The organism is Afipia birgiae 34632, assembly GCF_000308295.2.
GTDB classification, from domain to species: domain Bacteria; phylum Pseudomonadota; class Alphaproteobacteria; order Rhizobiales; family Xanthobacteraceae; genus Afipia; species Afipia birgiae.
In genome coordinates this window covers 444516-559149 of record NZ_HG326653.1, presented here as the reverse complement: position 1 = coordinate 559149, position 114634 = coordinate 444516, and the positions used below count along the sequence as shown (strand labels likewise).

Sequence of the window (114634 nt, the reverse complement as noted above, 5' to 3'; positions counted from 1 at the left end):
TTTCGCTGCCCGCGGCATTGCCGCGGGCGCGGCGCCTATCCATAACACCACCGGAGACACCCGATGCGACCCGCCGCTCTCGAACGCTGGCACGATTTTATCAAATCGCATGATGAAAAAATGTTATGGGATCTGCTTCACCCTGATGCCGTGTTCGAAAGTCCCGTCGTCCACACGCCGCAGCGAGGACGCGACATCACGTTCAAGTATCTGGCGAGCGCGGGAACGGTGCTCGGCGGCCCCGGCTTCAGGTATCTCGGCGAGTGGCGCAACGACAACGGCGCGGTGCTGGAGTTCGAGAACGAGGTCGAAGGCATCAAGATCAATGGCGTCGACATCATCACATTCAGCGATGACGGGCTCCTGATTACACATTTCAAAGTGATGGTCCGGCCACTAAAGGCAATGAATCTTCTGCATCGCCTGATGGGCGAACAGCTGGCGAAAGCAAGCTGACTTTGCATCGTCATTGCGAGCGAAGCGAAGCAATCCAGCTTCGTCTTGCGCAACAAAGGACTGGATTGCTTCGTCGCTTTCGCTCCTCGCAATGACGGACCTACAGCGCCTCGCCGCGCAACAAGCGCGGCACTTCGCCGGACAATCCTGCCGCCTGACGAATGAACGCGCTTTTCAGCGGCGGCACGCGATCGACAAGACCGAGGCCGATATCGCGCACCGTGCGCAACAGGGTCGATTTGTTCGAGAACAGCATGTTCAGTGAATTGGTGGCGACACCCATCGCCACAGTGTCAAAACGCCGCCAGCGCTGATAGCGCTCCAGAACATCGGCCTGCCCGGGATCGATGCCGAGCCGCGCCGCGTCGACGATCACTTCCGCCAGCGCCGCCGCATCCTTCAGGCCCATGTTGAGCCCCTGCCCCGCAATGGGATGAATCACATGCGCCGCGTCGCCGACCAGCGCGAGCCGCTCTGCGATGAAGGAGCGCGCCACGAAATAGCCGAGCGGAAAAGCGCGCGGTTTGTCGAGCGCTTTCACCTCGCCGAGATGAAGCCCGAACCTCGTTTCCAGTTCGGTCTGAAATTCATTGTCGGGCAATTCGATGATCCGCGCGGCTTCTCGCCGGCTCTCGGTCCAGACCAGCGACGAGCGATTGCCCTTGAGCGGTAGGATCGCAAACGGACCCGCAGGCAGGAAATGTTCTTCGGCGCGGCCGTGATGATCGCGCTCATGTCCGACGGTCACGACAATGCCGGACTGATCGTAGTCCCAGCCGTGCGTTGCGATACCAGCGCGCTCGCGCAGCTTCGATTTCGCGCCATCAGCCGCAACGAGAAGACTTGCATCAATCACACGACCGTCGCTCAGCGTGACGCGCGTGCCATCGCCGTGCACGTCGTAACTTGAAACAGCGACCGCATTGAGTTCGATACCTTCGGATTCCGCGCGCGTCACCAGCGCGTTGATCAGGAGGCGATTCTCGACCATGTGCGCGAATGGTTCGCCGGGCTCGACTTCGCCGCCGAAGGTCAGGAAGATCGGGCGTGTCGCATCCTCAAGACGCGAGTCCGTCACCACCATGTCCAGGATCGGCTGAGCGCTGTCGGCCACCTGATTCCAGACACCGACTACCTCGAACAACCGGCGGCAGGCGGCAACGATTGCAGACGCGCGCGGATCGCGGCTCGGCTTCATCGCGAAAGCCGGATCGGCAACGACAATCGGAATTTCGGGACCAAGGCCCTGCCTCAGCGCCAGCGCCAGTCCCAGACCGGCGAATGCGCCTCCTCCGATCACGATGCTTCGTTGTGACGACATAAGACCCCGACCTTCATAGGTACATTTCGTTTCACGGCCGCTCTTGCCTCAAACCCGGCCATGGGGGAAACATGCCCCATGAATGGGTCCGGAATGAGCCACCGCTGTTTATCAGGGTTTTTGGACCGCCGGAAACCGCCTCGTTGTCGCTTCGTATCGAAGATCGGAACATCGTGAATGTCGAAAAGCCTGATTGATCTGTTGTCGATCCTCGATATCGAACAGCTCGAAGTGAACATGTTCCGCGGCACCAGCCCCAAGACGCGCTGGCAGCGCGTGTTCGGCGGGCAGGTGATCGGTCAGGCGATGGTGGCGGCATGCCGCACCGTCGAGAATGTCGAAAAGCGGCTGCCGCATTCCCTGCATTGCTACTTCATTCTTCCCGGCGATCCGCAGATTCCGATCATCTACGAAGTCGAGCGGCTGCGCGACGGCAAGAGTTATTCGACGCGGCGCGTCACTGCGATCCAGCATGGTCACGCCATCTTCTCGATCATGGTATCGTTCCATGCCGAGGAAGAAGGTTCATTCAACCATCAGGACAAGATGCCGGACGTTCCGCCGCCCGAGAAACTGACCGCGGAAGAAGTGTCCAAGCAGCCGATCTTCAAGGAGATGCCGGACTTCATCCGGCGCTACTACGAATCCGACCGGCCGATCGAGCTACGCCCGGTTGAACTCGGCCGTTACTTCGGCCAGAAAATCGACGACGGTCGCATCCACGTCTGGATTCGTACGGTCGCAAAACTGCCGGACGATCCGGCGCTGCATCTATGCGCGCTGGCCTATGCATCGGACTTCTCACTGCTCGATGCCGCGATGGCGCGCTATGGCCGTACCTTGTTCGACAATCGCATGATGCCTGCGAGCCTCGATCACGCGATGTGGTTTCATCGGCCGTTCCGCGCCGACGAATGGCTGCTCTACGCGCAGGATTCGCCCAGCGCCCAGGACGGCCGCGGGCTGACACGTGGCCTGATCTTCAAGCAGGACGGCACACTGGTCGCTTCCGTCGCACAGGAAGGTTCGCTGCGGGAGCGCAAGGAAAAGCCGCCGGCGTAACCGGCGGCCTTCATTTCAGACGACTGATTGCGCTGACGTTGGCTTACGACAGGCGCTCCGTTGCGGAAAATTGCGACACGTACCAGCGGGTGTACCAGCCCATCACCCACGGAATCGGAATAATCAACACCGAGCCGATGGAGAGGACCAGCGTTCGCCACAGTGTCTCCAGTCCGGTCGCGTTGAACGAAATGGCGCGCCGTGTGCCCGTGATGTTGCTGCACGTCCATCGCATCCACGCGGTGAGAACCCACGCCCAGCCGATGATGGTGATGAAGGACAGCGCCAGTAAAACGTACCAGCCGATATAAACCCACGGGCTGCCATCGAAGCTGAGCCGAAGCGGCCGGCCATCCGCCGTAATGTTGGCCACAACCCACCGCACCGTGAGCCACGACAAGTACGCCTGAAGCGGAAACAGAAGGTAGCTCAGGTAAGGAATGTCGGTGAAGCTGCCGACATACGTCATCAGCGCCAGCCCAATGAAAACGTACCAGATGTCGAGCGGCTTTCCGGTGAAACCGAGATAGCCCCGTTGCGGCACATGGATGCGCGAGATGATCCAGCCGTAGAAACTTGCCGCAACCCATGGCGCCGGAATGACCAGCAGAAATCCGATCAGGAAAACCAGCGCGCGACCGAGCATCTCCCAGATGCCGATCTCGATCGAAAGCGATCCGCCCGACTGATCGCCGTTGGCGGACGGCGCGGATGCACCCGGACGCGGAATCGAAAGTGGCGCACGGCCGGGCGACAGCAGGCCCGGGATATCTCCAGCGTATTTCCAGTCCTGCATGCCGTCGGCCCAGACATAGGTGTCGGGCCGGATGTTTCCTCGCGCAATCAGATCGCGAAATTCATCCTCGGAATATGGACCTTCCTGCTTCTCCCCGGCGGCAACAAACCAAGATCGGCCCGGCATGATAATTCCTTTTCTTTCGGAAAATGGAGCGCCGGACCGGCCGCAAGACGACTGTCGTGCAGCATCAAAGCAAATCGCATTCGGTCTCAACCCCCGAGAGGGCGGATGCTACAAACTGACCGCGCATTGCCGCAACGCTTTTCGAACCGGCCTGCATATTTTTCCGCCGCTTTGCCCAAAAAGGTAGCGGATTCCCGCAGGCGCGCGTAAAGACTCCTGACGCTTCCGCACTGATTTAGGGATGAAGAGCGACCATGAAGCTTATCACCGCCATCATCAAACCCTTCAAACTTGAAGAGGTCCGTCTGGCCCTGACCGCGATCGGGGTTCACGGCATGACCGTTACCGAGGTGAAGGGTTTTGGCCGCCAGAAAGGGCATACCGAAATCTACCGTGGCGCCGAATACATCGTGAATTTCCTGCCGAAGCTGCGCATTGAAATCGCAGTCGGAAGCGACCTCGCCGAGCAGGCCGTACAGGTCATCACCGCAGGTGCACGCACCGGACAGATCGGCGACGGCAAGGTTTTCGTTACACCGATCGAAAACGCCGTCCGCATCCGGACGGGCGAAACCGACAACGACGCACTTTGATTGCGGGCTTGATCCCGAAAAGTTGAAAGCGGTTTTCGGACCCGATCATGCTCAAACGAAAGTAAGCATCACCAAGCGACTGCAGCGGCGCGTGCAAGACGCCGCAAGGTCTTCCTAGCCGGGGGGATTATCATGTTGAGATTACCGCGTGCAGTCGCACGGTTTGCGACGGCGGCTTCCGTTGCGGCCTTCGCTTTCACAACTGCAACACCCGCCCTTGCTGAACCGGCAAAGATCGACGGCGCCGACACCGCGTGGATGATCACCGCGACCGCGCTCGTCCTGATGATGACCATACCGGGTCTCGCGCTGTTTTATGCCGGCATGGTGCGCAAGAAAAACGTGCTTGCGACCATGGCACAAAGCCTGATGGCAGTGGCACTGATTTCCATTCTGTGGGTGATCTACGGCTACAGTCTTGTGTTTGTCGGTGACGGTGCGTGGATCGGCACGCTGGAGCGTTTTCTGTTGTCCAGCATGACGATGGATGGCGTCAATCCGGCGGCGAAGACGATTCCGGAAGCACTGTTCATCATCTATCAAATGACCTTCGCGGTGATCACGGTCGCGCTGGTCGCCGGATCGGTCGCCGACCGGATGCGGTTTTCCTCCTACGTGCTGTTCTGCATCGGCTGGTTCACGCTGGTTTACATCCCGCTCGCGCACTGGGTGTGGGGCGGCGGCTTCCTGGCGCAGGCGGGCGTGCTGGATTTTGCCGGCGGCCTCGTTGTGCATCTCAGCGCGGGCACTGCCGGCCTCGTGGCAGCTGTCGTGATGGGCCGTCGCCGCGGTTACGGCACGGAGAACCTTGCGCCCTACGATCTTTCGCTCGCCGTTATCGGCACCGGCCTGTTGTGGGTCGGCTGGTTCGGCTTCAACGGCGGCTCGGCGCTGCAGGCCAGTTCACGTGCGGTGATGGCGATTCTCGCAACGCATCTGGCGGCCTGCGCCGGAGCGCTGACGTGGTGCGCGATTGAATGGATCACCCGGCGCAAGCCCTCGGTCCTCGGCATGATCTCGGGCGCCGTGGCCGGGCTCGGCACGATTACGCCCGCGTCCGGCTTCGTGGAGCCCTGGCATGGCATCGTGATCGGCGTGATCGCGGGCGCGGTGTGTTTCTGGGCGTGCACCAGCCTCAAGCACCGCTTCAATTACGACGATACGCTCGACGTGTTTGGCATTCACGGCATCGGTGGACTGCTGGGCACCCTGATGACCGGGATTTTCGCCACCGCCGCCATCGGCGGAACCGCCGGGCTGATCGAGGGCAATCCCAAACTGCTGCTGACCCAGGCCTATGGCGTCGCGGTCGTGTTCGCCTGGACCAGCGGCGTGACCTTCGTCCTGCTCAAGATCGTCGACATGCTGGCCGGCCTGCGGGTCTCGCACGAGCATGAGGTCGAGGGGCTGGACATCACCCAGCACGGCGAAGCCCTCCAATAAACCGCCTTAATTGGTGAGGATCTTGGCCCTTTTCAGGGCTCGAATCCTCTTTTGCTTCTCCGGTGGGCACGAATGTGTCGACAGTCTGATGTGCCCATGTTTTTGGCATTCCTGTCGATCTTTTAGGCGTGGCCAAATCGCCTCATTGTTGCGCGCACCCCTCGGGGCCGAAAACCCTCGGATTCATAAACCGTTAGCAATTTTCGCGGTGTTGGCACGGCATTTGATTCTATGGGACCCGGCTGTGCCCGTGGAGTGATCTGTCTTCGCGCGGTGACCCTCAGTCGAGAACGCCCGGTGTGTTGGATCGGGCCCAAGCGGGGAAGAATCCATGAAAATTGTTATGGCCATCATCAAGCCATTCAAGCTGGAAGAGGTCCGTGATGCCCTGACCGCCATCGGCGTTCACGGTCTCACGGTGACGGAAGTGAAGGGCTACGGCCGCCAGAAGGGCCATACGGAAATCTACCGCGGCGCTGAGTATGCCGTGAGCTTCCTGCCCAAGATCAAGATCGAGGTCGCTGTCGCCTCGCCCCAAGTCGACAAGACCATCGAAGCGATCACCGGCGCTGCAAAGACCGGCCAGATCGGCGACGGCAAAATCTTCGTCATCAATCTCGACCATGCGGTGCGCATCCGTACGGGCGAGGCCGATGACGCGGCGCTTTGATTTCGCGCAAACCTCATCTTATCAGGAGTACAAACAAATGACGTTCAAGCGTCCCACCAGCGCGGGATTGACAGCTCTCGCAGTCGGCCTTTTCGCCACGACAGCCGCCTACGCAGCGCCGACGATCAACAAGGGCGATAACGCCTGGGTCATGACATCGGCGATTCTCGTGCTGCTGATGACCATCCCGGGTCTCGCCCTGTTCTACGGTGGACTCGTCCGCTCCAAGAACATGCTCTCGGTGCTGGCTCAGGTTTTCTACACCGTCTGCATCGTCACCATTATCTGGGCAGTGTACGGCTACAGCCTCGCCTTCACCGGCGGCTCTGATTTCATCGGCGGCTTCTCGAAAGCCTTCATGTCCGGCATCACTCTGGAATCGGCGGCGGCGACGTTCAGCGTCGACGTCAACATTTCCGAACTGGTGTACTTCTGCTTCCAGCTCACCTTCGCTGCAATCACCCCGGCCCTCATCGTCGGCGCTTTTGCGGAACGCACGAAGTTCGCGGCGCTCGCGCTGTTCGTCCCGCTCTGGGTCACGCTGATCTATTTCCCGATGGCGCACATGGTTTGGTACTGGGCGGGTCCGGACGCGATCACCGATGCGGCCAAGGCCCTTGCAGCCGCGGCTGACGGTGCAGCAAAGACTGCGGCGCAGGCGAAACTCGACGATGTGATGGCGGACGGCGGCTTCATCTTCAAGAAGGGCGCACTCGACTTCGCAGGCGGCACCGTGGTGCACATCAACGCCGGTATCGCGGGCCTCGTCGGCGCGCTCATCATCGGCAAGCGCACCGGCTACGGCAAGGAACTGATGGCTCCGCACTCGCTGACCATGACCATGATCGGCGCTGCCCTTCTGTGGGTGGGCTGGTTCGGCTTCAACGCCGGATCGAACCTCGAAGCCTCAAGCGGCGCTGCGCTCGCCATGACCAACACCTTCGTTGCAACCGCAGCGGCGGCTCTGTCGTGGATGTTCGCGGAGTGGATGATCAAGGGGCACCCCTCGCTGCTCGGCGCATTGTCCGGCGCAGTCGCGGGTCTCGTTGCTGTCACGCCAGCGGCCGGTTTCTCCGGTCCGATGGGCGCGATCGTGCTCGGCCTCGTCGTCGGCGTCGTCTGCCTGTTCTTCTGCACCGTCGTGAAGAACGCGCTTGGTTATGACGACTCACTCGACGTGTTCGGCATCCACTGCATCGGCGGCATCGTCGGCGCTCTGGGCACCGGCATCCTGGTCAACCCCGCCCTGGGCGGCACCGGCGTGATGGACTACGTCGCCGGCAAGGTCGGCGACTACGACCTCGTGGCGCAGATGACATCCCAGTTTTGGGGCGTCTGCACCACGCTGCTGTTCTCGGGCATCGGTTCGGCGATCCTGTTCAAGGTCGTCGATGTGATCGTGGGCTTGCGTGTTCCGGTCGACGCGGAGCGCGAAGGCCTCGACATCACCGACCACACGGAGCGTGCATACAACATGTAACGAGCGTGATCCGGAAAAGCGGATCCCGGTTTTCCGAAAAGATCATGCTCAATGAATAAGGACAACGGTTGGGGCACAAACCCGGCAATGCCCCGTCCGTCGGAGGGCCCCAGCGCAAGCTGGGGCCCTTACTTTTTGTGCCATCCCGAAACCGAAGACGCTGTCTCGCTGGCCGCAACCTATGCGGCGAAAACCCTGCCGCGCAGCGATGGTTAATCGCGTCTTAACCTCGCCCCACCTATGGTGATGTGATCAAATCCTGCGCGATCCCGGATCAATCTTGAGGGATCGAAGGACCCTAAAGTGCTGGCGTTTCTCGAATGGCCATAACCGCTTCTTCCCGCTCGGCGGCCGCTGCCGGCGCCCAAGATGGCGCTCAGGTCAGCGAGCGCTCCCCCTTTGCCCGGCTGACCGACCTTCTGAGCCCCTATGAGCCCAGTAAGCCATTGATAAACCTGTCACTTGGGGAGCCGCAGCATCCCGTGCCGGGCTTTGTCGCGCCGGTGCTGGCCAAACATATCAACGAATTCGGCCGCTACCCGGCCGCAAAAGGCACCGAGCCTTTCCGGCAAACCGCCGCCGCCTGGGCCACCAGGCGCTTCGACCTTACGAGGACGCTCGATCCAGAAACCGAGATTCTGGTGCTCAACGGCAGCCGCGAGGGGCTGTTTTTTGCAGCGATCGCCGCCGCCCGTTATGTCGGCCAGCGCAACGGTCCGCCCGCGATCTTGATGCCCAACCCGTTCTACCCGGCCTACGCAGCAGGCGCGCGCGCCGCCGGATGCGAGGCGGTGTTCCTCCCGACCACGCGCGACAACGGCTTTCTGCCCGATCTGGATTCGCTGAGCGCCGAAATCCTCGACCGCACCGTTGCGTTCTATCTGGCATCGCCAGCGAATCCGCAGGGCGCTGTCGCATCGCGCGGTTACTTCGATCGCGTGAAACAGCTCGCCGACCGTCACGGCTTCGTCGTGCTCAGCGACGAATGCTATTCCGAAATCTACACGGGCGAAGCACCGGGAAGCATGCTGGCCTCCGCCGGGAATGACTTCGCCAACGTGGTCGCATTTCAGTCGCTGTCGAAGCGCTCGAACCTGCCGGGCATGCGCGTCGGCTTTGTCGCCGGCGACAGGAAGTTTCTCGCGCGCTTTCATGAACTGCGCAATGTCGCGGCACCTCAGGTGCCGATCCCGTTGCAGCACGTGGCTGTCGTCGCCTACGGCGATGAAACCCATGTCGAAGAGAATCGCAGGCTCTACCGGATCAAGTTCGATCTTGCCGACCAGATTCTCGGCGACCGCTTCGGCTATCGGCGACCAGCGGGTGGATTTTGCATCTGGCTCGACGTTTCCGAACATGGCGGCGATGAAGCCGCCACGGTGAAGCTTTTCAGGGACGGCGGTGTGCGCGTCGTTCCCGGCAGCTATCTGGCGCGTCCGCAATCCGACAACAGCAACCCGGGCACCGGATACATCCGCGTTGCCATGGTGCAGGACAGTGAAACAACGGCTGAGGCGTTGCACCGTATGGTCGACGTTTTGAATGAAGCTCGGGGCTAGAAATATGCCAGCGATCGAACGCGTCATCCCCATCGTCGGCCAGATCTCGGACCCGTTGCGCGAAATGCTGGCGCGCCGCCTGCGCGAACTGACTGGCCTCGGTGTCATCGCCCTGTCGTGCGTTGTTGCCGCCGCCCTCATGACGTGGTCGGTGCAGGACCCAAGCCTCAGCCACGCAACATCCGGCACCATCCGCAACCTGATGGGCCGCCCCGGCGCCATCGGCTCCGACCTGCTGATGCAGATCTTCGGCCTCGGTGCGATCATGCTGATCCTGCCGGTTGCAGTGTGGGGCTGGCGGCTGATGACCCATCGCCTCTTCGACCGCGAAGCCTTGCGGATTGCATGCTGGATTCTGTGCGCGGTAATTGCCGCCGGATTTGCCAGCTGCCTGCCACGCAGCGGCGCATGGCCGTTACCCACCGGCCTTGGTGGCGTCGTCGGCGATGCGCTGGTGCGTTTTCCGGCCGTCGTGTTCGGCCCGCCGGGCGTGATCTATCGCACCGTATTGGGTATAATCCTGTTCGCGGCGATGATCGGAAGCTTCGCCTTCGCATGCGGCGCGGGCGCAAAGGAAAAGATCGTCGAACGCACCCGGCCGCCGATGATCGAGGAGGACGATTTCGAAGAGGACGACCGCCGCTCGATTTCGCTCGGATGGCTGGTCCACGCTGCCATGAGCGCAAAAGCGCGCGTCGTTCGCATGGTCTCAGCGCTCTTCGCAATGATGGTCGGACGCACGGATTCGCAACGTACGCGCTCGTTTGAGCGCATGGAGCCGAACCTTGGCGGCGACCGGCGCTCGCCCTCGCTGGTGCCGCAGGCCGAGGATGACTACGAAGACGAGGAGGAAGAAGAGGAAGACGACGAGGAGGAAGAGGAGCCCGCCGCCCGCGCGCCGCGCAAGCGCGCTGAGCCAAAATCCTCCAGTCGCAAGGGCGTGTTCGTGCTGCCGCCGATCTCGGTGCTGGCCGCACCCAAGGCTTCGGATCGCTTCACGCAGAGCAAGGAAGAGCTTGAAACCAATTCGCGCGCACTGGAAGGCGTGCTGCAGGACTTCGGCGTGCGCGGCGAAATCGCCAAGGCCAATCCCGGTCCCGTCGTCACGCTGTACGAACTCGAACCTGCACCGGGTATCAAGTCATCGCGCGTGATTGGCCTTGCCGACGACATCGCTCGCTCGATGAGCGCGATCTCGGCTCGCGTCGCGGTGGTCGCCGGCCGCAACGCCATCGGCATCGAGTTGCCAAATGCGAAGCGCGAGAAGGTTTATCTGCGCGAGTTGCTCACGACCAAGGAAGGCATGGAGAGCAACGCCAAGCTGCCGCTGTGTCTCGGCAAGACCATCGGCGGTGACCCGGTCATTATCGATCTGGCTCGTACGCCGCACATGCTGATCGCGGGCACCACCGGTTCCGGCAAATCAGTCGCCATCAACACCATGATCCTGTCGCTGGTGTATCGCCTGCGTCCGGATCAGTGCCGCCTGATCATGGTCGATCCGAAGATGCTCGAACTGTCGGTCTATGACGGCATTCCGCATCTTCTGACGCCTGTCGTCACCGATCCGAAGAAAGCCGTCGTCGCACTGAAGTGGGCCGTGCGCGAGATGGAACAGCGCTACAAGAGCATGTCGAAACTCGGTGTGCGCAACATCGACGGCTACAATGCCCGCGTTGCCGAGGCCAAGGCCAAGGGCGAAGAGCTGACCCGCACCGTTCATACCGGCTTCGACAAAGAAACCGGCAGGGCGATCTACGAGGAAGAGAAACTCGAACTCGAGCCGTTGCCCTTTATCGTCATCATCGTGGACGAAATGGCCGACCTGATGATGGTTGCCGGCAAGGATATTGAAGGCGCGGTGCAGCGTCTCGCGCAGATGGCGCGCGCCGCCGGCCTGCACGTGATCCTCGCCACGCAGCGTCCGTCGGTGGACGTCATCACCGGCACCATCAAGGCAAACTTCCCGACCCGCATCTCCTTCCAGGTGACATCGAAGATCGACAGCCGCACCATCCTGGGCGAGATGGGCGCCGAGCAGCTGCTCGGTCAGGGCGACATGCTGTACATGGCCGGCGGCGGCCGCATCAGCCGCGTCCACGGCCCGTTCGTGTCGGACGAGGAAGTCGAAAAGATCGTCCGCCACCTGAAATCGCAGGGTCAGCCGGAGTACCTCGAAGCTGTCACGGCGGAAGAAGAAACCGACGAGGACGGCAACGCCGTGTTCGATGGCACCAGCATGGGCGCCAACGGCGGCGAAGGTGACCTGTTCTCGCAGGCTGTGGCGATTGTGAAGCGTGACCGCAAGGCCTCGACCAGTTACATCCAGCGTCGGCTTCAGATCGGTTACAACCGCGCCGCCACCTTGATGGAGCGGATGGAACTTGAAGGCATCGTTGGACAGGCCAACCACGCCGGCAAGCGCGAGATTCTGGTAGCCGAGGAAGATGAACGATTTGGCTAAAACCACGCTGTTCGCAGCCGCGAAATCGCCATAGCTTGGGGCTAGGCCCCAGCGGAAAGCTCACAAGACATCCGACAGGACGGACCGTTGAGAAAACTCCATCGCAATCAGCCGTTCTGCCGCAACCCGCTCTCCGCGCATGCCTTTATCGCCATGAAATGGCCCGCGGCCGCATTGGCCACGGTCATCGCCGCGGCGCTCATGATGCCGCCGGCCTCTGCTCAGGCCGTCCCCGTTCCAAAGCCGGCGCCGAAACGCACGGATACACCCAAGCAGGCGCTGCCCTCGCCGGTGATTCCGGCCCCGTCCGCCGCCGCGCCACCGACACCGATCATTCCGGATTTGCGCAGCCTGTTCGGCGGCAGCACACCAAACTTCGATGCCAATCAGAAGGCGCTCGCCGGAAAGGTCAGCACTTATCTCTCCTTACTCGTGAACGTCTCCGGCAACTTCGTGCAGGTCGGTCCGGACGGTAAACGCACGACCGGCGATTTTTATATCCAGAAGCCCGGCAAGATCCGCTTCGAATACGACGATCCGTCGCCGATCGCGCTTGTCGCGGATGGATCGTCCGTGATCGTGCGCGATCGCAGGCTCGCGACTCAGGATGTTTATCCACTATCGCAGACGCCATTGCGCTATCTCCTGTCCGACCGCATCGACCTGATGCGTGACACCAATGTTGTGGGCGTCGCCTCCGACGACATGTTCATCAGCGTGACCATCGAGGAAAAGCAGCCGCTGGTTGGGACCAGCCGTCTGATGCTGATGATCGGCGCCAAGGACAATCAGCTCAAGCAGTGGACCGTGACCGATCCGCAAGGGTACGACACCACCGTAGCGGTCTATAATCTCGACACCACCAAGAAGCTCGATCCCGGCATGTTCAGGATCGATTACACCAATTACCAGAACCCGAACAACTAACAGTCATTGCAGACGACGGTCTGGAGCAGACAAGCAAAACCGGCTAACGGTCTTGCCTGATCGTCCTCATTGCCCGTTGTCATGCGCCTCACCCTCACCACCTGGAACATCAATTCGGTGCGCCTGCGCATCGACCTCGTTGCGAAGTTCATCAAGGCCGTGCGGCCTGATGTGCTCTGCCTTCAGGAAACGAAATGCATCGATGACGCTTTTCCGCTGAAGCGCTTCAAGCAACTTGGCTACGAGCACGTCGCGCTCAATGGCCAGAAGGGCTACCACGGCGTCGCCATCGTCTCGAAAATTCCGTTCGAGTCGAGCGACGTGCGCACGTTCTGCGGCAAGATCGATTCACGGCATATTTCGGTGGCGTTCGGGGAGAAGGCGCAGATCGCCGAGCCGCTGGTCGTACATAACTTCTACGTGCCCGCAGGCGGCGATATTCCCGACCCCGCACTCAATCCGAAATTCGAGCACAAGCTCTCGTTCCTTGACGAGATGCGGGATTGCGAACCGCTGCATCCGAAGGCTAGCGAGCGGCACATCCTGGTGGGCGACCTCAACGTCGCGCCCCACGAACACGACGTGTGGTCGCACAAGCAGCTTTTGAAGATCGTGTCGCATACCCCGGTCGAGTGCGACAAACTGCTCGCCGTACAGACCCATGGCGACTGGATCGACGTCGCACGGCAGCGGATTCCGCTGTCCGAGAAGGTCTACACGTGGTGGAGTTATCGCTCCGCCGACTGGAGCGCCGCCAACAAGGGCCGCCGGCTCGATCATATCTGGGTCTCGAAAGCGCTCGGCGGGAGCGTTCAGGACTTTAGGATCACTAAGGAGGCCCGCGGCTGGGAGCGGCCGTCGGATCATGTGCCGGTGACAGCGGTTCTCGACGTTTGAAACTTGTAGCCGCCGGTCGCGAGAACTATCGCAACGTCGCGGACACGCGGGTCATGGCGCCGATGGCGGCACTGGAGCGAGCCGCGAAATCATCGCGCAATCGCCGCGCCGCCTCCGGATGACTTTCAAGCACGCGCTGAAACAGACTACGTGAAATACGCAGCACCGATGATTGCTCAAGCGCAACCGCTGTCGCTGGCCGCGCCATCGCGACCACGAGCGCAAGCTCACCGATCAGCACGTTCTCACCCGCAACGGCTTCCTGGCCATCATCGGACGCAACACGAAATGCGCCGCGCCGGACAATGAAACCGGAATCCGCTGGCTCGCCCTGTACGAACAGCTTTTCGCCAAATCCGTAGTCGCGCTGCTCGGCGCCGATCGCAAGCACCTGCAAAGCCGCAGCACCCAACAAACTCAATGTCGGGACGCGCGCGAACAGGGCGATGTCATCTTCAATGGCCATAGAGCGCCGCGCTTAAGCGCCGGGTGATTCGGCTCATGGCACCAGCTTATAGCCCCCGGACTCAGTCACAAGAATTTCGGGGTTTGCGGCGTCCTTCTCCACCTTCTGGCGCAAGCGATAGATATGGGTTTCCAGGGTGTGGGTGGTGACGCCCGAATTGTAGCCCCAGACCTCCTGAAGCAGCGTTTCACGCGACACCGGCAATTGCCCGGCGCGATACAGAAAGCGCAGGATCGCGGTTTCCTTTTCGGTGAGCCGGACCTTCTTGGCGTTGGCGCCGGTCAGCATTTTCGAGCCGGGGCGGAAGCTGTAGGGGCCGACCGAAAACACCGCATCTTCGCTGGCTTCGTGCTGGCGCAACTGTGCGCGGATGCGGGCCAGCAGCACCGCAAAGCGGAACGGCTTTGCCACATAGTCGTTCGCGCCGGATTCGAGGCCGAGGATGGTGTCCGAATCGGTGTCGTGTCCGGTCAGCATGATGATCGGCGACTTGAACCCGCCCTTGCGCAGGCTGCGCACCACTTCGCGGCCGTCCGTATCGGGCAGGCCGACATCCATCAGCACGAGATCGGGCGAATTGCTCTTGGCCGCAAGTGCACCTTTTGCGCCGGTATCGACCGCGGATGCCTCGAATTCCTCGTGAAGCGACAGTTGTTCCACCAGGGCATCGCGCAGATCGGTATCGTCATCCACGATCAGGATCTTGCGGGCGTTGGCCATTACATCCAGTCCTTTAAATTTTGGCTTGTAAAAGAGGACTTTGAGAGTGATCCCGAAGGGGCATATCTCAAAGAGCCTCGGCGAAATAGAGCATTTGCAGGCGAAAGCGCAAGCTGGGTTTGTACGCAGTCATCGGAAGCAATTATGGGAAATCTAGGCTTTCCAAGGGCTTATCAAACACCGTTGCGTGATCGGCCGCTGGCGGCCATCGCGATCCATGCCGCTGCCGGCCGCCCGACCCAAGGCTGGCTGGTCGCTGGAGCGCATGTGCTACCGGTCGCGCTTGGGCGCGGCGGAATCAAGGCGAACAAGTTCGAAGGCGACGGCAGCACCCCGCGAGGCACCTTCCGGCCGGTCCGGTTATGGTGGCGAGCCGACCGGCACCCACGGCCACGAACGCATTTGCCGATCCGGTCCATCGGGCCGACGGACGCCTGGTCGGAAGACCCGACTGACCGGCATTACAATCAGGCCGTGACGCGCGCGCCGGGTGACGGCGGCGACCGGCTGACGCGGGACGATCACCTCTACGATTTCATCGTCGAGATCGACCACAACACCCGTCCCCGCATTGCCGGACGCGGCAGCGCCGTCTTCCTGCATCTCGCCCGCGAGAAATTTTCGCCGACCGCGGGCTGCGTCGGACTGACCCGAGGCGCGATGTTGCGGCTGCTGGCGCGGATCGGGCCGAGGACGAAGATCGTCATCGGCTAGTGCCGGCAAATCAGCGATGACCGAAAATCGCCGAGCCGACGCGAACATGCGTCGCGCCGAGTTGAATCGCGGTCTCGAAATCGGCGCTCATGCCCATCGACAGCAATGTCAGTCCGTTGCGCGCGGCGATTTTTGCGGTGAGCGCGAAGTGTGCCGCGGGCGGATCGCCGACCGGCGGAATGCACATCAGTCCGGAGACCTGCAAGCCATAGACATCACGGCAGCTTGCGATGAATGCATCGGCATCCGCCGGTGCAATTCCCGCTTTCTGTGGCTCTTCGCCGGTGTTGAGCTGAACGAACAGCTGTGGATGCCGATCTTGCTTAACGATCTCTTTCGCCAGCGTTTCGCAGAGACTGGCGCGGTCCACAGAGTGAATGGCATCGAACAGCGCCACGGCCTCCTTGGCCTTGTTCGACTGCAGCGGCCCGATCAGGTGAAGTGCGAGGCCTTGGTGCTTCGCCATCAGGGCCGGCCACTTGGACTTTGCTTCCTGCACACGATTTTCACCAAACACGCGCTGGCCCGCGTGAATCACCGGCTCGATAGCATCACCGTTGAATGTCTTCGACACCGCAACAAGTGTTACCGAGGCGCGCTCGCGGCGAGCGTCGCGGCACGCGCGCGAAATCTCGCGCTCTACAGCGGCCAAGCCGTTTGGTGAATTGGATATTACCGGCGGCACGTTATCCACAGCCATCGATGCAAACCTGCGTTAAAAATTAGGGATCATTCGATTTTTATCGAATTCAAGAAAGGGTCTTTGAACCCTTTTTTGTAGGGTTGGCGTGGGGCAAGGGAATACCGATGTCAATCGCCAGCTTCGGCCGCAAAACGTCAAAACTCAAGGCGCTTATCGGGATTCGCGCGCGTCTCGTGATTCTGGCATTGATTCTCGTCGTTCCGCTGATGCTGGATCGCGTTCGGGTGCTCGAGGATACACGCTCCAGACAGGTCGCACAGGCTGCAACCGAGCTATCGGAGCTTGCAAAACATACCGCCGACGCGCAGCGCGAAATCATTTCGACGGTCCAGGCCGTCGTGAAATCCTCAGCCTATATCTACGCCGCTGCAGCTCAACAGGGCCGCGGTTGCGCGGTCATGCGCGCAAGTCTCCGTGTTGATTTGCCCTGGATCAGAAACATTTCGATCATTGGCCCGGAGGGCAAGATCGATTGTTCGACAAAGACGGATATCGTCGGGTTCGACCTCAGCGATCGCGACTATGTCCGCAAGGCGCGCGAGCTTCATGAATTCGTCCTCAGCGATTACATCCAGAGCCGCATCACCGCTCTTCCGACGCTGATCGCAGCCTATCCGGTCTCCGCCGTGAACGGCGGGCAGGAGTCCGTGGTGATCGCGGCAATTGACCTGAAATGGATGTCGCAGCTTCTGACCAACCGAGGCGGGCGCTCCGGCGTGTCGGTTGTTCTCGTCGACGGAACAGGAACGATTTTGGCCTCTCCGCCCGAGAGCGCGAACCTGATCGGGCAAAAGCTCAAGGACACTTCGCTCCTCGAAGCCGTCACGTTGCGTGAAATCAATCTCGATCGCGAATACGGATCAATCTCCTTCGAATCCGCCGATGGCGAGCGGAAAGCCGTGTCGTTCGCCCGCGTCACCGGCACACGCGCCCGCATGATCGTCAGCATCAACCAGTCCGTCCTGCTGGGTGACATCAATCGCGATATTGTAAACGCCTATATTCAGCTTGGCCTGGTCGGACTCATGACATTGCTGGGCGCATGGTTCGCCGGCGAGCGTCTCATCATGCGGCCCGTCCGCATGATGACCGACATGGCCCACCGGCTGGGCCGCGGTGAATTGTCAGCGAGGGCATCCAATGCGACGTTGCCGTCTGAGTTCGTACCGCTCGCAAAGGCGTTCGACGCGATGGCGTCGCAACTGTCCGAGCGCGAACGCGCGATGGCCGCTGCCAACGACCGGCTGACCGTCATTGCGTCGCTCGATCTTGTGTCCGGTCTGGCCAACCGCCGCGGGTTCCAGAGCCGGCTCGAATTCGAGTGGATGAAGGCGCTGCAGTCCGACGGACGGCTTTCGGTGCTGATGATCGACGTCGATCACTTCAAATTGTTCAACGACACTTACGGTCATCCGGAAGGCGACATCTGCCTCAAGCGGGTCGGCGAGGTGCTGGCGGCGATCGCCAATTCATGCAGCGGCTTCGCGGCCCGTTACGGCGGTGAGGAATTCTGCCTGTTGCTGCCCAGCAGCGACCCCACACATGCCATGCAGGTCGGCGAGCAGGTGCGCGCGACGGTGGAAGGTCTCGCGATTCCGCACCTCACCAGTCCTGGCCAGACCGTTACCGTCAGTGTCGGCGTCGCCACCATCGCGCCGGGCCACGCCCAGCCCCAGGATGACCTGATCGAGGCCGCGGACGCCGCGCTTTATGCGGCCAAACGCCGGGGCAGGAACGCGGTCGTCGAGCACGGCCTGATCCGGTCTGCTGACCAGCCGGTTTCGCTGGCCGGCTAGGCGGCGCGGGCTATATTTGCGCCTAAAGCGTTGACCCGTCGCGGTCTTTTGTGGCTAGTCTGCCGCCTCCTTGTCCCCTTTGGCAGACGACCGATCCGATGACGACCGAACGCTATAACGCCCGCGAATCCGAACCGCGGTGGCAGAAGCTCTGGGATGAGCGCGCCATCTTCGCGACGCGCAACGACGACCCCAGGCCGAAATATTATGTGCTCGAGATGTTCCCCTATCCGTCGGGGCGCATCCACATGGGTCACGTTCGCAACTACACCATGGGCGACGTGGTCGCGCGCTACATGCGCGCCAAAGGCTATAACGTGCTGCATCCGATGGGATGGGATGCTTTCGGTCTGCCGGCGGAGAACGCCGCGATCGAACGCAAGGTCGCTCCGAAAGCGTGGACCTACGACAACATCGCCGCGATGAAAAAGCAGCTCCAGACCATGGGGCTGTCGCTCGACTGGTCGCGCGAATTTGCGACATGCGATCCGAGCTACTACAAACATCAGCAGAAGATGTTTCTTGATTTCATGAAGGCCGGACTGGCCGAGCGCGAAAAGCGCAAGATCAACTGGGACCCGGTCGATATGACCGTGCTCGCCAACGAGCAGGTGATCGACGGGCGCGGCTGGCGCTCCGGCGCTGTGGTCGAACAGCGCGAGATGAACCAGTGGGTCTTCAAGATCACAAAGTACTCGCAGGAACTGCTCGACGCGCTGGATACGCTGGACCGCTGGCCGGACAAGGTGCGGCTGATGCAGCGCAACTGGATCGGCAGGTCCGAGGGCATGCTGATTCGCTTTGCTCTTGATCAGGCAAGCGCACCGACCGGCGAAAGCGAACTCAGGGTTTTCACGACGCGTCCCGATACGCTGTTCGGCGCCAAGTTCATGGCGATCGCGGCCGATCATCCGCTGGCGCAGGCGGCAGCGCTGAAAAATCCGAAGCTCGCCGAATTCATCGCCGAGACGAAGCGTCAGGGCACCGCGCAGGAAATCATCGATACCGCCGAGAAACAGGGCTTCGACACCGGCATCAAGGCGATCCATCCGTTCGATCCGGACTGGAAGCTGCCGGTCTATGTCGCCAACTTCGTTCTGATGGAATACGGCACCGGCGCGATCTTTGGCTGCCCCGCGCACGATCAGCGCGACCTCGACTTCGTCAACAAATACAATCTCGGCAACACGCCCGTCGTGTGTCCCGAAAGTCAGGATCCGAAGACGTTTGTCATTACGGACGCCGCCTATGACGGCGAAGGGCGCATGATCAATTCACGCTTCCTCGACGGCATGACCATCGAAGCAGCGAAGGAAGAGGTCGCGAAGCGCCTCGAAAGCACGACACGCGGCAACGCGCCTGTCGGCGAGCGACAGGTCAACTTCCGCCTGCGCGACTGGGGTATTTCACGGCAACGCTACTGGGGTTGCCCGATCCCCGTTATCCATTGCCCGAAATGCGATGTCGTGCCGGTACCGGACTCGGATCTGCCGGTGGTGCTGCCGGAGGATGTGACGTTCGACAAGCCGGGCAACGCCCTCGACCATCATCCGACCTGGAAGCACGTCGCCTGCCCGCAATGCGGCGGCAAGGCTACGCGCGAAACTGACACGATGGATACGTTCGTCGATTCGTCGTGGTACTTCGCGCGCTTCACCGACCCGTGGAACGAGAACGCGCCAACGACACCTGCTGTGGCCAACCACATGATGCCGGTTGATCAGTATATCGGCGGCGTCGAACACGCGATCCTGCATCTTTTGTATTCGCGCTTCTTCACCCGCGCGATGAGGGCGACGGGACATGTCGGCATGGACGAGCCGTTCGCCGGCATGTTCACGCAGGGCATGGTGGTGCACGAAACCTACAAAAAACAGGACGGCACCTTCGCTTCACCTGCGGAGATCAACATCGAAACCGTCGGCGACAAGCGACGCGCGACATTGCTGACGACAAAAGAGTCCGTCGAGATCGGCCCGATCGAAAAGATGTCGAAGTCGAAGCGCAACACTGTCGATCCCGACGACATCATCGGCGCCTATGGCGCCGACACCGCGCGCTGGTTCATGCTGTCCGACTCGCCGCCCGACCGCGACGTGATCTGGAGCGAGGAAGGCGTTCAGGGCGCAAGCCGCTTCGTGCAGCGGGTCTGGCGGCTGGTGAACACCGCAGCTCGGCATTTGCCGAAACCCGGCACCCCCGCGGACAACGACGGTTCCGAGGAGGCGCTGGCGCTGCGCCGCATCGCTCACCGCACTCTTGCGGATATCTCGACCTCGATCGAGCGGCTGCGCTTCAACACCGCGATTGCCAAGCTCTATGCCTTTGTGGGGGCGCTGGCCGATGTCGTCGATGGACCAGCGAAATTGCTGGAAGCCAGCCCGGCTGTCGCAACTGCGGCCCGGGAGGCGTTCGACATCCTGGCCCGGTTGATCTCGCCCATGATGCCGCATCTGGCCGAGCAGTGCTGGCAGGTGCTGGGGCATTCGGGGCTGGTTTCCGAGGCGGAATGGCCTAAAATCGAGCCCAAACTGCTGGTCGACGACACAATTGCGCTGCCGGTGCAGGTTAATGGCAAGAAGCGCGCGGATGTCACGGTGGCCCGAAATGCTTCCAACGAGGAAATTGAGGCTGCCGTTTTGGCACTCGATGCAGTAAAATCGGCCTTGGACGGGAAATCTCCCCGAAAAGTCATCGTCGTTCCGCAGAGGATCGTGAATGTCGTGGTTTGATACGCGCATCGCAGCCCGGCTCGTGGCCGTGGCTGCCCTTGCGGCCCTGACGGCCGGATGCTTCCAGCCGATGTATGGCGAGCGCAGCGCAAGCGGCGGATCGGCGTTACGGGAAAAACTGCAGGGCGTCGAGGTTCCTCCGCTCAACCTGCCCAACGGTTCGCGCGAGGCGCGGCTTGGCGTCGAGATCCGCAATTCGCTGATGTTCAGCATGTACGGCAGCGCTGTCGGTGGCCCTCAGACCCACCGCCTCCTGATGCGCGTCAGCACATCGCGGCTATCGATCATTGTCGACCCCATCACTGCGCGGCCCGACATCGAGAACTACGGTATCGATGTGACTTACGAACTGAAGGACAACGCCACCGACAAGACGGTGCTGACCGGAACGACGTTCTCGCGCGTGTCCTATGACATTCCGGGTCAGCAGCAGCGCTTCGCCCGCTCACGCGGATTGCGCGATGCCGAGGATCGTGCCGCCAAGGTGATCGCCGACAACATCAGCCAGCGGCTTGCATCGTTTTTCGTCGCCGGCACCTGATCGACAATCGAGATAATTGTGGTCGCGCTTCGCGGGAAAGAAATCGACGCGTTTCTGGCCCGGCCCGATCCGTCGCGGCCGATCATCCTGCTGTATGGTCCCGACACCGGCCTGGTTCGCGAACGCGCCGACAGCCTGATGGCGTCCGCCGTCGATGATCCGAACGATCCATTTTCACTGGTGCGCATGGACGGCGACGAACTCGCCGCCGAGCCGTCGCGTCTTGTCGAGGAAGCCATGACGGTGCCGCTGTTCGGCGGACGCCGGGCAATCCGCATCAGGGCCGGATCGCGCAGTTTCGCCAGCGGTATCGATACGCTTGCGGAGATGCAGCCGAAGGATTGCCGTATCGTGATCGAGGCCGGCGAGTTGCGTCCGGACGCGCCCTTACGCAAGGCCTGCGAGAAGGCGAAGAGCGCTGTCGCCATCGCCTGCTATGCAGACACCGAGCGCGATCTTGCCAGGCTGATCGACGACGAGTTGCGCGCTTCGAATCTGACGATCGCGCCCGACGCGCGCGTTGCGCTGACGTCACTGCTCGGCGGCGACCGGCAGGCGTCGCGCAACGAAATTCGTAAAGTCGCGCTTTATGCCCATGGCCAGCGTGAGGTTACGCTGGACGATGTAGTCGCCATCGTCACCGACGCCTCCGGTATGGCGCTCGATCCCATTGTTGACAACGCCTTTGCCGGGCGCGCCGCTGACGTCGAAACCATGTTCACCAAAGCCATGGCGGCCGGGACTTACCCCGGCCTGATCATCATGTCCGCGCAGCGCCACGCAGCGCTGCTGCACAAGGCGCGGCTGTCGATCGAGGAAGGCCGCAGCGAACTCGACGCGCTCGAGAGCGGATTTCCGCGGCTGCATTTCTCGCGCAAGTCGCTGGTCGAGACAGCGCTGCGAAACACCAGCGCGGAGCGCATGGCGCGGGTCATGGCGCAACTGGCTGACGCTGCGTTCGACATGCGCAAGCAATCGTCGCTGGCTGAAGTCATCGCACAACGCGCGCTGCTCGCGATTGCCGTCAATGCACGACGACGGGGCTAATACCCCCGTCGTTGCTAGTTTTTATTTACCTGCTTCAAGCCGCCGCAAAATCTCGTCAAGCTGATCGAGATCGGTGTACTTGATCTGCACCGTGCCGCCGGGATTGCGGTGATCGACACTCACCTTCAGGCCGAGCACATCGCTGACGCGCTTTTCAAGCGCGATGGTGTCAGGATCTTTTGCAGGCGCCGCCCCGCGCGCCTTCTGCGGCTTGCGCTCCGGCACACCCTCTTCATGCGCGAGTGCTTCGGTCTGACGCACGTTCAGACCTTCCTCGACGATCCGCTTCGCAGCCGCTGCGGCATCCGGCAGATTGATCAGCGCGCGCGCGTGTCCGGCGGACAGCTTGCCTTCGGCGATATAAGCCTGAACCTGATCCGGCAGTTTGGTCAGACGCATCATGTTGGCGACATGGCTGCGGCTCTTGCCGACGATCTTGGCGATATCCTCCTGGCTGCGTTTGAACTCGGCGGCAAGCGCGTGATAGCCCTGCGCTTCTTCCATCGCGTTCAAATCCGAGCGCTGTACGTTCTCGATGATCGCGATCTCGAGCGCGTCACTGTCGTTCACCTCGGTGGTGACGATCGGCACATCATGCAGACCCGCGCGCTGCGACGCGCGCCAGCGACGTTCGCCGGCAATGATCTCGAAACGATCCGTCGCGCCCTTCACCGACCGGACCACGATCGGCTGAATCACGCCGTGCTGCTTGATCGAGGCCGACAACTCGTCGAGCTCGACATCGGAAAACGTGCGGCGCGGATTGCGCGGATTGGCCTTGAGAAATTCAATCGGAACGCGGCGCGGCGTGCGCGCGGGACGATCGACGTGAGCAGCTTCGCCGCCGACATCGCCAATCAGACTTGCAAGACCGCGACCCAATCGCGAACGCTCGTCGGCCATTGCCGTCTCCCTTGCACTCAACCCACGCACTCCCGACATCGCTTCAGCCCGACCTCAACTACACACAATAATATTTCAGTGCGAACGCAGCTCGCGTTCGCGCTGAATCACTTCGGTCGCGAGTTTCAGATACGCATCGCTGCCGACGCATTTGAGATCGTAAACCAGCACCGGCTTTCCGTAAGACGGTGCTTCGGAGATACGCACGTTACGCGGGATCATGGTGTTGTAGACTTTGTTGCCCATGAACTGTCGCACATCGGCGACAACTTGGTTCGACAGGTTGTTGCGCGAGTCGAACATCGTCAGCACGATGCCGTGAATCGACAGCGTCGGATTCAGCGTCGAGCGAACCTGCTCGACGGTCTGCAGCAACTGCGACAGGCCTTCGAGCGCGAAGAACTCACACTGCAGCGGCACGAGAATCGCGTGCGACGCCGCCATGGCATTGACGGTGATGAGATTGAGCGACGGCGGACAATCGACCAGCACATAGGTGTAGTCGGTGTCGGGCGCGACATTGACGTTGAGTTCGGCGATCGCATCGCGCAGGCGAAACGCGCGGTCGCGCGTGGTGCCGAGTTCAAGTTCAAGGCCCGACAGATCCATGGTCGATGCCGCGATGTGCAGGCGAGGGACCGCGGTTGGAATGATTGCTTCGCGCAGCTTGGCCTCGCCGATCAGCACGTCGTAGGTCGAGCAGTTGCGATTGCGCCGGTCGATGCCAAGTCCCGTTGAGGCGTTGCCCTGCGGATCGAGATCGACGATCAGCACCCGCTCGCCGATAGCCGCGAGGGCAGTTCCGAGATTGATGGCGGTCGTGGTCTTGCCGACGCCACCCTTCTGATTGGCGAGCGCCAGAATCCGGGGATGGCCCCGCTGGGCTGTCGCGCCGTTCTCGTCTTGAAAAATTCCGTCGATGCCAACCATGTGCGTGGCCATGCCTTGTTGTTGCTGGACGCCTTATCGCCGCTCAATCGCATTGAGTTCGACGATCCAACCGTGTCCGCCGGTGCGACTGGGATGAAGAAGAGGCTCTATATTCCAGTATTTAGTAGCTTCCGTCAATTCGGCCTCTACATCTTGTCCCTTTAGGAACAAGGCCTTGGTGCCTTGCTGCACCAGAGGCGCAGCAAAACCCAGCAACATATGTAGTGGAGCAACTGCGCGGGCAGTGATGCAATCGACCGGCGTCTGCAAACTATCCACATAATCCCCGATGTCAGCGAGGACAACTGAGCCGGCAGCGCCGGTCACCCGCAATGCCTCTCGAAGAAATGCGGCCTTCTTGGCGTTGCGCTCCACCAGCTGGACGTTTGCGCCTTCGTGCTCGGCCATCGCACAGGCCAGCACTACGCCGGGAAAACCACCGCCGCTGCCAAAGTCCAGCCAACGACGGGCGTTGGGAGCCAAGTCCAGCAGTTGAAGCGAATCGGAGACGTGCCGGGTCCAGAGCTGCGGAAGCGTGGAGGGCGCGATCAGATTCGTCTTGGCCTGCCACTGCACCAGGAGATCGACATAGCGATCGAGACGGGCTCCTGTTTCACGTGAAACAGGAGTCAGCGCCAAAGCCGCCGCCTTGTCCGAGGCTGGAATGGAAACGAGGGCCGGTTTGGCCATGAGATGCGCCTATGCCGAAGCCGCTGAGGATCGGCGCGCCTCGCGGCGTAAATAGGCCGCGAGAATGGCCAGCGCCGCAGGGGTCATTGCCTCGATCCGGCCCGCCTGCCCGATGGTCCGCGGCCGCACCTTTTCGAGCTTCTGCCGCGCCTCGTTCGAGAGGCCCGGGACAGCGCTGTAGTCCACATCGGTCAGAACCAGTCCCTCGTCGCGGCGGAAGGCCTGCACATCTGCAGCCTGGCGGGCGAGATAGACGTCGTATTTGGCGTCGATCTCCAGATGGACCGCGATCTTCGGATCGATTGCGTTGAGCTGCGGCCATATTGACGTGATGTTGGCCCATTCCACCTCGGGATACGCCAGCATTTCGAACGCCGTGCGGCGCTGACCGTCGTGATTGAGCATCAGGCCGTGCTTTGCGGCCTCGTTGGGCGTCACCGAGAGCGATTTCGCCAACGATTTTGCGGCGTTAAGTGCTTCCATCTTGCCGGCATGCCGCCCTGCCCGCTCCGCGCCTACACAGCCGAGCGCAATACCCCGGTCGGTCAGGCGCTGATCGGCGTTGTCCGCGCGCAGCGTCAAACGATACTCGGCGCGCGAGGTGAACATCCGGTACGGCTCGGTGATGCCGCGCGACGTCAGGTCGTCGATCATCACCCCGAGATAGCCGTCAGCCCGGTCGAACACAGCGGGCTTTCCGCCCCCGGCGAGAATCGCGGCATTCAACCCGGCCACAAGCCCCTGCGCACCGGCTTCTTCATAGCCGGTGGTGCCATTGATCTGCCCGGCCAGGAAAAGCCCCGGCACCCGTCGGGTTTGCAGGGTCGGCTCCAGTTCACGTGGATCGACGTGATCGTATTCGATGGCATAGCCCGGACGGACCATTTTCACCTGCTCGAGGCCGGGAATGCTGGCCAGAATGGCCTGCTGAACCTCTTCCGGCAGCGATGTGGAGATCCCGTTGGGGTAAACCGTGGTGTCGTCGAGCCCTTCGGGCTCCAGGAAGATCTGGTGGCCGTCGCGGTCGCCGAAACGGACGATCTTGTCCTCAATGGACGGGCAATAACGCGGGCCGGTGCTCTTGATCTGGCCGGAATACATCGGCGAGCGATGGACATTGGCGCGGATGACCTCATGGGTGGCGTTGGTGGTCCGGGTGATCCCGCATTCGATCTGTGGGGTCGTGATCCGGTCGGTCAGCACCGAAAACGGCTCGATTGGGTCGTCCCCCGGCTGCATTTCGACCGCAGACCAATCGATGGTCGAGCCATCGAGGCGCGGCGGCGTTCCGGTCTTCAGGCGACCCAGAACAAATCCGGCAAGCTCGAAAGATCTTGAGAGACCCATCGCCGGGGCCTCTCCGACCCGTCCCGCCGGCCAATTCTTCTCGCCCAGATGGATCAGGCCCCGCAAAAAGGTCCCGGTGGTCACAACTACCGCGCCTACGGCGAATTCCCGACCGTCGCCGAGGCGAATCCCGCAAACTCGGCCCTCAGAGAGCAATAGCTCGTCAGCCTCGCCCTCAATCACGATCAGGTTGGGCGTTTCCCGGATTTCGGCCTGCATCGCGGCCGCATAAAGCTTGCGGTCAATCTGGGCGCGAGGACCACGGACGGCGGGCCCTTTGCGGCGGTTCAAAACCCGGAACTGGATGCCGCCCCGGTCCGCGATCCGGCCCATCAGGCCGTCGAGGGCGTCGATCTCCCGGACCAGATGGCCCTTTCCAAGGCCTCCGATGGCCGGATTGCAGGACATCGCGCCGATGGTCGCAAATTGATGGGTGACCAACGCAGTTTTCGCACCCATGCGCGCAGACGCTGCCGCCGCTTCGCAGCCGGCGTGCCCCCCCCCGATCACAATGACGTCGAATGTCTGCATCGGCAGACTTCTATCGCTTTGGTGCGAAAGCTGAAAGACGGAAATGCATCCCGGATGTTTCACGTGAAACAAGGTCATTGGCCTATCTGGAACCCGCAGGGGCCACTGGCCTACTTCCCGATGCAGAACTCGCGGAAGATAACGTCAAGAATGTCCTCGACATCCACTCTGCCAGTCAATCGGCCTAATGAATGAATCGCGATTCGTAGTTCTTCGGCCAGAAGTTCATCCCCCTTGTCGGCCGAGCGCCCTGCCCGTCCCAGCGCGGCGACCGTCTCCCGTAACAAGGTCCGGTGCCGGGCGCGGCTGACCAGCGCCATTTCGCCCGATCCAAAATAGTCCCGGGCGTAGATCACGAGCGCTGCGATCAGCTCCGGGACACCATCACCACGCGACGCGGAAACATCGAACCGCCCCGTCGCCCCGGCGCCCTCGCCTTTCACAGCGACCAGATCAACCTTGTTGCGCACGATCCAGACCGGCGCGTGGTCGCCATCGCTTTGCGGCGTCGGCGCATTCCTGTCGTTCGCATCGACAAGCCACAACACCAGGTCGGACGTGCGCGCACGATCGCGCGCGCGGCGCACACCCTCCTGCTCGACCGGATCGTGGGTATCGCGCACACCCGCCGTGTCGATCAGCGTCACCGGGTAACCGTCGAGATCGAGATGCACTTCGATGACGTCGCGTGTGGTGCCGGCGTGCGGTGACACAATCGCAGCTTCGCGCCGCGCGAGGCGATTGAGCAACGTCGACTTGCCAGCGTTTGGGGGACCGGCAATCGCAACCGTCAGGCCTTCGCGCAGACGTTCACTTTGTGCCGATGCCGCAAGGGTTTCTTCGATTTCCGATTTCAACGCCGCGATCTTGCGTAACGCCGGCGCGACAAGCTCTGCCGAAACATCACCCTCGTCCGAAAAATCGATGCCTGCTTCGATCAACGCCGATGCTTCGATGATCTGCTGCCGCCAGCTCTCGGCCTTTGCACCCAGCAATCCTTTCAGATGCCGCAACGCCTGGCGGCGTTGACGATCGGTATCGGCGTGAATCAGATCGTCGAGACCTTCCGCTTCGGTGAGATCGAGCTTGCCGTTTTCGAACGCGCGGCGCGTGAACTCACCCGGCTCCGCCGGACGCAAGCCGTCTATGGCACTGAGCGCATCGAACATCGCTGCGATCACCGCGCGGCCGCCATGAACCTGAAATTCCGCGACGTCTTCGCCCGTCGCACTGTGCGGACCCGGAAACCAGAGGGCGACCGATTCGTCGATAGCGCTGCCGTCAAGATCCCGCAGGGTCGCGAACTGGGCAAGACGAGGCGCGGGCAATTTTCCGCAAAGCCGCTCGATCGCTAAACGGGTTTGCGGACCGGACACGCGGATGATGGCAATCGCTGACGGCGCGCGTCCGGAGGACAAAGCAAAGATGGTCTGATCTGGGGAATGCATGGCCTATTTGTCGGACACATGCCGGACAGGCAATGAAAATTCCCAGCTATGGTGATGTCGAATTATGCTGCATTGCAATATGTTACGACCTGAAGCGCAACATACGCCGTGCTGCGTCGCACAATAGAAACTTGGTTCGCCAAAAGAAAATGCCCGGCGCAAGGCCGGGCACTGAAAACGAGCTGACGCCTATCGGCTATCAGGCAGTCACATCAGGTGTTCATCGACTCAAAGAATTCCGCGTTGTTCTTGGTGTTGCGGAGCTTGTCGAGCAGGAAGTCGATGGCGTCCATGGTGCCCATCGGATTGAGGATGCGGCGAAGGACGTACATCTTCTTGAGCAGCTGCGGATCGGTGATGAGCTCTTCCTTGCGTGTGCCCGAACGCGAGATGTCGATCGCAGGGAAGGTGCGCTTGTCCGAGACCTTGCGATCAAGAATGAGCTCCGAGTTGCCGGTGCCCTTGAACTCTTCGAAAATCACTTCGTCCATGCGGCTGCCGGTATCGACCAGCGCGGTCGCGATGATGGTGAGCGATCCGCCTTCTTCGATGTTCCGCGCAGCGCCAAAGAAACGCTTCGGACGCTGCAGCGCATTGGCGTCAACACCGCCGGTCAGCACCTTGCCGGATGACGGCACCACGGTGTTGTAGGCACGGCCGAGGCGTGTGATCGAGTCCAGAAGAATCACGACGTCGCGGCCGTGTTCGACCAGGCGCTTGGCCTTCTCGATCACCATCTCCGCAACCTGCACGTGACGCACCGCCGGTTCGTCGAAGGTCGAGGACACAACCTCGCCCTTCACCGAACGCTGCATGTCGGTGACTTCTTCCGGACGTTCGTCGATCAGAAGAACGATCAGATAACACTCTGGATGATTGGCCGTGATCGAGTGCGCGATGTTCTGCATCAGCACCGTTTTACCAGTGCGGGGAGGGGCCACGATAAGCGCGCGCTGGCCTTTACCTATAGGGGCTACGATATCGATGACGCGCGCAGAGAGATCCTTGCGGGTCGGATCGTCAAGCTCAAGGCGGAAACGCTCGTCCGGAAACAGCGGCGTCAGATTGTCGAAATTGACCTTGTGCTTGGACTTTTCCGGATCTTCGAAGTTCAGCGTGTTGACCTTCAACAGCGCGAAGTAGCGTTCGCCTTCCTTCGGGCTGCGAATATGGCCTTCAATGGTGTCGCCGGTACGCAATCCGAAGCGCCGGATCTGCGATGGCGACACGTAGATGTCATCCGGGCCGGGCAGATAATTGGCGTCCCATGAGCGCAGGAATCCGAAGCCGTCGGAGAGAACCTCGACAACGCCTTCACCGATGATGTCGGTTTCCTGGATCGCAAGCTGCTTGAGAATGGCGAACATCAGCTCCTGCTTGCGCATGGTGCTGGCATTTTCGACCCCAAGCTCTTCGGCGAACGAGACGAGCTCCGCCGGAGTTTTGGTTTTGAGGTCTTGTAGTTTGATTTCCCGCATTGGGGTTGTCCTGTGGAGCGTGTGGAGAAAAGAGAATGGGGAGGGGAGCGAAAGGTTCAGCCTGCTGACGACATACGGACTACAAACGCGATCAGAAGTCCGCAGGTCTTGAGCGAGGAAGGTGCCGGGAGGCTTCGAACCTGATGTGGCGGCCGGTCCAACAATGAGACCGGGACTCAACCACATCCACCTGCGTTCGGTGGGATGACAGATATATAGAAAATCGTCCGGCTTCACGCAAGGCGATCATTGACGCAGAGCCTAAAGGCTGGCCGCTCTAGAACGGTTTGACGATCACCAGAACCACGACAGCGATCATTAAAACAGTCGGTACTTCATTGATAATACGATAGAATTTCTGAGTTCTGGTATTTGCATCTTGGGCGAAATCCCGCACCCGGGCGCTGAAAAAGCCGTGGACCCCCGACAGAACCAGCACCAGCACGAATTTGGCGTGAAACCAGCCGGAGACATACCAGCCACCCTGCCAGGCCAGCCACAAGCCGGCCAGCCAGGTCACGATCATCGCCGGATTGATAATCGCCTTGAGCAGGCGGCGCTCCATCACCTTGAAAGTTTCGGATTGCTTCGAACCGATCTCCGCGTCGCAGTGGTAGACGAACAATCGCGGCAGATAGAGCATACCGGCCATCCATGAGATGACCGCGATCACATGTAGCGCCTTGATCCATTCGTACATGGAATCTTCCGTGGGAATTGTCTTTAACTGCCAAGCCAACCGGTGTTTCGAAATTGGCATCGTGGCTGGAGAACAGGAACCAGACGTTGCCTAGTGTGTTGAGCAACATCGATAGATGACGTGAGACGAGACGTTTCCGCAAGCACGACTTTCTTAAAGAATCCTTTTTAGATTCTTAGTTTGAGTCAGTGTAACCGTGATTAGCGCTCGCGCATTGCTCTCCCGCTTTTATCCAGCGACTATCCACATGCCGCTGGTTTATACCCGGTGTTGGACAAGATCCGGACGACAGAGAATATGCCGATGGTTTCAAGCGCTTGAGAGCAAGTGACACGGCATTATCCCAAGACAAATCCACACAACCCCGCTACCATCCCAGCAACGGTCAGATTTCATCCCGAAATCAGCGCTGTGAATGAAAGAGCGGGTTATCCCGGGCGGTGCGATCCATCGCCGGATTGAGGTGAACATGCCCACAGGGATTCACAGCTATTCACAGTCGCCGGATTGAGCGGAAACGGATTCGAGACGTCATGGCGACAACCACCGGCAGTTATTTTCACCTCCACATGATTTCCGATTCGACCGGTGAAACGCTGATCACGGTCGCGCGTGCAGTGGCCGCGCAGTACTCCAATGTCTCGCCGGTCGAGCATGTCTATCCGCTGGTCCGCAGCCAGAAGCAGCTTGATCGCGTGCTGGCAGAAATCGAGGAAGCGCCAGGAATTGTGCTGTTCACGCTGCTGGAGAAAGATCTGGTCGAGCGGCTCGAGGCGAAGTGCCAGGAAATCAACATTCCGAGCCTGTCGATCATCGGTCCCGTGATGCAGTTGTTTCAGGCTTATCTTGGCACGGAGACCTCGCGGCGCGTTGGCGCCCAGCACACACTCAATGCGGAGTATTTCAAGCGCATCGATGCGTTGAACTATTCGATGATGCATGACGACGGACAGCACGTTGAAGGCCTCGAGGAGGCTGATGTGGTGCTTGTCGGCGTCTCGCGGACATCGAAGACACCCACATCGATTTATCTTGCCAATCGAGGTGTTCGCACCGCCAACGTACCGCTGGTGCCGGGAATTCCGATTCCGCATCAGCTTGAAACGCTGAAGAAGCCGCTGGTGGTCAGTCTTCATGCAACCCCTGAACGATTGATCCAGGTCCGGCAGAATCGTCTGCTCGGCATCGGCAGGACCGGAGACGATACCTATATCGACCGTCAGGCTGTGACCGAGGAGGTTGCTTTTGCCCGAAAGCTCAGCGCGAAATTCGACTGGGCGTTGCTCGACGTCACGCGCCGGTCGATCGAGGAAACCGCCGCGGCGATCATGAAACTGTACGCCGATCGCCAGCGCCAGAAGGCATCGCAAACGTGACTGTCTGGCGTGAACGGCAACCCCTGATTCTCGCATCGCAGAGCGCTGTGCGAAAAAGCCTGCTTGTGAATGCGGGAATCGCGGTGGAGACCGTTCCTGCCGATATCGACGAACGCGCGATCCAGCAGACCTCCGGATTGACAGAGCCGGGCAGGATCGCCGGCCTGCTCGCCGGCGAGAAGGCGACATTCATCTCCGCGAAGTATCCCGGCCGATATGTCGTCGGCGCTGACCAGACGCTGGCGCTCGGCGAGCAGCTTTTCAGCAAACCTGCAGATCGTGCTGCGGCAGCGGCACAAATCACGACGTTATCGGGGCAGGCTCACGCATTGCACAGCGCGGTCAGTGTTGTGAAGGATGGTGTAATCCTGTTTTCCCACGTCAGCGTTGCACGCATGACGATGCGACCTCTGACCGAACGCGAGATTGCCGCCTATATAGAAGAGGCTGGGAACGCGGTTACCTCAAGCGTCGGCGCCTATCAACTGGAGCGCACCGGGGTGCATCTGTTCGATCGCATCGACGGCGATCATTTTACGATTCTGGGATTGCCGCTGCTGCCGCTGCTTGGTTTTCTGCGCAGCCGGAATCTGCTGGCTGTATGACGAAAGAATTGCCGATGCTGTTGCTGGGTTTGACGGGTTCGATTGGAATGGGGAAATCGACCACCGCGAAGTTGTTTCAGGAAGCCGGGGTGCCGGTCTACGATGCCGACGCGACCGTTCATAAGGTCTATGAAGGCGAGGCCGCACCGGCGGTCGAAGCGGCGTTTCCCGGCAGCACCATGGACGGCAAGGTGGACCGGCAGAAGCTCTCGGCCATGGTCTTGAACAATGCCGATGCGATGAAACGGCTCGAGACCATCGTGCATCCGATGCTGCGCAGCCATCAACTCAAGTTCCTCAGCGACGCGGAAGCATCGGGAGCGCCGGTAGCCGTTCTTGATGTGCCCTTGCTGTACGAGACCGGTGGCGAAAACCGGGTCGATGCGGTGGTGGTGGTAACGACGACGCCGGAGATTCAGCGCGAACGCATTTTGGCACGGGACAACATGACGCCCGACAAGCTCGACGCGATCCTTGCGCGGCAGCTTCCTGATGCGGAAAAGCGCAAGCGGGCGGATTTTGTGGTGGACACCTCCCACGGTCTGGACCCGGTGCGGCAGCGGATCGGTGAAATCCTCCGCGAAGTCGTTAAAATGCCGAGACGGCGAAACTGATTCGCTGACATCGCACCCGGCATACCCATATGCGCGAAATCGTTCTCGATACCGAAACCACAGGCCTCGATCCGCTGCGCGGCGATCGCCTGGTCGAGATCGGCTGCGTCGAGATGATCAATCGGATGCCGACCGGGCAGACGTTTCACGTCTATCTCAATCCCGAGCGCGACATGCCGCAGGAAGCATTCAACGTGCACGGTCTGTCGAGCGAGTTTCTTGCTGACAAGCCGCTGTTCGGGGCGGTGGCGGACGATTTCCTGACTTTCATCGCCGACGCGCCGCTGGTCATTCACAATGCGTCATTCGATATCGGCTTCATCAATGCCGAACTTTCCAAGGTCTCGCGAGCGGCTATCCCGCGCGACCGTCTGGTCGATACGCTGACGCTGGCGCGGCGCAAGCATCCCGGTGTGTCGAACCGGCTCGACGATCTGTGCTCGCGCTACGCCATCGATAATTCCCGCCGAACCAAACACGGCGCTTTGCTCGACGCGGAACTGCTCGCGGAAGTCTATATCGATCTGATTGGCGCGCGGCAGTCGCAGCTCATTCTGTCTGAGACGCGCCAGTCGTTCGGCGCCGGACAGGTCGATGCTCCGCGGCGGCAGCGCGAGGAGCCGCTTGCACCACGCGTCACCGAGGCTGACGCGGCCGCACATGCCGCATTCGTCGCGACACTTGGCGGCACGCCAATCTGGAACGAATTTTCGAAGGAATCTTGAGCGACGCGAACTTCGCTTCGCGTAGCGATAACCGGGCTTAGCTCGGTTTGCCCTGCTGCTGTTCGGCCTGACGCGCCATATTCTGACGATAGAGGCCGACGAAATCCACCGGATCGAGCATCAGCGGCGGGAAGCCACCGGCGCGCACCGACGACGCCACGATTTCGCGGGCGAACGGAAACAGCAGCCGCGGGCATTCGATCATGATGAAAGGGTGCATGCTGTCCTGCGGCACGTTCTGAATGCGAAATACGCCAGCATAAATCAGTTCGAAACCAAACAACACGAAGTTGTCGTTTTCAGCTTTTCCCTCGATGGACAGCGCGACTTCGAAGTCATGCTCGGCAACCGGCGTGGCGGTGACGTTGATCTGGATGTTGATCGTGGGCTGCTTGTCCTGAGACGCCAGCGAAGCCGGGGAGTTCGGATTCTCGAACGAGAAATCCTTGATGTACTGCGCCAGAACGTTGAACTGGGGCGGAGCCGCGTTCTCGAGAGGTGCACCGTTGCCGTTGGTCATGAATATATTGCTCCGAGAATGTGGAAACGAGATCGCCCAGGGAGCGATCCGGTCGGGAACTGCCTGAGAAAAAGCATCCGTTGGCGGCAAATGTCCGCGTCCGGACAGGACAGGCCCTTGTCGGGGCGAGTGGCTATCATAGCCTTGCCTCATTCGACAAGGACGATGGGCTGCATTCTGCTGTGTTTCGGCTGGCCCTAACCGCTGGATCAGGTAGAATTACGCTAAATCGGAGCGGAGAATGCCCAAATCTTGTCCTTCGGGCTGTTCAAAGCGCGGCATATAGCGATGTTGGCTGGATCGGATTTCGTGCCTACATGTGACAAACGAACGCCTGTGTGACCCTGTTCCGAAGCAGGTGGCGTGTAGCACCGATCAGAAAGTGAATGCGACGTGGATATTTACACCATCATTTTTCTGGCCTTGGCCGTCTTCATCTTCCTGCGATTGCGCAATGTGCTGGGACAGCGGACCGGTGACGAGCGGCCGCCGTTTGATCGCGCGGCCCGTGACGTTCTGCGTGGAGCGCCGGATAACGTTGTTCCGATGCCGGGGAAGACCATCGACCAGGCACCGCTGGCACCCTCCGCGGATCCAGCGGTCGTGCCTGACCGCTGGAAGGGAATTGCGGAATCCGGCTCTGTGCTCGCGCGCGGCCTGGATCAGATCGCGGTCTCCGACCCGTCGTTTGACGCGCAGCATTTTCTCAGCGGTGCGAAGAGCGCCTATGAAATGATCGTGCTGGCGTTCGCCAATGGTGATCGCCGCGCCCTGAAGGATCTGTTGTCGCCTGAGGTCTATGAGGGCTTCGAGACCGCCATCAAGGAGCGCGAACAGCGCGGAGAGAGAGTCGAGACGCGATTCGCGTCGATCGACAAGGCGGAGATCGTCAACGCCGAAACACGCGATCGCGCAGCGCAGATCACCATCCGGTTCGTATCCCAGATGATCTCGGTCACGCGCGACAAGGCTGGCACCGTCGTCGATGGCAACCCGGAAAAGCTCACCGATGTCACAGATGTCTGGACGTTCGCCCGTGACATCGCTTCGCGCGATCCGAACTGGAAGCTGGTTGGGACGGAAAGCGGACAGTAAGGAAGATGCCGCGCCCGGTGCACGAACCGGGCGTTTTGGCGCGTGGCTGAGCGCCGGAGCTGCCGGGCTTTTCGCAGCCGGTCTCGCAATCACAGATGTTGAGGCCAGAACCGTCGGGCGGCACGTTTCTCACGATCATCATGAAGCGCCGAAGCGTGGGCCGGTTGTCTGGCCGCTGGAAGTTCCGGGCGGGCAATATGCGCCGCTGAAATGGAGCGACGTCGTGGGCTGGGCCGACGACGATCCGCTTCCGGCCTTCAAGACGTTTCGTACAAGCTGCAAGCCGATCGCTGCACAGAAAGGTCCGCTCGCGGACAGCAAGGCACTCGGCACGTCGTTGCGCGATCCCTGCATCGCGGCCCGTGCCGAGGACATTTCCGAAAGCGCCAGGGCGCGCGAATTCTTCGAGAGGAATTTCACGCCGTTGCTGATCTCGCGGATCGGCGAGGATGCGGGCTTTGTGACCGGCTACTATGAGCCCATCGTCGACGGGTCGCGGGTCCAGACTGACGTCTACACCGTGCCTGTCTATCGGCGGCCGTCGAACCTGTTCGTGCGCGGATATTCGCAGGCCAATGCCAGCATGCCCAACAAGGGCCAGGTGTTCCGCAAAGTCGGGCGGCGCAAGCTGGTGCCCTATTATGACCGTGGTGAAATCGAAGACGGCGCAATCGCGGGGCGCGGCCTCGAAGTGGTCTGGCTGAAGAGCCAGACCGATCTGCTGTTCATTCAGATTCAGGGCTCGGCACGGATCAAGCTCGATGACGGATCGATAGTGCGCATCAACTACGATGCGCATAATGGTTATCCTTATACGCCCGTCGGCCGCGTGCTGATCGAGCGCAACATCGTGCCCAAAGACCAGATGTCGATGCAGAAGATCCGTGAATACATGGAGCAGAGTCCGGATGCGGCGAAAGAACTGCGCCGGCAGAACCGCTCCTATGTGTTCTTTCGCGAGGTGAAGCTGGCGGCGGACGACGAAGCGGTCGGCGCGCAGGGCGTGCCGCTGACGGCCGGACGATCGATCGCTGTCGACAAGTCGCTTCATGTCTACGGCACACCGTTCTTTATTGAAGGCAGTTTGCCGATTGAATCCGACACGTCGAATACGCCGTTCCGCCGGCTGATGATCGCGCAGGACACCGGCTCAGCCATTATCGGTCCGGCGCGTGCGGACATCTACTTTGGTGCGGGAGTTGATGCAGGCCGCGTCGCGGGCCGCCTGAAAAATCCGGCACGTTTCGTCATGCTGCTGCCGAACAGCCTCGATCCGGTGTCGCGTGGCAAGACCATGCCGCTGCCGGAAGACCGGCCATCGGCCACCATCGCAAAGCTGTTTCCGCAAAAAGAGCAGCCCAAGGAGCCGGTCAAGGACACGCCGAAGGAAGTCGCCAAGGACACTGTCAAGGAGACTTCCAAGGACGCGCCGAAAGAGCAGACCAAAGATACGCCAAAGGATTCGACCAAGAGCGCTCCATCCAAGGATCAACCGGCTACAGCTCAAACGCCCGCTACACCAGCTACATCCGCTGCGCCAGTAGTGCCTCCGGTTGCTGCAACGGCCCCGGTCGCGCAGGCCGTGCCGTTGCCCGAAGCTCGCCCCAAAACGGCGCCGGATGTTGCGTCAACGACGACCGTCAAGCCTGATGCGCCGCGCCGGAAGCGGCATCACCGGCACATCCGTCATCGCCAATGAAGAGCCCTCGCAATCTCGATCCGCCCCCATCGCCGCGGCGAAAGCGTGCGCTGAGCCGCGAAGAAGCCGAGCTCTGGGAAAGCGTGGCGAAGCAGGCGAAACCGCTGCGCAGGAGATCGCGTCCGGCGAAAGCCGGCCTGGAGCTTATGGACGAGCCTCCAGCGGATCCCCGGCCCGCCCCACCGCCAAAATCTCCCGTCGCGACCCGGAAAATTCCGAGTGTCCCTGTGGTGCCGCCGCCGCTCGCACCGCTGGGACGGCGTGAACGGTCCAAACTTTCGCGCGGCCGGAAGGATATCGACGCGCGACTCGATCTGCACGGCATGACCCAGACCAGGGCCCATCGTATATTGTTGAATTTTTTGCATCACGCACAGGCCGACGGAATGAGCTTTGTTCTCGTCATCACCGGCAAGGGCCGCACCGTCGGGCCGGAATCAGAGCGCGGCGTGTTGCGCCGGCAGGTGCCGCACTGGCTGGGCCTGCCGGAATTTCGCAGCCTCATCGTCGGCTTCGAGGAAGCTCATATCGGTCATGGCGGCGAGGGCGCGCTTTACGTGCGCGTGCGGCGTGCGCGATAGCGCCGTTATTTACAGAATGAACCGGCTCAGATCGGTGTTCTTCGCCAGATCGCCGATGTGCTTTTTCACATAGGTCGCGTCGATCGTGATAGTCTGACCGTTCATGTCAGGAGCGTGGAAAGACGTATCGTCCAGCACCCGCTCCATCACCGTCTGCAGACGGCGCGCGCCGATGTTCTCGATGGTCGAGTTCACCGCAACGGCGACATCGGCCAGCGCGTCGATGGCGTCGTCGGTGATGTCGAGCGTGACGCCCTCGGTCTGCATCAGCGCGATATACTGCTTGAGCAGCGACGCCTCAGGCTCGGTGAGGATGCGGCGCATGTCGTCGCGCGTCAGAGCCTGCAGTTCGACGCGGATCGGCAAGCGGCCCTGAAGCTCGGGCAGCAGATCGGAAGGCTTGGCGATATGGAACGCGCCAGATGCAATGAAGAGAATGTGGTCGGTCTTCACCGCGCCGTGTTTGGTGGACACCGTGGTGCCTTCGATCAGCGGCAGCAGGTCGCGCTGCACGCCCTCGCGTGACACGTCTCCGGCCCGCGCGCCGTCGCGCACGCAAATCTTGTCGATTTCGTCGAGGAAGACGATGCCGTTATTCTCCACCGCCTGCACGGCTTCCTGTGTCAGCTGATCGCTGTCGAGCAGCTTGTCGCTTTCCTCGTTGACGAGGATTTCGTGCGAGTCGGCCACGGTCAGGCGGCGAGTCTTGGTGCGGCCGCCCATCTTCCCGAAAATGTCGCCAATCGAGATCGAGCCGACCTGTGCGCCGGGCATGCCCGGGATCTCGAACATCGGCGTGCCGCCGGACGACTGGGTTTCGATCTCGATTTCCTTGTCGTTCAGTTCACCCGCTCGCAGTTTCCTGCGGAATGAATCACGCGTCGCCGCGCCAGCATTGGCACCGACCAATGCGTCCAGCACGCGGTCCTCGGCGGCCTGCTGCGCGCGCGCCTGCACATCCTTCCGCTTGCGCTCGCGGGTCTGCATGATCGCGACCTCGACGAGGTCGCGCACGATCTGTTCCACGTCGCGGCCGACATAGCCCACTTCAGTGAACTTGGTGGCTTCGACCTTGATGAATGGCGCACCGGCCAGCCGCGCCAGCCGCCGCGCGATTTCGGTCTTGCCGACGCCGGTCGGCCCGATCATTAGGATGTTCTTCGGCAGCACCTCCTCGCGCAGCGAGCCGGTCAGCTGCTGCCGCCGCCAGCGGTTGCGCAGCGCGATGGAAACGGCGCGCTTGGCGTCGCTCTGTCCGACGATGAAGCGGTCGAGTTCGGATACGATTTCGCGGGGGGAGAAGTCAGTCATGGCTCTTAGCTATTGTTGAATGGGCTGCATCGCAAGCGGTGGTCGCTTCAGTGTGTCCTAGATGATCGGAGGACCGCTCTGCCATTGCCGTATGGCATCGAATGGGTGGATCAGCATAATGATGTTCAGCGTCAGGTTGTCGCGGATGTGCAGGCCGACGGCGACCTCGAACACAATCGCGATCAGCACCGTCGCGATTACCGGCAGTTTCCGCGCTGCGAGAAAGCCCGCGATCATCGCCAGCGTATCGGACACCGAGTTGACGATGCTGTCGCCGTAATAGTCGAGCGAGATGGTGCCCGCTCGGTAGCGCTCGATGATGAGCGGCGAATTTTCCAATAGCTCCCAGCCGCCCTCGATCAGCATCGCCACCAGCAGCCGGGCAACCCATGACAGGCGCGGCAGCAGCAGCCAGGTCAGGCCATAGAACAGGAAGCCGTGGATGATATGCGAGAAGGTGTACCAGTCGGCAATGTGCTGCGAATTTTCCGAGCTCAGCACCACGCCGTGCCACAGCTTGACGTAACCGCAGGTGCAGATCGGCACCCGGCCCATGGCATAGAGGGTCGCAGCCTGCAGCGCGAGCAACCCTAAAGCGATCAAGAATCCCTGACGCGGCGACAGCCCTGGCGTCGCTGGCGCCATGGCGTTGTCCGCTGCGCTCATGCGGGGAGGGTTTCGATGGTGACGTTGCGATTGGTGTAGACGCAGATATCGGCGGCGATATCGAGCGAGCGGCGCACGATGGCCTCGGCATCCTTGTCGGAATCGGCCAATGCACGCGCGGCGGCCAGCGCGTAGTTGCCGCCGGAGCCGATCGCCATCACGCCATGCTCCGGCTCCAGCACGTCGCCGGTTCCGGTCAGCACCAGCGACACGTCCTTGTCCGCGACGATCATCATCGCTTCGAGGCGACGCAGGTAACGGTCGGTGCGCCAGTCCTTGGCCAGTTCGACGGCGGCGCGGGTCAGCTGGCCGGGATACTGCTCGAGCTTGGCCTCGAGCCGCTCGAACAGGGTAAAGGCGTCGGCGGTGGCGCCGGCGAAGCCGCCAATGACGTCGCCCTTGCCGAGCTTGCGGACCTTCTTGGCGTTGGACTTGATGACGGTCTGGCCGATGGAGACCTGCCCATCGCCGCCGATGACCACCTTGCCGCCCTTGCGGACCGTGAGAATGGTGGTCCCGTGCCAGACTTCAGCTTGTGATGCTTGCATGAATACCTCGTTGAGGGGCCTGATCTAGGCACTGGCGCCGCAGGTTGCAATCGGGCCGCCGGAGCGGCGAATTCTAGTCACCATATCTGAAAACTCAGGCAAAAATCGCGTCATCCCGCAGTAGCGAAGGCGTCATGTGCCTGTTAAAAGGACGCTCTTTTCCAGAGTTCTAAGGCGTTCGGAGAGCACTTTTCATGCGCACGGCCACGATCAAGCGCAAGACCAAGGAAACCGACATCATGGTGTCGGTCAATCTGGACGGCACCGGCATATCCAATGTCGCGACCGGCATCGGATTCTTCGATCATATGCTGGATCTCCTGGCGCGCCATTCGCGCATCGACATCACCGTGCAGGCCGACGGTGATCTCCATATCGATTACCACCACACTACGGAAGATGTCGGCATTGCGCTCGGGCAGGCTGTGAAGCAGGCGCTGGGCGACATGAAGGGCATCACCCGCTATGCCAGCATCCACATGCCGATGGACGAAACGCTGTCGCGCGTTGTCATCGACATTTCCGGACGGCCGGTGCTGGTGTTCAAGGCCGAATTCCCGCGCGACAAGATCGGCGAGTTCGACACCGAGCTGGTGCGTGAATGGTTCAACGCCTTCGCGATCAATGCCGGCGTGACGCTGCATGTGGAGACACTGTACGGCGAGAACAACCATCATATCGCCGAGTCGTGCTTCAAGGGTCTGGCGCGCGCGCTACGTGCCGCGGTTGCGATCGATCCGCGCGCTGCGGGCGAAATTCCCTCGACCAAGGGCACGCTCGGCGGCTGATTGACCAGAAGCGCATGCCGGGCATGCGCTGGAATTCACTTTTGGACCATCGAGCGGCGCACGATCTTTCGCGGATCGCGCGCAACGGGTTCCGGAGAACGATCATGGCGGTTTACACGGTCCACGGGCCGGCGAGCTATTACGGCACCGATGTGCGCACGGGGCTCGACCAGCTCGTGTTTGTGCGGGACGGATTCTATTTCTGGGCCTTTGTGGCCTCGATCCTGTGGCTGATCTGGCATCGGCTGTGGTTGGCGCTGTTCGGCTATATCGCCCTGATGATCGTTGCTGAAATCGCGATGTCGGCCGCAGGTGTTGGATCGGGTGCGCGTTTTTTCGTGATGGGTGTCGTCGCATTGCTGGTTGGCCTTGAGGCCGGTTCGCTGCGCCGCTGGAAGCTCTCCCGCCGCAAGTGGCGTCAGCTCGATATCGTGGTGGCGGATTCGGAAGAAGCCGCCGAACGGCGCTTCTTCGAACGCTGGAACGCCAAGACGGCGCGTGACGGCAATCGCGGCAACGCGAGTTCACCGCCGCCGTTGCCGCGTGCGTCGCTGACGCAGTCAGAGAGTGTGATCGGCTTGTTTCCTGAACCGGGAGCGTCGCGTTGAGTGTTGCGATTATCGATTACGGCTCCGGCAATCTGCACTCGGCTGCGAAGGCGTTCGAGCGTGCAGCACGCAGCATGGAGCAGCCGCAAAAGATCGTGGTGACGCGCGACCCTGACACAGTGTTCCGCGCGGATCGCATTGTGCTGCCCGGCGTCGGCGCGTTCGCCGATTGTCGCAAGGGTCTCGATGGGCTGAACGGCATGGTGGACGCCATGACGGAAGCGGTCCGCGGCAAGGCGCGGCCGTTCTTCGGCATTTGCGTCGGCATGCAGCTGATGGCGACGCAGGGCAAGGAATACGTCACCACGCCGGGCCTCGACTGGATCGCGGGCGATGTCGTCAAGATTTCGCCGCGTGAGGAAAATCTGAAAATCCCGCACATGGGCTGGAACACGCTCGATCTGGTGCGCGAGCATCCGGTGCTGGAGCGGCTGCCGCTCGGCGACAAAGGCCGCCATGCCTATTTCGTGCACTCCTATCACCTAAACGCGGCCAACGAAGCGGATATCGTCGCGCGCGCCAACTACGGCGGGCCGGTGACGGCCATCGTGGCGAAGGACACCGCGATCGGTACGCAGTTTCACCCCGAAAAAAGCCAGCGTTTCGGTCTTGCCCTGATCTCGAATTTTCTGAAGTGGAAGCCGTGATTCTCTTTCCCGCTATCGATCTCAAGAACGGCCAGTGCGTGCGCCTCGAACAGGGCGACATGGCGCGCGCGACCGTGTTCAATCTCGATCCGGCCGCGCAGGCGAAAACCTTCGAAACGCAGGGCTTCGAATATCTGCACGTCGTCGATCTCGACGGCGCGTTCGCCGGCAAACCGGTGAATGCGCTGGCCGTCGAGGCCATGCTCAAGGTCGTGAAATTTCCGGTGCAGCTCGGCGGCGGCATCCGCGATCTCGCCACCATTGAGGCGTGGCTCTCCAAGGGGATCCGCCGCGTCATCATCGGCACCGCGGCGGTCCGCGATCCTGCGCTGGTCAAGGAAGCCGCCAAGAAATTCCCCGGCCGCGTTGCGGTCGGTCTCGACGCGCGCGAAGGCAAGGTCGCCGTTGAGGGCTGGGCGGAGACGTCCACCGTTACCGCGCTCGATATTGCGCGACGTTTCGAGGACGCGGGTGTCGCTGCGATCATCTTTACCGATATCGCCCGCGATGGGCTGCTGAAAGGCCTCAACCTCGATGCGACCATTGCTCTCGCGGACGCAATTTCAATTCCGGTGATCGCTTCCGGTGGCTTCGCGTCCATTGCCGATGTGAAGGCGATGCTGGAGCCGCGCGCCAAGAGGCTGGAAGGCGCGATTTCCGGCCGCGCACTCTACGACGGCCGCATCGATCCGGCCGAGGCATTGACGCTGATCCGCAATGCGCGCGCGGCGGCATAGGAACAGCAGCCATGTTCAAGGTCCGTGTCATTCCCTGTCTCGACGTCAAGGACGGCCGAGTCGTCAAGGGAGTCAACTTCGTTGACCTGCGCGATGCCGGTGATCCGGTCGAGGCCGCGATTGCCTATGATGCGGCCGGCGCGGACGAGCTTTGCTTTCTCGACATCACAGCAACCCACGAGAACCGCGGCACCATTCTGGATGTGGTGCGGCGGACGGCGGAAGCCTGCTTCATGCCGCTGACCGTCGGTGGCGGCGTACGCACCGTTGACGACATTCGCACGCTTCTGACGTACGGCGCTGACAAGGTGTCGATCAATTCGGCGGCGGTGTCGCGGCGCGAATTCGTCAAGGAAGCGGCGGAAAAGTTCGGCGACCAATGCATCGTGGTTGCGATCGACGCCAAGAGCGTCGCGCGTCCCGGCGGCGGGTCGCGCTGGGAAATCTTTACTCACGGCGGCCGAAAATCCACCGGGATTGAGGCCATCGAATATGCGCAGGAAGTGGTTTCATTGGGTGCGGGAGAGATCCTGCTGACCTCAATGGACCGCGACGGTACCCGGCAGGGCTTCGACATTCCGCTGACCCGCGCCATCGCCGACAGCGTCAAGGTGCCGGTAATCGCCTCGGGCGGCGTCGGCAATCTCGATCACCTGGTGGCGGGTATCCGCGAGGGCCACGCGACCGCGGTGCTGGCTGCGTCGATTTTCCACTTTGGAGAGTTCACCATCCGTCAGGCCAAGGACCATATGGTTCGTGCCGGATTGCCGCTGCGGCTCGATCCGTAGGCATGATCCCGAAAAGTGGAAACCGGTTTTCGGATAGGATCATGCTCATTCGTATGCCAAATACCTGAATCAGATCAACTCTTTGCGCTCCCTACCGGGGTAGGGAAGTGATAGAAGGCATTTTATGAGCCGCTTTACGATCCACGATCTGGCAGCCACCATCGATGCCCGCGCGGCGTCGGGAGGAGACGCGTCCTATACCCGCAAGCTGCTGGACAAGGGCCCCGATCACTGCGCCAAGAAGCTTGGCGAGGAAGCGGTGGAGACCGTGATCGCCGCCATCGAAAACAACCGTGGTCATCTGATTGCGGAAAGCGCCGATCTGCTTTTCCATCTTCTGGTGCTGCTGAAATCGCGCGGCATCAGCCTGGCGGAGGTCGAGGACGCGCTGGCGCAACGGACGCAAATGTCCGGGCTTGAAGAGAAGGCCGCGCGCAAGCGCGATTAGTTCAACTCCGGCAGGCGCGGGGACACGCGCAGACCGGACAGGAGGAATGGCTCATGGATGTGAGGGCCGACCAGGTTCAATACAATCCCTATCGTGTTTTCTCGCGCGCGCAGTGGGCTGCGTTGCGCGACGACATGCCCATGACCCTGACCGCCGAAGAAATCGCGCGGATGCATTCGATGCACGACCGCCTCGACATGAAGGAGGTCGAGGAAATCTACCTGCCGCTGTCGCGCCTGTTGTCGTTCTATGTCGCGGCGGCCCAGCGGCTGTTTGTTGCGCAGCGGCACTTCCTCGGCATCGAGGATCGCAAGATGCCCTACATCATCGGCGTCGCCGGATCGGTGGCGGTGGGCAAGTCCACCACGGCGCGCGTGCTGCAGGCTCTGCTGGCGCGCTGGTCGCCACGGCCCAAGGTCGATCTCGTCACTACCGACGGCTTTCTGTTCCCGAACAAGGTTCTGGAGCGTGAGGGCCTGATGCAGAAGAAGGGATTTCCTGAAAGCTACGATCTGCCAGCTCTGCTTAGCTTCCTGTCTGACATCAAGGCGGGCCGGCGGCCGGTGCGGGCGCCGGTCTATTCACATCTGACCTACGACGTCATTCCGAACGAGGGGGTCGAAATCGACCGCCCCGACATTCTGATTGTCGAAGGTGTCAACGTGCTGCAGACCGGACGTCTGCCGCGCGACGGCAAGGCCGTGCCCTACGTGTCGGATTTCTTCGATTTCTCGGTCTACATCGACGCGGAAGAACCCATCCTGCGCGAATGGTATGTCGAGCGCTTTCTCACATTGCGCGACACGGCGTTCCGCGATCCACGATCCTATTTCAGCCGTTATGCGAAGCTCTCCGACAAGGAAGCGACCGAACAGGCGCTTTCACTTTGGACCGGGATCAACCTCGTCAATCTTGAAGAGAATATTCTGCCGACGAGACCGCGCGCCACGCTGATCCTGAAAAAGGGCGGCGACCACATCATCGAAACGGTTCAGTTGCGGCGGCTGTAGAGCGCGACACCAAGTTCGCCGCCCGGCTTTTGTCTCGGCATGATCTATTCCGAAAACCGGTTCCCACTTTTCGGGATCATGCCGCGTGACGCGTCGCGTCCGCGCCGAAGTGATCGAGATAGCGCCCCGAGATTGCCGACACCGGCATCACGATCAGGACATCGGTGGTGCCGAACTGATGATCGACCACCGCGCCGTCGCCGACGAACGCGCCGACCCGCAAATAGCCCTTGATCAGCGGCGGCAGCATGCGCAACGCCGCCTTGGTCTCGACGTCGTCTTTCGCAATGCGATTCATCTCCACCCGGCGCGACGGATGCGCACTCGCGCGCCATCCCTCTGGCGCGGCTGCGAAGTGATGCAGAAACGACAGCGGCAGCGCCAGGCGATCGGGATCGGTACCTTCGAAACTCGCGCAGCCGATCATCACATCGAGATTGTGCCGGCGCACGTAGCTCCAGACGCCGTGCCAGAGCAGTTCGACGGTGCGCTTGGTGCGGTAGGGCGGCAGCACGCAGGAGCGGCCAAGCTCAAGAAACTTCAGGCCGGACTGGCGTTCCATCAGTCCCGAGATGTCGAACTCGTCGCCGGTGTAGAAGCCGCCATGCTCTTCGGCGACGTCCTGGCGCAGCAGGCGATAGGTTCCGACGACCGGCTGCTTGCCGCTCATCGTCGGCTTGGCGGCATGATCGACCACCAGCAGGTGATCGCAGATCTTGTCGAACGAATCCTTGTCGCGCTGCGCCAGCATGGTCGCGGCGTCGGCAATGGCTGAACCGTTTTTGTAGAAAACCTTGTAGCGCAGTTTCTGCGCGCGCTTCACATCGCCCTTGGTCTGTGCGAGCCGAACTTCCAGCGAGCCGATCTTTCCGAGTTGCGCCGAAGCGGGCTGCAACATATTCGGTACGGCCTCGCCGCGCAGGCCGGGCATCAGCCATGTTGCGGCAGCCGTCGCTGCCGACTTCGCATGGGCGGGCCGGAGCATCTGGACCAGCGGGTTTTGGCGAAACGCTTCAAGCGGGCTGCGAACGGCCTGCCGTTCAAGCAACTTGGAATTTGCACCCGGCTTCGTCGGCGCCGGTTTGTTGCCGCTCATGGCTTCCTCGCGGCTGCGCGCATTGATTCGCCAAGCGCAGCCCTGAGGCTTCAATAATCATGGTCTTGATACGGATTTATGACACCGCGCGAGCGTGGGGTCGATCTCGGCGACCTGATCTAGGCAGTGGCTTGCTGCGATACCGGAATCGCGGCGAGCGCATCGGTCAGCTTGTCGCGATCGAGCGGCTTGATCAGGAAGCCGTCCATTCCTGCCTCAAAACAGGCGTAGCGATCGTCCACCAGCGTGTTTGCCGTCAGCGCCAGAATCGTCGTTCGCCGCGGACTGCGCCCTGCCTCATGCGCGCGAATGCGTCTCGCCGCCGTGATGCCGTCGAGCTTCGGCATCTGGATGTCCATTAGGACCACATCGTAAGGCGTGCCGGCACTGTCGGCCGCGAGCCAAGACTCAAGGGCCTGCTCGCCGTCGGTGGTGATGACGGGCCGGTGACCGAGCCGCGTCAGCAGCGACCGGATCAGCAGCGCGTTGATCTCGTTGTCTTCCGCAACGAGAATCGAGAGAGCGGGTGACATCATCTCTCCCGCCATGGCGACTTCTGGCGCCTCAATGGCGGGGACATTGTCGTCGGGCAACTCCGGCACCAGCGCAGCGCCCGAGACGGTCAGGCGCGCAGCAAGCGACGCAGCGCGCAGCGGCTTCACCAGATAGGCCGTATACAGCGCCGTGATTGCAGGCGTCATGTCGCGGCGTTCTGCCGGGGTAAACATCGCAATCCGGTGGGTGGCGTGGCGTACCGACGCCTCACCGAGATCCCGCAAATGCGCGTTACCGCCGCCGCAATCGACGAGCACCGCATACCATGATCGCTCGGGCAACAGCGCGTGTGCGATTGACGCGTCGGCCACGGTGCAGGTCTGTGCGCCCCAGCGCTCAAGACGCCGTGCGATCAGCGAGGCTTCGATGCTCTGCGGCGCCACCAGCATGATCGACTTGTCGGTCAGGTCGGGCGCGATGAAGGCGGTGGCGGCGCTGTCGCCGGGATCCGCGGCGGCGAGCGGAATCGAAAATGCGAAGGTCGCGCCGTTGCCCTCGGCGCTCTCCAGCGTGATCCGCCCGCCCATGCGCCGGACGATGCGCTCGCTGATGCTGAGCCCCAGACCGGTGCCGCCGTAGTTGCGTGCAGTGCCCTCGGATGCCTGCTCGAACTCGCGGAAGATTCGCTGCTGCGCTTCCGGCGCGATGCCGATGCCGGTATCGCGCACGAGGAACGACACTTCACCAGGCCAGATGCCCGGCTCGACGATCAGCGCGACGCCGCCGGACGGTGTGAACTTGATGGCGTTGCCGGCGAGATTGAGCAGCACCTGGCGCAGCCGCGCTGCGTCGCCGAGCACCTCCTGTGGCAGGCGCTCATCGACATAGGACGCGATCTCGAGCTTGCGCGCCTGCGCGCGGGGCGCGAGCAGTTCAGTGATGTCCTCGATCATGGCGGCGAGCGCGAAGGGGCGTTGTTCGAGATCGATCTTGCCGGCTTCGATCTTGGAGAAATCGAGCAACTCGTCGATCAGCGCCATCAGGGCGTCGCCGGATGTCTTCACAGCTTTCGCGTAGGTGGCCTGTTCGGCGGTCAGCGTGGTATCGAGCAGCAGGTTGCTCATGCCGATGATACCGTTCAGCGGCGTGCGGATTTCGTGCGACGCCATGGCGAGGAATTTCGACTTCGCGCGGTTGGCGGAGTTGGCGAGATCGCGCGCTTCGGCTAGTGCGCGCTCCGTTTCGGCGCGGTCGGTGACGTCGCGGCCGACGCATTGCAGGTCGGCGGGTTGATGGGCGTCACTGCGGATCAGGCCCTCGCGCCAGGCGACCCAGCGTGGACCGAGTGCACTGTCGATCTTCTGGTCATGAACGCGGGTGCCGTTCGGCTCGACCGCGACCGCACCCTGTTCCAGCACGGGCAGTGTGAAACGCGTGCCGATCAGGGCCTCGCGCGGTTTGCGGGCGAGCATGCAATAGGCGTCGTTGACCGAGGTGATGATGCCGCTGCTGTCGCGCAGGACGATCAGGTCGCTCTGGGATTCGAACAGGTTGCGGGCATGTTCCTCGGCACCCTTCAGTTCCCAGTTGCGATCGACCAGCGACTCGTTGTGCATCTCGATCTTGCGCATCTTCTTGCGCAGCCAGCGCATTCGCATGCTGAGTGTTGCGAGTGCCACGCAGGCCACCGCGAACAGGAAGCTTGCGCCAAGGGCAAAGGCCTGCGGATCGTACGCTTCGGTGCGGCTTCCCACGATGAAGCCATAAGCTCCACCGAAAGTGGCGGAAAAGATCGTCGCCGAGCGGATCGTGAAATTCACCCAGGGGTGACGGCGGGCAAGGCGGCGGAGGCGCGATCGGATGCGCAAGGCTCGCAACATTGGTGACCGCTCCGCGGTTGGATTATGCGTTGGGAAAGTCTGCGCAAGGATGTGTTGGGGACGTTTCGAAGTGCTTGAAGCGCGCAGGCATCACTGATGGCGATTCAAACATGGCTAATGAGACGTTAACGCCTCACATGGACCGCTCGGCCATGCGCACGCGGTGGCCGGCACCGACCACGAGCGCCGCGGCGTCCCGCGTGCTGAAAGCGTGAGATTGCACATAGACGCGATAGTCCGCACCGGGCTCGCGCGACAGATAGATCACGGGGTTGGTATCGATCACATGGTCGGCGATGGAAACGAATGTTGTCTCGCGCGTGACTGTGCAACTGTCGGCCTCGGCGGTATGCGCGCCGTCGATCACGGTGAAGTCAGCCAGATCGACTGTATCGACCACCTGAACCCGTACAGTCGCTGTTTCCGGATCGTCGGTGAAGCTGACGTGGAGCGGGTTTTGCCACGGTGCAGTGGCGATCTGCATCGAAGCGCGGCCCGTTGCGATACAGGGGCTCGCGCTCGGGATCAGCTCGCCGCCGGCGACAACACCCGCAAGCAGCAATGGAACGGTCGAAGCCAGAATCTTCATACGCATGGACGCCACTCACTCAGCACGCACTCCGCATGGTCTCGCGGAGCGCCGAACAGGCGATCCGGATCATGCGCCAAAGCCGCCGCAACGGGGCGGCTTATGGTTTTTGAAGTGTAAAGAGAGATCGTTACGGAACCGTTGTCTGGCGAAGGGTTGGGCTATGCCGCGCGGCGCAGGTCTTCCGCCAGTGCGCGATAGGACAGGGCTTCTGCGAGATGAAGCCGTCCGATGGTATCGGCGCCGTCAAGGTCGGCGAGGGTGCGCGCCACCCGCAGCACGCGATGATAGCCGCGCGCCGACAGGCGCATCGTTTCGGCGGCGTCTCGCAGCAGTTTCTGTCCTTGGGCGTCGGGCTTCGCGATTTCTTCCAGCGCCGCGGCTGGTGCCTCCGCGTTGGTGCGAATGTGCGGCAAGCCGATCGCGGTATAACGCGCGATCTGGACGGTGCGCGCCGCGGCGACGCGCGCGGCGACTTCGGCCGAGCCCTCCGACGGCGCGGGCAGAATGAGATCGGAGGCCGTAACGGCCGGAACCTCGATCCGCAGGTCGATGCGATCCATCAGTGGACCTGAAATGCGCCCCTGATAATCCGCCGTGCAGCGGTCGATGCGGCCGCGCTTGCAGGAATAGCCGGGCTCATAGGCGTGTCCGCAGCGGCACGGATTCATCGCCGCCACCAGCATGAAACGCGCCGGATATGTCACGCGATGGTTGGCACGCGAGACAGCGACTTCGCCATTTTCCAGCGGCTGGCGCAGCGAATCCAGCACCCGCGCGTCGAACTCGGGCAGTTCGTCCAGGAACAACACGCCGTGATGCGCCAGCGATATTTCGCCGGGTTTGGCGCGCATGCCGCCGCCGGTCAGCGCGGCCATGCTGGCGGAGTGATGCGGCGCGCGAAACGGACGCCGTGCCGTGAGCGCGCCACCTTCGATTTCGCCCGCGACTGACGCGATCATCGAAATTTCGAGCAACTCGGAGGGCGAGAGCGGTGGCAGGATCGACGGCAGCCTTGCGGCGAGCATGGACTTGCCCGCGCCGGGCGAGCCGATCATCAACAAGTGATGCCACATTAATCTAAAGAAAATCTTTCAGCAGAAACAGTAGCTTACGAGATGCGAGGCGACAGGCCAGGGTTGACGTCAGGAACGCGCGCATACGCTTGCGCCCCGTCCCGTCCCCGCAGGGGCGGGACCGCGACCGACAGGTCGGCGGAGGGGACAAGCGCGCGTTCCTGACGTCACCGCCGCGCGGGACCCCATGTCTATGCGGGAGCCCCGATGCGCCATAGGCGCATGAAGGACGGGACCCGTGGCCCGTCCGGAAAGGGACGAAGCATCGACATGGGGAAGCGGCGGGAAACCCGGCCGACTAAAGAACCTGAGCCACCAAATCTAGCATGGCGAGGATACTGGGATTCCAGTCGTCAGACCCGCAAGCGGAGCATCGGTCGTGGAAACGGCGAGCTTGTCCCGGAGGGTTCGCAGTGTAATTTGACACATGGCTCCTGCTGAGAAGGCAAGGAATTGCATGACTAAGAAAGAAGACTTCCTGATTGAATTGACCGCACAAATCGAGCGCGCAATCCATCAGAAAAGACCCCACGCCGAGATAAATGCTGGTGAACTACATCGTGTCGTGGGGGGATATCCTTCGAAGAGTCATAGTATGCCGACGTGTTGTGAGGCGATGAGGGAAGAAATGGAGCGTCGAGGCGGGACAGTCGTCTTCGAAACCGACAGCGGCAATTCGGCCTCATACACCGTTCGTTACAGCCTAAATACGGGGGACTGATGTCAGGATCGCGGTTGTATCGATTGATGGCTTTCTTTGTCGCGCTGAGTTTGGGCGGTTGTGGAGACGAAAAGACATTTGCCGAACACTATCCTGGCCCGTGGAAAAATGAGCCGAAGACCGAGTTGGTTAAATTGCTGGTAGCTCAGAGTGCGCGCGGTTGCGGTGAATTTTGGTGGCGGACGCGAGACGGTGAAACCGGACATTATGCCGAGTATCTCGTTTACTGCTCCTCCGATGGAAAGACTTGGAGAGCTTGGCTTCTTTGGCCCGCTACGGGTAAGGCAACGGGCCCGACAGGCATCGGGGATGGACCGCCTCCTCCTGACGCGGCGGTGCGGGGCAAAAGCTAAACGCAGTCCACCCTCGGCAACGATGGCGAACCATATAGCGACCTCAGAATATCTTCGGGATAGGCCGGGGTTGACGATGGCAACGGCGGCATAAGCTTGACCCATAATCGAGCCACCCCGTGGCTCGATCGCGCGCGAAGCGCAGGCGGGGGCGAGCCGCCGTTGCCATCGTCACCGTCGCGTGGGGCCCCGGTTCTATTCGGAAAGCCGGTGGGCGCCGCAGGCGTCCAGGTGCGGGACCCGTGGCCCGCACCGTGCCGGGTGAAGAATCGAATCGGGGGAAGCGGCGGGAAACCCCGGCCGACGTCATCGCCCGCAGCCATCTTCCGGAACAATGATGGCGGTGCCCACGCACCGGTTTTCGGGTTTTTGAGGGAAGTGTCTCAAAACTGTACAGGTTAAAACGCGATTCTGTGGGGGGCTTTTGGTCCGGGGTGGATGATTGCCCACGGCAATAAGCCCCCCACAGATCAACGCGGGAGCATGGAGCGTTGGCCTTCTCCACGCGATGCAGGCCACCCGTCCAGCGGGCTCGGCGTATCCGGAACAGGTGGTGCCGTTTCCGGGGAGACGGCGGAGATGATGCGCTTTCCCGAATTCGTCCATTCCCGCAGGCAACGCTTCGGATGTTCGCGAACGGCTGCGGCAAGCCGAGACCATCCGCCTTCCGGATCGATCGTGAGGAAATAGGTTTGCAGGGCGAGGTCGTCGCGGACGTCTGTTTGATGCCCGAGAACTTCGCACCATGGGAGCCCATCGACACGAATTCGGTGATGATGCTCGTGCCGGCGCGCGGTCATTTCGTCTGTTCGAATCCACGCTCCAAGGTCGTCCGCGTAGTAAGACCATTCGGCGCGTGGCGTTCGACCACTGGCTTTCTCGATGATGTATCGGCGCAAGATATGAGGCTGAACAGTCATCGCATGTCCAATCGGTTTTCCTCGGTGCGTTTTTCGTCGTCTGGACGGGGCGGCGTGAATTTCCGGCCAGTCCGTTTCTCCCACGCTTCAAGCTCGGCGGTGCCGATCTGGCGGAATCGATTCAGATGAGGGATGACGTCCGCGGTCGATTGTGCGGCGAGATGCTTGCGCTGCTCATCATCGAGATAGATCGCGGCGAACGCCTGCAATGAACCGGGCAATCTGATGATGGCGTTACGGTCGCCTTTGGCTGCGGCGATCAGGTCTTGCGCATCTACCATTTCGGTCCGCACCGCCGAAATCGTCTTCGTTCCTTTGGCCGTGGCTTCTTGCTCCCGACGCCATGCGGCCTGAATCTGTGGCGATGGAGTGCATTTGACGACTTCGATTCCTTGCCGTTGAGCGGCAATCCAAACGCGATCTTGCTCCGCTTGTGTCCAGTGTCCGTCGAGACAAACGGAGCCATTCCAGGCGTCGCGCGCCTTCAGCAAAGTCGCGGCAATCGCTTCGTCAGTTACGCCACCATGAATTTCCAGGTGGTCGCCGTTGTCTTTGATCCGGGAATGTCCGGCATCGACCCAGCAACCATCGGATGCGGCAACGGCAACATAACCGCGAGCCGACCACCACATAGATAACGATTTCACCTTGTCTTCGCTGAGTTTGACGACGTGAAGCGCCTCGGCGTGGGCGCCGACAGACACCGTTTTCGCGAGGTGCTGCACTTCGACGTCAAGAACGTTGGCAAGGGCCTGCGCGAGAACCTGAGCGCGGCCCGTTGGCCCCCATGTCCGAATAGGCTTTCGGGTCTTGACGTCGAATTCAAGCCAACCGCCGTCCCGAGTCATTACCCGTGCGGTCGAGCGACCGAGACTTGGGACCTTCACCATGTGGATGTCGTTGGAAAAGGCTGAAGCGTCGAAACCACGCGGGGCAATTTGCGCGAGCAAACGGGTTTTAAGATCGAGCGACTTCGCAGGCTTCAGGGACTTCATACGACGAACCTCCCCCAACAGATTCATATCACTGTGATCCAAGATCCTGCCGGCGGCCATCTTCATCACGATCGGCGTGACGTCGCTGAAGTCGAGGGAGCGAAAAGATGCGATGGCCGCGCGTTCTTCAACGCGGCGGTGTAACGAACGGTCGGGACGTCCGTTCGCAACGGCTTTTGCCATCGCTTCTAATTGACGGAAGTTCGCTCCGCGGAGTCGGGCGGCGTCGAGATTTTCGCGCACATGGTTTCGATGCGCGCGAGGGCTTGGTTTTGATGAGCCAATATCTCGATCACGGCTGTCAAAATTCCCTTGAGTTCGTCGATCGGACTCGGCCCGTCGCTTGGATCGTCGAGCAGTTGCAACAAGGGTTGCAACGTCCGGGAGTATTCTTTGGCGTCGCGCGCCTCGAAGAAGATCGCCTCCGCTCGATTGCGCGGTTTCCTCGGCTGTTCTGACATTTTCCTTTTCCTCCATTCTGGCCGCAACGGCGGCGCGTTTCTCGCGAACGATCCGATCCAGGGCGCCGACGTCGATACCGCTTTTCGTGATGACGAAAACGGTCGACCGCTTTCCGGGATGAACCTCGTATCCGGATTGAGCGAGTGCAGCCCTGAATGCGGATGGACCGTCCGATGCCGCCCATGCCGCGCGGACGTCCGCTTGTGCGGATGGAAGGTCTAAGCCCTGCCTGTCTGCCTTCGCGCGTGTCTTCGATGACATGGAAGACGTCGGCGGCGATGGTGGCGTTACCAGCGTATCCGCGACGTCTTCACGATCGATGCGACGCAATTCCTTCGCGACGGATTTGGTCATGCGCGATGGCGTTAGTTCCTCGCCGAAATCTGCTTCAAGAGTTCGTGCCGCCGCCTCCATACGGATGTAAGACCAGGAGTCATCGAGGGCGCGACCATCGGGGCCGATGTGGCCGACGACAAGGTGATAATGCTGGTCTGCAATGGTCGCGTCGGTGCGGGCCTTCTCCGAGTGCTGCCACAGCACATAGGCATGGTCTTCGGCACCCATCGCGGCAAGGATGCGTTGAACGGCTTCGTCGATCTGCTCGGCCGTGAGATGGACCCTTGGGGAAATCGAGACGTGATGCATCGCGACGGTGGCGCGGGAGGCGTCACGCATCGATGTCATGTAGGCCATCACATCGTCAGCATCTGAAAGCGGCACGTTGCCGATCCGGACAACGCGCGATTGCTGGCCAGCCTGTTTATTCAGGTGGGCTACCAGATTTCGAACGTCGCGCTTGGTCCGGCCGTGCCGCTTCGTCGTCAGGATCATCCGGATGATCCTTCTTTGAGCGCCAAGACGGCGACGGTCAGTCTTTCAAGGTCCGCCCGCAGCCGTCCTGCACTAGCAATGGCCGATGCGTTTCCCGTGGAATTGGCAATGCGGGCGATCTGGTTGACGTTCGAGCCGATGCGGCCGAGTTCGCCAAGGACGGGGCCGAGCACTCGCCCAAGCTCGTCGCGTCGCGGCGGTGATGTCGGTGTCAGATGTGCTGCGCGAACCGTGGAGACGCGAGCGAACGAACTGACGCCCATGTCATGTGACGCGGCGGCGGTGCGAACCGCCTCACGTTCCGGAGGTGTCATCCGGAATGTTGTGGTGGTGCTACCGTTCTTCCTTTCCTTCGTCGCCATGATCAATGCTCCCAGCCGGGGGTTCAACAGGGGCTTGCCCCCTTCGCCAGCGGGTGTGCGTAGCACCACCCATTGCTGGCTTCCTCAAGGCTGCGGCGACCGGCGGCTTGAAACAAGGCCGGGATGACGATGGAGGTGATGAGGCGAATTCGTCGTGGATTTATACGACAAGCGATCACGAAGGCCGCGAGAATCCCCGCCATTTTGTCAACAATGGGCGGTTTCGGCTGCCGCAGCGACCTTTCCGACGTCGCGACGTCGGGACGCAAGACGTCTCAGGCCTCCGATTTCTCCTCCGCAAGCATCGACCTTTCGATCGCCTCAACGGTGTGAACCCCATTCCAGAGCAGCCGCACGGCGCGGCTGGCATCTTCGGTCTGTTCGATGAGATCTTCGAGGTACGGATGTCCCGCACAACTGAGTTTGTCGAATGCGTCTGCGGCCTCTGCCAATTCCGCGAGCAGGCGCCGATACCGGTCGAGATTGAACGGGTGTCGGTCCGTTAGTGTCTCACAAAGCGGGACGTAACTCATGACAAGGCCTCCTTGGTGATTTCCTGCGCGGCATTCAAAGCCGCCTTCTTTGCCCATCGCTCGCTCGGAAACGTGCCAAGCGCGTGAACTTCGGCGCCGTCGATGACTTCGGCCGCGAACCCGATTCGAAGCGGCTGAATCACGAGGTCGATTCCGCGGAAATCTGAAATGAAGGCCTCGACGTCATCGGCGTATTCAAAATTCAAATCGTCAATTCGCATCGGTGTTCTCCTTTTTTCGCTTGCGATGACGATGACAGAAACGAGTTGCAGCCTGATTGTCCAGGCCTTCCCGGAATGACAGAAACGCCTGCAAAATAAGGGGAAAGGACTCGTTTGAGGGCGGCAAGGATTCGATCCTTGAGCGCCAAGGACTCGATGATGACGCAAGTGAAAATACTGCGGCGACGTGTCGCGGTCATGCTGCGGATTTCCACGTCGTCAAGAATGCGGGTTTTTGGAATCGTGGCGCGGGCATCGGTAGTTTCGGCGGACGAGTGATCGGCGGTGACGGCTTCCATTCCGGCATCCGAACGGTTGGCGCAGGCGGCAACGGCGGCGGCGGGCCGTATTTGATAAGCGGAGCCTCAAACGGGATAGCGTCTTCATCATCAATGAAGTCGTCGACTCGTTTAGATTGCTCGACTGCCCACGACTTCGTTTCTTCCCATCCGACTTCTCCACCGATCTCTACACGAGCGAGGAACGTTGACGCGAGCGATGCGCGGATGAGGTTTCGCCAGACTTGCGATTGGATTTGGCCGATGAGTTCATCAGCTTCGTGAACGACCTGTTCGCCAGATTCCTTGTCATCGGCGGCATCGATTTCCAGTGCCTTTGCAAGACGGGCCGAGATGACGCATGAGCGTGTCCCCGGCATAACCTCAACGTATTCGGCCCATCGATCTCGCGCCCATTCGTCGCCCTTGAAGGCCAGCTCCGCGACGTCCCAAGGCGTCAACGACGTCTTGGCCTTGGTGTTGGTCTTTCCGGGACCGCCCGCGACTTCCCACGCGGCCGAACCCTTCGCCGTGTAGTCGCTGGCGTCGGCAGCATCGACGGCAACCCGCACGAAACATCCATGCTTGCTAGAAACCTTGCCGCCCGCCTTTTCGATCTCCGCTCGATAACGGGCGGCGATAGCTTGCCCCGCCGCCATGGCAGCGGCTTCGTCACCGCCGACAGGGATGGAAAGGTGCTGATGATAGTGCGGGCCGTTGGCCCGGCTGAATGTCACTTCCTGACCGACGACAACGCCAAGAACGTTGTGCTGCTTCTCGATCGTCTTCCACGCCTTTCCGGAACGAGCCTTGCGGCTCGCTGTGGCAACGAGGGCTTTGATTTCGGCCAGCGGCGTCGTCTTCGAATGCGAAGCCGTCAGGACAACCAGAACCATGTTTCCACCGCACTCATACGTTGCTTTCGCAGCCCCTTGAACCCGCTCCGCACGTTCAAGGGCCTTGCGCGGGGCACACGTCGGGCAAAGCCACGGTGAGCCGCACCGGTATGCGCCGGAAACTCCAGCACGGGCCTTTCCATCCTTCCCGGCGCGTAGATGCACGTTGATCGAGTCGACAAGGTGGCCGGGTCGTCCACATCCGCAAACCGCAGGGCCTCGTTTCGTTTTATCTTCCGGACGGCAAAGCCTTTGAATTTTGTCGAGGAGATTCCAACGACGCGGCACCGATGACGTCGAAGTGAAATCGGTTATCCGTTCTGAAGAGAAGGAAGAAGAAAGGGAAGAAGGGAAAGGAGGAGCTACTCTACGCTTCGCTTCGTTCGGGTGAAACGTAGCTCCTCCTTTCCCAAGGCCGCGGCCTTCGGCGCGGCTGTCGGTGTCGCCGTAGATGTCGATTTTCTTCGAGCCTGCGGAGAGATTGAAACGGAACGAGTGACGACGATTGTTTGCATCAATGGAAATGTCACGATCGAGTCCATCGCGCGCGATGTCGCCGCGTCGGCGGGGACTGTTGACAGATGCGGAGTTGATTGCGACCATTTTCCTTGTCCTCGATGACCCCGCCAGGAGCGCCTGCAAGCGCGTTGATCGGCGGGGTTTGTCATTCAAGGCTGTGAGCAATTCCCGCATGGGTCAAATGCGAGACACGACGTCTGCGCGTGAACACGCGAAAACGCCGACAGAATCAGGGAAATGAGAATTCCGGGAAAACGGCTGCGCGAAAAAATCCGCCGAAATCATATGACAGATATCATATAATTATCGGCGGCGTTCCGGAATGATTGCGAAAGCCAACGTTTCAGGGCGTTTTCGCGTTTCCGGGAAAGACGTCGTATCACCCCGGATGAATGGGATACGGCTCCGCCCCCTCAAGGGGGCTCACGCCGCCTCGCTCGCTTCGCTGGGGCGTCCTCGATGCCGCCGCATCGGCCTTTGGCCTCAACGACGGCGAAGTTTGAGGTTCGGTGCGGGCGTGTCCTGCTCGATCATCTCCGGATGTTCAACGAAGAATTCCAAGCCATGAACGTCATCGCTGTTAAGCCAGATGAGCCATGATCTAGCTTGGGTGCCATAGATAGCCCAAGGGACTCGTCCGGGTGGGAGATTCAATTGCGGGACAAGACGGGCGGTCGCGCCCTCCTGCGAGTGAAATTCCACGATCCGCACCAGCTTCCGCAGTTCATGAGCGAGCCTCGTCCGAACGGTGAAGCGGTGGCCATCGCTGACAACGGCCATCAGCTTCGTCAGATCGATTGCGTTCTTGACGACGGCTTGTAAGCCGGGGTCGGCCGCCGATTTCGCGGCTTCCTTCTTAGCTTTTGCGAGTTTCTGCTTGATGTCCTTGACTTGAGCGGCAACGGTCGCGAATCGATCGGCGGCGGCATCGTCGCCGCTCTCAACAAGGGCGATCAATCGTGATCGGCGATTTTCGGCATCAACAAGCTGCGCCTGAAAGACGTCAACTTGATCCGCTTCTTTATTGTGCTTTTCCCCGAACAAGATCGCGTCAAGGTCGATGTACGTCAAAGCCTTCAACAATCGCGCTTCGATTCTGTCGACGCGCCATCGCTCGTTGTTGGAGCATTCGAACTTGCGGCGTGCGGCTGAACACTCGAAATAGGTGCCGCCCCTCGGCAACGGGCCTTTGTTGATGATGTGCATGGCGCTTCCACAGTCGCCGCATTTTGCCAGCCCTTGGAGCAGATGCGCGACGCCCTCGCCTTTTCGTCCGCCCCGTCCACGGCGACTTTCCATGGAGGATTGTGCGCGCCAGTACGTGGCTTCATCAATGATGGCCGGGTAGTAATCTTTGATGGGATCGCCATCGGGCTTCCGATTCCAATGGCGGCCGACATGAGGCTGGTATTCTCCGATAGCCGTCCGGGACGTCAGAAGACGTCGCAGACTGGACGATTGCCATCCGTTGCTTTTCTTTTTTCCCGACGCCATGAAAGTCGGGATGCTGTCCGAGTTGAGGGACTTGAGAATGGTTCGGGTGCCATGACCCTCAATTGCCATTCGGAAAATGCGCTGAACGATCTGGGCCTTTTCCGGGACGATTTCATATTTGCCTTTGACGATTTGAATCCACGCGGGACACCGTCGCGTCAGTGGTCGGCCTTCCTCACGCGCTGCCTGTTTCTTCTTTGCCCATGCTGCACCGACGACTCGTCCCTTGTTCTTCGATTCTTCATGCGCCCGCGCCATGATCGTTATCGAGATGATAAGGGGCGACCAGTCATTCCGGAGACGTTCGGAACTGTATTCCTGCCCGTCAGCGTGGGTCACAACCGTGATGCCTGATCGGATCAAATCGAAAAGTCGCGCTGCGGCATCGATGACCGCTTCACGGCTCAATCGGTCGAGCGATTCGACAAGCAAGATTGAGCCTTTGGCGACCTTTCCGGATTCAACGAGATCAAGGAAAGAACGAAGAACGCCGGTCGTGCGATTGGTCCCCGTGTAAGCGGAAACGCCGAGATCGCGCAGGGTCTCGTCAAGGACCAATCCGCGCTCGTCGCACCAGTCCTTGGCCTTCTGAAGCTGCCGCCGCAGGCTGTCGCCCTTGGCCTGCTCAGGCGTCGAAAAACGTATGTAGCTGTAAACTTTTTTCACTTCTGCCACCTCAACTCCTCGCCGGATAACCGGGAGAAGTTAATGTAGCATCACCTCAAGAGGTGATGCCCGCCGGCCGCGGCGATCTCGAGCGCACGCTTGGCGCTTTCCTGGCCTTTGATGTCGCGCAGATCGAGCGATGCAATCTGGCGTTCGGTAATCTTCGGTTCGGGTCGCGACAGAACCTGCGTGCCCTTGAAATGATTTGCGATCTGAATCAAGGACGCCGCTGCGACGATCTGGATATCCGGGCTGGCCCATGCCGCCTCGGCGCCGCAGGCCGCGGGGCAGATCAATCCCTCGTTGCGCGCATTGGCGCCGATCGCCGCTGGCAGTACGCCTGCGACAGGCGCGATCGAGCCATCGAGACCCAGTTCACCCAGCACGGTGAAACCTGTCAGCGCGTCGGGCGGAATCGCGCCGATAGCCGCCATCAGTCCGAGCGCGATGGGGAGATCGTAGTGGCTGCCTTCCTTGGGAAGATCGGCGGGCGCAAGATTGACGGTGATTCGCCGGGCGGGCAGCGCCAGTCCCGAGGCGATCAGGGCGGAGCGGACCCGTTCGCGGGCCTCGGACACCGCCTTGTCCGGCAGGCCGACGATAGAAAAAGCCGGCAACCCCGGCGCGACCTGGACCTGCACGTCCACCGCGCGGGCTTCGATGCCTTCAAACGCCACCGTGGAAACGCGCTGAACCATAGCTCCCTCGCCCCCGCGACAACCCTAGCAGGAACCTCTCCAAGCGCAAGAACATTTAGGGAACATTGAATTCGATCAGTCCGGAGCTGGGGTCCGTCCCAGCTCAAGTATATTTCTAATAAAAGTCCCAATTTAATAAGTATTGATTTGAAACAAACCAAATATTTCGCTGCATTTTGTCTAGGATTTTATCCTTAACCAAGTATTAATGCATTCATTTACTTGTGGTGATTTCCATTTACCTTGTTTCTGACGCAGAAAATCAAGGAACAAGAAAATGCCGCGCCTGCATCGTCCGTTTCTTTGTCGTGCTTTGATGCTGCTGCTGGTGTCAGTGATCCCGCGGATCGCCCAAGCGGACAATGACCATGGTCCTCGCAGGCTGATCCATGGCGAGACGGTGAACTGTCCGCGTCCTGTGCCGGTTGCAGAGCCGGTTGATCCTCCGACGACATCGGCATTTGCCGGCGTAAGAAAGTTTCTGGCAGGAGCGCACTTCAAGGAAAATATCGCGCCGACCGCCGACGTCAGGATCGCATGGCTTGGTGCCACTTTCATGCGCCGCTTTGCCGTCAAGATCGAAGACGCGGGTGGCGAGACAGCGCTTCGGTTTCACACGTTGCTTAGGCTGTCTCGCGATCGACACATCATCGATGACCTCGACGATCGGCACGAGACCCGTCTCATCGACCTGTGGTGTCTATTGAAGATTCAGGCCAACGGTGAATCCGGTACTCTCCTGATCGATGCCGTCCCTAACATCTTTTACGTGCGGGACAGTGCCGGAGTACTCGGCGCCGTCGATGCCCTCTGGGGAGGCGCTGGATGGGAGATTGGCGCAAGTCCGGTCGATGGCGAGCGCATGTGGCCTGTCGGTACGCGCGTGATGTCGCGGTAGGATCGAGTGCAGCCCGATCGGAAAATTAGCGGGAGCGCGGCAGCGGGCCTGTCGCCCGCTGCCGCTGTTCGCTAGAGATTCATGATCATCGGCTCGGCGATGTAGCGGAAGCCGTCGCTAGCCTTCACCACATGGCCATAGCCCGGCCACGGGAAATGATAGGACATCACCGCCGTCTTGTTGGCGGCGATCGTGTCGAGCAATTTCACGCGTGTCGCGGCGGCCATCTTGGGATCGGAATCGTAGGCGAATTCCATTCGCGGCCGCTCCAGCAGCAATATCTGGTGGTGCGTGAGGTCGCCGAGGAAGGCGAACGACTTTCCTTCCGACTGGATCATGAAGATGTGGTGGCCGAAGGTGTGACCCGGTGCCGCGATCGCCGTCACGCCGGGCAGGAATTCCTGGCCATCCTTGAAGAACACGATGCGGTCGCGCACCGGCATCAGGTTCTTGCGGGCGTGGACGATGAAATCCTTCAGCGGCCCATCCATTTTCTTTTCGTCGGTCCAGAATTCAAGATCGGCCTGGCTGATATAGACCTGCGCGTTCGGGAACAGCGGCTTGCCGCTTTCATCGACGATGCCGCCGATGTGATCGATATGCGCATGCGAGCAAACGATTGCATCGACGTCTTCCGGCTTGAGACCGGCTTCGGTGATGCTCTTCTGTAACCGCCCGGTCGTTGGTCCGAACAGCTTCGATGTCCCCATGCCGGTGTCGAACAGAACAACGCGCTCGCCGAAGTTCACGATCGGCGCATTCTGTTCGAGAATGACGTTGCTGGTGGAGAGAAAGTTGTCGCTCAGCATTTTATGGACGTCTTCCTTCGGCACGCCGACGAATGTGCCTGAAGGATCGCCGAGCGGCAGCGGACCATCGGACACCACGGTGACCTCCGCGCTGCCGAGCTTGAAGCGGTGAAAATACGGAGCCTGTGTGCCGAGCTTCGGGGCGCGCGCCAGGGCGCCGCTGCCCATCATTGTTGTGCCAAGTCCGATGCCAAGTCCGATGCCAAGTCCTGCGCCAAGGGCAAGGAGAGATCGTCGCGAAACATCAGTCGTCATGCGTTCCTCCGTTGAATTTTGTTGTTCGTCGTTGGTTGCCGCGGCGCGATTATGCGGCTCGTTTTGGCGGACTGGCAAGCAGGCGCGCACGGCGCCCGCGCGCACCACTGTTGCCGATGTCTTGAATCGGAATGTCTTGAAAATCAGACGGACTGGTCGGCGGTCTGCGTATCCATGGCCGGAACCAAGGTTGCACCATCGGCGTCGAACCTGCCAAGCTTGGGCGAAATCCGAAGTCCGAACGCATGCGGAAAACGCATGAGCTCGACATCAAAATCTGCGGTGGTCACGGGAGTTACCGCGGCGGCGGATTTTGGCGCGTAGAGCCGGCCCCAGAGATCGACGCTGGCGAATTGCGGAAACTGGCTGAGCCGCAGATTGCCGATGCTGCCGTCGAAGTTCAGCAATTGGCGGGCGCGATCATTGATCATCAACACCCAGCCGTCGATGGTGTGGCCGACGTCGTTGGAGATCGGCGATGCGACGACCATCGCATCCGGCGCGGTGCGGAACAGATGCTCATAGACCTCGAGCTGATAGCTGATCAGTTCCGAATAGATCACCAGCATCACCGCATTGTCGGTGACCTTGATCGGCAGCACCAGCCGCTGCCAGAGTTGACCGCTCTGAGAGCGGCCGCCGGTGTAGCGGATAAAGGCAGGGGTCATGCGCTTGGCGACTTGCCGGTAAACGTCCCTGAATTCATCCCTGAGGGGATTGGTCAGCTGGGAGAGCAGGGAGCCTGCAAGTTTCTCGCGTGCCGCAGCTTGGATGGCCTCGCCGACGTAGACGTAGGCGAAGTCATCGCCCGCGCTGATCATATGGATGGAATTGGCGCGCAGCTCGTAGCTGCATTCCTCGGTCAACCGTTGCAGCGTCAAATCATTGGTATCGTTGAGGGTTTTCCATTTTACCCACAGGAATTCGAGCGCGGCCGTGGTCAGCTCGCGCGGGATCGAGGTTCCGTTGAAAACTTCAATTGCCATTGGTCAGCCCGTTCGGTGCACGCATACCGCGTATCCGGCAGCGGCACACTCCCTCAGCGGCGAGATTGGCAGAAGGTGGTCAGCAATTGATTAAACAATAGCCAGTTACGCGCGCTTGGCGGCGATCGCGTCCCAGATTATGGCCGCAACGTCGGGGCCGCCGAGCCGGGCGATGGCCCGGATGCCGGTCGGCGAGGTGACGTTGATTTCCGTCAGGTGGCCGTCGATCACGTCGATGCCGACGAACAGCAGCCCGCGTTCGCGCAGCGCCGGGCCGAGCCGCGTGCAGATTTCACGCTCGCGCGGCGACAGGTCCGTCGATTGCGCGGCGCCACCGCGCACCATGTTGGAACGCAGATCGTCCGCTGCCGGCACGCGGTTCACGGCGCCTGCAAACTCGCCGTCGACAAGGATGATGCGCTTGTCGCCGTGCTTGACCTCGGGAAGGAAGCGCTGGATCACCCACGGTTCGCGGAACGTCACCGAGAACATGTCGTAGAGCGAGCCGAAATTCATGTCGTTGGGCGTGATGCGAAACACCGCAGCGCCGCCGTGCCCATACAGCGGCTTCATCACCACGTCGCCATGCTCGGCGCGGAAGGCGTTGATCTCGTCCTTGTCGCGCGAGATCAGCGTCGGCGGCATCAGATCCGCGAACTCCATCACGAAAATCTTTTCCGGCGCGTTGCGTACGCTGGCCGGGTTGTTGACGACGAGCGTTTTCGGGTGAATTCGCTCGAGGAAATGCGTGGTCGTGACGTAGGCGAGATCGAACGGAGGATCCTGCCGCAACAGGATGACATCGAAGGATTCGAGATCGACGCGCGTGGCATCGCCTAATGTGAAATGATCGCCGTCCTGATCGCGCACCGTCAGCGGATGCACGGTTGCGACCAATTGCTCGCCTTTCAGGGAGAGCTTCTCTGGCGTGTAGTAGGACAGCGCATGGCCGCGCCTCTGTGCCTCCAGCAACAGGGCAAACGTCGAGTCGCCGCGAATGTTGATTCGCGCGATGGGGTCCATCTGGACGGCGACTTTCAGCTTCATGATTCAAACCCGGCTGTTGTTCGTTGCGGCCGGCAATCTGTGCGATTTCAGTCCTCGTTGCCAGAGGTTTTGCACGCAACCCTAGTGTCCCGAATCCGACGTTCGCCCATTTTGCGGGGCGGCCCTGAGCAAACGTCGGATTCGACGGGACACGAATGTCAGAATCGGATCACCAGCATTCACGCGCCGGCGTCGAACGCCGCCATCAGGTGCTTGGGCAGGTGTTTCGGTGCAATCAGGACAACATCGAACCGCATCTCGAAATTTGCATGTTCAGGGTGCGTCATCAGCCAGGCCTGGGCGGCGGCGACGATGCGCTGCTGCTGCTGAGGGGTCACCGAATAGGCGGCGTCGTCCAGCGTCGCGCGCGCCTTGACCTCGACGAACGCCAGCAGATTCCTGCGCCGCGCAACGACGTCGATCTCGCCGTAGGGTGTGCGGAAGCGCCGCGCCAGGATGCGATAGCCCTTGGCGATCAGGTAAACACAGGCGCGGCTCTCGGCGGACAGGCCGGTCCGGAACGCGGCGACGCGCGCGGGCGAGGGAATTTTTGCGCGCACCTTCGAGTGCTTTGGCGGCGGATCGTTATCCGTCATCGCCGTCCTTCGACAACTCAAGCGCGCGGGCATAGATTTCGCGGCGTGGTCGTCCGGAGACCTCGACGGCGTGGGCGACGGCATCCTTGACGCTGCCGCGCGCCAGCGCTGTCCGCAGCAGATCATCAAGCGCATTTTCGCTCATCAGCCCGGCATCGGCGGCGGGCGGCGCGATCACCAGCACGAACTCGCCGCGCGTCTCCAGCGTATCGGCGATTGCCGCCAGTTCTGAAACAGGCGCGCGGCGAACCTCCTCGTGCAGCTTGGTCATTTCCCGGCAGATCGCGGCGTCGCGTTCGCCCATGACGCTGGCCAGATCGTGCAGGCAGTCCTGCACCCGCGCCCCGCTTTCGAACATCACCAGTGTGGCGTCGATGCGTGCAAGCTCCGCGATGCGGGTGCGGCGTGCATTCTGCTTCGACGGCAGGAAGCCTTCGAAAAAGAACCGGTCGGTGGGCAATGCTGCGACTGACAGCGCCGCGAGGACCGAGGACGGTCCGGGTAGTGCGATCACTGGAAAGCCTGCGGCGCTGACCTCGCGGACCAGCTTGAATCCGGGATCGGAAATCAGCGGCGTACCGGCGTCCGATACCAGCGCGATGGAAGATCCGCGTGCGAGCGCTTCCAGAATCTTCGGCCGCGCCTGCTCGGCGTTGTGCTCGTGATACTGTTTGAGCGTCGCGGTGATGGAGAATCGCTCGATCAGCCGCCGCGTGATGCGGGTGTCTTCGCAGGCGACGATATCGACACCTGCGAGCGTCTCCAGCGCGCGCAAGGTGATGTCGCCGAGGTTGCCGATCGGAGTCGCAACCAGATAGAGTCCGGGCGCGGCCTTGGGCGCGCTGATGAGGTGTCCTGCGACCGCAAAGGTGCGGGCGGGGCTGTCGGGATCGGGCGATGAGGCGGGAACATTCTTGGTGCGCATGGCGCGCAATCTAGCGCCGAAGAACCGCTTCGTCTTGTTCGCAGCTGCAATGGCCGCCGATATCTTTGCTTGCCTGACGGCGCGGAAAAGCTTTTGTTCTGGTTAACTTATAGCCGACAATATGCCTGAATCCTCTTCCAGATGTGTCCGAGGATCAGTGCCCGGAAGAGAAATGATGGTTGCGTCCTTCACTCCAAAACCCCCACGCAGCGGCGCGACCCGCCGCAGCGCCGTTGGCCTGATTCTGGGTGCGCCGCTCGTGGCCGGCTGCGCCGGCATGCAATCTCCTTTTTCCGGCGGCGACCAGCCAGCGGGTCCGCAACAGCAGCCGTCGGCTGTTGGAAGCGGCCAGGTCAAGGTCGGTCTGCTGTTGCCGCTGTCCGCGGCCGGTAACGCCGGTCTGGCTGCGCAGTCAATGCGCAATGCTGCCGAACTGGCGCTCGCGGAATTCCAGAATCCCAATCTCCAGCTTCTGATCAAGGACGACAACGGCTCGGCGCAGGGCGCGCAGCAAGGAGCCCAACAGGCCGTCGACGAGGGCGCCGAAATCATTCTTGGGCCGCTGTTCGCGCAATCGGTGCCGGCTGCGGCGCAGGTCGCGCGAAATCGCGGCATCTCGATGATCGCGTTCTCGACCGATTCGAGTGTGGCTGGCCGCGGCGTGTACCTGCTGAGCTTCCTGCCTGAATCCGACGTGACCCGCATCGTCGATTACGCCGCGGGCACGGGAAAGCGATCCTTCGCTGCCTTCCTGCCCGAGAACGCCTACGGCAATGTGGTCGAGGTGGCGTTCAAGCAGGCGGTCGCGCGCAAGGGCGGCCGCATGGTGGCGTTCGAAAAGTACGGCGCCGACCGTTCGCAGATCGGCGCAACTGCTTCGAGCATATCGGAGGGGCTCAAGGGGGCCGACTCGCTGCTGCTTGCGGATGACGGCGATGCCTTGCCCGGTGTCGCCGATGCGCTTGTCGCGGCTGGCGTTAATCTCAAGCGCCTGCAATTGCTCGGTACGGGACTGTGGGACAATCCGCGCGTCTTCGGCAGTGCCAATCTGCAGGGCGGGCTGTATGCGGCTCCGGACCCGTCGGGCTTTCGCAGTTTCTCCACGCGCTATCGCGCCAAATACGGCGGCGATCCGGTCCGCACCGCAACGCTGGCCTATGACAGCGTCGCGCTGGTGGCGGCACTCGCGCGCACCCAGGGCGGTCAGCGGTTTTCGGCGGAAGTACTGACCAATCCATCAGGCTTCGCGGGCATCGACGGACTGTTTCGTTTTCGCACCGACGGCACCAACGAGCGTGGCCTTGCGGTGATGCGCGTCGGTTCGAGCGGCGGTGCGATCACGGCGGGCTCGCCGAAGAGTTTTGGGGCGTAGGTTTCAACGTCGTTGATTTTCGTCATCCTGAGGTGATTGCTCTTGCGAGCCTCGAAAGATGACCTTGTGAAACACCGTCGCCCTTCGAGGCTCGCCGCGATGCGGCTCGCACCTCAGGGGGACGGCTATCGGTTTGTCGTTACGCCGCCAGATCCGCGACCACTGCGTCCAGCACCGGAAAACCCTGCATCGTCACGCGCACGCGGCCATCGGGATCGACGACGATTGCGCCTTCGTCCTGCAGGATTTCGATTCGCCTTGGATCGAGGGAACGTCCCGACAACGCCCGGTAACGCATCGGATCAATGCCTTCCGCCAGGCGCAGCCCCATCAGGAGATATTCGTCGGCCCGCTCCTCGCTGTTGAGAAGCTCGTCGCTGATCACCCCATGCCCCTGCGCCTCGACGCGCATCAGCCAGGTCTCGGGGCGCTTTTCGGTGGCGATGGCGTGACGGATGCCGTCGATGTCGAGGCGGCCATGCGCGCCCGGCCCGATGCCGGCATATTCCTGTCCGCGCCAGTAAACCAGATTATGCTTGCACTCCGCGCCGGGCCGCGCGTGATTGGAAATCTCGTAGGACGGCAGGCCGAGCTTTGCGCAGACATCCTGCGTTACATCGTAGAGCGCGCGCGCGACGTCTTCATCGGGGATCTTGAGCTTGCCTGCGGCATGCAGCCCGAAGAACGGCGTCTCCGGTTCGATGGTGAGCTGATACAGTGACAGATGCTCGGCGGCTTCCGACACTGCGAGCTTCAGTTCGTCTTCCCACATTTGCGGCGTCTGGTCGGGCCGCGCGTAGATCAGATCGAACGAGTAGCGATCGAACGCCGCGCGGGCGATGGCGACGGCATCAAGCGCCTCGCGCGCTGTATGCAGGCGTCCCAACGCTTTCAGCGAGGCATCGTCCAGTGCCTGCACGCCGAGCGATACGCGGTTGACGCCGGCCGAGCGATAACCATGGAAACGCGTGGCTTCAACGCTGGTCGGATTGGCTTCCAGCGTCACCTCGACATCGCTGGCCACCGTCCAGTGCCGGGCGATGGAATTGAGAATCGCGCCGACAGTCTGCGGCTGCATCAGCGACGGTGTGCCGCCGCCGAGAAAGATCGATGTGACCTCGCGGCCCGGCGTGCGCGCGGCTGTGGTCTCGATCTCACGCTCGAACGCGCGCGCGAAACGGAACTCGTCGATCGGCGCATGACGCACATGGCTGTTGAAGTCGCAGTACGGGCACTTCGACAGGCAGAACGGCCAGTGCACATAAATGCCGAAAGCCTGTTTCGCAGCGGTGCTCATGTGAGACAAATCTCCGCGAGCTTCACGAAGGCCTTCGCGCGATGCGACAGCCCTAAGCCGATCGGCGGCAGACCGTGCTTCTCGATGCTGGTCATTTCGCCGAAGGTGCGGCTGTGCCCGTCGGGCAGAAATGCCGGATCGTAACCGAAGCCCGCCGTGCCGCGCGGCGGCCACACCAGCGCGCCGTCGACGCGCGCCTCGACGTCCTCAAGATGGCCGTCCGGCCACGCCACGCACAGCGCCGAGACGAAGTGCGCCTTGCGCTGCGCCGGCTCTTTAGCGCCGCGCTCCTGCAGCAGGCGCTCGATCTGCGTCATGGCAGCGAGAAAATTCTTGTCCTCGCCGGCCCAGCGCGCCGAGTAGATTCCGGGTTGTCCCTCAAGCGCATCGACAGCCAGTCCCGAATCATCCGCGAATGCCGGAAGCTGTGTCGCATTCGCGGCCGCCACGGCCTTGATGCGGGCATTGGCCTGAAAGGTGGTGCCGGTTTCTTCGGGCTCGGTGAGGCCGAGTTCCGCCGCTGACACTGCTTCCACGCCGTAAGGCGCAAGAAGTTCGCGCATCTCGGCAAGCTTGCCGGGATTGTGGGTCGCGATCACAAGGCGGCCGGTGATTCGGCGATGATCACTCATGCGCAATGGTTATCCGTGAGAAGCGCGGTTGGAAGCGGGAAAATTACGCCACCGCCATTTTTTGCAGGTCGACCAGCCGGGCGATGCCCTTCTTGGCCAGCGCCATCAGGTTGAGGAATTCCTCCTGCGAGAACGGCGTCTTTTCGGCGGTGCCCTGGACCTCGATGATGCGGCCGTCGCCGGTCATGACGAAGTTCGCGTCGGTCTCGGCCTCGGAGTCTTCCGCATAATCAAGGTCGAGTACCGGCGTACCGTTGTAGATCCCGCAGGAGATCGCGGCGACGTTGTCGCGCAGCACGTTGTCGTTCTTCAGCATGTTGCGCGCCTTCATCCACTGCAGGCAATCCGCCAGCGCAACCCATGCGCCGGTGATCGATGCGGTACGGGTGCCGCCATCGGCCTGGATGACGTCGCAGTCCACCGTGATCTGGCGTTCGCCGAGTGCGACGAGGTCCACGGTGGTGCGCAGCGAGCGGCCGATCAGCCGCTGGATCTCGACGGTGCGGCCGCTTTGCTTTCCGGCAGCGGATTCGCGGCGCATGCGCTCATGGGTGGCGCGCGGCAGCATGCCGTATTCGGCGGTGACCCAGCCCCGGCCCTGACCTTTCAGCCACGGCGGCAGGCGGTCTTCCAGCGTGGCGGTCACCAGCACGTGGGTGTCGCCGAACTTTACCATGCAGGAACCCTCGGCGTATTTGACCACACCCCGTTCCAGCGTGACGGGGCGCAGTTCGTCGGGCGCGCGACGGCTTGGCCGCATGGGAAAATCCTCCGAAAACATGGGAAATGTCGATTTGGCGCTGCTTTTAGGGGGTTGAGGCCGCAGCGGCAAGGGAAGATCAAGGGCAGATCGAGAGCCGACAAGGATGTTGCGCGAATGCGGCTTGTCATGATGCTGCGCGATGGACAATTGTAGCTTTATCAACCCGTTTGGAGCCCGATTTGGCCCACCACGAGCCGACAGGTCATCTGATTACGCCGAACGCCGGGCTGGCGCAGCTCAACGAGCGGTCGCGGGATATTTTCCGTCAGATTGTCGAGAACTATCTGGCCACCGGGGAGCCGGTCGGCTCGCGCAATATTTCGCGCCTGATCACGGTGCCGCTATCGCCGGCCTCCGTGCGCAACGTGATGTCGGACCTCGAACAGCTGGGACTGATCTACGCGCCGCATACGTCGGCGGGCCGGCTGCCGACCGAACTGGGACTACGCTTTTTCGTCGACGCGCTGATGCAGGTTGGCGATCTGACCGAGCCGGAGCGGCAGTCGATCGAGACGCAGCTCAAATCCGTCGGCGGTGCGCCGTCGGTCGAGGCCGCGCTGAGCGAAGCGCTGACGCGGCTGTCGGGCCTCACTCGTGCGGCCGCGGTCGTGCTGACGGCAAAGGCGAACGTGCGCCTCAAGCATATCGAATTCGTGCGGCTGGAGCCGACACAGGCGCTGGTGGTGCTGGTCGCGGAAGATGGCCAGGTCGAGAATCGCGTGCTGCCGTTGCCGCCGGGCGTGCCGTCGTCGGCGCTGACCGAAGCCTCGAATTTTCTCAACGCACGGATTCGCGGACGCACACTCGCCGAAGCGCGAAGCGAGCTTGAGGCTGCGTTGACGGCAGGCCGCAGCGAACTGGATCAATTGACGCAGAAAGTCGTCGCGGCGGGGATCGCGAGCTGGTCGGGTGGCGCCAGTGATGAGCGCCAGCTGATCGTGCGCGGTCATGCCAACCTGCTGGAAGATCTTCATGCGATGGAGGATCTCGAGCGGGTGCGGTTGCTGTTCGATGACCTCGAGGCGAAGAAGGGCGTGATCGATCTTTTGGGCCGCGCCGAGCGCGCCGATGGCGTGCGCATTTTCATTGGCTCGGAGAACAAGCTGTTTTCGCTGTCCGGCTCGTCGACCATCATCGCGCCCTATCGCGATGGCGCTGGTCATATCGTCGGCGTGCTGGGCGTGATCGGTCCGACGCGGCTGAACTACGCGCGGGTCATACCAATGGTGGATTATGCTGCCCGGATCGTCAGCCAGCTGATCGGCAAATAGCGCGTTAGCGCTTGATTTTCCGCGCCTAAAGCACGATATGCGGGCTAACAATCCCACATGATCGAGACGATTTGCTGAAAAGGTGAGTTATGGCCAATACCAATGGGCGCAAGGAACAGTCGGAGGCGGCCGCGCAGGACAGCGCGAACGGTTCCGTGACCGACAAGGAGCCTGTGGTCTCAAAGCCTTACGTGATGCCTGACGATCCTGAAGAAGGTTCGGTCGAAGCGCTCACCAGGGACGTGGCCGAGGCGAAGGACCGGACGCTGCGCACGCTCGCGGAGATGGAAAATCTGCGCAAGCGGACCCAGCGCGAAGTCGCCGATGCCCGGACCTATGGCATCACCGCGTTTGCGCGCGACGTGCTCGACATCGCCGACAATCTGCAGCGCGCCCTGGATGCTGTTCCGATGGAAGCGCGTGAGGCGGCCGATCCCGGTCTCAAGGCGCTGATCGAAGGCGTCGAACTGACCGAGCGTTCGCTGCACAAGACACTGGAGAAGAACGGCGTGCAGAAGCTCGATCCGCTTGGAGAAAAGTTCGATCCGAATTTCCATCAGGCGATGTACGAGGTGCCGGATTCGACGGTGCCGACAGGCACCGTCGTGCAGGTCGTGCAGGGCGGCTACACCATCGGCGAGCGCGTGTTGCGCCCGGCTCTGGTCGCGGTCGCCAAGGGCGGCGCGAAGGCCAGCTAACCGCATCGGAAATGCCGTCGTTTCTGCCGACCGCAGAAACAGGCTGTTAACGGCGCCTAGCTAGATTTGGTCCAGATTTCTGGACCAGATCATGACCCTTTCCACCGATGCCTCTAATGCGATCGCGAAGCCGCAGCTCGAGCGAAGACTGGTTCTATGGTCGTCGCTCACTGCGGTCTTTGTTGTCGCGCTGATCTTGCGGTACGTCGTTCCCGCGAATAACGACGTGAGCTGGCTTCTAACGGCAGGTGAACAGGTTCTCGCTGGCAAGACGCTCTACGGCGACGTGATTGAGACAAATCCACCGATCGCCGTCCTCGCCTACGTTCCGGCCATCTTGATCGCCCGCGCTCTTGGCGCCGCGGCCGAGCCAGTGGTCGATGCGCTGATGTTTCTGGCCGTGTTCGCTGCGCTCGGTTGCGTGGCTTCGATCCTGCGGCGCTCGGAGCGGCTGCGCGATCTGCAGAACCCCTTGCTGCTGGCGCCCGCGCTGGCGATCCTTGCGATGTTGCCGACCCAGGAATTCGGCCAGCGTGAGCATATCGCACTGATCGCGAGCCTGCCGTTTTTCGCCGCCCTCATGCTGCGGGTAAATGGCGAGGTACCGGCGCGCTGGGAAATCGCAGCGGCCGGCCTCGGCGCCGGCATCACGCTCGCGTTCAAGCCCTATTTCATTCTCGCATTCGTCTGCGCGGTCGTTACGGCAGCGCTTCTGCGCCGGTCCTGGCGCGTCGTGTTTGTTCCGGAAAACTGGATCGCGGGCGTTGCCGTGCTCGGCTACGTTGCCTGCATCGTGGCGCTCTTTCCGGAGTTTTTTACCGTGGTGCTGCCCATCGCGCGCGATGTTTACGTACCGGTGGGGCGGTCATTGTCGTTCATGATCGAGACCAAGGGTGTGGCGTGCTGGCTCGGTGTGATGCTTGTAATTCTCTTGTTGCAGTATGATTGCCGCAGTCGCGCTGTCATCGTGCTGGTCGCCGGCTCCATTGGTTTTGCCGCGGCGTTTTTTCTCCAGCGCAAGGGCTGGCCCTATCACTCCTATCCGATGATCGCGCTGGCTTTTTTCGCGGCGATCGTCGCGGTTGTTTCATTCAGGTTCGATACACGTCGGCCGGCCGGTGTGAGCGCTGTCTCTGCTCTGGCCGTTCTGTTCGTCGTCGGAATGGTCTGGTTCACGGAAACGTTCACCGGGCGGATCCTTCAGCCCTATATCGCCCGCTATGGCGACCGGCCGGTCATCCTGGCGATTTCGAGCGAACCGGGCATCGGACACCCTGTGGTGCGAGCGCTCAGGGGGACGTGGGTGTCCCGGGAGTCAAATCTCTGGATCACCGAGCACACCGATTACATGAAGCGCTACGGCATGGTTCAGCCCGGTCAGGCCGAAACACTTGCCCGCCATGTCGCACGCGAGCGCGCCTGGTTGATCGAGGATATCAAGCGGCAGCCGCCCACGATCGTTCTGGTCGACAACATGATCGGCCGATGGGGCGAATGGATCGACGCCGATGCCGAATTGTCGGCGTTGTTGAAGCCCTACACCAAGGCCAACAGCATTTACGGCGTCGATATTATGGTCCGGGCGGACGCCGCTTCAAATTAGCGCGGATCGATGCCGTCGCGCACCGCGCGAAAGCGCGGGAACGCCTTCGGCCATTCCTCGCGCGTGGCGCTCGCGATGATGCGAAGCGAGGTGCCGCCGCCGAATCTCAGCCACTGTACAACGGTCACCGGCGTGTCGTTCTTGCCGGTGACAGCCTCGATTCGCGTCTCGTATCCGGCGGTGCCGTCGATCCGCAGCGGCTCGTTCGAGGTGATGCGCGCATTGCGAAGGCCCGGAATCGTGGCAGCGGCCTGTTGCGCAAAGCGTCCGCGATCGTCCGGCGACGCGGGCCCGGCCGCGGTCAGGCCAATCACCATATAGGGTGCGCCGTCGAGCGTGGTGTCTTCGGTGCCGTCGGTCAAAAGGATCGAGGAGCGCGGCGCCAGGGTGCGGACGGTTTTGAAATCGCTGAGCTCGCCGATCTTGAACGGCATCAGGCTGAGCTGTTCTTCGGTCGGGACGTCATTTCGCAGCTTCGCCGAGGCGAACATCTTGCGCATGGCCTCGTCGGATATTGGGTTGGCGGTATCCTCGCGCACCTGCGCGATGATGTAGCCGGTGAACTTATCGCCCGCGATGATGACCGAATACATCTTGACCGCGATCGCACCGTCCTTGCCGGCATCGGAGGTGATGAAAGCCTTGCCGGCTGCGGTCTCGAAGGCCTCAGGTTTGGAGCCGGTTGTGGTGGGCTTGCCCTCCTTCACGGCGGCCTCAACCGTTGCGAAGGCCGCGGGAGGAATCTCGGCGACTCCGACCTTGATCTTCTGGTCGGCGGATTCGAACCCCAGAAACTCCTTGGCTACAGTGAGCCCTGCGGCAGGCTCCAGCCCGACGCGCGCGCCTGAAGGAAATACCGGGTCAGCGGCAAGAGCCGGCGATGCGGCGGCGATGGAGACGATGGCGAGGACGCGGACGATCGTTTTCATGAAACCTGACTGATGTCGTATTGAGGCCGTTCGATGGTCGGACACGGCGCGGGACGGGCCCGTCTGTGCGAGGCCCAACTGTTTCTGCGCCGGGCCAACAGATCAAGGGCCGAATCGTTGCAAATTGACGCATTCGCCGCCGTTCCGGGAGGAGGGCGGCTGGCGCGGAAATTCCATTTTCCCGGCTGTTTACAAGGGCTGGTCCTTGCGGGCCCATGCCCCCCTCCTATATGAGGCGGAGCGTCGCGACGTCGCGAATATTTGATATTGGGGGTTTGGATTGGTGCGCCGTCAGGGCCCAGCCAACCTGCCGCAAAAAGAAGGACTAGAAGACCATGGGAAAGGTCATTGGGATCGATCTCGGCACCACGAATTCGTGCGTCGCCGTGATGGACGGCAAAACACCGAAAGTAATCGAGAACGCCGAGGGCATGCGGACGACCCCGTCCATCGTCGCCCTCACCGACGACGGTGAGCGCCTCGTCGGCCAGCCGGCCAAGCGCCAGGCTGTGACCAATCCGGAAAAGACCATCTTCGCCGTGAAGCGCCTCATCGGCCGCCGTTACGACGATCCGACGGTCGAAAAGGACAAGAAGCTCGTCCCTTATAAAATCGTGAAGGCTTCCAACGGCGATGCCTGGGTCGAGGCCGATGGCCAGACCTATTCGCCTTCGCAGGTCTCCGCCTTCATTCTGCAGAAGATGAAAGAGACCGCGGAAGCCCATCTCGGCCAGAAGGTCGATCAGGCGGTCATCACCGTTCCTGCCTATTTCAACGACGCCCAGCGTCAGGCCACCAAGGACGCCGGCAAGATCGCCGGCCTTGAAGTGCTGCGCATCATCAACGAGCCGACTGCGGCTGCGCTCGCTTACGGTCTCGACAAGACCAAGCAGGGCACCATCGCGGTATACGATCTCGGCGGCGGCACCTTCGACGTGTCGATCCTTGAAATCGGCGACGGCGTGTTCGAAGTGAAGTCCACCAACGGCGACACATTCCTCGGCGGTGAAGACTTCGACATGCGTCTTGTCAGTTATCTGGCCGACGAATTCCAGAAGGAGCAGGGCATCAACCTGCGCAACGACAAGCTCGCGTTGCAGCGCCTGAAGGAAGCCGCTGAAAAGGCCAAGATCGAGCTGTCGTCGACGACGCAGACCGAAATCAATCTGCCGTTCATCACTGCGGATGCGACCGGTCCGAAGCATCTGACCATGAAGCTCACCCGCGCCAAGTTCGAAGCGCTGGTGGACGATCTGATCCAGAAGACGGTTGAGCCTTGCCGCAAGGCGTTGAAGGACGCAGGTCTTTCGGCTGCCGAGATCAACGAGGTTGTTCTGGTCGGCGGCATGTCGCGCATGCCGAAGGTGCAGGAAGTCGTGAAGCAGCTCTTCGGTAAAGAGCCGCACAAGGGCGTCAACCCGGACGAAGTCGTTGCCATCGGCGCGGCGATTCAGGCCGGCGTGCTGCAGGGCGACGTCAAGGACGTGCTGCTGCTCGACGTCACGCCGCTGTCGCTCGGCATCGAGACGCTGGGCGGTGTGTTCACGCGCATCATCGAGCGCAACACCACGATCCCGACCAAGAAGAGCCAGGTGTTCTCGACCGCCGAGGACAATCAGGGCGCGGTGACCATTCGCGTGTTCCAGGGCGAACGCGAGATGGCGGCCGACAACAAGATTCTCGGTCAGTTCGACCTGATGGGAATTCCGCCTGCGCCGCGCGGCATGCCGCAGATCGAGGTCACGTTCGACATCGACGCCAACGGCATCGTCAACGTGTCGGCGAAGGACAAGGCGACCAACAAGGAACAGCAGATTCGCATTCAGGCGTCCGGTGGACTGTCTGACAGCGACATCGAGAAGATGGTCAAGGACGCCGAGGCCAATGCGGCCGAGGACAAGAAGCGCCGCGAGGCGGTCGATGCCAAGAACCATGCCGACGCGCTGGTGCACTCCACAGAGAAGGCGCTGGCCGAGCATGGCGCGAAGGTCGGCGAGCCCGAGCGCAAGGCCATCGAAGATGCGCTGGCGGATCTGAAGGAAGCCCTGAAGGGCGAGGATCCGGAAGCGATCAAGACCAAGACCAATACGCTTGCGCAGGCTTCGATGAAGCTCGGCGAGGCGATGTATACGCAGCAGGCCGAGGCGGACGCCAAGAAGGATGCTGCCAAGGACGATGTCGTTGACGCCGAGTTTACCGAAGTCGACGACGATAAGACCAACAAGAAGTCCGCGTAACCAGCCCACGAAAAGCCTCCCCTTCAAGGGGGAGGCTTTTCACGGCGAACCAAATACAGATCCAGACTCGCATGACCCAGATCAGCCATGTCTAAGGCCTGCTATTACGAGACGCTGGAAGTCGAACGCTCCATCGATGAAGCCGGCCTGAAGTCGGCCTTCCGCAAGCTCGCTATGAAATGGCACCCGGACAAGAATCCGGGCGACCCGTCCTGCGAGCACAAGTTCAAGGAAATCTCCGAGGCTTACGAAATCCTCAAGGACGGCAACAAGCGCGCCGCCTACGACCGCTATGGCCATGCCGCGTTCGAGCAGGGCAATGGCAGCGGCCACGGGGCCGGGTTCGGCGCCGGCTTTGCGTCCTCCTTCTCCGATATTTTCGAAGACCTGTTCGGCATGGCCGGACAGCGCGGCGGCCGGGGTGGCCGCGAGCGCGGCGCGGACCTCCGCTACAATATGGAAATCACGCTGGAGGAAGCCTTCTCCGGCAAGACCGCGCAGATCAACATTCCGGTCGCGGTGACCTGTGAGACATGCTCCGGCACCGGCGCCAAGGCGGGCACCAAGCCGAAGACCTGCTCGATGTGCGGCGGCGCTGGCCGTGTTCGCCAGGCGCAAGGCTTCTTCACGCTGGAGCGGACCTGCCCCGGTTGTCAGGGCCGTGGCCAGATGATTGAGACGCCGTGCGCGTCCTGCTCGGGGCAAGGCCGCGTGCAGAAAGAGCGCACGCTGTCTGTCAACATTCCGCCGGGCGTCGAGGACGGCACCCGCATTCGTCTCGCCGGCGAGGGCGAGGCGGGCGTGCAGGGCGGCCCTGCGGGCGATCTCTACATTTTCCTGTCGCTGGCCTCGCACAAGTTCTTCCAGCGCGACGGTGCGGACCTGCATTGCCGCGTGCCGGTGTCGATGGTGACGGCGGCGATGGGCGGCGAGTTCGAAGTGCCCACCATCGACCAGGGCAAGACCAAGGTGAAAGTGCCGTCGGGCACCCAGTCCGGCCGCCGCTTCCGCGTCGCCTCAAAGGGCATGCCAGTGCTGCGCTCCCGGCAGATGGGCGACATGTACGTTCAGGTCGTGGTCGAGACGCCGCAAAACCTCACCAAGAAGCAGAAAGAGCTGCTGGCGGAGTTCGAAAAGCTGTCGTCCGGCGAAACCCAGCCCGAAGCGGCAGGATTCTTCAAGATGGTCAAGGACTTCTTCGGAGCCCGCGCCAATACGCCATAGCTGGCGTCCTTGACGCTTTTTGCTTGCGTCTATACCCCATTGTGAAGGAAATTTGACGCCTCGCCCGTCCCCGGGCTCCGTTGGAAGTATCATGGCTCCCCAGTCCACTGTGCGTGCGTTGAAGAAGCCGCTTCGTCTCGACGACGAAGTTCGTTTTCTCCGCTCCTGGATTGAAAAGCCCCTGCACATGGGCGCGGTGATGCCGTCCAGCAAGGTGCTGGCGCGCACGGTTGCGCGTTACGTCGATCCGCATTCCGACGGACCTGTCATCGAACTTGGGCCCGGCACCGGCGCCATCACCGATGCGCTGATCGCGCACGGCGTTGCCGAGAAGCGCTTGGTGCTGGTGGAGTTCGATCCGGGCTTCTGCGCGCTGCTGCGTGAGCGCTATCCGCAGGCGACCGTGATTCAGGGCGATGCCTACAATCTCGACCAGACGCTGGCAGACTGGAAAGAGCCCGCCGCCGCGATGGTGTCCGGCCTGCCGCTTGTCACCAAGCCGATGCTGGTTCGTCTGAAGCTGATGCGCGATGCGTTCCTGAAAATGGAAGCGGGCGCTCCCTTCATCCAGTTCACCTATTCGGTGGCGCCGCCGATCCCGAAATCCTTGCCGGGAATCCACACCCAGGCCTCGGAGCGGGTCTGGATGAACCTGCCGCCCGCGCGCGTCTGGGTCTATCGCAAGGGCTGATACAAGCGCCTGCCGGCCTTTTGCGTCTCAAAATCCGCCAAGCTATAAACCTGTCGCGCCTTCGTCCTGTCCGGAGGTGACAGGAGCATCATGGCCGCGCTGAAAATCCTCGTCATTCCCGGCTCGCTGCGCGCAGCCTCGTTCAACGCGCGGCTTGCGGCCGTGGCGGTCAAGGAACTGGCGCTGCTCGACGTCGATGCGACGCTGATCTCGCTCAGCGACTATCCGCTGCCGATTTACGACGGCGATCTTGAAGCGAAATCCGGCGTGCCGGCCAATGCCGTCAATCTCAAGCGCATGATCGGCGCGCATCACGGCGTTTTCATCGTCAGCCCGGAATACAATTCCTCGGTGCCGCCGCTCTTGAAGAACACCATCGACTGGGTAACGCGGGTGCGCGACCGCAACGAAACGCTCGGCCAGGTGTTTCGCGAGCGCGCCTTTGCGATCGGTGCGGCCTCCGACGGAAAATTCGGCGGGCTGCGCGTGCTGATGGCGCTGCGCCAGATTCTGGCGCTCGGCTGCGGCGCGACGGTGGTCCCGAAACAGATGGCGCTGTCGTTCGCAGGTCAGGCTTTCGACGACATGGATCGCCTGAAAGATCCGGCCGACGCCCAGTTGCTGCGCGGAACCCTGCGCCAGTTGATCGACACCGCCCAACAGATGATGTGAAACGCCATGAAGCCCACCCATGTTGAGTCCCGCGACCGGCTGATCGTCGCGCTCGATCTCTCCAGCGTTGAGACCGCCGAAGCGCTGATCGCGCGGCTCGGCGACAGCGTGACGTTCTACAAGATCGGCTACCAGCTCGGTTATGCTGGCGGGCTTGCGCTGGTGCCGAAGCTGGCCGAGCGCGGCAAGAAGGTTTTTGTCGATCTCAAGCTGCACGACATCGGCAACACGGTTGCCAAAGGCGTCGAGAGCATCGGCAAACTCGGCGCAACATTTCTGACGGTGCATGCCTATCCGCAGACCATGAAGGCGGCGGCCGAGGCGCGCGGATCGTCGCTGAAGATTCTCGCGGTCACCGTGCTGACGTCCTACGATGAGGACGATCTGCACGCGGCGGGGTATCGTCTCGGCGTGTCGGATCTTGTGGAGGCGCGCGCGCTGCAGGCGCAGGCGCTCGGCATCGACGGCCTTGTCTGTTCGGGAGAGGAAGCCGCGACTGTGCGCGGCATCGTCGGCCCGCAGATGGCGCTGGTGACGCCGGGCATTCGTCCTGCCGGCAGTGCGGTGGGTGACCAGAAGCGCATCATGACCCCGGGCCGCGCGATTTCTGCGGGCGCGGATTATCTCGTGGTCGGCCGGCCGGTGGTGGAAGCGGCAGATCCGAAAGCGGCGGCCGACGCCATCGTCGCGGAGATCGTTCAGGCAGACGGCTAATCAAAAAGGGAGAACAAAATGGCCAAGGGTTACTGGGTCGCGCGGATCGACGTTCATGATCTCGATGGGTACAAGCGGGACTACGTTGCCCATAACGGTACGGTCTTCAAGAAATACGGCGCCAAGTTTCTGGTGCGCGGCGGCACTCATGAAGGCCACGAAGGCCCGGCGCGCTCGCGCAATGTCGTCATCGAGTTCAAAGACTATGTGACCGCACTGGCCTGCTATCACTCGCCGGAATATCAGGCCTTGATCAAGGCGCGCGCGCCGCATTCCAATGGCGAAATCGTCATCATCGAAGGCTACGACGGCGAGCAGCCGTAAGCGTTTAGAGTCTGGAAGCTGAGTCGTCATCCTGAGGTGCGAGCGCTTGCGAGCCTCGAAGGATGAGGGTTCCAAAAGGCCGTCGCCCTTCGAGGCCCATAGCCGTTCGAAGAACGGCGTTCTTTCGAACGCCTGTTGCTTCGCTGCGGCAACTCGGGGTGACGGCGATGGTGCGAAGGTCGCGCTGCTACTTCCCCATCCCGTTTTCGGGGACGATGAGCGGCACGAACCCGAACACGCTGCTGCTATCGGGATCGACCAGCACACGCACCGCGTGGACCAGTTTGTCGCCGTAGACCATCAGCTTGTTGACGCCGGGGATCGGCTTTCCCTTGCTGTTGCGCAGCGGCGCGATTGAAAAATAGTGCTCGTCGCCATGGATCAGGAGCACCGGCTTGCCGAAGCGGGTCGCGCCGGCCTCAATGGCGTCGAGCGTGCTGGTAAAGCCGGACTGGCGCGGCATCGCGCCGTTCTGGAATCGCGATTCGTCGAACTCCGCCTGCACAAACATCACAACAGCCTTGGCGTTGTCCGCGCTCGCCTTGGCGAAGCTCGCATTGATCCACGCGACATTCGCCTTGTCTCGGGCGAAGAACTCCTTCACGCTCTCCAGATCCTGCGCCTCGAAGCCGTTGTTCGAGCCCGGTACATGCGCGGTGAAGAACATCACGCCGTTCTTCGCAAAACGCGTGTTCTCAACGTAGGTTGAATATTCCGGCATCAGCAGCGCCTGGCTTTCCACATCGAGCGGAGCCTTGCCGAGCGATTTCGTCGGGGTCGCGAAAAACATCTCGCGCAGCTTCGCAAGGCGCTCGCGCGGATTGTAGCCGCCTGCGGCCTTGCGGTGGCAGTCGAGCCATTCATTGTCGCCGATGGTGTAGACCAGCGCGCCCTCGAACGTCTGGATCTGGTCGTAACTCCTTTTCAGCACTTCATCGCTGCACGGCAGTGCGCTGGATTTGATGTCGCCCATGTGCAGGGTGAAGGCGGGCTTCAGTGCGTTGACCGCAGCGATCAGCCGGTCGAACTTCGCGTAGTCGTCCGGCAAATTGTAGGGGATGTCGCCGAGCGCCACGAACGAGAACGCATTGTCGCCACCGATACGCTCCGCCGCCGATGCAGGCGTCAACGAGGTTGCGATCAAGAGTATCCCGGCGGAGAGAGCAGGCAGCAGGCGCATGGACGGGTTTCCTTCGGGGTGCCCCTCAATAGGTCGGCTGCGTGACCCTTGCATGACTTCAGGCAGGTCACTCAGCCGTGCAAAGCGGCCCTCTGTGCGGGACGGGCGCGGTTGCCGCCGTGGCCTCGCGCCGCTATACCGCCAAAGCAAGTTATGAAACGGGTTTTGAGGGCTGAAAATGGCCGATATGCGCCTGATCGTTGCTGGAGCCGGGGGCCGGATGGGCCGGACCCTGATCCGCACCATTGCCGAGACCGAGGGCGTCGCGCTCGCCGGCGCGCTGGAAGCGCCGGGCTCCGACCTCCTGGGCCAGGATGCCGGCGTGCTTGCGGGGCTTCCTGCCAACGGCATTGAACTTTCCGGCGACCTCTGGACCCTGTCGAAAAACGCCGACGGCATTCTCGATTTCACCGTACCCGCCGCGACCATCGCCAACGTCGCCATTGCCGCCCAGCGCGGCATTGTCCACGTCATCGGCACCACGGGCCTGTCGGCATCGGATAACGCGGTTATCAAGAGCGTGACCTCGCAGGCCATCGTCGTGCAGTCCGGCAACATGAGCCTTGGCGTCAATCTGCTGGCCGCGCTGGTGAAGCAGGTGTCAAAGTCGCTCGATGAGGATTTCGATATCGAGATTCTCGAAATGCACCACAGGCAGAAGATCGACGCGCCGTCGGGCACCGCCTACCTGCTCGGGCAGGCGGCGGCGGACGGCCGCGGGATCGATCTCGGACAGCGCTCGGTGCGCTCGCGTGACGGCTACACCGGCGCGCGCAATCGGGGCGACATTGGTTTTGCGACACTGCGCGGCGGCACCGCCACCGGCGATCATACGGTGATTTTCGCAGGGCCCTATGAACGCATCGAACTCGCGCACAAGTCGGAGGATCGCATGATTTTCGCGCGCGGCGCGCTGAAGGCGGCGATGTGGGCGAAGGACAAGAAGCCTGGACATTATTCGATGACCGACGTGCTTGGTCTCGGCAGCAACTAACATTCCTGAAGAGTTGGAACTGAAAGAATGAGCGATCGTCTTCTCGTCCTCGTGCGTCACGGCCAGAGCGAATGGAATCTGAAAAACCTTTTCACCGGCTGGAAGGATCCCGGCCTGACCGAACTCGGCGTTAAGGAAGCCGTCGCCGCCGGCCGCAAGCTGAAGGAGCATGGACTGACGTTCGATGTCGCCTTCACGTCGGTGCTGACGCGCGCGCAGCACACGCTTGATCTCGCGCTTGAGGAAATGGGCCAGACCGGGATTCCGATCACGCGCAATCTTGCGCTGAACGAGCGCGATTACGGCGATCTGTCGGGTCTGAACAAGGATGACGCCCGCGCCAAGTGGGGCGAGGAACAGGTGCTGATCTGGCGACGGTCCTACGACGTGCCGCCTCCGGGCGGTGAAAGTTTGAAGGACACGCTGGCGCGCACGCTTCCCTATTACGTGCAGGAGATCCTGCCGTCGGTGCTGCGCGGCCAGCGCACGCTGGTGGCGGCGCATGGCAACTCGCTGCGTGCGCTGATCATGGTGCTGGAAAAGCTGACGCCGGATCAGATTCTGAAGCGTGAACTCGGCACCGGCGCGCCGGTGGTCTACCGGCTCAACGCCGACTCCACGGTAGCCTCGGTGAAGGATCTCGCGGGGTAGGTTTCTTCGTTGCTTTGCTCCTCGCAATGACGGATGGTTGAGGCATCGCGAAACATGGGTCCCGGCTTTCGCCGAGACGACGTGTTGAGAGATCGCAGCTATTCCCCCGCCGCCTGTCCGCTTTCCCAGCCGAGCATCGCGCGCTTGCGCGTGATGCCCCAGTGATAGCCGGTGAGCGCGCCGCTCTTGCCGATCACGCGGTGGCACGGCACCACGAACGAGATCGGATTCCGGCCGACGGCTGCGCCGACGGCGCGCGACGCCTTCGGCGATGAAATCTTGCAGGCGACATCCGAATAGGTGGTGGCGCGGCCCATCGGAATCTTCAGCAGCGTTTCCCAGACGCGGACCTCGAAATCGGTGCCGATCAGCACCACGCGCAGCGGCTGATCCTCACGCCATTGCGAGGAATCAAAAATACGTTTTGCGGACGGCGCGGTCTCGGCGAACGATTCGATGTAGGTCGCCAGCGGCCAGCGCCGCTGCATGTCGGCCAGCGCAGGCATCTCCTCGCCCTCATCAGCGAACGCCAGACCCGCCAAGCCGCGCTCGCTGGCGATGACGATTGCCATGCCGAACGGAGAGGGATGAAAGCCGTAGCGCAGCGTCATGCCTTCGCCGCCTTTCTTCCATTCGCCCGGCGACATCGCCTCATGGGTCACGAACAGATCGTGCAGCCGTCCCGGGCCGGAGAGGCCGGAGTCGTATGCGGCATCGAGCACGCTGGCGGAATCGCGCAGCAGGCGCTTGGCGTGGTCGAGGGTCAGCGCCTGCATGAAGTCCTTCGGCGTCAGTCCCGCCCAGCGCCGGAACAGATGATGCAGTTCGTCCGGCGTCAAATGCGCGGCGTCCGCCATCGCCTCAATGGTCGGCTGCGTACGCCACTGCTCGGAGATGAATCCGATGGCGCGGCGCACCGAATCATAGTCGCGCAACGCCGCGCCCTGCTTGGACGGCTTTGCGAGTTGCAGATCGGGGAGCATGGATTTCATCGCGGTGGTCATCATGGCGGCGTCCGTTATGCGGTGTCCATCATGACCCGGATGTAGGCCGCCCGTCCGGACGCAACCACCCGTTTCCCGATCCGTGCTCAGGTTACCGGATTGTAGGTCGGCCCGCGCTTGGCGGCCTGGATTGCTTCTAGTAACGCTTTGGAAAAGCTGGCTTTTTCGTCAGGTCCGAGGAAGTTGCCGATCGAGAGGCGGCGGCCTCGGGAGACCAGATAAAGCTTCTCGATGCCGAACTCGGCGTGGGCCTTCTGCTCGAGCCTGACCCACAGCGGATTGAGCGACCATTCGACGACATGGCCGCGATGGCTGACGCGGCGGACGCGGATTTCATACGGCGTGACCATAATGTCCTCGGTGGCGGCGGCGCGGCGGAAGTTCACCTTGAACGCCCAGTAGATGATCAGGGCGTTGAGTCCGAAAAACGCGAACACCGGCCATGCGCCCATCATCAGGAACATGACGCCCGCCGCGAAACTCACCAGGGTGACAAACGCCATCAGCGCGATAAACCCGCCGCGGCTGAGGGAGCGATGCGGCGTCAGGCGCGCGCTGAACAGCGGCGCGTCCGCGATCTGTTGGAGATCAAAATCGTTGCGCTCATCCATGACGTGTCACTCTAGCGCATTTCCGGCATGACCGCTTCCGAAAACCAGTTCCCTCGTTTCGGGATCATGCCTATACCGGGGTCATGGCGAAAAAGGCGATCACGTCCCGTTCAAAATCCCAGCCGACAGCGCGTGCGGCCATGCCGGTGAAGCAGACGCCGAAGGCCGCGAGGCCGAAATCTACAAAGGCTAAACCGATCAACTCCGGGCCGACAAAATTCAAGCCGATAAAATTCAAACCTTGGACCCATGCCGAAGTGGCCGAGGTCTTTAGCCGCTTCCGCAAGGCCAATCCCGAGCCGAAGGGCGAGCTGGAACATCTCAATCCCTACACGCTGCTGGTGGCGGTCGCACTGTCGGCACAGGCGACCGACGTCGGCGTCAACAAGGCGACGCGGCATCTGTTTCCGGTCGCCGATACGCCGGAAAGAATGGTGGCGCTCGGCGAGGAGAAGGTGCGCGATTACATCAAGACCATTGGTCTCTATCGCACCAAGGCCAGGAATGTGATCGCGCTGTCCGAGCAACTGATCGCGTTGCACGGGAGCCAAGTGCCGCGTGATCGCGAGGCGCTGGAAGCGTTGCCGGGCGTCGGCCGCAAGACCGCCAATGTCGTGCTCAATATCGCGTTCGGCGAGTCGACGATTGCGGTGGACACCCATCTGTTTCGCGTCGGCAATCGCACGGGTCTCGCGCCCGGCAAGACGCCGCTCGCGGTCGAACTGGGATTGCTCAAGATCGTGCCGCCGGAATTCGCTCGCCACGCCCATCACTGGCTGATCCTGCACGGGCGCTATACGTGCGTCGCGCGCAAGCCGCGTTGCGAGGTGTGCATCATCAACGACCTGTGCCGGTGGCCGGAAAAGACGGTGTAGACCTCGTCTATCCGTCATTGCGAGGAACGCAGCGACGAAGCAATCCAGCCCTTCCCGGGTAGCTCTGGATTGCTTCGCTTGCGCTCGCAATGACGATGAACCCCGAGAAAAACTGGGGGATCTTCAAGCCGTCGGCACGCTCGTTCGCCGCACCGGCTCGATCAGTTCGGGGCGCGGGCCCGACAGTCGCTTGTGCATGTGGACCATGAAGGCCATGCCGAACAGCGGCGTGGCCAGATTGACGATCGGGATCGACACGAAGGCCGCAATGAACAGCCCGGCGGCGAACACGGTCGCGCTGTTCTGCTTGCGCATGATTTTCGCTTCCTCCGGCGTGCGGAAGCGCATTGCGGCGAGTTCGAAATACTCCCGGCCAAGCAGCCATGCAGTGGCGATGAAGAACACGATGAAGCCCGCACCCGCAATCAAGACGAACGGCAGCGCAATCAGATAAACCAGAATCGTCAACAACGCGGTCCTTGAGCCTTCGACGACCGCGCGTCCGACCGGCAGCGCCGTGCCCGGCTTTTCCGCAGGGTAGTGCTGGCGCTCGACGATGTCGGCGACGTCGTCGACGAATACGCTCGCGACCAATGACGTGATTGCGGGCATCAGGAACACCGCGCCGACCACGACACCGAGACCGGCCGCGATTGAGACGATCCATGTGAGAATGTTGATGAGGGTGTGATAGTCGGACCCGACCATCGTCTCTGCCCACAGCCCGCCAGATCCGGCAAGCCAGCTTAACAGCCGCTGCAGCGCGACTGCGGCAGCGACGATCAGCACCAGCGCCAGGCCGACCGACTTCCACAGGATGGAGCGCATCGGCGGCGACAGGATCTGGGACAACGCCTTGAGTGCGGCGTCAAGCATGGGCCTTCCTCCATAAAACCTGGCGAGAGTTAAGTATGGGGAAGGTGTCTGGCAAGTGGCAACCCCGTCATTGCGAGCGAAGCGAAGCAATCCACCCTTGGCCGCAAGAACTGGATTGCTTCGTCGCAAGTGCTCTTCGCAATGACGACGCGCGGATTTACCCGCTTCGCTCGAGATCAGATTCAGGATCACGCTGCGTATTCGCGCGCCGGTTCCCGTTTCGGCGAAGCCTGCTCAAACGTCGCAACAGGCGCGAGCGGCGCCTCTGGCGTTTCGAAGATTCCCTCTGGAAAGGGATCAGCTTCGTCCGTCACCTCCGGGGACGGCTTTGTCGTGTCGGCCCAGTGCAGCGCCGTGTAATCGAAACCGCGGACGATGGTCGGCTTGATGATCTCAAAGTAGGGCGAGATGTCGAAGTCGCGCGGCATGTAGAGCGAGGAATCGCGGATGTGCAGGATTTCGCGCCGGGCCTGACGGCTGGCGGCCTGCGTGATTTTGGGCAGAATCGGATAGCGCACCGCGCCGAAGGCCTGCGCGATCAGCGCCGAGCAGATGATCTTGGTCGGATCGCCCGAACCCAGCGAGATCATGCGCCGCCGCCAGCGCTGCGGGACAGGCAGCGGAATGAGGTAGCGCATCAGGTCGAGAATATTCTTGGTGTCGTAGCCGAAGCCGATGCGGTTGATCGCATAGCGGCACACCGTGGTGCGGTCCTCGTAGGACAGGCCAACCGGGCGGCACATGCGAGTGTGATAGGGATAATATTTCGAAAGCGGCGCGGAGGTGACGCCTTCGCCGATATTCGCCTCGATCAGCACGTGCGGCTCGCCGTCAGGCTCGGTCGCGCCGTCGATCGGCCCGACATAAAGCGCGGCGTGAGACCACGTCGACTGCGTGAGATACTTGATGATGCCGGAAACGCGGTTGTTGCCTTCGACCAGCAGCACGTCGCCGGGCTCGACCAGCCCGCGCAGCCGCTCCGGATCGCTCGGCGTAAAAGGCTCATATCCCGGAACCTCCTTCTGGAGGTACCCGGCGATAATCTTGCCGACGGTATCGAGCACGAAGCCCATGGTGTTCTTCCCCCCGAGCGGCGCATTCAGGCCGCTTTTTTGTTGACTTAGTTTGGTCGAAAGCAATTTCAATTTAGTTCATGCGTCAAGCCTGCTGCTCATCAAACATTCACCATGACCGTTGCCGCGAGGCGCTTGATACGGCAAGTTCTGGTGGCTCGAATCTGAAGTTCGCTGAATTGCGCGGCACGTCCGGAGCGAACTTCAGATTCGAAAGACACCAGCAAATACATGATTCCAGTGTGGTTTCGGTTCGCAAGTCCGCATAAGAAGCTGCAGCAAACGCGGTGCGGACCTGCGAACCACCACGCTGGGATGTTCTCGCTTTTGGTCGAATTCTGGAAACCATGACATGACAATTACCCGGCGCGACGTCCTGGCCGGCTCAGTTGCGGTGGCGCTGTCGCCGATGGTGTCGCGCGCATGGGCGGCTCCCGTGCCGCGCGATGCCGAGGTGGTCGTGATCGGCGCCGGCGCCGCCGGTATTGCCGCTGCGCGCCGTATTGCCGCGGCTGGCCGCAAGGTTGTCGTGATCGAGGCGGCTTCCGCGATTGGCGGGCGTTGCATGACCGACGCGGCCGCATTCGATGTGCCGTTCGACCGGGGCGCGCGCTGGCTCTACAACGCCGAGACCAGTCCGATCGCGAAACTCGCGCGCGGCGTCGGCATGGACATGCTTCCCGCACCACGCGGTCAGCGCATCCGGATTGGCCGCCGCAATGCGCGTGCTGGCGAAGCTGAGGACTTTCTCGCCACGCTGGTGCGCGCCAACCGTGCGCTGGGCGATGCCGTGCGCGGAAAGGCCGATATGCCGGCGGCGGCAGGACTGCCGAAGGATCTTGGCGTGTGGGCGGGGACGACGGACTTTTTGCTGGGCGCTTATGCCACCGGCAAGGACCTGAGGGATCTTTCCGCGCTCGATCTCGTCGCCATGGCGCAGCGCGACGGACCATCGGCCTGCCGTCAGGGCCTGGGTGCGCTGATCGCGAAGCTCGGCGATGGACTCCCGGTCGTGCGGTCGACACCGGTGACGCGCGTGGTCTGGAGCGGACGTGATGCACAGGTCGAGACGCCAGCCGGCACCGTTGCCGCGAAGGCGGTCATCATGACGGCGTCCACAAATGCGCTGTTGTCGGGAAAGGTAAAATTCGCGCCTGAGCTGCCGAAGCGCCAGCAGGATGCGGCGTCGAAGCTGACGCTCGGCAGTTACGATCACATCGCGCTGGAACTGCCGGGCAATCCGCTCGGCCTGTTGCGCGACGATATCGTGATCGAACAAAGCGCCGACCGCAGCACCGGTTTTTTGCTCGCCAATCTCGGCGGCTCGTCGCTGTGCCAGGTCGATGTCACCGGTTCGTTCGGCACTGAATTGTCCGCGCGGGGCGAGGCCGCGATGGTGGCGTTTGCGACGGACTGGCTGACGAAGCTTTTCGGCGCTGACGTCAAGAACATCGCCAAGCGCACCACCGCGACGCGATGGAATGACATGCCTTATGTGTTCGGCGCGATGTCAGCGGCGTCTCCCGGCGGTCAGCCGGCGCGCAAGGTTCTGATGGAGCCGCTGGGAAGCCTGTTCTTCGCTGGAGATGCCGCGCATGAAACCCAGTGGGGGACCGTCGGCGGCGCATGGGAATCAGGCGAGCGTGCGGCGGACGCAGCCCTGCGCAAGATCGGCGCGCTGAAGGATGCGCCGGTTGCCGAAAAATCCGGCAAGAAGCCGAAGCGTACGCAATCCCGCACGACGGCGGAGCCTGCGTCTCCTGGCGGGCGCAGCCTGAACTGGCCGCGGAACTGAAGACGCAGGTTGTTCACATCGCCCCAGCCTTTGCTGGGGCGACGCCTGAACAATACATCAACCGCGCAGCACGCCGCCGGTCTTCTTGGTGACGTCCGCGACGATCTTCGAGGCCACCGCGTCGATCTCCTGATCGGTCAGGGTCTTTTCGCGCGGCTGCAGCGTGACCGCGATAGCGATCGATTTCTTGGCCTCGTCGATACCCTTGCCTTCATAGACGTCGAACACCGTCACATTGGTGATCAGCTTCTTGTCGGCGGCCTGCGCCGTGCGCACGATGTCGCCGGCCTTGACGCTGCGATCGACGATGAACGCGAAGTCGCGTGACACCGGCTGGAACGGCGACAACTCCAGCAGCGGCTTGGCGCGGGTTGGCTTCGCCTTGGCATCGGGAATCCGTTCGAGAATGACCTCGAACGCCACCAGCGGACCATCGGCCTTCAGGGCCTCCAGAGCGCGCGGATGCAGCTCACCGAAATAGCCCAGCACATTCGGCGGTCCGATCTGGATCGCGCCGGAGCGGCCGGGATGGAGCCATGCCGGGAAATTCTTCGACTCGGCAGCTGAGACGACCTGAAGCCCCTGCATCGGCGCGCCGGCTGCGGCCAGCACGGCGAGCGCATCGGCCTTGGCGTCCAGCGCATCGACGGTGAAACTGCCCGACCACTGACGGCCGATGCCTTTGCTTGAGGCCTGCGCGCGGCGCACGCCGCTCGCTGCCATGAACTGATCTTCGGGTCGGTCGCCCTTGAAGATCTGCCCCACCTCGAACAGCGCCACGTCGGCGAAGCCGCGATCCGCATTGGCCTGCGCTGCTGCGACAAGTCCTGCGATCAGCGAAGGCCGCATGTCAGACAGGTCGGATGCAATCGGATTGGCCAGCGTCAGGACGGCGCTGCCGCCGCCGAACAGCTCGGCCTGCGTTTTGGAGACGAACGACCAGGTGACGGCTTCGGTCATGCCACGTGCCGCCAGCGCACGCTTGGCGCGGCGGGTGCGGAGCTGAAGCTGCGTCAGCACCGACTTGCGCGGCGCATCGCCGCGCTCGAACGGCGTCAGCGGCACGCTGTCGACGCCGACAATGCGCACGATCTCTTCCACGATATCAGCCTTGCCGTGCACGTCGCTGCGCCATGACGGCACCGCGACCTTCACGACCGGACCCGCGCCCGCGACCATGAAGCCGAGATGCGCGAGGATCCGCCTGATTTCGGGCAGCGGCACATCAATGCCGGCCAGCCGCTTCACTTCCGTGACCGGAAACTCGATGATGCGGTCCTCGCCATGGCTCTTGCCCGCAACGACGATTTCCGATGGCGTGCCGCCGCACAGGTCCATCACCAATTTCGTCGCCATCTCAAGGCCCGGTACCATGAAGGCCGGATCCACGCCGCGCTCGAAGCGGTAGCGTGCGTCGGAATTGATGCCGAGCTTGCGGCCGGTCTGGGCGATGTTGATCTCGTTCCAGAGCGCCGATTCGATCAGCACGTCGGTGGTGTTCTCGTCGCAGCCCGAGGCCTCGCCGCCCATGATGCCGGCGATCGATTCCACGCCGCGTTCGTCGGCGATCACGCAGACGGTATCGTCGAGAGCGTAGGTTTTACCGTCGAGCGCGATGACCGTCTCGTTGCGCGCGCGGCGCACGGTGAGATTGCCCTTCACCTTCTTGGCGTCGAACACATGCAGCGGCCGCGCGCGGTCGAAGGTCATGAAGTTGGTGATGTCGACCAGCGCATTGATCGGGCGCAGCCCGATCGACGTCAACCGCTTCTGCAGCCATTCGGGCGAGGGGCCGTTCTTGACACCGCGCACCAGACGCAGCGCGAAGCCCGGACACAGCTTTTCGTCTTCGATCTTCACCTGAACAGGGCAGGGGAACTCGCCCTTGATCTGCTTCGGTGCGGGGTCCTTGAACTTGCCCATGTCGGCGGCGGCGAGATCGCGCGCGATGCCGTGCACGCCGGTGCAGTCCTGCCGGTTCGGCGTCAGATTGATTTCGATGACCGGATCGCCGAGCCCGGCCCACTCCGCATAAGCCTTGCCGACCGGCGCATCGGCGGGAAGCTCGATAATGCCGTCATGATCTTCGGAAAGCTCAAGTTCGGCCGCCGAGCACAGCATGCCGTGACTTTCGACGCCGCGAATGGTGCCGACGCTGAGCGTAATGTTCTTTCCCGGAATGTAGGTGCCGGCCGGCGAGAACACACTGATCAAACCTGTGCGCGCGTTCGGCGCGCCGCACACGACCTGCAGCGGCTTGTCGCCCTTCGCGATCTGGCCGTAATCGACCATGCACACGCGCAGACGGTCGGCGTTCGGATGCTGCTCGGCGGAAATCACGCGCGCAATGGTGAACGGCGCCAGCGCCTTGGCCTTGTCGTCGATGTGCTCGACTTCAAGGCCGATCATGGTGAGCTTGTCGGCGATCTTTTCGAGCGGCTCGTCGGTGTCGAGATGCTCTTTCAGCCAGGAGAAGGTGAATTTCATTTTGGTTCTCCGCCCTCGGTTTCTTCTCCTCCCCCGCTTGCGGGGGAGGTCAGGGAGGGGGCCTTTGTCTGCAATGCGGTGGTGATGGTTTCGAGGACGCCCGCTTTGTTGGTCAGGACGTCATGATTGTTGAAACGCAAAACGTTGTACCCTTCGAACGCCAGATAGCGGTCTCGCCGTGCGTCACGCTCAATGCCTTGCGGCTCATAGTGTTGCCCACCGTCGATCTCGATAACTAGGTTTGCGGCGTCACAGACGAAGTCGACGATGTACGGACCGATTGGCTTTTGCCGCCGAAAGCTTGCGCCATTCAGCCGGTGAGCGCGCAACTCGTTCCACATCACGCGCTCGGCGTCGGTCAAAGTGCGACGAAGACGGCGAGCGTTGTCACGCACTGCGCTCGTTGTTTTCCAGACAGGCTGCTTCGGTTCGTCAACCATTGCCCCTCCCTAACCCTCCCCCGCAGGCGGGGGAGGGGAGTATGCCGTGCATACTGCTAGCATTACGATGACAACCCTCCCGCCAGCGTCGGGACATCGAGCGGCTTGAAGCCGTAGTGATTGATCCAGCGCGTATCGCTCTCGAACATCTGCCGCAGGTCGTTGATGCCGTATTTCAGCATCGCGATGCGGTCGATGCCCATGCCCCACGCGAAGCCCTGATAGACGTCGGGATCGATGCCACAGGCGCGCAGCACGTTCGGATGCACCATGCCGCAGCCGAGAATCTCCAGCCAGTCTTCGCCTTCGCCGAACCGGATCTCGCCCTTGTCGCGGCGGCACTGGATATCGACTTCGAGCGACGGCTCGGTGAACGGGAAGAACGAGGGACGGAACTTCATGTTGACGTTGTCGACCTCGAAGAACGCCTTGCAGAATTCCGCGAGAATCCATTTCAGGTGACCGAGATGCGAGCCCTTGTCGATCACGAGGCCTTCGACCTGGTGGAATTGCGGCGTGTGGGTCGCGTCCGAATCGATGCGGTAGGTGCGGCCCGGGCAGATCACGCGGATCGGCGGCTTCTGCGACAGCATGGTGCGGACCTGCACCGGCGAGGTGTGGGTGCGCAGCAGCGGCCGCGAGCCGTCTTCCTTAGCGTTGAAAAAGAACGTGTCGTGCATTTCCCGCGCCGGATGGCCCTCGGGGAAATTCAGCTTGGTGAAATTGTAGTCGTCGGTCTCGATGTCCGGACCCTCGGCAATCGAGAAGCCCATGTCGGCGAAGATCGCGGTGAGTTCGTCCATCACCTGAGTGAGCGGATGAATGCGGCCCTGCTCGGCGGGCGTCTCGCGCGTGGGCAGCGTGACGTCGATGGTCTCGGAGGCGAGCCGTGCATCGAGTGCGGCGTTCTTCAGGATGTCGCGGCGCGCGGTCAGCGCTTCGCTCACCTTGTCCTTGGCGAGATTGATCTTCGCGCCTTCGGTCTTGCGCTCGTCCGGCGACATCTTGCCGAGCGTCGCGAGCAGCGCGGAGATCGAACCCTTCTTGCCGAGCGCGCCGACGCGCACGGTTTCCAGCGCAGCTTCATCGGAAGCGGCGGCAATCGCGCCCAGAATTTCGGCTTCGAGTTTGGCGAGGTCGGACATTGGAGAAAGCCCCATCGGAACGGTTTCATCAAAACCGTCCGGCGGGGATCAATCAGCCCAGCCGAACGGAGCGGGGCGTACTACGCCCCGGTCGCATCGGCCTCGTCCAAGAGGGGAGTGCTGAATGGCAAGCTCAAGCCGCGCGTGCGGCTGTTGCCAGGCTTACGCCGCAAGTGCGGCTTTGGCCTTTTCAGCGATCGCCTGGAACGCCGCCGGTTCGTGGATCGCGAGATCCGACAGCACCTTGCGGTCCACAACGACGCCCGACTTGGCGAGGCCGTTGATAAACACGCTGTAGGTCATGCCGAACGGACGTACAGCGGCGTTGAGACGCTGGATCCAGAGCGCGCGGAAGGTGCGCTTCTTCAGCTTGCGGGCGCGGAAGGCATACTGGCCTGCCTTGTCCACGGCGGCCTTGGCGGCGCGGATGGTGTTCTTGCGGCGGCCGGAAAAACCCTTGGCGGCCTTGTAGACTTTCTTGTGCTTGGCGTGAGCGGTCACACCGCGTTTAACGCGAGCCATGACGGAACTCCTTCATCTGAAAAGTGTGAGACAGACGGCTGCGCGAACGCAGCCAGATGTGAGCTGGGCCGCGCGAACGCGGCCAGAGGATCAGGCGTTGGGCAGGAAGTACTGCTTGATGTTGTCGCCGTCCGTCTTGAACAGCACTCGCGTGCCGCGCAGCTGACGAATCTGCTTCTTTGTCCGCTTGATCATGCCGTGGCGTTTGCCTGCATGGGCGGACATCACCTTTCCGGTGCCGGTCACTTTGAAGCGCTTTTTAGCGCCCGACTTGGTCTTCAGCTTGGGCATTTGGCTCTCCTGTTGCCGCAAAACAAACGCGCCCCGAGAGGCGCTGTTGCGGCTGAAATGCTCGTTAGAGCGTTGATAATGCTCGATTTAATCCCGTATGGAGAAAATCAGCACTGGCGTCGCCACGGCAGCCCTTGATCAGCCGGGCGACGAAGGTTGGGCTTATGGCAGACGATCGGCGAATTGGCAACGATTAACACCGCTTTTGCGTCGCCCGGGCGGAGCGTCCGGGTCGTCATGCCTGCTTGCTTTGAGCACCGAAGCGGCTGCGCCGGCAGACGGATCCATGCCGCGGGGAGTAGGACGGCCTCAGCGGGTAACGTATTAAGATACCTATCGTTTTTGAACGGATTCGACGTTGTCGCAGGCCTCTTATATACTGCGTTGCACTGGAACTTTCGCCACAGTCTGACTATATCCCTCTCAGCATCCACCCAACGCGAGGGATACACATGGCCGTGCGCGCCAAGACGATCGCTTTGTCCTTGAATCCTGCCGCCCGGCTGTTTGCCTTGGCCGCATTCGCCGCGGCCGCCCTGACGGCGGCTATTGTGCTGGCCGGTTCGGCCAAGGCCGGTTCCTCGTTCGACGGTGCCTGGAAAGTCACCATCATCACCCAGTCCGGCAACTGCGATCCGGCCTACAGCTATCCCGTGAAGGTCGTCGGCGGCCGCGTCAGCTATTCCGGTGACGGCAGCTTCGATATTTCCGGTCATGTCGGCGATGCCGGCGCGGTCAGCGTCGCCATAGCCCGCGGCGACCAGAAGGCCAGCGCCAACGGCAAGCTCTCGGCCAATTCCGGCTCCGGCCAATGGAGCGGCAAGTCGTCGAGCACGTCCTGCTCCGGCCGCTGGGAAGCGACCCGCGCGTCGTAAGAATTCGCGAACTGCCAAAACGAAAATGGCGCTGCAAATCGCAGCGCCATTTTTATTTCAGATGTTCAACGCGGCGAGCGATCGCGGTCAGTCTGTAATCGTCCTGATCCTCGCGGCGGATCTCAACGCGGCGCCAGGACCATGACGACCTGACGGCCCTCAAAACGCGCGTCCTGTTCGACCTTGGCGACCTCGGCGACGGCGGCCTTCACCTTGTCGAGCAGCTTGGTGCCGATTTCCTGATGCGCCATTTCACGGCCGCGATAGCGCAGGGTGATCTTGACCTTGTCGCCTTCCTCGAAGAACCGCAGCATCGCGCGCATCTTCACGTCGTAGTCGTGATCGTCGATCATCGGGCGGAGCTTGATCTCCTTGATCTCGACGACCTTCTGCTTCTTGCGGGCTTCGGCGGCTTTCTTCTGCGCCGAATACTTGAACTTCCCGTAGTCCATGATCTTGCAAACGGGAGGATTGGTGTTCGGTGAAATCTCGACGAGATCCATGCCCGCTTCCATCGCCATCTTCACCGCAATCGCCGTCTCGACGGTGCCGTGGTTGACGCCGGTTTGATCGATCAGCTGGATGGTGAGATTGCGGATTTCATCATTGGTGCGCGGCCCGTCCTTTGCGGCGGCGGGCGGGGCTCTGTTGGGACGGCGAATGGGTAAATCTCCGGTGTTGTGAACGAAGTAGTCAGTTTGAAGGATTAAGGCCCGCCGGGCAAGCGCGTGCAGGCTTTCGCGTGCATTTTCCGGTGCTGCCGCAGGACGTCGGGATCAGGCACAAAACCGTAAAATGCCTGACAAATAACCGCCCCCGGGGTGTCCCGCAGCCCGCTCCACATAGAGGTCCGGCGTCCGGTTCGCAAGCGTTACGAACCACTTGAAGCGGCCGCGTTGACGGACGGCGGCATCGGCCGCCATAACAGGTCCGGACGGGGCAATGTTCATGGCGCATGTATCAGACGGTTCCGCGACGCCGGAGCTCGGCTTTATCGAGGTGGGTGACAGCGGCCCCAAGCGGCGCATTGCCGTGCGCAAACGCGCCGGCGATCTGCCCGGGGTGTTCTGGCTGGGCGGGTTCAACTCCGACATGAAGGGAACCAAGGCGCAGGCGCTCGACGATTGGGCCGCCATGCAGCGCCGCGCCTGCGTGCGGTTCGATTATTCTGGACATGGCGAATCCTCAGGCAGCTTCGCCGACGGAACCATCGGGCAGTGGCACGAAGAAAGCCTCAAGGTGTTCGATTCGTTTTGTGAAGGTCCGCAGATCGTCGTCGGCTCGTCGATGGGCGGCTGGATGGCTTTGCTGCTGGCGCGCGCATTGGCGAAGCGGCCCGCGCCGCGCGCCACGCTCGCAGGCTTGGTGCTGATCGCGCCTGCGCCGGATTTCACCGAAGACCTGATGTGGAAAGGTTTCTCGCAGGAGATCCGCGACGAGATCATGACCAAGGGCGTGTGGCACCGGCCCTCCGACTACGGCGAGGCTTATCCGATCACCCGCAATCTGATCGAGGAAGGCCGCAACCATCTGCTGCTCGGCGGCACCATCGATGTCGGATGTCCGGTCCGGATTCTGCAAGGAGCGCAAGACCCCGACGTGCCGTGGCGTCACGCTTTTGCACTGACGCACTGCCTGCCGAGCGACGACGTGGTGCTGACCCTGGTGCAGGACGGCGATCATCGCCTGTCGCGGCCGCAGGACATCGCGCGCATGCTGGGCGCCGTGAGCGAGTTGTCGAACGGTTAGCGCGCGGTCAGGTCAGCGCCGCCGTCCACTCACTTCGCACATCCTCGTCGGCATCATGCGTACGTGCGGCGAGCTCGGAGAATTCCGCGCGCGGCAACAGCCGCGACAGCGCCCACACCGCAGCTCCCCGCACCAATGGGTTGGCATCGTCGAGCAGGCGGCGCGCTTCAGGAATCAATGACGCATCGTTGCTGTTGCCGATGGCGGTGAGCACATTGCGCAGGAACCTGTCGCGGCCGATCCGCTTGACCGGCGATTTCGTGAACAACGCGCGGAACGCCGGATCGTCGAGGCGCGCCAGTTCGGCCAGCGATGGCGCACGCAATGCATCGCGCGCGGCGAGCTTCGCCTCATGCCCTTCCTGCGCGAACTTGTTCCAGGGGCACACGCTCAGACAATCGTCGCAGCCATAGATGCGGTTGCCGATGGCTTCGCGGTACGCGTGCGGGATCGCGCCCTTGTGCTCGATCGTGAGGTACGAAATGCATTTGCGCGCATCAAGGCGGTAGGGCGCGGGGAAGGCTTTGGTCGGGCAGATGTCGAGACAGGCCTGGCACGATCCGCAATGATCAATATCGGCTGCATCATGCGGCAGGTCGAGTGTGGTGAAGATCGCGCCGAGAAACAGCCACGAGCCGTAGTCGCGCGACACGAGATTGGTGTGCTTGCCCTGCCAGCCGAGACCGGCCGCATGCGCCAGCGGTTTCTCCATCACAGCGGCGGTGTCGACGAACACCTTCACATCGCCGCCGGCGGTGGCCAGCAGCCAGCGCGCCAGCGTCTTGAGACGCTTCTTGATCAGGTCATGATAGTCGTCGCCGCGCGCATAGACCGAAATGTTGCCGCGCGTTGTCTGTTCGAGCAGCGTCAGCGGATTCTCATCCGGGCCATAGTTCATCCCGAGCATGATCACCGAGCGAACCTCGCTCCACAGCACCTTCGGGCTGGCGCGGCGCGCGGGCTCGCTGGCGAGCCATTCCATGTCGCCGTGTGAACCGGCATCGAGAAAATCTTGCAGCCGTTCGCGCGCGCCTTCGATCGCACCGGGATCGGTAATGCCGATGGCGCTGAAGCCGATGGCGCGGGCCTGCTCGATCAGCGCCGTCTTGACTGCGATGGCGTCGGCAAAACCTTTGTCGGTCAGAAGTCGAGATCCACGTAATGCGCCGACGCCGGGACGCCCGCCATCCATTCGCTCAGCAACGGGCGGAACGACGGGCGGGATTTGATCCGCACGTACCACGCCTTGGCTGCGTCGTCCTCGTTCCATGGCACATCGCCCAGATAGTCCAGCGCCGACAGGTGGGCTGCGGCGGCCAGATCAGCATAGGTGAGCTGATCGCCGGCGAGAAAATTCCGCGTTCGCGCCAGCCAGCCGATATAGGCCAGATGATAGCGCACATTTGCCTTTGCGGCGCGCAGAACATCGGTCGACGGAGGTCCGCCGCCGTGCTCGGGTTTCATGAACCGCTTGTAGATGCGCTCGGACACCAGCGGCCCGCTGGCCTCCTCGAAAAACTTGTCGTTGAACCACGACATCAGACGCCGCACCTCGATGCGGTCGTTCATCGCGCGGGGCAGCAAGCGATGGTCGCCGAGCGGCGCGCCGTGAATCTCGTCAAGGAATTCAGCGGCGAGACCGGCGCCCGGCATTGCGGGTGTGCCCTCGGCAATCAGCACCGGCGTGTCGCCGGCCGGATTCAGCGTCAGGAAGGCTTCGCGACGATCCCAGACCATTTCCTCCACAAGCCGCGTGTCCAGCCCGTGTTCGCCGAGCGCAAGCCGCACGAAGCGCGACCGCGGGCAAAACGGATGATGAAAAAGTGTGAACATGCAGCTGTGATAGTCCGGTTAGGTTTAACAAAGGGTCTCGAATGGCGGTTAACGCGTCAGATGGAAAAGCCTGATAAGCAGGCAACGGCCATTTGCCAATACTCTATTTCATGGATTTGACGTTGCGGCGACTTTCCGAATGGGCGACAAACACGCCGCTCGCAGGGCCCTCATCCACAGCGGATCGCTTTCATGTCATTCGATCTTTTCAAGGCTTTCATCCTCGGCATCGTCGAGGGGCTGACTGAGTTCCTGCCTGTGTCCTCGACCGGACACCTTCTTCTGCTGGAACGGTTTTTCGGGTTCAATGACGATGCGTTCGGCAAGACCTTCGTGGTGCTGATACAGCTCGGTGCGATTCTCGCCATTCTGTCGGTGTATTTTGCGAAATTGTGGCGAATCGCGCTCGGCATGTTTTCGGACCCCGCGGCGCGGCGCTTCGTGATCGGTGTGCTGATCGCGTTTTTGCCGGCGGCCATCATCGGCGCGGCTGCACATTCCTTCATCAAGGACGTATTGTTCAATCCATGGGTGGTCTGTTTCACGCTGATCGCCGGCGGCGCGGTGCTGCTGTGGGTCGATCAGCAGGATCTGCGCCCACGCTTTCATGACGCAACGACATTTCCTTTGCCGATGTATCTCGGCATCGGTCTGGCGCAGTGCCTGGCGATGATCCCCGGCGTTTCGCGTTCGGGCGCGACGATTGTGTCCGCCATGCTGTTCGGATCGGACAAGCGGGCGGCGGCGGAGTTCTCGTTCTTTCTGGCGATCCCGACCATGACGGGTGCGTTCGCCTACGACCTGTACAAGAATCACGGACAGATGACGGGGAACAACACGCTTCTGGTGGCGATGGGTTTCATCACGTCGTTCGTGGCGGCGATCATCGTGGTGAAGACGCTGCTCGATTACGTGTCGCGCAACGGTTTCGCGCTGTTCGCATGGTGGCGCGTGATCGTTGGCACGCTTGGATTGATCGGTCTGGCGCTGGGGAAGTGATTCGTCGCGCGCCTTAGCGCACAAGAGGTTCATGTTGTTCGTCATTGCGAGCGAAGCGAAGCAATCCAGAGCAGCAAGCAAAGACTGGATTGCTTCGTCGCTTTGCTCCTCGCAATGACGGTGCGTGTATCAGGCGCCCAAAACCTCACACATCCTTGTGCGCGAACTGCCCGGTCTTGCGGTAGCGCCACAGATAGGACGGCGCGACGGCTGCAAGCGAATCCGGCGTGATCCCCAAGCCTTCCAGCGTCAGCCCGGCGGCCTTCGCGGTGTCTGACACCACGTTGTCGCTGCGCAGCAGTTCGACCTGATTCGGCGTCAGCTTCAGATCGCCTGGCGCGAACTGCAGGAAGTATGACTGGATTTTCGCGAGCGGGAACGGCAGCGACATCAGCATACGGTTGCGCCGGGTGATATTCAGAATGAGATCGATAATCTCTCGCATGGTCATGATCTCGGGGCCGCCAAGTTCATAAGTCGCGCCCGGCCGGGTCTTGCCGTCCACCGCATTGGCAACGGCGGTGGCGACGTCGCCGACATAGACAGGCTGCATTTTTGTCAGCCCGCCGCCGATCAGCGGCAGCATCGGCGAAATCCGCGCCAGTCCCGCGAAGCGATTGGTGAACTGATCCTCGGGACCGAATACCACCGAAGGGCGGATGATCGTGGCCGAAGGTACCGCCGCCAGCACGGCGGCTTCGCCGGCCGCCTTGGCGCGTGCGTAGCCCGAATTTGAATTCGCATCGGCGCCGATCGCCGACACATGCACCACGCGCGCGCCGATCTCGGCTGCCGCGCGCGCCACGGTGTCCGCGCCCTTGGCCTGAACGGCATTGAAGGTCTGCGCGCCGCCCTCGGCGAGAATTCCGACCAGATTGACGACGACGCTGGCGCCGCGCGCCGCGGCCTGCACCGAGACCGGGTAGCGCAGATTGGCCTGTACCGCGTGAATCTGGCCGACCCGGCCCAGCGGCTGCAGGTGCCCGGCCAATTCCGGACGGCGGACGCCGACCCTGATGCGATATTCCCGCTTGGCGAGCGCCCGGATCACATGCCGGCCGAGAAAACCTGATCCTCCGAAGACCGTGACAAGCGTATCAATTGGGGCTGACATGCATGGTTCCTGCGCAAAACAAACGAAGCGGGAGGGCGGTCCCGCCGATTTCCGGCGATACGCCATCATCCGCGCGCTGTACAGGCCATTCCCGCGGCTTCATAGCGTTTTCGAGCGGAGCGGATACCGGTTAGCGTGAAGAAAATGAGTCAAAACAAGAATCTGGAGCGCCGGTTCTGATTCAATCAGAACCGCATGCTCCAGAGCAATTTGACAAGCGCGCGCCCTGTCCTTAGTAACCGCCCCAATGCCCAGGTGGCGGAATTGGTAGACGCGCTGGCTTCAGGTGCCAGTGGCTTAACGGCCGTGAAGGTTCGAGTCCTTTCCTGGGCACCACCCATCTCAGTTGATGTTGATGCAACTGATGTTTCTGACATCGCAGGAGTTTTGACCGTCTCTTTGGTACACAGAGGCGGTACACATGGTCCTGTTGATGGCACGTCCTTGGAAGCATCCTCAGAGCGGTTTCTATTATATCCGGCAACGCATCCCGCAGGACGTTCGCGCCGTAGCCCGTGGCTTAAAGATCAAGCTGCCAGAGGAAGCCGGTAACGGCGGCGTTGAGCTTGGTCCAACCACCCAGCTTGTAAAAGTGTCGCTGCGAACACGCGACATTCAAGACGCGAAGGCGAGACATGCCGCCGCCTTGTCGCACCTCTCCTCGCTGTGGAGGTCTTTGCGGGACGGCCCTCAACACCTGAGCCAAAAACAGATCATCGCCCTTGCGGGAGACTTCCGCCGCCGTGCAGTTGCGAAGTGGGACGATGAGCCCGGTCCCTCCGGCATCTGGTCCAAGCTGCTGGAGATGTCAGCGAAGTGGGATGAGGCTACCAGACTGCGCGAGATGGCCCCATTCGTTGCGGAACACCTCGCCCGCCACGCGCTGAACGTCAGCGACGACAGCAAGACCAGACTTGCGCACGAACTGTACAAGGTGGGCGGGGAAATAGCTGCGCTCATGAAGCGCCGTGCTGAGGGCTACTACGATGTTGACGATGGCGCGGATCGTTTCCCCCCGCTGCGCTTGCCCGACACAGGCAAGCCCCCGACAGCCGCGAAGACCCTGACCCAGTTGTTCGAGGGGTGGAAGCGTGAGGCGGAACGGGAGAACTACGCTGAGAAAACCTTCGACGAATACGAGGCCACAATTGAGCGTCTTGTCGCGTTCCTTGGCCACGACGATGCTGTACGAGTGACGCCCGCCGATGTCGTCGCCTATAAGGACATGAGGCTTGCGACCATCAACCCTCGGACTGGCAATCCCCTCTCCTCAAAGACAGTGAGAGACGGCGACCTTGCCGCATTGAAGTCCGTCTTTAGCTGGGCGGTGGGAAACCATCACCTCCTAAGCAATCCGGCTGAGAAGATCACGATTAAGAAGGGCAAGCCCACGCAGACGCGCCCCAAGGGATACACCGACGCCGAAGCCGACAAGCTCCTCAAGGCGGCGTTGGCCTATGCGGCAAAGAAGAGGGAGCTTGCGAAGACTGCCGCCGCGAAGAAGTGGGTGCCGTGGCTTTGCGCGTTCACCGGGGCGCGTGTGGGTGAGATCATTCAACTGCGCAAAGAGGACGTGAAGAAAGCGGGCGCTCACTGGGCGGCGACTATCACGCCTGAGGCCGGGAGCGTGAAAGGCAAAGAGATGCGTGTCGTGCCCTTGCACCCGCAGCTTGTCGAACTTGGCTTCCTCGACTTCGTGAAAGCCTCAAAGGGCGGCTATCTCTTCCTTACAGCGGAAAAGAGAGATGAGGTTCGTGGGCGGCTCAATGGTGTGAAGAACCGGGTCTCGGAGTTTGTGCGGTCGGTTGTTAGTGACGAACGTATCCGTCCCAACCATGCGTGGCGGCATAGGTTCGTAACGCTTTCACGCCGCCATGACGTGGACCAAGAGCTGCGCCGCATGATCTTGGCGCAAGGTGGCAAGGGTGTTGACGAGGAAGTCTACGGCGAGCCGGAGGGGCTCTATCGGGAGATATGCAAGTTGCCTCGATACGAGTTGGGGTGTGAAGAGAAAGCCGCTTAGGGTTTGCAGGGCGAGCGACGACAGCGTAGCTCTTTTTGTTTCAGCGACGTGCGCAGCTCCTTCGATGGGCGCAGACAAAAAACACTGATCTGGCCCGATGGATGATCGTATCGACACGGCTCGCATCGGGCTGCATCATGCCTCCAATGCCCGGTAGACGGACGCTCGACCGATCTTCAATGCCTTCGCGATTGCTGACGGTCCCATGCCCTGATCCTTCATCGCCTTGACCTTAGCCGGATCGATGCTCGCCTTGCGGCCCTTGTAGACGCCTCGGGACTTCGCGTCGGCTATCCCCTCCAGTTGGCGTTCCTTCCGTAGGTTCGTCTCGAACTCAGCGAACACGCCAAGCATGTCGAGGAACGCCTTGCCCGCTGCGGTGCCGGTATCTATCGGCTGTTCGGTGGCCCTCAGGCTCGCACCCTTGGCCCTGACAGTGCGGACGATGTCTTGAAGGTCACCTATGCTGCGGGCCAAGCGGTCGATCCGCGTCACCATGAGAATGTCGCCGGGGCGAAGGAAGTCCAAGACGGTTTGCAACTCGGTGCGCCCGGCAGTGGTAGTGCCAGACCGCTTTTCCGATCTGATGAGGTTGCAGCCTGCAAGGCGCAGGGCAGCCTCCTGTATCTCAAGGTTCTGATCGGTGGTGCTGACGCGGGCGTAACCGATAATAGTCATGGCGGAACTCCGATGTCTCATTAGGGTCTAGACCATTGAACATTGATGTCTCAGAACTATGAAGTCAACCCTATTGAGACGGAAACTCTGCCTCAGACTACTGTCTCGCGAGGCTATACCCTAACGGACAGTCACCACGGGCCTGTCTGCCACCGCGCGTATCGCAGTGGCCCAAGACTATCCATCCTCAATGGGGAATGACCTTGCGGTGGTGCCAACCTCGACAGAGGGAATACGGGGGTGACACCCTATCGCCCAGTTCTTGCCTGCTCTCACTACGTAGCCCGAGCGGCGCAATTGCGAGAGCAGCGGGCGAATGTCGGTGGTGCAGGAGTTGAAGAAGAACCGCAGGTCGCGGTCGGCAGCATACTGGATAGCGCATCTTAGTAGGGCCAGCCCGTACTCCTCACGCTTCTGAACGTCTCGTGGAAAAGTGGAGGTCAACACCACTAGATTGCCATCATCAATCAGCGCCCCGAGTTGAAAGTGTTCAGAGAGCGCAAACACCACGCCAGTGACATCATCGTGTGTGAAGTGATCGTGGTAGGGCCACGTTGCTATTGAAACGGAACGGGCGAGGTCCGAGAGGTTGTCGATTACTCGTCGCGGCGTGACGGTAGCTGCGCGAGGGATGGTCGAATGTGTGTTCTGCAAGTTCGTCCTGTTAGTTGGTTGAGGCCCTGTTGAGCGAGGGTGTGGGAAGCATGTGACGCAGCCCCCCGAATGTCCTCCCACCTCCACGAACAACCAAGCTGCCCCGTCCTATGCGCCGCGCAGGGCCGCGTCAGCATCGAGGGCGTTGGCAAGTGGGCAAGTCCAGCGGCGAGGATCGTTGCCTGCATGTGGTGGAAGGACATTCGGCGGAGTTGCGACAGGCGGAGAGGCCCCCCTATGGGGAAGCCCACCTTGAAACCGGTTCGAGGGAGGGCTTCACATTTTTGCGCCAGAAAATGCGAGCCCTCTCAAAACCGCTGGGGACTCCGCAGGTGAGTCCGTTCAGGAGTGGGGCCTTTTCTCAGACGCCAATTGCGACTCCTCAGCGGACTCCTCAGGCCCTCTTAGGGGCGTTCTAGGCATCCTTGCCCGCCCAGTGCCTTGGTGACCCGCTCACGGGCGCTTGGAGTTTCGAGGGGCTTGCCAGCATGGCAGCGGCGATTGCCCCACCGCACGTCCGGGTTCTTGTAGCCCGCCCCTCGCGTCTCTTCGATCTTCGCCTGTCGTAGAAGTCCCCGCGAAAGGGCGACAATATTTGAGAGACGGATGTCGAAGGGGTTGCCATTGCGGTGGCGGATGACGTGGTTGCTCGGTGCATTCAGCAAGAACCGAGCTGCCGCAAAGCCCACGGCACGGCCTTCACCCGCTGCATAAAGTGCCCCCCTGACGATGCGGAGACGTGTCAGCTTCCATCGTTGAAGCGTCCGCCAGTTCTTGGGGCAAAGGATCGCCGTATGTCCGGTGGGTACGGTGCCAACGAGGACGACCGGTTCGCCCCTGAGCATGGCCCGGATAACGGACCCCGGCGGTAGGTCCGTAGGGATAAGCTCGACTTCAATCGGTTCGGCTTCCGTAGGAAATGCCCCGGTTTCTGCGGGTTTCTCAGATCGGCTGTTCACTGTAGCTGGGACAATGTCCCAAGTGTCAGAAGTCATTGTTCACCGGCACCTCCGGGAGCCCTAGCGCGACTTCTTGAGGCGACCACTGGGTGATCGTTTCGAGCTTCCTCAGCAATCGCCTCGCATAGTCGATAAGGGCTCGTCGCTCCTCCGGGGACATTGAACGAACCTCGGCAAGGGCATTATCGAGGTTCGCTGCTGCGGCCTGCAAAGGTGTGATGTGATCCAGCTTCGGTGGCCCACCATCGTGATACAGAGCCTTATCCTCTCCACCGTGCTGCGCCGCCATCTCCTTGGCGATCTTCGGATGATCCTTTTCCATCCACCTGTTCAAAGTGCGATAGCTGACGACGCCATTGATGTCCTCCGCCATCTCCCGATAGGACTTGATCCGCCCGTTCGCTTTGTAGTGCCGTCGGGAAGTGATGTACGCATTAAAGACGTTGCGCACCTCCTTCGGCTTGAGCGGCAAGCCGTGTGCGAGGTTGGCGTTTGCTGCTGCCCATCGCGCTTCGCTCATGGTCGCTACGAAGATCGTGGCTTCGACAGTATCGCGCCCGAGCAACGCCAGCGCGGCCAGCCTGTGCCAGCCGTCAACGAGGCGAAGCGCACCGTCTACCAGCGCAACCTGAATGGGTGGAAGCGACCCGCCGTTCTTGAAGATGTTCTTGTAGTTGCTGACGGTGGTTGGATCGATCTTGTTCCTGACCTGCCAATCATCTCGGACGGCAATGTCAGCGATCTTAATGATGTCCGTGAATGGCTCCTTAGGGGGCTCAATCGGACAGGTTCTAGTGTTCTGTTCTGTGCTGTTTTTCTGCATGTTCGGGTATGCGTGAAACCGCCCCCTCGAAGTTCCCGCCCGAACGACCGACAGCAGCCGGTCACGGGTTCTCCGAGGAGGAGGTACGGTTATTGATGTGTGGTGAGTGCCTTCCGTGAGACCCGGACAGATCGCCGAACGGGTCGGCAATGGGTTCTCGAAGAGGGCTAGGGAATGGGCACGAAAGTCCCGTGAGGAGTTTCCGTTCCGTAGGACGGCAACTCAATGCTACTCGGCGGCAGGTGCGCGAGAAGTTTCCGTAAAGCTAGACTGCAACCTTCCAACTCTCTCGCCCACCGCCGTTCCTGCCCTACGGATTGGCTGGGTAGAACTCCATCAGCAGCCACACCGGGAAGCCCGCTGCTTGCACGGTTCCTGCCGGACGGTAGGGGATGTCATTGGCCTCGCAGATCGCGATCAGGCTTTGCCCGTCCCCAGCGAACGTCGCCGCCGGGTCTTCGAGAAACTCTATTGGTTCATCGAACTGGACCCAATACTCCGCGACTGTAAGCAGCCGCGCGGGATCGCAACCTGTGCGCCCGTGGTGGGTAAAGTTCTCGATTGAAGCTGATCGTTGAGTTGTTTCGTCGTGATGCTGCAAAGCTATCCCCGTCATGAACATGTAACAGTTGCCAATGGTCGTTAGTCTACGATTGGCAGGGGAGGCTGTCCCCTCCACCAATCACATAGGCGGTGGTTTGGCGTCAACGCGCGGAGCATGAGTCGTTCGGTCGCAGTCTGCTCGGTTCGTATGCTCCGTGCAGTTCTCCAGCGTGGAGGCAATGCGTCATTGGCAAAAACCAGAAGTCGATTGAACGCCAACACAGGTTTTGCGAGAAGCGTGTTCCTATCAACAAGCACCGAGTGGGTGTGTGGATAGCGTTCTTTTTTGGGAGGTTCCGTTGCAAGTCGCGATGACCGCTGTGGTCGCCCTCGTTGTTAGCGTGCTGTTCAGCTCTGTATCTGTTGCGGAGCGCCGCGACCCCGTTAGCGCGGTAGCGGACTTCATCATCAACACTTGCTATAAGAACCTTGATGATGTCACTCGCATCCATCAGTTCGCAAAGGAGCGCAAATGGCGTCCATTCAACACGTCATCCCATAAAGGCGACCGGGTTGGCGGCGAATGGGTCATGATGATCGAGGGCAAGGCGCTCATAGTGGCAGCGTACCGAGAGCGCGACGACTACTGTACGCTCACCTCAGATGTGGAACCACGGCAGCTCATTCAGAGCGTAAAAGAAATGCTTGGTGCCACGCTGTTGGAAGAGACAAATAGCGTAGCCGAGCGCCGCACCGTGTATCTGATCTCCCATCCCAAATTGTCGGCGGCGTTTTTGACTGTGGTGGAGAGCTTTGGATCAAAGCCGCTAACGAAGTTTGGCTTTATTGGAACGAAGCATTCGCAGGCCAAAGAGTTGGACAAGGCGTCGAGTGCCGCTTCGTCGTATACTCCGGCCACGGCCCAGTACGGGCCGAACACCGGGCACGAGATGATCAAAGCATGCGAGCGCTTAGAGGATGTGGTCTCAAACCGCAGTCCCCCGGGCAAGGACCCGTCAGACTGGTTCAATGCGGGCCAGTGTCTAGGGATGCTTTCTGGACTGCGGTTTCTTGCAGCAGCCGCTACGAAAGGTAATCGGGATACTGTTTGCCCGCCTGTCGATGCATCAAGAGGCCAAGTGCTGAGGGTCGTACTTAGCCATCTCCGTTCACATCCTGAAAGGCTCCATGAAAACTTCCTGTTGCTCGCAATGAACGCGATGCAGGGCGCATGGCCATGTCCTCCGTCCTCCAATTAGATCTGCCCGCCTCGTCGCCCCGTTCCATTGACCGCGCGTACATGAGCGCCATGTTCGATTGGCCTTTCGCTTGCGGTTGGGCCACGGCGCTGGTACACAGCGGCTCACTCGACGGTCAAAAAGTCCAGTAAGATCAACAGCAACTCTAACGGGTCGCCCAATCCTTTCCTGGGCACCACTTTTTTCTAAGTCTTGATTCAGTAAGTGCTGGGTTTTTTGAGCCGCAGACCGGTGCACGAAGCCGGACACATGCGACCATTGAGCTTGCGGAAGACATCCGCGGCGAAACGAAAAGACTCCTCAAACCTCCAGTTCAGGATGCGGGCCCGACGAAGGTCCTCGACAAATTCGGGGCGGGAAAATCATCATCCCACTGGACACCGAGGTGGTGGAAACCACGATAGGAAATTTTGCTCACTTCCAGTTGCGTATGTCGGATGAAAAGACCGCAAAGCGCCGGATCGAGATACTCGGCTCCCATCGCCTGACGCGCTCCGCGATGGGTCAGCGCTGCTGATCATTGTGAGGCTCAACAGCCACAGCCGCAGAGAACACTTGCGCCAATGCAAAGGTGTCCAGTCACCATCGATCAATCTTGCGGCGGGTCACGGCGAGCGGACTTGCCCGGGCACTTGATCGTCTGTGGCTGCGTTACGGCCTCGTGGGCGGGGGACATCATGCACACGTTTCGTACAGGTTCCGGTCGGCCAAACCCAAATCGAACATTGCCGCGACCACCACCGCGCGTTCCCGCCATCGCACGCCCAGTGCTGTTGTCGAGCGTTTCGTCAGTCGCTCTTGTGGCTGCCACGGTCACGCTATTAGCGACCATACCGCCGCGCCTCGCTCAGGCTCAGCAGGTTGTCGCCAACGGGACGACGCAGACGGCATCGGGCACGATCGACACCGGCACCGCAGCGCCTACCGCCGGCTATACGTTATGGGCGCTGAACAACGGCGTGATCACAAGCTCAAGCCCGCTGGTCTTGCTCAATAATACAAGTGGGGTGCCAATAGTTGTTCGGGCGGAGAGCGGCGGACAGATTACCCTTTTCAACGGAACGACGGCGACCGCCGGGCCGGCTTCATCAAATTCGTCGCCCGGAACGGTGCTGTCGGCCGACGGCGTCGGCTCGCTGATCACCGCGACGGACACTCATCTCATTGCACAAGGAAACTCGACCTACGGCGCAACCGCCGGCAACGGCGGCTCGATCATTCTCACCGGAGGCGTGATCGATACGTTCGGAACCTTCGCGGTCGGTCACGGCCTGAACGCCCTTGTGGGTGGCACCATCACGTCGACCGGACAGACCATCAACGCCACCGGTTTCGGCGGCTACGCGGCGGGAGGCGTCATCACGATCCAGGACGCCACGATCACCGAACGGTTGGCGACCGGCAACGTGGCTGGCCTTCGCTCTGACCTGCCGAGCGGCCTGATCACTGCAACCAACGTTAACATCACCACGTCAGGCGCGAATTCCTTCGGCGTGGTCACAGCCGACGGAGGCACGCTGCGAATCAACGACAGCACCATCAATACGTCAGGCAGCGGAGCGCACGGCCTGAATTCCTCGCAGTCGAATCTAGCGACCGGAACGCGTTCGCTGGTTGAGGCTACCAATGTCAGCGTCACGACGACTGGCGTGTCAGGCTTCGGAGCGCTCGTCTACAACGGCGGCTTGATGAACCTCAACACCGTCAACATCCAGACCAGCGGTGATTTCGCCTACGGTATCGACGTCTTGGGCTATAACACTTCGCCCCCTTCGGGACCTCCGATCTCGACCGTGCTCAACGGAACGAATGTCAGGATCAATGCCACCGGTAACTCCGCCTACGGAGCGATCGTTGAAGCCGCAGGAACACTAAATCTCACCGACAGTTCAGTGACGGCTACGGGTCCGACAGCCGGTGGCGTTTTCGTTGGCGATTCGGGATCTACAGGCACACTGCTGCGCACTACGGTCACGAGCACCCAATATGACGGCGGCCGTGCGGCCGACTCCGGGCATTTGTTCATCACCGACAGCAATGTGACCGCAGGACGTCACGGCATCCGGGCCAATGGCGGTGTTGCCGGCGACCCCAGCATCGTTGTGTTCTCTGGAGGTACGCTGACCGCGGCGGCCGATGCCTTCAACGCGCATGACACATTTGCCCAGCTGCTATTGCAGAACGGCACTGCCGTCACAACGGGCAGCGGCAATCTGCTCAACGTCCTCAGCAACGACCCCGCGACACTCGTTAGCAACGTTCAGTTCACGACCGCGAACATTGTCGCAACGGGCAATATTATCTCGGATGCCGCCAGCATCGCGAACGTCAACCTTACTTCAAACAGCACCATCACGGGCATCGAGCAGAACACTTTCACCACCGTCGACGCCAGTAGCAAGTGGATCATGAACGGCAATTCGGACATCCATTCGCTGACCTTGGCTGGGCAGGTGCTGTACACCCCGCCGGTCGGCGATCCGACCCAGCTCGCAAGCTACAAGACGTTAACGACGCAGAATTTCGTCGGTAACGGCGGCTTGCTTGGGCTCAACACCTTCCTCGGCAGCGATCCCTCGCCGTCCGACCGGCTGGTGATCAACGGCGGCAACGCCGGCGGTAATGCACTTCTGCGGATCGCCAACACAACCGGTGCCGGCGCACTTACGACCGGCAATGGCATTCTGGTGGTCGACACGATCAACAGCGGCACGACCAATCCGGGGACGTTTGCGCTGTCCGGCCCGGTGGCCGCGGGTCCTTTTGAGTACACGCTGTTCCGCTCAAGCGTCGATGCCAGCAATCCTGAGGCCTGGTATCTGCGCTCCACCTTGAACTGCACGCTGGCCCCCACCTTGCCGCAATGCCAGACGCCAACGCCGCCGCCGCCGAACTTCAGAGTCGAGACCTCGCTCTATGCGGCGATCCCGTCGATGGCGCTGATGTACGGACGCAACCTGCTGGACACGCTGCATGAACGGGTCGGCGAGGAGTTCGATGAAAGGTCTGCTCGCAACGCTCTCGCAAGCGGGTATTACAAGGCTGCCCCACCTAATCCTGCCCCACCGTATTTTGGCTGGGGCCGTGTCATTGGAATGAACGGCGTCCAACAGGGCGCCTCGCAGGGTGTGCTCAGTCCGGGAACAGGCGGCCCGCGCTTCGACTACACCTTCCTGGGCCTGCAGGCCGGCATGGATTTCTTCCGCCAGGACCGCCCCGACGGCTCGCGCGACCATGCTGGCAGCTATTTTGCGATCGGCGGCAATCGCGGCCGCGTCACCCATTTCACGGGAACGCAAGGCGACAGCGACTTTGCCGCCTATACCCTCGGCGGCTACTGGACCCATTTCGGGCCGGCCGGTTGGTACCTCGATGCGATCCTGCAGGGCACCTTCTACGACATCAACTCCACCGCCAATCGCGGCCTGCCGACGCTGAAGACTGCGGGCCAAGGTGTCGCTGCCTCGCTCGAGGGCGGCTACCCCTTCAAGTTCGCCGGCGGCTGGTTCATCGAGCCGCAGGCGCAACTGGTCTATCAGAACGTCCACATCAACGACGCCTCCGACATCGCCGCCCAAATCCGCTTTGCCGATGTCGATTCCTTGCTGGGCCGGATCGGCGCCCGCTTCGGCCGCACCTGGCTCGACGACGGTTTGCGCACGATCACCGCCTGGATCCGGCCGAACCTGTGGAACGAATTCCGCGGCAACCCGGTCACCTCATTCTCTTCGGAAGCCGGCTTCGTTCCGTTCTATGCCAACCTCGGTGGTCTGTGGGGCGAGCTCAACGCCGGCGTTAGCGCAAGAATAAATCCGAACACCACGCTCTACGCCAACGCCTCCTACCAGAGCCGGTTCGACGGCGGCGGCTTCGCCTATACCGGCAAGGCCGGCCTCCGCGTGAGCTGGTGAAAGTGGATATTGGGACGAACTGCACGGCGCGGCAGCGGCGACCCAAGCCGGAGGATGGTCGATCGCCTCCCAACCGGTATTGCGAGCGATAGACGAAACCGGTACACATCCTGCCGCCAGTTAGCTCAAAATACTTGCAAATCCGGGCTTTTGCAGCGGTGGCGATCCAGTGGGCACCACAGATTCGAAAACGGCCTCCTCCCCGGAGGTCAGGTTTTCCAGACGGTGCACCCTTCATTCAACATCTCCGGTGGTGCTTTCGTGAAAAATTCAGCCGTTGTCCTGATCGCCATGCTGTTGCCGGCTGCGCCCGCCGTGGCAATGGACGCCCGGTTCGCAGCAAGTCTGAAGAAGCTCGATCCGCAAACCCGGCTTGAGCAGGTCTGCGATCTCGAAGCGATGAACCGGATCGACCGGGACGCCAATCCCTATCACCCCGATCGCGCCAAGACCGATGTGGTGTCGCATCCGGTTCACGCCGGCGACACCGTCACCGGCAAGGGCGGCGCATTCCGCAGCAAAGGACGATGGTATTCGTTTTCCTTCACCTGCAAGGGTACGCCCGACCACATGAAGGTGTTGTCGTTCAGCTACAAGATCGGCGAGCCGATTCCCGAATCGAAATGGGCGGCGCTGGGCCTGTGGCGCTGAAGCCCAGCAAATACGGCTCATCCACCCCTCGTCGTCAGGGGATTTGGGCGGTAGTTTAGGCCCGTCGATTCGAACAATCTGCAAACCAAGGGTTCTGACTGACCATGACCATCCGCCTGCATCGCGGCGACCTGCCGGATCTTTCGCGCTACACGCAGTCGGTGGCGATCGACACCGAGACGCTGGGTCTCAATCCGCATCGCGACCGGCTGTGCGTGATCCAGCTGTCGAACGGCGACGGCACAGCGGACGTGGTGCAGATTCCCGCCGGTCACACCGATGCGCCGAATCTGAAGAGGCTGCTGGGCGATCCGAAGGTCACCAAGATTTTTCATTTCGCGCGGTTCGATCTCGCCGTGCTGTTTCATGCCTTCGGCGTGATGCCGGAGCCGGTCTACTGCACCAAGATCGTGTCGCGGCTGGTCCGTACCTACACCGATCGCCACGGCTTGAAAGATCTGGTGCGCGAGGTGCTCGGCGTCGATCTGTCGAAACAGCAGCAATCAAGCGACTGGGGCGCGGCAACCTTGACCGACGCGCAGCTCGCCTACGCGGCGTCCGACGTGCTGCATCTTCACGCGCTGCGCGAAAAGCTCGACGCCATGCTGGCGCGCGAGAACCGGGAGGCGCTTGCCGCCGCCTGCTTCCAGTTTCTGCCCACCCGCGCGAAGCTGGACCTGCAGGGCTGGGAAAACGACGATATTTTCGCGCATTCATAATCTGGCCATTTGCAGCCCGGTTTCGCCATTTGCAGCGAAGTTTGCCCGGTTTCCGTCACTTTTTTGCTCTTTGCCAAGTGCTTGGTAAGGCGGGACAAATGCCGGGCTGCAAAAAGCTGTGTCATTGACGTAGAATGACCAGGCCACCCCGGCGCTTCGGAGCATATTTTGGTTTCGGTTCAGAGCCAGAGCTATCAGGCTGGTGCGGATGCGCGCTACGCGAAGGCGAAGCGCCACAGCCGCCGCGTGCGCCAGATGCGGCTGGCTGTGCCGGTGATGGTGGCCGCCGCGATGCTGACAATCATCGGCATCTCGCTGTTCAATCCGTTCCGGATTCTGTCGAAGCTGCCGATCGATATCGGCAAGCTCGGAGTCTCCGGCACCAGGATCACGATGGACTCGCCGCATCTCGCCGGCTTCACGCCGGATCAGCGGCCTTACGAACTCTGGGCCAAATCTGCTGTGCAGGACGTGACCAAACCGAACAATGTCGAGCTGCACGAACTGCGCGCCAAGGTTCAGATGGAAGACAAGACGGGCATCACCATGGACGCGCGCGCCGGCCTGTTCGATACCAAAACCCAGTTGCTGGATCTGAAGGACAATATCTTCTTGCAATCCACCACGGGATACGAGGCGCGGCTGACACAGGCCACTGTCGATCTCGGCGGCGGCACGGTGTCCTCGGATAAGCCCGTGGCGGTGAAACTGCTGAACGGCACGCTGGACGCACAGCGTCTCAGAATCACGGAAAATGGTGCGCTGGTGCGCTTTGAGGGCGGTGTTTCGATGGTCCTGATTCTGGACGAATCTGCCAAGGATGCATCGACACGCAATCAGGCGCCAGCACAGGACGCCGCCGCAAAATGATTTTTTGGATGATGACGATTCACAGCAAGCTCAATGTCGGCAACGTCGCGCGCGCACTGTCCGCAGCGGCGCTCGTTGTCGTCCTGTGCGCTCCGGGCGATGGATTTGCGCAGACTTCGGCAACAGGCGTGCCCAACGCGATGCAGGGCTTTTCGCAAAACCGCGACAAGCCGATTCAGATCGATGCGGCCTCGCTCGAAATGCGCGACAAGGACAAGGCGGCGACGTTCAGCGGCAATGTGAAGGTCGTGCAGGGCGACACCACGATGCTCTGCAAGACGCTCATCGTATTTTACGACAACGATCAGTCCGGCGGCAGCAAGAAGCCGGCGATGAAAGCATCGACGCCCGGACCGACAGGCAGTTCGGCGATCAAGCGGCTTGAGGCGCAAGGTGGGGTCATCGTCACCCAGAAGGATTCAACCGTGACCGGCGACCGCGGCGTATTCGACATGCGCGCCAATACGGTCACGATGCATGGCAATGTCCTGCTGACCAAGGACAAGAACGTTCTGCGCGGCGATCGCCTTGTTGTCGATCTTACGACCGGTGTCTCCCGGGTCGAATCGAACAGCGGACGCGTACAGGGCGTGTTTCAGGCGGCGCCGAACGCGGCGCAACCGGGCGGCAATCCCTCCGGCGCCCAGCCGTCGCCGCCAATCGGCGGGGCCGGAAAGCCGCTCAAACTCAACGACT

Annotated in this window: 107 protein-coding genes, 1 tRNA gene and 2 pseudogenes (1 of these 110 running past the window's edge); 56 read left to right on the top strand and 54 right to left on the bottom strand. The window is 61.5% G+C overall.

What is annotated here, in order from left to right:
* The first annotated feature begins 63 nt into the window (after positions 1–63).
* A complete protein-coding gene (locus BN32_RS16595; RefSeq protein WP_019199223.1) occupies positions 64–456 on the top strand; it encodes a nuclear transport factor 2 family protein in 393 nt (130 codons plus the stop codon).
* Between the two features lie 100 nt (positions 457–556).
* Here BN32_RS16595 and BN32_RS16590 read toward each other — a convergent pair whose 3' ends face one another.
* Complete coding sequence (locus tag BN32_RS16590) at positions 557–1777, bottom strand: ubiquinone biosynthesis hydroxylase (protein ID WP_019199224.1); 1221 nt, start codon at positions 1775–1777, stop codon at positions 557–559.
* Between the two features lie 177 nt (positions 1778–1954).
* Between BN32_RS16590 and tesB the strand changes: the two genes are divergently transcribed.
* On the top strand, positions 1955–2839 hold the full coding sequence (tesB, locus tag BN32_RS16585; protein ID WP_019199225.1) for an acyl-CoA thioesterase II: 885 nt from the start codon (positions 1955–1957) through the stop codon (positions 2837–2839).
* Positions 2840–2882: 43 nt separating this feature from the next.
* Here tesB and BN32_RS16580 read toward each other — a convergent pair whose 3' ends face one another.
* Complete coding sequence (locus BN32_RS16580) at positions 2883–3761, bottom strand: DUF4339 domain-containing protein (RefSeq protein ID WP_019199226.1); 879 nt, start codon at positions 3759–3761, stop codon at positions 2883–2885.
* Positions 3762–4015: 254 nt separating this feature from the next.
* Here BN32_RS16580 and BN32_RS16575 point away from each other — a divergent pair, with 254 nt between their 5' ends.
* The 8 genes from BN32_RS16575 (at position 4016) to BN32_RS16540 (ending at position 13794) form a co-directional block, all read left to right on the top strand.
* Positions 4016–4354, top strand: coding sequence for a P-II family nitrogen regulator (locus tag BN32_RS16575; RefSeq protein ID WP_019199227.1), 339 nt, complete (start codon positions 4016–4018; stop codon positions 4352–4354).
* Positions 4355–4486: 132 nt separating this feature from the next.
* A complete protein-coding gene (locus BN32_RS16570) occupies positions 4487–5797 on the top strand; it encodes an ammonium transporter (protein ID WP_019199228.1) in 1311 nt (436 codons plus the stop codon).
* Between the two features lie 331 nt (positions 5798–6128).
* Positions 6129–6467 (top strand): P-II family nitrogen regulator, encoded by a 339-nt coding sequence (locus tag BN32_RS16565; protein ID WP_040426608.1) that lies wholly within the window; start codon positions 6129–6131, stop codon positions 6465–6467.
* A gap of 37 nt (positions 6468–6504) precedes the next feature.
* Positions 6505–7947 (top strand): ammonium transporter, encoded by a 1443-nt coding sequence (locus tag BN32_RS16560; protein ID WP_040426840.1) that lies wholly within the window; start codon positions 6505–6507, stop codon positions 7945–7947.
* A 320-nt stretch (positions 7948–8267) separates the two neighbouring features.
* Positions 8268–9506 (top strand): aminotransferase class I/II-fold pyridoxal phosphate-dependent enzyme, encoded by a 1239-nt coding sequence (locus BN32_RS16555; protein WP_040426607.1) that lies wholly within the window; start codon positions 8268–8270, stop codon positions 9504–9506.
* Positions 9507–9510: 4 nt separating this feature from the next.
* Positions 9511–11970, top strand: a complete 2460-nt coding sequence (locus tag BN32_RS16550) for a DNA translocase FtsK 4TM domain-containing protein (RefSeq protein ID WP_019199232.1) — start codon at positions 9511–9513, stop codon at positions 11968–11970.
* A gap of 87 nt (positions 11971–12057) precedes the next feature.
* Entirely contained in the window at positions 12058–12897 is an 840-nt protein-coding gene (locus BN32_RS16545; protein WP_019199233.1) for an outer membrane lipoprotein carrier protein LolA, read from the top strand.
* 81 nt (positions 12898–12978) lie between these two features.
* Positions 12979–13794 carry an exodeoxyribonuclease III gene (locus tag BN32_RS16540; protein ID WP_019199234.1) on the top strand — a complete coding sequence of 272 codons (816 nt, stop codon included), beginning with the start codon at positions 12979–12981 and terminating at the stop codon, positions 13792–13794.
* Positions 13795–13819: 25 nt separating this feature from the next.
* Here the strand turns inward: BN32_RS16540 and BN32_RS16535 are convergent, their stop codons facing one another.
* Entirely contained in the window at positions 13820–14260 is a 441-nt protein-coding gene (locus BN32_RS16535) for a cyclic nucleotide-binding domain-containing protein (protein ID WP_019199235.1), read from the bottom strand.
* 33 nt (positions 14261–14293) lie between these two features.
* On the bottom strand, positions 14294–14980 hold the full coding sequence (locus BN32_RS16530) for a response regulator transcription factor (RefSeq protein ID WP_019199236.1): 687 nt from the start codon (positions 14978–14980) through the stop codon (positions 14294–14296).
* A gap of 144 nt (positions 14981–15124) precedes the next feature.
* Here BN32_RS16530 and BN32_RS16525 point away from each other — a divergent pair, with 144 nt between their 5' ends.
* Positions 15125–15694: a L,D-transpeptidase family protein gene (locus tag BN32_RS16525; RefSeq protein ID WP_051488524.1), complete on the top strand. Its 570-nt coding sequence runs from the start codon at positions 15125–15127 to the stop codon at positions 15692–15694.
* A 10-nt stretch (positions 15695–15704) separates the two neighbouring features.
* Here the strand turns inward: BN32_RS16525 and BN32_RS16520 are convergent, their stop codons facing one another.
* A complete protein-coding gene (locus BN32_RS16520) occupies positions 15705–16394 on the bottom strand; it encodes a YggS family pyridoxal phosphate-dependent enzyme (protein WP_040426606.1) in 690 nt (229 codons plus the stop codon).
* A gap of 107 nt (positions 16395–16501) precedes the next feature.
* Between BN32_RS16520 and BN32_RS16515 the strand changes: the two genes are divergently transcribed.
* The 4 genes from BN32_RS16515 to holA all read left to right on the top strand — a co-directional run bounded on the left by BN32_RS16515 (position 16502) and on the right by holA (position 22513).
* Entirely contained in the window at positions 16502–18193 is a 1692-nt protein-coding gene (locus tag BN32_RS16515) for a diguanylate cyclase domain-containing protein (RefSeq protein WP_019199239.1), read from the top strand.
* Positions 18194–18291: 98 nt separating this feature from the next.
* The gene (gene leuS, locus BN32_RS16510; protein WP_019199240.1) at positions 18292–20925 is read left to right on the top strand and encodes a leucine--tRNA ligase; all 2634 of its coding nucleotides are present in this window, start codon (positions 18292–18294) and stop codon (positions 20923–20925) included.
* Positions 20912–21466, top strand: a complete 555-nt coding sequence (locus BN32_RS16505) for an LPS assembly lipoprotein LptE (protein ID WP_019199241.1) — start codon at positions 20912–20914, stop codon at positions 21464–21466. The genes leuS and BN32_RS16505 overlap by 14 nt, the downstream gene beginning before the upstream one ends.
* Before the next feature lie 18 nt (positions 21467–21484).
* Positions 21485–22513 (top strand): DNA polymerase III subunit delta, encoded by a 1029-nt coding sequence (gene holA, locus BN32_RS16500; protein ID WP_019199242.1) that lies wholly within the window; start codon positions 21485–21487, stop codon positions 22511–22513.
* A gap of 21 nt (positions 22514–22534) precedes the next feature.
* Here holA and BN32_RS16495 read toward each other — a convergent pair whose 3' ends face one another.
* The 7 genes from BN32_RS16495 to hemJ all read right to left on the bottom strand — a co-directional run bounded on the left by BN32_RS16495 (position 22535) and on the right by hemJ (position 30540).
* Positions 22535–23416 (bottom strand): ParB/RepB/Spo0J family partition protein, encoded by an 882-nt coding sequence (locus tag BN32_RS16495; protein WP_019199243.1) that lies wholly within the window; start codon positions 23414–23416, stop codon positions 22535–22537.
* Positions 23417–23491: 75 nt separating this feature from the next.
* Entirely contained in the window at positions 23492–24346 is an 855-nt protein-coding gene (locus BN32_RS16490) for a ParA family protein (protein WP_040426837.1), read from the bottom strand.
* A 33-nt stretch (positions 24347–24379) separates the two neighbouring features.
* Complete coding sequence (gene rsmG, locus BN32_RS16485; RefSeq protein ID WP_019199245.1) at positions 24380–25036, bottom strand: 16S rRNA (guanine(527)-N(7))-methyltransferase RsmG; 657 nt, start codon at positions 25034–25036, stop codon at positions 24380–24382.
* Between the two features lie 9 nt (positions 25037–25045).
* Positions 25046–26914, bottom strand: coding sequence for a tRNA uridine-5-carboxymethylaminomethyl(34) synthesis enzyme MnmG (gene mnmG / locus BN32_RS16480; RefSeq protein WP_040426835.1), 1869 nt, complete (start codon positions 26912–26914; stop codon positions 25046–25048).
* Between the two features lie 110 nt (positions 26915–27024).
* Positions 27025–28362: a tRNA uridine-5-carboxymethylaminomethyl(34) synthesis GTPase MnmE gene (gene mnmE, locus BN32_RS16475; protein ID WP_019199247.1), complete on the bottom strand. Its 1338-nt coding sequence runs from the start codon at positions 28360–28362 to the stop codon at positions 27025–27027.
* Between the two features lie 212 nt (positions 28363–28574).
* Positions 28575–29840, bottom strand: coding sequence for a transcription termination factor Rho (gene rho / locus BN32_RS16470; RefSeq protein ID WP_019199248.1), 1266 nt, complete (start codon positions 29838–29840; stop codon positions 28575–28577).
* Positions 29841–30117: 277 nt separating this feature from the next.
* Positions 30118–30540, bottom strand: coding sequence for a protoporphyrinogen oxidase HemJ (gene hemJ, locus BN32_RS16465; protein WP_019199249.1), 423 nt, complete (start codon positions 30538–30540; stop codon positions 30118–30120).
* A gap of 533 nt (positions 30541–31073) precedes the next feature.
* On the opposite strand from hemJ, the gene BN32_RS16460 reads away from it, so the two are divergent.
* Genes BN32_RS16460 through dnaQ form a run of 4 tightly spaced genes read left to right on the top strand, consistent with a single transcriptional unit; the run spans position 31074 to position 33860 of the window.
* A complete protein-coding gene (locus tag BN32_RS16460) occupies positions 31074–31916 on the top strand; it encodes a pyruvate, water dikinase regulatory protein (protein ID WP_019199250.1) in 843 nt (280 codons plus the stop codon).
* Positions 31913–32521: a Maf family protein gene (locus BN32_RS16455; RefSeq protein ID WP_019199251.1), complete on the top strand. Its 609-nt coding sequence runs from the start codon at positions 31913–31915 to the stop codon at positions 32519–32521. Before BN32_RS16460 ends, BN32_RS16455 begins: the two co-directional genes overlap by 4 nt.
* Positions 32522–32535: 14 nt before the next feature.
* Positions 32536–33135, top strand: coding sequence for a dephospho-CoA kinase (coaE, locus tag BN32_RS16450; protein ID WP_040426833.1), 600 nt, complete (start codon positions 32536–32538; stop codon positions 33133–33135).
* Between the two features lie 29 nt (positions 33136–33164).
* Positions 33165–33860 (top strand): DNA polymerase III subunit epsilon, encoded by a 696-nt coding sequence (gene dnaQ / locus BN32_RS16445; RefSeq protein ID WP_019199253.1) that lies wholly within the window; start codon positions 33165–33167, stop codon positions 33858–33860.
* A gap of 37 nt (positions 33861–33897) precedes the next feature.
* On the opposite strand, the gene secB is transcribed toward dnaQ, so the two are convergent.
* The gene (secB, locus tag BN32_RS16440) at positions 33898–34380 is read right to left on the bottom strand and encodes a protein-export chaperone SecB (protein ID WP_019199254.1); all 483 of its coding nucleotides are present in this window, start codon (positions 34378–34380) and stop codon (positions 33898–33900) included.
* 393 nt (positions 34381–34773) lie between these two features.
* Here secB and BN32_RS16435 point away from each other — a divergent pair, with 393 nt between their 5' ends.
* Genes BN32_RS16435 through BN32_RS16425 form a run of 3 tightly spaced genes read left to right on the top strand, consistent with a single transcriptional unit; the run spans position 34774 to position 37755 of the window.
* Complete coding sequence (locus BN32_RS16435; RefSeq protein ID WP_019199255.1) at positions 34774–35475, top strand: Tim44/TimA family putative adaptor protein; 702 nt, start codon at positions 34774–34776, stop codon at positions 35473–35475.
* Positions 35453–37174 carry an MltA domain-containing protein gene (mltA, locus tag BN32_RS16430; RefSeq protein ID WP_019199256.1) on the top strand — a complete coding sequence of 574 codons (1722 nt, stop codon included), beginning with the start codon at positions 35453–35455 and terminating at the stop codon, positions 37172–37174. Before BN32_RS16435 ends, mltA begins: the two co-directional genes overlap by 23 nt.
* On the top strand, positions 37171–37755 hold the full coding sequence (locus BN32_RS16425; RefSeq protein WP_019199257.1) for a Smr/MutS family protein: 585 nt from the start codon (positions 37171–37173) through the stop codon (positions 37753–37755). Before mltA ends, BN32_RS16425 begins: the two co-directional genes overlap by 4 nt.
* Before the next feature lie 9 nt (positions 37756–37764).
* Here the strand turns inward: BN32_RS16425 and hslU are convergent, their stop codons facing one another.
* The 3 genes from hslU to hslV are packed head-to-tail and all read right to left on the bottom strand — an operon-like array spanning position 37765 to position 40280.
* Positions 37765–39066: an ATP-dependent protease ATPase subunit HslU gene (gene hslU, locus BN32_RS16420; RefSeq protein ID WP_019199258.1), complete on the bottom strand. Its 1302-nt coding sequence runs from the start codon at positions 39064–39066 to the stop codon at positions 37765–37767.
* Between the two features lie 57 nt (positions 39067–39123).
* The gene (locus tag BN32_RS16415; protein ID WP_173405792.1) at positions 39124–39711 is read right to left on the bottom strand and encodes a DUF2585 domain-containing protein; all 588 of its coding nucleotides are present in this window, start codon (positions 39709–39711) and stop codon (positions 39124–39126) included.
* Between the two features lie 17 nt (positions 39712–39728).
* Positions 39729–40280, bottom strand: a complete 552-nt coding sequence (gene hslV, locus BN32_RS16410) for an ATP-dependent protease subunit HslV (RefSeq protein WP_019199260.1) — start codon at positions 40278–40280, stop codon at positions 39729–39731.
* A gap of 194 nt (positions 40281–40474) precedes the next feature.
* On the opposite strand from hslV, the gene hisB reads away from it, so the two are divergent.
* The 7 genes from hisB (at position 40475) to coaA (ending at position 45306) form a co-directional block, all read left to right on the top strand.
* The gene (gene hisB, locus BN32_RS16405) at positions 40475–41068 is read left to right on the top strand and encodes an imidazoleglycerol-phosphate dehydratase HisB (RefSeq protein WP_019199261.1); all 594 of its coding nucleotides are present in this window, start codon (positions 40475–40477) and stop codon (positions 41066–41068) included.
* A 104-nt stretch (positions 41069–41172) separates the two neighbouring features.
* A complete protein-coding gene (locus BN32_RS16400; RefSeq protein WP_040426829.1) occupies positions 41173–41676 on the top strand; it encodes a DUF2628 domain-containing protein in 504 nt (167 codons plus the stop codon).
* Positions 41673–42323, top strand: a complete 651-nt coding sequence (hisH, locus tag BN32_RS16395) for an imidazole glycerol phosphate synthase subunit HisH (protein WP_019199263.1) — start codon at positions 41673–41675, stop codon at positions 42321–42323. Before BN32_RS16400 ends, hisH begins: the two co-directional genes overlap by 4 nt.
* Positions 42320–43060, top strand: coding sequence for a 1-(5-phosphoribosyl)-5-[(5-phosphoribosylamino)methylideneamino]imidazole-4-carboxamide isomerase (gene hisA, locus BN32_RS16390; protein WP_040426828.1), 741 nt, complete (start codon positions 42320–42322; stop codon positions 43058–43060). The genes hisH and hisA overlap by 4 nt, the downstream gene beginning before the upstream one ends.
* An 11-nt stretch (positions 43061–43071) precedes the next feature.
* Entirely contained in the window at positions 43072–43848 is a 777-nt protein-coding gene (gene hisF / locus BN32_RS16385) for an imidazole glycerol phosphate synthase subunit HisF (RefSeq protein WP_019199265.1), read from the top strand.
* A 124-nt stretch (positions 43849–43972) separates the two neighbouring features.
* The gene (locus tag BN32_RS16380) at positions 43973–44296 is read left to right on the top strand and encodes a phosphoribosyl-ATP diphosphatase (protein ID WP_019199266.1); all 324 of its coding nucleotides are present in this window, start codon (positions 43973–43975) and stop codon (positions 44294–44296) included.
* Between the two features lie 53 nt (positions 44297–44349).
* Positions 44350–45306 carry a type I pantothenate kinase gene (gene coaA / locus BN32_RS16375; protein ID WP_019199267.1) on the top strand — a complete coding sequence of 319 codons (957 nt, stop codon included), beginning with the start codon at positions 44350–44352 and terminating at the stop codon, positions 45304–45306.
* Between the two features lie 76 nt (positions 45307–45382).
* Here the strand turns inward: coaA and olsB are convergent, their stop codons facing one another.
* The 4 genes and pseudogenes from olsB to BN32_RS16355 all read right to left on the bottom strand — a co-directional run.
* Entirely contained in the window at positions 45383–46402 is a 1020-nt protein-coding gene (olsB, locus tag BN32_RS16370) for a l-ornithine N(alpha)-acyltransferase (protein WP_040426605.1), read from the bottom strand.
* A 119-nt stretch (positions 46403–46521) separates the two neighbouring features.
* Positions 46522–48777, bottom strand: coding sequence for an ATP-binding protein (locus BN32_RS16365; RefSeq protein ID WP_040426604.1), 2256 nt, complete (start codon positions 48775–48777; stop codon positions 46522–46524).
* Positions 48778–48910: 133 nt separating this feature from the next.
* Positions 48911–49372 (bottom strand): hypothetical protein, encoded by a 462-nt coding sequence (locus BN32_RS16360; protein WP_040426603.1) that lies wholly within the window; start codon positions 49370–49372, stop codon positions 48911–48913.
* A 155-nt stretch (positions 49373–49527) separates the two neighbouring features.
* Positions 49528–50436, bottom strand: a pseudogene (locus BN32_RS16355) (YifB family Mg chelatase-like AAA ATPase); the annotation flags it as partial.
* A gap of 463 nt (positions 50437–50899) precedes the next feature.
* Between BN32_RS16355 and BN32_RS16350 the strand changes: the two are divergent.
* Complete coding sequence (locus BN32_RS16350; protein WP_019199272.1) at positions 50900–51163, top strand: hypothetical protein; 264 nt, start codon at positions 50900–50902, stop codon at positions 51161–51163.
* A 1269-nt stretch (positions 51164–52432) separates the two neighbouring features.
* On the opposite strand, the gene BN32_RS16340 is transcribed toward BN32_RS16350, so the two are convergent.
* From BN32_RS16340 to BN32_RS16310, 7 genes and pseudogenes are all read right to left on the bottom strand, one after another.
* Entirely contained in the window at positions 52433–54724 is a 2292-nt protein-coding gene (locus BN32_RS16340) for a relaxase/mobilization nuclease domain-containing protein (protein ID WP_019199274.1), read from the bottom strand.
* Positions 54721–55086 (bottom strand): plasmid mobilization protein, encoded by a 366-nt coding sequence (locus BN32_RS27375; RefSeq protein ID WP_019199275.1) that lies wholly within the window; start codon positions 55084–55086, stop codon positions 54721–54723. The genes BN32_RS16340 and BN32_RS27375 overlap by 4 nt, the downstream gene beginning before the upstream one ends.
* Positions 55087–55361: 275 nt before the next feature.
* Complete coding sequence (locus BN32_RS16330; RefSeq protein ID WP_019199276.1) at positions 55362–55619, bottom strand: hypothetical protein; 258 nt, start codon at positions 55617–55619, stop codon at positions 55362–55364.
* The gene (locus BN32_RS16325) at positions 55616–55840 is read right to left on the bottom strand and encodes a hypothetical protein (protein ID WP_019199277.1); all 225 of its coding nucleotides are present in this window, start codon (positions 55838–55840) and stop codon (positions 55616–55618) included. Before BN32_RS16325 ends, BN32_RS16330 begins: the two co-directional genes overlap by 4 nt.
* Positions 55841–56036: 196 nt before the next feature.
* Positions 56037–57014 carry a hypothetical protein gene (locus tag BN32_RS16320; protein ID WP_019199278.1) on the bottom strand — a complete coding sequence of 326 codons (978 nt, stop codon included), beginning with the start codon at positions 57012–57014 and terminating at the stop codon, positions 56037–56039.
* A 1002-nt stretch (positions 57015–58016) separates the two neighbouring features.
* A complete protein-coding gene (locus BN32_RS16315; RefSeq protein ID WP_019199279.1) occupies positions 58017–59702 on the bottom strand; it encodes a recombinase family protein in 1686 nt (561 codons plus the stop codon).
* Between the two features lie 47 nt (positions 59703–59749).
* A pseudogene (locus tag BN32_RS16310) lies at positions 59750–60391 on the bottom strand (magnesium chelatase domain-containing protein); the annotation flags it as partial.
* Between the two features lie 277 nt (positions 60392–60668).
* Here BN32_RS16310 and BN32_RS16305 point away from each other — a divergent pair.
* Positions 60669–61289 (top strand): hypothetical protein, encoded by a 621-nt coding sequence (locus BN32_RS16305; RefSeq protein ID WP_019199281.1) that lies wholly within the window; start codon positions 60669–60671, stop codon positions 61287–61289.
* Positions 61290–61360: 71 nt separating this feature from the next.
* Here the strand turns inward: BN32_RS16305 and BN32_RS16300 are convergent, their stop codons facing one another.
* The 5 genes from BN32_RS16300 to rsmI form a co-directional block, all read right to left on the bottom strand.
* Positions 61361–62353: an MBL fold metallo-hydrolase gene (locus tag BN32_RS16300; RefSeq protein WP_040426815.1), complete on the bottom strand. Its 993-nt coding sequence runs from the start codon at positions 62351–62353 to the stop codon at positions 61361–61363.
* A 143-nt stretch (positions 62354–62496) separates the two neighbouring features.
* The gene (locus BN32_RS16295) at positions 62497–63339 is read right to left on the bottom strand and encodes a hypothetical protein (RefSeq protein ID WP_019199283.1); all 843 of its coding nucleotides are present in this window, start codon (positions 63337–63339) and stop codon (positions 62497–62499) included.
* A gap of 105 nt (positions 63340–63444) precedes the next feature.
* Entirely contained in the window at positions 63445–64386 is a 942-nt protein-coding gene (gene gshB, locus BN32_RS16290; protein WP_019199284.1) for a glutathione synthase, read from the bottom strand.
* 179 nt (positions 64387–64565) lie between these two features.
* Positions 64566–64982: a YraN family protein gene (locus BN32_RS16285; RefSeq protein WP_019199285.1), complete on the bottom strand. Its 417-nt coding sequence runs from the start codon at positions 64980–64982 to the stop codon at positions 64566–64568.
* A complete protein-coding gene (rsmI, locus tag BN32_RS16280; protein ID WP_019199286.1) occupies positions 64972–65907 on the bottom strand; it encodes a 16S rRNA (cytidine(1402)-2'-O)-methyltransferase in 936 nt (311 codons plus the stop codon). Before rsmI ends, BN32_RS16285 begins: the two co-directional genes overlap by 11 nt.
* Positions 65908–66082: 175 nt before the next feature.
* Here rsmI and BN32_RS16275 point away from each other — a divergent pair, with 175 nt between their 5' ends.
* Positions 66083–67279 carry a penicillin-binding protein activator gene (locus tag BN32_RS16275; RefSeq protein ID WP_040426812.1) on the top strand — a complete coding sequence of 399 codons (1197 nt, stop codon included), beginning with the start codon at positions 66083–66085 and terminating at the stop codon, positions 67277–67279.
* Positions 67280–67418: 139 nt separating this feature from the next.
* Here BN32_RS16275 and hemW read toward each other — a convergent pair whose 3' ends face one another.
* Genes hemW through rph form a run of 3 tightly spaced genes read right to left on the bottom strand, consistent with a single transcriptional unit; the run spans position 67419 to position 69968 of the window.
* The gene (hemW, locus tag BN32_RS16270) at positions 67419–68576 is read right to left on the bottom strand and encodes a radical SAM family heme chaperone HemW (protein WP_019199289.1); all 1158 of its coding nucleotides are present in this window, start codon (positions 68574–68576) and stop codon (positions 67419–67421) included.
* Positions 68573–69208, bottom strand: a complete 636-nt coding sequence (gene rdgB, locus BN32_RS16265; protein WP_019199290.1) for an RdgB/HAM1 family non-canonical purine NTP pyrophosphatase — start codon at positions 69206–69208, stop codon at positions 68573–68575. The genes hemW and rdgB overlap by 4 nt, the downstream gene beginning before the upstream one ends.
* Before the next feature lie 43 nt (positions 69209–69251).
* Positions 69252–69968, bottom strand: coding sequence for a ribonuclease PH (rph, locus tag BN32_RS16260; RefSeq protein WP_006023335.1), 717 nt, complete (start codon positions 69966–69968; stop codon positions 69252–69254).
* A gap of 182 nt (positions 69969–70150) precedes the next feature.
* Between rph and hrcA the strand changes: the two genes are divergently transcribed.
* The 3 genes from hrcA (at position 70151) to BN32_RS16245 (ending at position 73543) form a co-directional block, all read left to right on the top strand.
* The gene (gene hrcA, locus BN32_RS16255) at positions 70151–71242 is read left to right on the top strand and encodes a heat-inducible transcriptional repressor HrcA (RefSeq protein ID WP_040426811.1); all 1092 of its coding nucleotides are present in this window, start codon (positions 70151–70153) and stop codon (positions 71240–71242) included.
* Positions 71243–71331: 89 nt separating this feature from the next.
* On the top strand, positions 71332–71940 hold the full coding sequence (grpE, locus tag BN32_RS16250) for a nucleotide exchange factor GrpE (RefSeq protein ID WP_019199293.1): 609 nt from the start codon (positions 71332–71334) through the stop codon (positions 71938–71940).
* A gap of 91 nt (positions 71941–72031) precedes the next feature.
* Positions 72032–73543, top strand: coding sequence for a hypothetical protein (locus BN32_RS16245; RefSeq protein WP_019199294.1), 1512 nt, complete (start codon positions 72032–72034; stop codon positions 73541–73543).
* Here BN32_RS16245 and BN32_RS16240 read toward each other — a convergent pair.
* Positions 73540–74472, bottom strand: a complete 933-nt coding sequence (locus BN32_RS16240; RefSeq protein WP_019199295.1) for a hypothetical protein — start codon at positions 74470–74472, stop codon at positions 73540–73542. The two genes, BN32_RS16245 and BN32_RS16240, sit on opposite strands and share 4 nt — an antisense overlap.
* 335 nt (positions 74473–74807) lie before the next feature.
* On the opposite strand from BN32_RS16240, the gene dnaK reads away from it, so the two are divergent.
* From dnaK to BN32_RS16210, 6 genes are all read left to right on the top strand, one after another.
* Entirely contained in the window at positions 74808–76709 is a 1902-nt protein-coding gene (gene dnaK, locus BN32_RS16235) for a molecular chaperone DnaK (protein ID WP_019199296.1), read from the top strand.
* 87 nt (positions 76710–76796) lie between these two features.
* On the top strand, positions 76797–77933 hold the full coding sequence (gene dnaJ, locus BN32_RS16230) for a molecular chaperone DnaJ (RefSeq protein ID WP_019199297.1): 1137 nt from the start codon (positions 76797–76799) through the stop codon (positions 77931–77933).
* Positions 77934–78024: 91 nt separating this feature from the next.
* A complete protein-coding gene (locus BN32_RS16225; protein WP_040426602.1) occupies positions 78025–78624 on the top strand; it encodes a class I SAM-dependent methyltransferase in 600 nt (199 codons plus the stop codon).
* Between the two features lie 90 nt (positions 78625–78714).
* Positions 78715–79296, top strand: coding sequence for an NADPH-dependent FMN reductase (locus BN32_RS16220; protein ID WP_019199299.1), 582 nt, complete (start codon positions 78715–78717; stop codon positions 79294–79296).
* A gap of 6 nt (positions 79297–79302) precedes the next feature.
* The gene (pyrF, locus tag BN32_RS16215; protein WP_019199300.1) at positions 79303–80010 is read left to right on the top strand and encodes an orotidine-5'-phosphate decarboxylase; all 708 of its coding nucleotides are present in this window, start codon (positions 79303–79305) and stop codon (positions 80008–80010) included.
* 18 nt (positions 80011–80028) lie between these two features.
* Positions 80029–80334: a DUF1330 domain-containing protein gene (locus BN32_RS16210; RefSeq protein ID WP_019199301.1), complete on the top strand. Its 306-nt coding sequence runs from the start codon at positions 80029–80031 to the stop codon at positions 80332–80334.
* A gap of 187 nt (positions 80335–80521) precedes the next feature.
* Here BN32_RS16210 and BN32_RS16205 read toward each other — a convergent pair whose 3' ends face one another.
* Positions 80522–81514, bottom strand: coding sequence for a hypothetical protein (locus BN32_RS16205; RefSeq protein ID WP_019199302.1), 993 nt, complete (start codon positions 81512–81514; stop codon positions 80522–80524).
* Between the two features lie 178 nt (positions 81515–81692).
* On the opposite strand from BN32_RS16205, the gene dapB reads away from it, so the two are divergent.
* Together dapB and BN32_RS16195 are read left to right on the top strand one after the other, a co-directional pair.
* A complete protein-coding gene (dapB, locus tag BN32_RS16200) occupies positions 81693–82508 on the top strand; it encodes a 4-hydroxy-tetrahydrodipicolinate reductase (RefSeq protein WP_019199303.1) in 816 nt (271 codons plus the stop codon).
* 27 nt (positions 82509–82535) lie between these two features.
* Positions 82536–83159 carry a 2,3-bisphosphoglycerate-dependent phosphoglycerate mutase gene (locus tag BN32_RS16195; protein ID WP_019199304.1) on the top strand — a complete coding sequence of 208 codons (624 nt, stop codon included), beginning with the start codon at positions 82536–82538 and terminating at the stop codon, positions 83157–83159.
* Between the two features lie 98 nt (positions 83160–83257).
* Here the strand turns inward: BN32_RS16195 and BN32_RS16190 are convergent, their stop codons facing one another.
* Both BN32_RS16190 and BN32_RS16185 read right to left on the bottom strand, forming a co-directional pair.
* Entirely contained in the window at positions 83258–84166 is a 909-nt protein-coding gene (locus BN32_RS16190; protein WP_019199305.1) for a methylated-DNA--[protein]-cysteine S-methyltransferase, read from the bottom strand.
* 83 nt (positions 84167–84249) lie between these two features.
* Positions 84250–84774: a DUF2244 domain-containing protein gene (locus tag BN32_RS16185; protein ID WP_019199306.1), complete on the bottom strand. Its 525-nt coding sequence runs from the start codon at positions 84772–84774 to the stop codon at positions 84250–84252.
* An 83-nt stretch (positions 84775–84857) separates the two neighbouring features.
* On the opposite strand from BN32_RS16185, the gene nth reads away from it, so the two are divergent.
* The gene (gene nth, locus BN32_RS16180) at positions 84858–85649 is read left to right on the top strand and encodes an endonuclease III (protein WP_019199307.1); all 792 of its coding nucleotides are present in this window, start codon (positions 84858–84860) and stop codon (positions 85647–85649) included.
* A gap of 123 nt (positions 85650–85772) precedes the next feature.
* Here nth and BN32_RS16175 read toward each other — a convergent pair whose 3' ends face one another.
* Both BN32_RS16175 and BN32_RS16170 read right to left on the bottom strand, forming a co-directional pair.
* Positions 85773–86525, bottom strand: a complete 753-nt coding sequence (locus tag BN32_RS16175) for a sulfate transporter family protein (protein WP_019199308.1) — start codon at positions 86523–86525, stop codon at positions 85773–85775.
* Between the two features lie 188 nt (positions 86526–86713).
* Positions 86714–87598 (bottom strand): YiiX/YebB-like N1pC/P60 family cysteine hydrolase, encoded by an 885-nt coding sequence (locus BN32_RS16170; protein WP_019199309.1) that lies wholly within the window; start codon positions 87596–87598, stop codon positions 86714–86716.
* A gap of 352 nt (positions 87599–87950) precedes the next feature.
* On the opposite strand from BN32_RS16170, the gene BN32_RS16165 reads away from it, so the two are divergent.
* Positions 87951–89393, top strand: a complete 1443-nt coding sequence (locus BN32_RS16165; RefSeq protein WP_019199311.1) for a flavin monoamine oxidase family protein — start codon at positions 87951–87953, stop codon at positions 89391–89393.
* Between the two features lie 57 nt (positions 89394–89450).
* Here the strand turns inward: BN32_RS16165 and pheT are convergent, their stop codons facing one another.
* The 5 genes from pheT to rpmI form a co-directional block, all read right to left on the bottom strand.
* The gene (gene pheT / locus BN32_RS16160) at positions 89451–91880 is read right to left on the bottom strand and encodes a phenylalanine--tRNA ligase subunit beta (protein WP_019199312.1); all 2430 of its coding nucleotides are present in this window, start codon (positions 91878–91880) and stop codon (positions 89451–89453) included.
* Positions 91877–92320 carry an endonuclease domain-containing protein gene (locus tag BN32_RS16155; RefSeq protein ID WP_040426601.1) on the bottom strand — a complete coding sequence of 148 codons (444 nt, stop codon included), beginning with the start codon at positions 92318–92320 and terminating at the stop codon, positions 91877–91879. Before BN32_RS16155 ends, pheT begins: the two co-directional genes overlap by 4 nt.
* Before the next feature lie 62 nt (positions 92321–92382).
* Positions 92383–93465, bottom strand: coding sequence for a phenylalanine--tRNA ligase subunit alpha (pheS, locus tag BN32_RS16150; RefSeq protein WP_019199314.1), 1083 nt, complete (start codon positions 93463–93465; stop codon positions 92383–92385).
* Between the two features lie 162 nt (positions 93466–93627).
* A complete protein-coding gene (gene rplT / locus BN32_RS16145; RefSeq protein WP_019199315.1) occupies positions 93628–93987 on the bottom strand; it encodes a 50S ribosomal protein L20 in 360 nt (119 codons plus the stop codon).
* A 90-nt stretch (positions 93988–94077) separates the two neighbouring features.
* A complete protein-coding gene (rpmI, locus tag BN32_RS16140) occupies positions 94078–94278 on the bottom strand; it encodes a 50S ribosomal protein L35 (RefSeq protein ID WP_011661951.1) in 201 nt (66 codons plus the stop codon).
* A 452-nt stretch (positions 94279–94730) separates the two neighbouring features.
* On the opposite strand from rpmI, the gene BN32_RS16135 reads away from it, so the two are divergent.
* Positions 94731–95153, top strand: a complete 423-nt coding sequence (locus BN32_RS16135; RefSeq protein ID WP_019199316.1) for a hypothetical protein — start codon at positions 94731–94733, stop codon at positions 95151–95153.
* A 122-nt stretch (positions 95154–95275) separates the two neighbouring features.
* On the opposite strand, the gene infC is transcribed toward BN32_RS16135, so the two are convergent.
* Positions 95276–95815 carry a translation initiation factor IF-3 gene (infC, locus tag BN32_RS16130; RefSeq protein WP_152343847.1) on the bottom strand — a complete coding sequence of 180 codons (540 nt, stop codon included), beginning with the start codon at positions 95813–95815 and terminating at the stop codon, positions 95276–95278.
* Positions 95816–96101: 286 nt separating this feature from the next.
* Here infC and BN32_RS16125 point away from each other — a divergent pair, with 286 nt between their 5' ends.
* Positions 96102–96902, top strand: a complete 801-nt coding sequence (locus BN32_RS16125) for an alpha/beta hydrolase (RefSeq protein ID WP_040426810.1) — start codon at positions 96102–96104, stop codon at positions 96900–96902.
* A gap of 7 nt (positions 96903–96909) precedes the next feature.
* On the opposite strand, the gene queG is transcribed toward BN32_RS16125, so the two are convergent.
* Together queG and BN32_RS16115 are read right to left on the bottom strand one after the other, a co-directional pair.
* Complete coding sequence (queG, locus tag BN32_RS16120) at positions 96910–98094, bottom strand: tRNA epoxyqueuosine(34) reductase QueG (protein ID WP_019199321.1); 1185 nt, start codon at positions 98092–98094, stop codon at positions 96910–96912.
* Positions 98043–98735 (bottom strand): glutathione S-transferase family protein, encoded by a 693-nt coding sequence (locus BN32_RS16115; protein ID WP_019199322.1) that lies wholly within the window; start codon positions 98733–98735, stop codon positions 98043–98045. The genes queG and BN32_RS16115 overlap by 52 nt, the downstream gene beginning before the upstream one ends.
* Before the next feature lie 192 nt (positions 98736–98927).
* On the opposite strand from BN32_RS16115, the gene BN32_RS16110 reads away from it, so the two are divergent.
* The gene (locus tag BN32_RS16110; protein ID WP_019199323.1) at positions 98928–99734 is read left to right on the top strand and encodes an undecaprenyl-diphosphate phosphatase; all 807 of its coding nucleotides are present in this window, start codon (positions 98928–98930) and stop codon (positions 99732–99734) included.
* A gap of 145 nt (positions 99735–99879) precedes the next feature.
* Here the strand turns inward: BN32_RS16110 and BN32_RS16105 are convergent, their stop codons facing one another.
* On the bottom strand, positions 99880–100848 hold the full coding sequence (locus BN32_RS16105; protein ID WP_019199324.1) for a complex I NDUFA9 subunit family protein: 969 nt from the start codon (positions 100846–100848) through the stop codon (positions 99880–99882).
* Positions 100849–101097: 249 nt separating this feature from the next.
* Between BN32_RS16105 and BN32_RS16100 the strand changes: the two genes are divergently transcribed.
* Positions 101098–101184, top strand: a tRNA-Leu gene (locus tag BN32_RS16100).
* A gap of 85 nt (positions 101185–101269) precedes the next feature.
* Positions 101270–102871 (top strand): DUF6538 domain-containing protein, encoded by a 1602-nt coding sequence (locus tag BN32_RS16095; protein ID WP_019199325.1) that lies wholly within the window; start codon positions 101270–101272, stop codon positions 102869–102871.
* 135 nt (positions 102872–103006) lie between these two features.
* Here BN32_RS16095 and BN32_RS16090 read toward each other — a convergent pair whose 3' ends face one another.
* From BN32_RS16090 to BN32_RS16070, 4 genes are all read right to left on the bottom strand, one after another.
* Positions 103007–103549, bottom strand: a complete 543-nt coding sequence (locus tag BN32_RS16090; RefSeq protein WP_019199326.1) for a recombinase family protein — start codon at positions 103547–103549, stop codon at positions 103007–103009.
* A gap of 177 nt (positions 103550–103726) precedes the next feature.
* Positions 103727–104203, bottom strand: a complete 477-nt coding sequence (locus tag BN32_RS16085; RefSeq protein WP_156946990.1) for a hypothetical protein — start codon at positions 104201–104203, stop codon at positions 103727–103729.
* 984 nt (positions 104204–105187) lie between these two features.
* Entirely contained in the window at positions 105188–105985 is a 798-nt protein-coding gene (locus BN32_RS16075) for a ParB/RepB/Spo0J family partition protein (protein ID WP_019199329.1), read from the bottom strand.
* 310 nt (positions 105986–106295) lie between these two features.
* Complete coding sequence (locus tag BN32_RS16070) at positions 106296–106586, bottom strand: hypothetical protein (RefSeq protein ID WP_156946989.1); 291 nt, start codon at positions 106584–106586, stop codon at positions 106296–106298.
* 301 nt (positions 106587–106887) lie between these two features.
* Between BN32_RS16070 and BN32_RS16065 the strand changes: the two genes are divergently transcribed.
* The 6 genes from BN32_RS16065 to BN32_RS16040 all read left to right on the top strand — a co-directional run.
* Positions 106888–107787, top strand: coding sequence for a Rap1a/Tai family immunity protein (locus tag BN32_RS16065; protein ID WP_156946988.1), 900 nt, complete (start codon positions 106888–106890; stop codon positions 107785–107787).
* Between the two features lie 800 nt (positions 107788–108587).
* On the top strand, positions 108588–111698 hold the full coding sequence (locus BN32_RS16060; RefSeq protein WP_019199332.1) for an autotransporter outer membrane beta-barrel domain-containing protein: 3111 nt from the start codon (positions 108588–108590) through the stop codon (positions 111696–111698).
* Positions 111699–111989: 291 nt separating this feature from the next.
* Complete coding sequence (locus BN32_RS16055) at positions 111990–112349, top strand: DUF930 domain-containing protein (protein ID WP_430641946.1); 360 nt, start codon at positions 111990–111992, stop codon at positions 112347–112349.
* A gap of 104 nt (positions 112350–112453) precedes the next feature.
* Positions 112454–113068 carry a ribonuclease D gene (locus tag BN32_RS16050; RefSeq protein WP_019199334.1) on the top strand — a complete coding sequence of 205 codons (615 nt, stop codon included), beginning with the start codon at positions 112454–112456 and terminating at the stop codon, positions 113066–113068.
* Between the two features lie 168 nt (positions 113069–113236).
* On the top strand, positions 113237–113938 hold the full coding sequence (lptC, locus tag BN32_RS16045; protein WP_019199335.1) for an LPS export ABC transporter periplasmic protein LptC: 702 nt from the start codon (positions 113237–113239) through the stop codon (positions 113936–113938).
* Between the two features lie 8 nt (positions 113939–113946).
* Positions 113947–114634: the 5' portion of an LptA/OstA family protein gene (locus BN32_RS16040; protein ID WP_244438187.1), read on the top strand. 29 nt of this gene lie beyond the right edge of the window; the window shows 688 of its 717 coding nt (coding positions 1–688); it begins with the start codon at positions 113947–113949; the stop codon falls past the right edge of the window.

Coding starts and splice junctions, on each gene's coding strand:
- BN32_RS16555 (WP_040426607.1), top strand. CDS start 8,268: ATGGCCATAACCGCTTCTTCCCGCTCGGCGGCCGCTGCCGGCGCCCAA.
- BN32_RS16520 (WP_040426606.1), bottom strand. CDS start 16,394: ATGGCTGTGGATAACGTGCCGCCGGTAATATCCAATTCACCAAACGGC.
- hisB (WP_019199261.1), top strand. CDS start 40,475: ATGCGCACGGCCACGATCAAGCGCAAGACCAAGGAAACCGACATCATG.
- BN32_RS16330 (WP_019199276.1), bottom strand. CDS start 55,619: ATGAGTTACGTCCCGCTTTGTGAGACACTAACGGACCGACACCCGTTC.
- coaA (WP_019199267.1), top strand. CDS start 44,350: ATGGATGTGAGGGCCGACCAGGTTCAATACAATCCCTATCGTGTTTTC.
- BN32_RS16400 (WP_040426829.1), top strand. CDS start 41,173: ATGGCGGTTTACACGGTCCACGGGCCGGCGAGCTATTACGGCACCGAT.
- BN32_RS16185 (WP_019199306.1), bottom strand. CDS start 84,774: ATGGATGAGCGCAACGATTTTGATCTCCAACAGATCGCGGACGCGCCG.
- rdgB (WP_019199290.1), bottom strand. CDS start 69,208: ATGAGTGATCATCGCCGAATCACCGGCCGCCTTGTGATCGCGACCCAC.
- leuS (WP_019199240.1), top strand. CDS start 18,292: ATGACGACCGAACGCTATAACGCCCGCGAATCCGAACCGCGGTGGCAG.
- rph (WP_006023335.1), bottom strand. CDS start 69,968: ATGCGGCCAAGCCGTCGCGCGCCCGACGAACTGCGCCCCGTCACGCTG.
- BN32_RS16300 (WP_040426815.1), bottom strand. CDS start 62,353: ATGACGACTGATGTTTCGCGACGATCTCTCCTTGCCCTTGGCGCAGGA.
- BN32_RS16580 (WP_019199226.1), bottom strand. CDS start 3,761: ATGCCGGGCCGATCTTGGTTTGTTGCCGCCGGGGAGAAGCAGGAAGGT.
- BN32_RS16590 (WP_019199224.1), bottom strand. CDS start 1,777: ATGTCGTCACAACGAAGCATCGTGATCGGAGGAGGCGCATTCGCCGGT.
- BN32_RS16575 (WP_019199227.1), top strand. CDS start 4,016: ATGAAGCTTATCACCGCCATCATCAAACCCTTCAAACTTGAAGAGGTC.
- BN32_RS27375 (WP_019199275.1), bottom strand. CDS start 55,086: ATGGCGACGAAGGAAAGGAAGAACGGTAGCACCACCACAACATTCCGG.
- BN32_RS16105 (WP_019199324.1), bottom strand. CDS start 100,848: ATGTCAGCCCCAATTGATACGCTTGTCACGGTCTTCGGAGGATCAGGT.
- BN32_RS16320 (WP_019199278.1), bottom strand. CDS start 57,014: ATGGTTCTGGTTGTCCTGACGGCTTCGCATTCGAAGACGACGCCGCTG.
- gshB (WP_019199284.1), bottom strand. CDS start 64,386: ATGAAGCTGAAAGTCGCCGTCCAGATGGACCCCATCGCGCGAATCAAC.
- BN32_RS16340 (WP_019199274.1), bottom strand. CDS start 54,724: ATGATCCTGACGACGAAGCGGCACGGCCGGACCAAGCGCGACGTTCGA.
- BN32_RS16360 (WP_040426603.1), bottom strand. CDS start 49,372: ATGCGTATGAAGATTCTGGCTTCGACCGTTCCATTGCTGCTTGCGGGT.
- coaE (WP_040426833.1), top strand. CDS start 32,536: ATGCTGTTGCTGGGTTTGACGGGTTCGATTGGAATGGGGAAATCGACC.
- BN32_RS16380 (WP_019199266.1), top strand. CDS start 43,973: ATGAGCCGCTTTACGATCCACGATCTGGCAGCCACCATCGATGCCCGC.
- BN32_RS16220 (WP_019199299.1), top strand. CDS start 78,715: ATGGCCGCGCTGAAAATCCTCGTCATTCCCGGCTCGCTGCGCGCAGCC.
- secB (WP_019199254.1), bottom strand. CDS start 34,380: ATGACCAACGGCAACGGTGCACCTCTCGAGAACGCGGCTCCGCCCCAG.
- BN32_RS16165 (WP_019199311.1), top strand. CDS start 87,951: ATGACAATTACCCGGCGCGACGTCCTGGCCGGCTCAGTTGCGGTGGCG.
- rsmI (WP_019199286.1), bottom strand. CDS start 65,907: ATGCGCACCAAGAATGTTCCCGCCTCATCGCCCGATCCCGACAGCCCC.
- pyrF (WP_019199300.1), top strand. CDS start 79,303: ATGAAGCCCACCCATGTTGAGTCCCGCGACCGGCTGATCGTCGCGCTC.
- mnmG (WP_040426835.1), bottom strand. CDS start 26,914: ATGCAGACATTCGACGTCATTGTGATCGGGGGGGGGCACGCCGGCTGC.
- nth (WP_019199307.1), top strand. CDS start 84,858: ATGGCGAAAAAGGCGATCACGTCCCGTTCAAAATCCCAGCCGACAGCG.
- BN32_RS16115 (WP_019199322.1), bottom strand. CDS start 98,735: ATGTTCACACTTTTTCATCATCCGTTTTGCCCGCGGTCGCGCTTCGTG.
- hslU (WP_019199258.1), bottom strand. CDS start 39,066: ATGACTGACTTCTCCCCCCGCGAAATCGTATCCGAACTCGACCGCTTC.
- BN32_RS16525 (WP_051488524.1), top strand. CDS start 15,125: ATGGGAAATCTAGGCTTTCCAAGGGCTTATCAAACACCGTTGCGTGAT.
- BN32_RS16175 (WP_019199308.1), bottom strand. CDS start 86,525: ATGCTTGACGCCGCACTCAAGGCGTTGTCCCAGATCCTGTCGCCGCCG.
- BN32_RS16565 (WP_040426608.1), top strand. CDS start 6,129: ATGAAAATTGTTATGGCCATCATCAAGCCATTCAAGCTGGAAGAGGTC.
- BN32_RS16570 (WP_019199228.1), top strand. CDS start 4,487: ATGTTGAGATTACCGCGTGCAGTCGCACGGTTTGCGACGGCGGCTTCC.
- tesB (WP_019199225.1), top strand. CDS start 1,955: ATGTCGAAAAGCCTGATTGATCTGTTGTCGATCCTCGATATCGAACAG.
- dnaK (WP_019199296.1), top strand. CDS start 74,808: ATGGGAAAGGTCATTGGGATCGATCTCGGCACCACGAATTCGTGCGTC.
- BN32_RS16350 (WP_019199272.1), top strand. CDS start 50,900: ATGACTAAGAAAGAAGACTTCCTGATTGAATTGACCGCACAAATCGAG.
- BN32_RS16075 (WP_019199329.1), bottom strand. CDS start 105,985: ATGCAGAAAAACAGCACAGAACAGAACACTAGAACCTGTCCGATTGAG.
- BN32_RS16110 (WP_019199323.1), top strand. CDS start 98,928: ATGTCATTCGATCTTTTCAAGGCTTTCATCCTCGGCATCGTCGAGGGG.
- hisF (WP_019199265.1), top strand. CDS start 43,072: ATGTTCAAGGTCCGTGTCATTCCCTGTCTCGACGTCAAGGACGGCCGA.
- BN32_RS16505 (WP_019199241.1), top strand. CDS start 20,912: ATGTCGTGGTTTGATACGCGCATCGCAGCCCGGCTCGTGGCCGTGGCT.
- BN32_RS16305 (WP_019199281.1), top strand. CDS start 60,669: ATGCCGCGCCTGCATCGTCCGTTTCTTTGTCGTGCTTTGATGCTGCTG.
- BN32_RS16490 (WP_040426837.1), bottom strand. CDS start 24,346: ATGGTTGGCATCGACGGAATTTTTCAAGACGAGAACGGCGCGACAGCC.
- queG (WP_019199321.1), bottom strand. CDS start 98,094: ATGGATGGCGGGCGTCCCGGCGTCGGCGCATTACGTGGATCTCGACTT.
- BN32_RS16275 (WP_040426812.1), top strand. CDS start 66,083: ATGGTTGCGTCCTTCACTCCAAAACCCCCACGCAGCGGCGCGACCCGC.
- BN32_RS16365 (WP_040426604.1), bottom strand. CDS start 48,777: ATGTTGCGAGCCTTGCGCATCCGATCGCGCCTCCGCCGCCTTGCCCGC.
- hslV (WP_019199260.1), bottom strand. CDS start 40,280: ATGCAAGCATCACAAGCTGAAGTCTGGCACGGGACCACCATTCTCACG.
- BN32_RS16550 (WP_019199232.1), top strand. CDS start 9,511: ATGCCAGCGATCGAACGCGTCATCCCCATCGTCGGCCAGATCTCGGAC.
- BN32_RS16195 (WP_019199304.1), top strand. CDS start 82,536: ATGAGCGATCGTCTTCTCGTCCTCGTGCGTCACGGCCAGAGCGAATGG.
- BN32_RS16090 (WP_019199326.1), bottom strand. CDS start 103,549: ATGACTATTATCGGTTACGCCCGCGTCAGCACCACCGATCAGAACCTT.
- mnmE (WP_019199247.1), bottom strand. CDS start 28,362: ATGCATTCCCCAGATCAGACCATCTTTGCTTTGTCCTCCGGACGCGCG.
- hemJ (WP_019199249.1), bottom strand. CDS start 30,540: ATGTACGAATGGATCAAGGCGCTACATGTGATCGCGGTCATCTCATGG.
- dnaJ (WP_019199297.1), top strand. CDS start 76,797: ATGTCTAAGGCCTGCTATTACGAGACGCTGGAAGTCGAACGCTCCATC.
- BN32_RS16540 (WP_019199234.1), top strand. CDS start 12,979: ATGCGCCTCACCCTCACCACCTGGAACATCAATTCGGTGCGCCTGCGC.
- pheS (WP_019199314.1), bottom strand. CDS start 93,465: ATGTCCGACCTCGCCAAACTCGAAGCCGAAATTCTGGGCGCGATTGCC.
- rsmG (WP_019199245.1), bottom strand. CDS start 25,036: ATGGCCAAACCGGCCCTCGTTTCCATTCCAGCCTCGGACAAGGCGGCG.
- BN32_RS16170 (WP_019199309.1), bottom strand. CDS start 87,598: ATGGGCTTCGTGCTCGATACCGTCGGCAAGATTATCGCCGGGTACCTC.
- BN32_RS16155 (WP_040426601.1), bottom strand. CDS start 92,320: ATGGTTGACGAACCGAAGCAGCCTGTCTGGAAAACAACGAGCGCAGTG.
- BN32_RS16495 (WP_019199243.1), bottom strand. CDS start 23,416: ATGGCCGACGAGCGTTCGCGATTGGGTCGCGGTCTTGCAAGTCTGATT.
- grpE (WP_019199293.1), top strand. CDS start 71,332: ATGGCCAATACCAATGGGCGCAAGGAACAGTCGGAGGCGGCCGCGCAG.
- BN32_RS16325 (WP_019199277.1), bottom strand. CDS start 55,840: ATGCGAATTGACGATTTGAATTTTGAATACGCCGATGACGTCGAGGCC.
- BN32_RS16190 (WP_019199305.1), bottom strand. CDS start 84,166: ATGATGACCACCGCGATGAAATCCATGCTCCCCGATCTGCAACTCGCA.
- BN32_RS16205 (WP_019199302.1), bottom strand. CDS start 81,514: ATGCGCCTGCTGCCTGCTCTCTCCGCCGGGATACTCTTGATCGCAACC.
- BN32_RS16595 (WP_019199223.1), top strand. CDS start 64: ATGCGACCCGCCGCTCTCGAACGCTGGCACGATTTTATCAAATCGCAT.
- olsB (WP_040426605.1), bottom strand. CDS start 46,402: ATGAGCGGCAACAAACCGGCGCCGACGAAGCCGGGTGCAAATTCCAAG.
- rpmI (WP_011661951.1), bottom strand. CDS start 94,278: ATGCCCAAGCTGAAGACCAAGTCGGGCGCTAAAAAGCGCTTCAAAGTG.
- BN32_RS16055 (WP_430641946.1), top strand. CDS start 111,990: ATGCTGTTGCCGGCTGCGCCCGCCGTGGCAATGGACGCCCGGTTCGCA.
- BN32_RS16425 (WP_019199257.1), top strand. CDS start 37,171: ATGAAGAGCCCTCGCAATCTCGATCCGCCCCCATCGCCGCGGCGAAAG.
- BN32_RS16240 (WP_019199295.1), bottom strand. CDS start 74,472: ATGAAAACGATCGTCCGCGTCCTCGCCATCGTCTCCATCGCCGCCGCA.
- BN32_RS16225 (WP_040426602.1), top strand. CDS start 78,025: ATGGCTCCCCAGTCCACTGTGCGTGCGTTGAAGAAGCCGCTTCGTCTC.
- BN32_RS16285 (WP_019199285.1), bottom strand. CDS start 64,982: ATGACGGATAACGATCCGCCGCCAAAGCACTCGAAGGTGCGCGCAAAA.
- BN32_RS16530 (WP_019199236.1), bottom strand. CDS start 14,980: ATGGCCAACGCCCGCAAGATCCTGATCGTGGATGACGATACCGATCTG.
- rho (WP_019199248.1), bottom strand. CDS start 29,840: ATGCGGGAAATCAAACTACAAGACCTCAAAACCAAAACTCCGGCGGAG.
- BN32_RS16415 (WP_173405792.1), bottom strand. CDS start 39,711: ATGGCGCCAGCGACGCCAGGGCTGTCGCCGCGTCAGGGATTCTTGATC.
- BN32_RS16095 (WP_019199325.1), top strand. CDS start 101,270: ATGGTCCTGTTGATGGCACGTCCTTGGAAGCATCCTCAGAGCGGTTTC.
- BN32_RS16295 (WP_019199283.1), bottom strand. CDS start 63,339: ATGGCAATTGAAGTTTTCAACGGAACCTCGATCCCGCGCGAGCTGACC.
- BN32_RS16515 (WP_019199239.1), top strand. CDS start 16,502: ATGTCAATCGCCAGCTTCGGCCGCAAAACGTCAAAACTCAAGGCGCTT.
- BN32_RS16245 (WP_019199294.1), top strand. CDS start 72,032: ATGACCCTTTCCACCGATGCCTCTAATGCGATCGCGAAGCCGCAGCTC.
- BN32_RS16135 (WP_019199316.1), top strand. CDS start 94,731: ATGGCCGTGCGCGCCAAGACGATCGCTTTGTCCTTGAATCCTGCCGCC.
- BN32_RS16560 (WP_040426840.1), top strand. CDS start 6,505: ATGACGTTCAAGCGTCCCACCAGCGCGGGATTGACAGCTCTCGCAGTC.
- hemW (WP_019199289.1), bottom strand. CDS start 68,576: ATGAGCACCGCTGCGAAACAGGCTTTCGGCATTTATGTGCACTGGCCG.
- BN32_RS16460 (WP_019199250.1), top strand. CDS start 31,074: ATGGCGACAACCACCGGCAGTTATTTTCACCTCCACATGATTTCCGAT.
- BN32_RS16210 (WP_019199301.1), top strand. CDS start 80,029: ATGGCCAAGGGTTACTGGGTCGCGCGGATCGACGTTCATGATCTCGAT.
- BN32_RS16125 (WP_040426810.1), top strand. CDS start 96,102: ATGGCGCATGTATCAGACGGTTCCGCGACGCCGGAGCTCGGCTTTATC.
- pheT (WP_019199312.1), bottom strand. CDS start 91,880: ATGAAATTCACCTTCTCCTGGCTGAAAGAGCATCTCGACACCGACGAG.
- dapB (WP_019199303.1), top strand. CDS start 81,693: ATGGCCGATATGCGCCTGATCGTTGCTGGAGCCGGGGGCCGGATGGGC.
- BN32_RS16050 (WP_019199334.1), top strand. CDS start 112,454: ATGACCATCCGCCTGCATCGCGGCGACCTGCCGGATCTTTCGCGCTAC.
- dnaQ (WP_019199253.1), top strand. CDS start 33,165: ATGCGCGAAATCGTTCTCGATACCGAAACCACAGGCCTCGATCCGCTG.
- rplT (WP_019199315.1), bottom strand. CDS start 93,987: ATGGCTCGCGTTAAACGCGGTGTGACCGCTCACGCCAAGCACAAGAAA.
- BN32_RS16535 (WP_019199235.1), bottom strand. CDS start 14,260: ATGGCCATTGAAGATGACATCGCCCTGTTCGCGCGCGTCCCGACATTG.